The 112,760-nt window shown below is 66.5% G+C and carries 103 protein-coding genes (1 of these 103 running past the window's edge); 45 read left to right on the top strand and 58 right to left on the bottom strand.

The window, feature by feature from the left end; all coding sequences use genetic code 11:
* The 4 genes from ACVOKU_RS05360 to ACVOKU_RS05345 all read right to left on the bottom strand — a co-directional run.
* On the bottom strand, positions 1 to 723 hold the 5' portion of the coding sequence (locus tag ACVOKU_RS05360) for a catecholate siderophore receptor Fiu (protein WP_481559334.1). Its footprint begins 1,602 nt before the window's first position; 723 of the gene's 2,325 nt are visible here — the first part of the coding sequence; the start codon lies at positions 721 to 723; the stop codon falls past the left edge of the window.
* 142 nt (positions 724 to 865) lie between these two features.
* The gene (locus tag ACVOKU_RS05355; protein WP_481559333.1) at positions 866 to 1,258 is read right to left on the bottom strand and encodes a hypothetical protein; all 393 of its coding nucleotides are present in this window, start codon (positions 1,256 to 1,258) and stop codon (positions 866 to 868) included.
* 149 nt (positions 1,259 to 1,407) lie between these two features.
* On the bottom strand, positions 1,408 to 1,740 hold the full coding sequence (locus ACVOKU_RS05350; RefSeq protein WP_053516647.1) for a non-heme iron oxygenase ferredoxin subunit: 333 nt from the start codon (positions 1,738 to 1,740) through the stop codon (positions 1,408 to 1,410).
* Positions 1,737 to 2,276: a GNAT family N-acetyltransferase gene (locus ACVOKU_RS05345; RefSeq protein ID WP_481559332.1), complete on the bottom strand. Its 540-nt coding sequence runs from the start codon at positions 2,274 to 2,276 to the stop codon at positions 1,737 to 1,739. Before ACVOKU_RS05345 ends, ACVOKU_RS05350 begins: the two co-directional genes overlap by 4 nt.
* A gap of 212 nt (positions 2,277 to 2,488) precedes the next feature.
* Here ACVOKU_RS05345 and ACVOKU_RS05340 point away from each other — a divergent pair, with 212 nt between their 5' ends.
* The 5 genes from ACVOKU_RS05340 (at position 2,489) to ACVOKU_RS05320 (ending at position 10,683) form a co-directional block, all read left to right on the top strand.
* Positions 2,489 to 7,822, top strand: a complete 5,334-nt coding sequence (locus tag ACVOKU_RS05340; RefSeq protein WP_481559331.1) for a wall-associated protein — start codon at positions 2,489 to 2,491, stop codon at positions 7,820 to 7,822.
* Between the two features lie 3 nt (positions 7,823 to 7,825).
* A complete protein-coding gene (locus ACVOKU_RS05335; protein ID WP_481559330.1) occupies positions 7,826 to 8,806 on the top strand; it encodes an RHS repeat-associated core domain-containing protein in 981 nt (326 codons plus the stop codon).
* A gap of 17 nt (positions 8,807 to 8,823) precedes the next feature.
* On the top strand, positions 8,824 to 9,189 hold the full coding sequence (locus tag ACVOKU_RS05330; protein WP_481559329.1) for a hypothetical protein: 366 nt from the start codon (positions 8,824 to 8,826) through the stop codon (positions 9,187 to 9,189).
* Between the two features lie 592 nt (positions 9,190 to 9,781).
* Entirely contained in the window at positions 9,782 to 10,144 is a 363-nt protein-coding gene (locus ACVOKU_RS05325; RefSeq protein ID WP_111186004.1) for an energy transducer TonB family protein, read from the top strand.
* Positions 10,145 to 10,398: 254 nt separating this feature from the next.
* Positions 10,399 to 10,683, top strand: a complete 285-nt coding sequence (locus ACVOKU_RS05320; protein ID WP_481559328.1) for a hypothetical protein — start codon at positions 10,399 to 10,401, stop codon at positions 10,681 to 10,683.
* Between the two features lie 586 nt (positions 10,684 to 11,269).
* Here the strand turns inward: ACVOKU_RS05320 and ACVOKU_RS05315 are convergent.
* The 5 genes from ACVOKU_RS05315 to ACVOKU_RS05295 form a co-directional block, all read right to left on the bottom strand.
* A complete protein-coding gene (locus tag ACVOKU_RS05315) occupies positions 11,270 to 12,526 on the bottom strand; it encodes a cysteine desulfurase (RefSeq protein ID WP_481559327.1) in 1,257 nt (418 codons plus the stop codon).
* Positions 12,523 to 13,785, bottom strand: coding sequence for a Fe-S cluster assembly protein SufD (sufD, locus tag ACVOKU_RS05310; protein ID WP_065182414.1), 1,263 nt, complete (start codon positions 13,783 to 13,785; stop codon positions 12,523 to 12,525). Before sufD ends, ACVOKU_RS05315 begins: the two co-directional genes overlap by 4 nt.
* A complete protein-coding gene (gene sufC / locus ACVOKU_RS05305; protein ID WP_053516654.1) occupies positions 13,785 to 14,549 on the bottom strand; it encodes a Fe-S cluster assembly ATPase SufC in 765 nt (254 codons plus the stop codon). Before sufC ends, sufD begins: the two co-directional genes overlap by 1 nt.
* A gap of 65 nt (positions 14,550 to 14,614) precedes the next feature.
* Positions 14,615 to 16,090 carry a Fe-S cluster assembly protein SufB gene (gene sufB / locus ACVOKU_RS05300; protein ID WP_065182413.1) on the bottom strand — a complete coding sequence of 492 codons (1,476 nt, stop codon included), beginning with the start codon at positions 16,088 to 16,090 and terminating at the stop codon, positions 14,615 to 14,617.
* A 16-nt stretch (positions 16,091 to 16,106) separates the two neighbouring features.
* Positions 16,107 to 16,562, bottom strand: a complete 456-nt coding sequence (locus tag ACVOKU_RS05295; protein WP_053516656.1) for an SUF system Fe-S cluster assembly regulator — start codon at positions 16,560 to 16,562, stop codon at positions 16,107 to 16,109.
* A 214-nt stretch (positions 16,563 to 16,776) separates the two neighbouring features.
* Between ACVOKU_RS05295 and ACVOKU_RS05290 the strand changes: the two genes are divergently transcribed.
* Together ACVOKU_RS05290 and ACVOKU_RS05285 are read left to right on the top strand one after the other, a co-directional pair.
* Positions 16,777 to 17,244 carry an SET domain-containing protein gene (locus ACVOKU_RS05290; RefSeq protein WP_481559326.1) on the top strand — a complete coding sequence of 156 codons (468 nt, stop codon included), beginning with the start codon at positions 16,777 to 16,779 and terminating at the stop codon, positions 17,242 to 17,244.
* Positions 17,245 to 17,376: 132 nt separating this feature from the next.
* Positions 17,377 to 17,919, top strand: a complete 543-nt coding sequence (locus ACVOKU_RS05285; RefSeq protein ID WP_481504665.1) for a type 1 glutamine amidotransferase domain-containing protein — start codon at positions 17,377 to 17,379, stop codon at positions 17,917 to 17,919.
* Between the two features lie 65 nt (positions 17,920 to 17,984).
* Here ACVOKU_RS05285 and ACVOKU_RS05280 read toward each other — a convergent pair whose 3' ends face one another.
* The 4 genes from ACVOKU_RS05280 to ACVOKU_RS05265 all read right to left on the bottom strand — a co-directional run bounded on the left by ACVOKU_RS05280 (position 17,985) and on the right by ACVOKU_RS05265 (position 20,259).
* Positions 17,985 to 18,581, bottom strand: coding sequence for a YceB family lipoprotein (locus ACVOKU_RS05280; protein WP_065174554.1), 597 nt, complete (start codon positions 18,579 to 18,581; stop codon positions 17,985 to 17,987).
* 77 nt (positions 18,582 to 18,658) lie between these two features.
* Entirely contained in the window at positions 18,659 to 19,198 is a 540-nt protein-coding gene (locus ACVOKU_RS05275; RefSeq protein ID WP_193396388.1) for a hypothetical protein, read from the bottom strand.
* A 55-nt stretch (positions 19,199 to 19,253) separates the two neighbouring features.
* Entirely contained in the window at positions 19,254 to 19,562 is a 309-nt protein-coding gene (locus ACVOKU_RS05270; RefSeq protein WP_053516660.1) for a DUF3861 family protein, read from the bottom strand.
* Between the two features lie 298 nt (positions 19,563 to 19,860).
* Positions 19,861 to 20,259 carry an HU family DNA-binding protein gene (locus ACVOKU_RS05265; RefSeq protein ID WP_053516661.1) on the bottom strand — a complete coding sequence of 133 codons (399 nt, stop codon included), beginning with the start codon at positions 20,257 to 20,259 and terminating at the stop codon, positions 19,861 to 19,863.
* A gap of 371 nt (positions 20,260 to 20,630) precedes the next feature.
* On the opposite strand from ACVOKU_RS05265, the gene ACVOKU_RS05260 reads away from it, so the two are divergent.
* Positions 20,631 to 21,062, top strand: a complete 432-nt coding sequence (locus ACVOKU_RS05260) for an OsmC family protein (protein WP_053516662.1) — start codon at positions 20,631 to 20,633, stop codon at positions 21,060 to 21,062.
* A 46-nt stretch (positions 21,063 to 21,108) separates the two neighbouring features.
* Here the strand turns inward: ACVOKU_RS05260 and ACVOKU_RS05255 are convergent, their stop codons facing one another.
* A complete protein-coding gene (locus tag ACVOKU_RS05255; protein WP_065182410.1) occupies positions 21,109 to 21,987 on the bottom strand; it encodes a PhzF family phenazine biosynthesis protein in 879 nt (292 codons plus the stop codon).
* A gap of 123 nt (positions 21,988 to 22,110) precedes the next feature.
* Positions 22,111 to 22,983, bottom strand: a complete 873-nt coding sequence (locus ACVOKU_RS05250) for a PhzF family phenazine biosynthesis protein (protein WP_481559325.1) — start codon at positions 22,981 to 22,983, stop codon at positions 22,111 to 22,113.
* A gap of 74 nt (positions 22,984 to 23,057) precedes the next feature.
* On the opposite strand from ACVOKU_RS05250, the gene ACVOKU_RS05245 reads away from it, so the two are divergent.
* From ACVOKU_RS05245 to murD, 3 genes are all read left to right on the top strand, one after another.
* Complete coding sequence (locus ACVOKU_RS05245) at positions 23,058 to 25,652, top strand: bifunctional aspartate kinase/diaminopimelate decarboxylase (RefSeq protein ID WP_053516666.1); 2,595 nt, start codon at positions 23,058 to 23,060, stop codon at positions 25,650 to 25,652.
* Positions 25,653 to 25,728: 76 nt separating this feature from the next.
* Positions 25,729 to 27,081, top strand: a complete 1,353-nt coding sequence (gene murL / locus ACVOKU_RS05240) for a UDP-N-acetyl-alpha-D-muramoyl-L-alanyl-L-glutamate epimerase (RefSeq protein ID WP_279942451.1) — start codon at positions 25,729 to 25,731, stop codon at positions 27,079 to 27,081.
* Positions 27,062 to 28,471: a UDP-N-acetylmuramoyl-L-alanine--D-glutamate ligase gene (murD, locus tag ACVOKU_RS05235; RefSeq protein WP_279942452.1), complete on the top strand. Its 1,410-nt coding sequence runs from the start codon at positions 27,062 to 27,064 to the stop codon at positions 28,469 to 28,471. Before murL ends, murD begins: the two co-directional genes overlap by 20 nt.
* A 93-nt stretch (positions 28,472 to 28,564) precedes the next feature.
* Here murD and ACVOKU_RS05230 read toward each other — a convergent pair whose 3' ends face one another.
* Complete coding sequence (locus tag ACVOKU_RS05230; RefSeq protein ID WP_279942453.1) at positions 28,565 to 29,155, bottom strand: SMI1/KNR4 family protein; 591 nt, start codon at positions 29,153 to 29,155, stop codon at positions 28,565 to 28,567.
* A 127-nt stretch (positions 29,156 to 29,282) separates the two neighbouring features.
* Between ACVOKU_RS05230 and ACVOKU_RS05225 the strand changes: the two genes are divergently transcribed.
* A complete protein-coding gene (locus ACVOKU_RS05225) occupies positions 29,283 to 30,074 on the top strand; it encodes a dienelactone hydrolase family protein (protein ID WP_481559324.1) in 792 nt (263 codons plus the stop codon).
* Positions 30,075 to 30,175: 101 nt separating this feature from the next.
* Here ACVOKU_RS05225 and ACVOKU_RS05220 read toward each other — a convergent pair whose 3' ends face one another.
* Positions 30,176 to 31,174 carry a polyprenyl synthetase family protein gene (locus ACVOKU_RS05220; RefSeq protein WP_065174563.1) on the bottom strand — a complete coding sequence of 333 codons (999 nt, stop codon included), beginning with the start codon at positions 31,172 to 31,174 and terminating at the stop codon, positions 30,176 to 30,178.
* A 215-nt stretch (positions 31,175 to 31,389) separates the two neighbouring features.
* Here ACVOKU_RS05220 and ACVOKU_RS05215 point away from each other — a divergent pair, with 215 nt between their 5' ends.
* Positions 31,390 to 33,003, top strand: a complete 1,614-nt coding sequence (locus ACVOKU_RS05215) for an alpha-glucosidase family protein (RefSeq protein WP_481559323.1) — start codon at positions 31,390 to 31,392, stop codon at positions 33,001 to 33,003.
* Positions 33,004 to 33,251: 248 nt separating this feature from the next.
* On the opposite strand, the gene ACVOKU_RS05210 is transcribed toward ACVOKU_RS05215, so the two are convergent.
* Both ACVOKU_RS05210 and ACVOKU_RS05205 read right to left on the bottom strand, forming a co-directional pair.
* Positions 33,252 to 36,008, bottom strand: coding sequence for a TonB-dependent receptor (locus ACVOKU_RS05210; protein WP_065174735.1), 2,757 nt, complete (start codon positions 36,006 to 36,008; stop codon positions 33,252 to 33,254).
* 225 nt (positions 36,009 to 36,233) lie between these two features.
* Positions 36,234 to 38,288 (bottom strand): glycoside hydrolase family 97 protein, encoded by a 2,055-nt coding sequence (locus ACVOKU_RS05205; protein WP_481559322.1) that lies wholly within the window; start codon positions 38,286 to 38,288, stop codon positions 36,234 to 36,236.
* Positions 38,289 to 38,525: 237 nt separating this feature from the next.
* Between ACVOKU_RS05205 and ACVOKU_RS05200 the strand changes: the two genes are divergently transcribed.
* The 4 genes from ACVOKU_RS05200 to ACVOKU_RS05185 all read left to right on the top strand — a co-directional run bounded on the left by ACVOKU_RS05200 (position 38,526) and on the right by ACVOKU_RS05185 (position 44,461).
* The gene (locus ACVOKU_RS05200; RefSeq protein ID WP_481559321.1) at positions 38,526 to 40,718 is read left to right on the top strand and encodes a glucosidase family protein; all 2,193 of its coding nucleotides are present in this window, start codon (positions 38,526 to 38,528) and stop codon (positions 40,716 to 40,718) included.
* Positions 40,715 to 42,202, top strand: a complete 1,488-nt coding sequence (locus ACVOKU_RS05195) for an MFS transporter (protein WP_128989392.1) — start codon at positions 40,715 to 40,717, stop codon at positions 42,200 to 42,202. Before ACVOKU_RS05200 ends, ACVOKU_RS05195 begins: the two co-directional genes overlap by 4 nt.
* The gene (locus ACVOKU_RS05190; RefSeq protein ID WP_481559320.1) at positions 42,202 to 43,923 is read left to right on the top strand and encodes an alpha-amylase family glycosyl hydrolase; all 1,722 of its coding nucleotides are present in this window, start codon (positions 42,202 to 42,204) and stop codon (positions 43,921 to 43,923) included. Before ACVOKU_RS05195 ends, ACVOKU_RS05190 begins: the two co-directional genes overlap by 1 nt.
* 151 nt (positions 43,924 to 44,074) lie before the next feature.
* On the top strand, positions 44,075 to 44,461 hold the full coding sequence (locus ACVOKU_RS05185; protein WP_164151766.1) for an SseB family protein: 387 nt from the start codon (positions 44,075 to 44,077) through the stop codon (positions 44,459 to 44,461).
* A 101-nt stretch (positions 44,462 to 44,562) separates the two neighbouring features.
* Here ACVOKU_RS05185 and ACVOKU_RS05180 read toward each other — a convergent pair whose 3' ends face one another.
* Positions 44,563 to 45,594: a LacI family DNA-binding transcriptional regulator gene (locus ACVOKU_RS05180; protein ID WP_053516684.1), complete on the bottom strand. Its 1,032-nt coding sequence runs from the start codon at positions 45,592 to 45,594 to the stop codon at positions 44,563 to 44,565.
* Between the two features lie 315 nt (positions 45,595 to 45,909).
* On the opposite strand from ACVOKU_RS05180, the gene ACVOKU_RS05175 reads away from it, so the two are divergent.
* From ACVOKU_RS05175 to ACVOKU_RS05155, 5 genes are all read left to right on the top strand, one after another.
* Entirely contained in the window at positions 45,910 to 46,479 is a 570-nt protein-coding gene (locus ACVOKU_RS05175; RefSeq protein ID WP_057496281.1) for a single-stranded DNA-binding protein, read from the top strand.
* A 201-nt stretch (positions 46,480 to 46,680) separates the two neighbouring features.
* Positions 46,681 to 47,571 (top strand): hydroxypyruvate isomerase family protein, encoded by an 891-nt coding sequence (locus ACVOKU_RS05170; RefSeq protein ID WP_180875414.1) that lies wholly within the window; start codon positions 46,681 to 46,683, stop codon positions 47,569 to 47,571.
* Positions 47,572 to 47,600: 29 nt separating this feature from the next.
* Positions 47,601 to 49,286, top strand: a complete 1,686-nt coding sequence (locus tag ACVOKU_RS05165) for a GMC oxidoreductase (RefSeq protein WP_481559319.1) — start codon at positions 47,601 to 47,603, stop codon at positions 49,284 to 49,286.
* Entirely contained in the window at positions 49,286 to 49,861 is a 576-nt protein-coding gene (locus ACVOKU_RS05160) for a gluconate 2-dehydrogenase subunit 3 family protein (protein WP_053516689.1), read from the top strand. Before ACVOKU_RS05165 ends, ACVOKU_RS05160 begins: the two co-directional genes overlap by 1 nt.
* 43 nt (positions 49,862 to 49,904) lie before the next feature.
* The gene (locus ACVOKU_RS05155; protein WP_065182393.1) at positions 49,905 to 50,648 is read left to right on the top strand and encodes a 3-keto-disaccharide hydrolase; all 744 of its coding nucleotides are present in this window, start codon (positions 49,905 to 49,907) and stop codon (positions 50,646 to 50,648) included.
* 13 nt (positions 50,649 to 50,661) lie between these two features.
* On the opposite strand, the gene ACVOKU_RS05150 is transcribed toward ACVOKU_RS05155, so the two are convergent.
* Genes ACVOKU_RS05150 through ACVOKU_RS05130 form a run of 5 tightly spaced genes read right to left on the bottom strand, consistent with a single transcriptional unit; the run spans position 50,662 to position 55,297 of the window.
* Entirely contained in the window at positions 50,662 to 50,958 is a 297-nt protein-coding gene (locus ACVOKU_RS05150; protein WP_053516691.1) for a c-type cytochrome, read from the bottom strand.
* Between the two features lie 18 nt (positions 50,959 to 50,976).
* A complete protein-coding gene (locus tag ACVOKU_RS05145; RefSeq protein WP_481559318.1) occupies positions 50,977 to 51,843 on the bottom strand; it encodes a sugar phosphate isomerase/epimerase family protein in 867 nt (288 codons plus the stop codon).
* A 19-nt stretch (positions 51,844 to 51,862) separates the two neighbouring features.
* Entirely contained in the window at positions 51,863 to 52,987 is a 1,125-nt protein-coding gene (locus ACVOKU_RS05140) for a Gfo/Idh/MocA family protein (RefSeq protein ID WP_111186024.1), read from the bottom strand.
* 12 nt (positions 52,988 to 52,999) lie between these two features.
* Positions 53,000 to 54,217, bottom strand: a complete 1,218-nt coding sequence (locus tag ACVOKU_RS05135; protein ID WP_481559317.1) for a nucleoside permease — start codon at positions 54,215 to 54,217, stop codon at positions 53,000 to 53,002.
* A 27-nt stretch (positions 54,218 to 54,244) separates the two neighbouring features.
* Positions 54,245 to 55,297, bottom strand: a complete 1,053-nt coding sequence (locus ACVOKU_RS05130) for a sugar phosphate isomerase/epimerase family protein (RefSeq protein WP_197600821.1) — start codon at positions 55,295 to 55,297, stop codon at positions 54,245 to 54,247.
* A gap of 95 nt (positions 55,298 to 55,392) precedes the next feature.
* Here ACVOKU_RS05130 and ACVOKU_RS05125 point away from each other — a divergent pair, with 95 nt between their 5' ends.
* The 5 genes from ACVOKU_RS05125 (at position 55,393) to ACVOKU_RS05105 (ending at position 60,165) form a co-directional block, all read left to right on the top strand.
* Positions 55,393 to 56,400: a LacI family DNA-binding transcriptional regulator gene (locus ACVOKU_RS05125; RefSeq protein WP_481559316.1), complete on the top strand. Its 1,008-nt coding sequence runs from the start codon at positions 55,393 to 55,395 to the stop codon at positions 56,398 to 56,400.
* Positions 56,401 to 56,542: 142 nt separating this feature from the next.
* Positions 56,543 to 57,568, top strand: a complete 1,026-nt coding sequence (locus ACVOKU_RS05120) for an AI-2E family transporter (RefSeq protein ID WP_481559315.1) — start codon at positions 56,543 to 56,545, stop codon at positions 57,566 to 57,568.
* 101 nt (positions 57,569 to 57,669) lie between these two features.
* Positions 57,670 to 59,400, top strand: a complete 1,731-nt coding sequence (locus ACVOKU_RS05115) for a GGDEF domain-containing protein (protein ID WP_481559314.1) — start codon at positions 57,670 to 57,672, stop codon at positions 59,398 to 59,400.
* A 127-nt stretch (positions 59,401 to 59,527) separates the two neighbouring features.
* A complete protein-coding gene (locus tag ACVOKU_RS05110; protein ID WP_258391157.1) occupies positions 59,528 to 59,650 on the top strand; it encodes a hypothetical protein in 123 nt (40 codons plus the stop codon).
* A 14-nt stretch (positions 59,651 to 59,664) separates the two neighbouring features.
* Positions 59,665 to 60,165, top strand: a complete 501-nt coding sequence (locus ACVOKU_RS05105; protein ID WP_481559313.1) for a GNAT family N-acetyltransferase — start codon at positions 59,665 to 59,667, stop codon at positions 60,163 to 60,165.
* A 69-nt stretch (positions 60,166 to 60,234) separates the two neighbouring features.
* Here the strand turns inward: ACVOKU_RS05105 and ACVOKU_RS05100 are convergent, their stop codons facing one another.
* The gene (locus ACVOKU_RS05100; protein ID WP_481559312.1) at positions 60,235 to 61,629 is read right to left on the bottom strand and encodes a DUF2867 domain-containing protein; all 1,395 of its coding nucleotides are present in this window, start codon (positions 61,627 to 61,629) and stop codon (positions 60,235 to 60,237) included.
* A gap of 11 nt (positions 61,630 to 61,640) precedes the next feature.
* Positions 61,641 to 61,958 (bottom strand): ArsR/SmtB family transcription factor, encoded by a 318-nt coding sequence (locus tag ACVOKU_RS05095; protein ID WP_196768758.1) that lies wholly within the window; start codon positions 61,956 to 61,958, stop codon positions 61,641 to 61,643.
* A 259-nt stretch (positions 61,959 to 62,217) separates the two neighbouring features.
* On the opposite strand from ACVOKU_RS05095, the gene ACVOKU_RS05090 reads away from it, so the two are divergent.
* The 5 genes from ACVOKU_RS05090 to ACVOKU_RS05070 all read left to right on the top strand — a co-directional run bounded on the left by ACVOKU_RS05090 (position 62,218) and on the right by ACVOKU_RS05070 (position 67,141).
* Positions 62,218 to 62,685 (top strand): DUF2975 domain-containing protein, encoded by a 468-nt coding sequence (locus ACVOKU_RS05090; protein WP_065174736.1) that lies wholly within the window; start codon positions 62,218 to 62,220, stop codon positions 62,683 to 62,685.
* A gap of 13 nt (positions 62,686 to 62,698) precedes the next feature.
* Positions 62,699 to 62,923 carry a helix-turn-helix domain-containing protein gene (locus ACVOKU_RS05085; RefSeq protein ID WP_065174577.1) on the top strand — a complete coding sequence of 75 codons (225 nt, stop codon included), beginning with the start codon at positions 62,699 to 62,701 and terminating at the stop codon, positions 62,921 to 62,923.
* A 44-nt stretch (positions 62,924 to 62,967) separates the two neighbouring features.
* Positions 62,968 to 64,506 (top strand): TerC family protein, encoded by a 1,539-nt coding sequence (locus ACVOKU_RS05080; protein ID WP_481559311.1) that lies wholly within the window; start codon positions 62,968 to 62,970, stop codon positions 64,504 to 64,506.
* Positions 64,507 to 64,617: 111 nt separating this feature from the next.
* Positions 64,618 to 65,745 (top strand): metallophosphoesterase, encoded by a 1,128-nt coding sequence (locus ACVOKU_RS05075; protein WP_481559310.1) that lies wholly within the window; start codon positions 64,618 to 64,620, stop codon positions 65,743 to 65,745.
* Positions 65,746 to 65,860: 115 nt separating this feature from the next.
* A complete protein-coding gene (locus ACVOKU_RS05070) occupies positions 65,861 to 67,141 on the top strand; it encodes an MFS transporter (RefSeq protein WP_481559309.1) in 1,281 nt (426 codons plus the stop codon).
* A 4-nt stretch (positions 67,142 to 67,145) separates the two neighbouring features.
* On the opposite strand, the gene ACVOKU_RS05065 is transcribed toward ACVOKU_RS05070, so the two are convergent.
* From ACVOKU_RS05065 to mqo, 12 genes are all read right to left on the bottom strand, one after another.
* On the bottom strand, positions 67,146 to 68,093 hold the full coding sequence (locus tag ACVOKU_RS05065; RefSeq protein ID WP_065174581.1) for a nucleoside hydrolase: 948 nt from the start codon (positions 68,091 to 68,093) through the stop codon (positions 67,146 to 67,148).
* A gap of 142 nt (positions 68,094 to 68,235) precedes the next feature.
* Positions 68,236 to 68,955: a GntR family transcriptional regulator gene (locus tag ACVOKU_RS05060; RefSeq protein WP_065174583.1), complete on the bottom strand. Its 720-nt coding sequence runs from the start codon at positions 68,953 to 68,955 to the stop codon at positions 68,236 to 68,238.
* Positions 68,956 to 69,014: 59 nt separating this feature from the next.
* Positions 69,015 to 70,370 carry an SLC13 family permease gene (locus ACVOKU_RS05055; protein WP_481559308.1) on the bottom strand — a complete coding sequence of 452 codons (1,356 nt, stop codon included), beginning with the start codon at positions 70,368 to 70,370 and terminating at the stop codon, positions 69,015 to 69,017.
* A gap of 106 nt (positions 70,371 to 70,476) precedes the next feature.
* A complete protein-coding gene (mdcH, locus tag ACVOKU_RS05050; RefSeq protein WP_065182382.1) occupies positions 70,477 to 71,397 on the bottom strand; it encodes a malonate decarboxylase subunit epsilon in 921 nt (306 codons plus the stop codon).
* Positions 71,394 to 72,251 carry a triphosphoribosyl-dephospho-CoA synthase MdcB gene (gene mdcB, locus ACVOKU_RS05045; protein ID WP_481559307.1) on the bottom strand — a complete coding sequence of 286 codons (858 nt, stop codon included), beginning with the start codon at positions 72,249 to 72,251 and terminating at the stop codon, positions 71,394 to 71,396. Before mdcB ends, mdcH begins: the two co-directional genes overlap by 4 nt.
* Positions 72,248 to 72,889 (bottom strand): malonate decarboxylase holo-[acyl-carrier-protein] synthase, encoded by a 642-nt coding sequence (gene mdcG / locus ACVOKU_RS05040; RefSeq protein WP_481559306.1) that lies wholly within the window; start codon positions 72,887 to 72,889, stop codon positions 72,248 to 72,250. The genes mdcB and mdcG overlap by 4 nt, the downstream gene beginning before the upstream one ends.
* The gene (gene mdcE / locus ACVOKU_RS05035) at positions 72,882 to 73,592 is read right to left on the bottom strand and encodes a biotin-independent malonate decarboxylase subunit gamma (protein WP_481559305.1); all 711 of its coding nucleotides are present in this window, start codon (positions 73,590 to 73,592) and stop codon (positions 72,882 to 72,884) included. The genes mdcG and mdcE overlap by 8 nt, the downstream gene beginning before the upstream one ends.
* Positions 73,589 to 74,497 carry a biotin-independent malonate decarboxylase subunit beta gene (locus ACVOKU_RS05030; protein WP_481559304.1) on the bottom strand — a complete coding sequence of 303 codons (909 nt, stop codon included), beginning with the start codon at positions 74,495 to 74,497 and terminating at the stop codon, positions 73,589 to 73,591. The genes mdcE and ACVOKU_RS05030 overlap by 4 nt, the downstream gene beginning before the upstream one ends.
* On the bottom strand, positions 74,494 to 74,814 hold the full coding sequence (gene mdcC, locus ACVOKU_RS05025) for a malonate decarboxylase acyl carrier protein (protein ID WP_053516201.1): 321 nt from the start codon (positions 74,812 to 74,814) through the stop codon (positions 74,494 to 74,496). Before mdcC ends, ACVOKU_RS05030 begins: the two co-directional genes overlap by 4 nt.
* 10 nt (positions 74,815 to 74,824) lie before the next feature.
* Entirely contained in the window at positions 74,825 to 76,468 is a 1,644-nt protein-coding gene (gene mdcA / locus ACVOKU_RS05020; RefSeq protein ID WP_481559303.1) for a malonate decarboxylase subunit alpha, read from the bottom strand.
* Positions 76,469 to 76,599: 131 nt separating this feature from the next.
* The gene (locus ACVOKU_RS05015) at positions 76,600 to 78,789 is read right to left on the bottom strand and encodes a TonB-dependent siderophore receptor (protein ID WP_053516245.1); all 2,190 of its coding nucleotides are present in this window, start codon (positions 78,787 to 78,789) and stop codon (positions 76,600 to 76,602) included.
* Positions 78,790 to 79,055: 266 nt separating this feature from the next.
* Positions 79,056 to 80,759 (bottom strand): malate dehydrogenase (quinone), encoded by a 1,704-nt coding sequence (mqo, locus tag ACVOKU_RS05010; protein WP_481559302.1) that lies wholly within the window; start codon positions 80,757 to 80,759, stop codon positions 79,056 to 79,058.
* 214 nt (positions 80,760 to 80,973) lie between these two features.
* Here mqo and ACVOKU_RS05005 point away from each other — a divergent pair, with 214 nt between their 5' ends.
* On the top strand, positions 80,974 to 82,089 hold the full coding sequence (locus ACVOKU_RS05005) for a PAAR domain-containing protein (RefSeq protein WP_481559301.1): 1,116 nt from the start codon (positions 80,974 to 80,976) through the stop codon (positions 82,087 to 82,089).
* Positions 82,090 to 82,154: 65 nt separating this feature from the next.
* The gene (locus tag ACVOKU_RS05000; protein ID WP_481559300.1) at positions 82,155 to 82,562 is read left to right on the top strand and encodes a hypothetical protein; all 408 of its coding nucleotides are present in this window, start codon (positions 82,155 to 82,157) and stop codon (positions 82,560 to 82,562) included.
* Between the two features lie 27 nt (positions 82,563 to 82,589).
* Here the strand turns inward: ACVOKU_RS05000 and ACVOKU_RS04995 are convergent, their stop codons facing one another.
* The 3 genes from ACVOKU_RS04995 to ACVOKU_RS04985 all read right to left on the bottom strand — a co-directional run bounded on the left by ACVOKU_RS04995 (position 82,590) and on the right by ACVOKU_RS04985 (position 84,638).
* A complete protein-coding gene (locus ACVOKU_RS04995; protein ID WP_481559299.1) occupies positions 82,590 to 83,036 on the bottom strand; it encodes an N-acetyltransferase family protein in 447 nt (148 codons plus the stop codon).
* A gap of 44 nt (positions 83,037 to 83,080) precedes the next feature.
* Complete coding sequence (locus tag ACVOKU_RS04990; protein ID WP_481559298.1) at positions 83,081 to 83,665, bottom strand: hypothetical protein; 585 nt, start codon at positions 83,663 to 83,665, stop codon at positions 83,081 to 83,083.
* Between the two features lie 67 nt (positions 83,666 to 83,732).
* The gene (locus ACVOKU_RS04985) at positions 83,733 to 84,638 is read right to left on the bottom strand and encodes a LysR family transcriptional regulator ArgP (protein ID WP_053516191.1); all 906 of its coding nucleotides are present in this window, start codon (positions 84,636 to 84,638) and stop codon (positions 83,733 to 83,735) included.
* A 137-nt stretch (positions 84,639 to 84,775) separates the two neighbouring features.
* Here ACVOKU_RS04985 and ACVOKU_RS04980 point away from each other — a divergent pair, with 137 nt between their 5' ends.
* Positions 84,776 to 85,411, top strand: coding sequence for a LysE/ArgO family amino acid transporter (locus tag ACVOKU_RS04980; protein WP_053516190.1), 636 nt, complete (start codon positions 84,776 to 84,778; stop codon positions 85,409 to 85,411).
* A 163-nt stretch (positions 85,412 to 85,574) separates the two neighbouring features.
* Positions 85,575 to 87,563 carry an alpha/beta hydrolase family protein gene (locus tag ACVOKU_RS04975; RefSeq protein ID WP_481559297.1) on the top strand — a complete coding sequence of 663 codons (1,989 nt, stop codon included), beginning with the start codon at positions 85,575 to 85,577 and terminating at the stop codon, positions 87,561 to 87,563.
* Between the two features lie 45 nt (positions 87,564 to 87,608).
* Here the strand turns inward: ACVOKU_RS04975 and ACVOKU_RS04970 are convergent, their stop codons facing one another.
* Positions 87,609 to 89,363 (bottom strand): peptide MFS transporter, encoded by a 1,755-nt coding sequence (locus ACVOKU_RS04970; RefSeq protein ID WP_481559296.1) that lies wholly within the window; start codon positions 89,361 to 89,363, stop codon positions 87,609 to 87,611.
* 88 nt (positions 89,364 to 89,451) lie between these two features.
* Positions 89,452 to 90,600, bottom strand: a complete 1,149-nt coding sequence (locus ACVOKU_RS04965; protein WP_481559295.1) for an acetyltransferase domain-containing protein — start codon at positions 90,598 to 90,600, stop codon at positions 89,452 to 89,454.
* A gap of 200 nt (positions 90,601 to 90,800) precedes the next feature.
* Here ACVOKU_RS04965 and ACVOKU_RS04960 point away from each other — a divergent pair, with 200 nt between their 5' ends.
* From ACVOKU_RS04960 to ACVOKU_RS04950, 3 genes are all read left to right on the top strand, one after another.
* Positions 90,801 to 92,765, top strand: a complete 1,965-nt coding sequence (locus ACVOKU_RS04960; RefSeq protein WP_053516183.1) for an OPT family oligopeptide transporter — start codon at positions 90,801 to 90,803, stop codon at positions 92,763 to 92,765.
* A gap of 179 nt (positions 92,766 to 92,944) precedes the next feature.
* Complete coding sequence (locus ACVOKU_RS04955) at positions 92,945 to 95,023, top strand: S9 family peptidase (RefSeq protein ID WP_481559294.1); 2,079 nt, start codon at positions 92,945 to 92,947, stop codon at positions 95,021 to 95,023.
* Positions 95,024 to 95,150: 127 nt separating this feature from the next.
* Entirely contained in the window at positions 95,151 to 96,395 is a 1,245-nt protein-coding gene (locus tag ACVOKU_RS04950) for a DUF819 family protein (RefSeq protein WP_053516181.1), read from the top strand.
* 58 nt (positions 96,396 to 96,453) lie between these two features.
* On the opposite strand, the gene ACVOKU_RS04945 is transcribed toward ACVOKU_RS04950, so the two are convergent.
* The 5 genes from ACVOKU_RS04945 to ACVOKU_RS04925 are packed head-to-tail and all read right to left on the bottom strand — an operon-like array spanning position 96,454 to position 99,484.
* A complete protein-coding gene (locus ACVOKU_RS04945; RefSeq protein ID WP_481559293.1) occupies positions 96,454 to 96,936 on the bottom strand; it encodes a hypothetical protein in 483 nt (160 codons plus the stop codon).
* 47 nt (positions 96,937 to 96,983) lie between these two features.
* Positions 96,984 to 97,244: a cell division topological specificity factor MinE gene (minE, locus tag ACVOKU_RS04940; protein WP_053516176.1), complete on the bottom strand. Its 261-nt coding sequence runs from the start codon at positions 97,242 to 97,244 to the stop codon at positions 96,984 to 96,986.
* A 2-nt stretch (positions 97,245 to 97,246) separates the two neighbouring features.
* A complete protein-coding gene (gene minD / locus ACVOKU_RS04935; RefSeq protein ID WP_053516174.1) occupies positions 97,247 to 98,056 on the bottom strand; it encodes a septum site-determining protein MinD in 810 nt (269 codons plus the stop codon).
* A 37-nt stretch (positions 98,057 to 98,093) separates the two neighbouring features.
* A complete protein-coding gene (gene minC, locus ACVOKU_RS04930) occupies positions 98,094 to 98,942 on the bottom strand; it encodes a septum site-determining protein MinC (protein ID WP_481559292.1) in 849 nt (282 codons plus the stop codon).
* Positions 98,888 to 99,484 carry a GNAT family N-acetyltransferase gene (locus tag ACVOKU_RS04925; protein ID WP_481559291.1) on the bottom strand — a complete coding sequence of 199 codons (597 nt, stop codon included), beginning with the start codon at positions 99,482 to 99,484 and terminating at the stop codon, positions 98,888 to 98,890. The genes minC and ACVOKU_RS04925 overlap by 55 nt, the downstream gene beginning before the upstream one ends.
* A gap of 138 nt (positions 99,485 to 99,622) precedes the next feature.
* Between ACVOKU_RS04925 and ACVOKU_RS04920 the strand changes: the two genes are divergently transcribed.
* The 4 genes from ACVOKU_RS04920 (at position 99,623) to ACVOKU_RS04905 (ending at position 103,253) form a co-directional block, all read left to right on the top strand.
* Positions 99,623 to 100,825: a sensor histidine kinase gene (locus tag ACVOKU_RS04920; protein WP_053516166.1), complete on the top strand. Its 1,203-nt coding sequence runs from the start codon at positions 99,623 to 99,625 to the stop codon at positions 100,823 to 100,825.
* Positions 100,825 to 101,466: a response regulator gene (locus tag ACVOKU_RS04915; protein ID WP_053516165.1), complete on the top strand. Its 642-nt coding sequence runs from the start codon at positions 100,825 to 100,827 to the stop codon at positions 101,464 to 101,466. Before ACVOKU_RS04920 ends, ACVOKU_RS04915 begins: the two co-directional genes overlap by 1 nt.
* 233 nt (positions 101,467 to 101,699) lie before the next feature.
* Complete coding sequence (locus tag ACVOKU_RS04910) at positions 101,700 to 102,773, top strand: polyketide cyclase (protein WP_053516163.1); 1,074 nt, start codon at positions 101,700 to 101,702, stop codon at positions 102,771 to 102,773.
* 108 nt (positions 102,774 to 102,881) lie between these two features.
* Positions 102,882 to 103,253 (top strand): DUF423 domain-containing protein, encoded by a 372-nt coding sequence (locus tag ACVOKU_RS04905; protein ID WP_065182368.1) that lies wholly within the window; start codon positions 102,882 to 102,884, stop codon positions 103,251 to 103,253.
* Positions 103,254 to 103,272: 19 nt separating this feature from the next.
* Here the strand turns inward: ACVOKU_RS04905 and ACVOKU_RS04900 are convergent, their stop codons facing one another.
* From ACVOKU_RS04900 to ACVOKU_RS04875, 6 genes are read right to left on the bottom strand one after another with little or no spacing between them, the layout of a single operon-like run.
* On the bottom strand, positions 103,273 to 104,082 hold the full coding sequence (locus ACVOKU_RS04900; RefSeq protein ID WP_481559290.1) for a M15 family metallopeptidase: 810 nt from the start codon (positions 104,080 to 104,082) through the stop codon (positions 103,273 to 103,275).
* A gap of 9 nt (positions 104,083 to 104,091) precedes the next feature.
* Positions 104,092 to 104,685, bottom strand: a complete 594-nt coding sequence (locus ACVOKU_RS04895; protein ID WP_053516158.1) for a PH domain-containing protein — start codon at positions 104,683 to 104,685, stop codon at positions 104,092 to 104,094.
* Positions 104,682 to 105,971 (bottom strand): alpha/beta hydrolase, encoded by a 1,290-nt coding sequence (locus ACVOKU_RS04890; RefSeq protein ID WP_481559289.1) that lies wholly within the window; start codon positions 105,969 to 105,971, stop codon positions 104,682 to 104,684. The genes ACVOKU_RS04895 and ACVOKU_RS04890 overlap by 4 nt, the downstream gene beginning before the upstream one ends.
* A 2-nt stretch (positions 105,972 to 105,973) precedes the next feature.
* Positions 105,974 to 106,153: a DUF4177 domain-containing protein gene (locus tag ACVOKU_RS04885; RefSeq protein ID WP_053516154.1), complete on the bottom strand. Its 180-nt coding sequence runs from the start codon at positions 106,151 to 106,153 to the stop codon at positions 105,974 to 105,976.
* Positions 106,150 to 106,329, bottom strand: a complete 180-nt coding sequence (locus ACVOKU_RS04880; protein ID WP_053516152.1) for a type II toxin-antitoxin system antitoxin — start codon at positions 106,327 to 106,329, stop codon at positions 106,150 to 106,152. The genes ACVOKU_RS04885 and ACVOKU_RS04880 overlap by 4 nt, the downstream gene beginning before the upstream one ends.
* Positions 106,330 to 106,374: 45 nt before the next feature.
* On the bottom strand, positions 106,375 to 107,256 hold the full coding sequence (locus ACVOKU_RS04875; RefSeq protein WP_111186569.1) for an SPFH domain-containing protein: 882 nt from the start codon (positions 107,254 to 107,256) through the stop codon (positions 106,375 to 106,377).
* A 130-nt stretch (positions 107,257 to 107,386) separates the two neighbouring features.
* On the opposite strand from ACVOKU_RS04875, the gene purT reads away from it, so the two are divergent.
* Positions 107,387 to 108,574: a formate-dependent phosphoribosylglycinamide formyltransferase gene (gene purT / locus ACVOKU_RS04870; RefSeq protein ID WP_053516148.1), complete on the top strand. Its 1,188-nt coding sequence runs from the start codon at positions 107,387 to 107,389 to the stop codon at positions 108,572 to 108,574.
* Positions 108,575 to 108,640: 66 nt separating this feature from the next.
* Here purT and ACVOKU_RS04865 read toward each other — a convergent pair whose 3' ends face one another.
* Positions 108,641 to 109,846, bottom strand: coding sequence for an endonuclease/exonuclease/phosphatase family protein (locus ACVOKU_RS04865; protein ID WP_481559288.1), 1,206 nt, complete (start codon positions 109,844 to 109,846; stop codon positions 108,641 to 108,643).
* Positions 109,847 to 109,884: 38 nt separating this feature from the next.
* Complete coding sequence (locus tag ACVOKU_RS04860; protein ID WP_053516144.1) at positions 109,885 to 110,640, bottom strand: arginyltransferase; 756 nt, start codon at positions 110,638 to 110,640, stop codon at positions 109,885 to 109,887.
* Between the two features lie 155 nt (positions 110,641 to 110,795).
* Between ACVOKU_RS04860 and ACVOKU_RS04855 the strand changes: the two genes are divergently transcribed.
* Entirely contained in the window at positions 110,796 to 111,359 is a 564-nt protein-coding gene (locus ACVOKU_RS04855; RefSeq protein ID WP_481559287.1) for an EF-hand domain-containing protein, read from the top strand.
* Positions 111,360 to 111,409: 50 nt separating this feature from the next.
* Here the strand turns inward: ACVOKU_RS04855 and ACVOKU_RS04850 are convergent, their stop codons facing one another.
* Positions 111,410 to 112,627 carry an RNA polymerase sigma factor gene (locus tag ACVOKU_RS04850; RefSeq protein WP_481559286.1) on the bottom strand — a complete coding sequence of 406 codons (1,218 nt, stop codon included), beginning with the start codon at positions 112,625 to 112,627 and terminating at the stop codon, positions 111,410 to 111,412.
* Positions 112,628 to 112,760: the final 133 nt, after the last annotated feature.

The raw sequence follows: 112,760 nt of genomic DNA, 5'->3' as shown, positions 1-112,760 counted from the left end.
CGGGGCCAGGCCCCAGCGCTTGTTCTGCACGTGATCGCGGCCGGGCTGGTCGCTGTCCTGCCACATCGCGTTGACGCGGAGCGCGCTGGTCGCGCCCAGCGACTGGTTCCAGTCACCGGTCGTCCGGCGCTGCTGGTCACTGCCCAGCGAAACGCTGGCCGACGTGGCGTCCTGCAGGGTGGCCTGCTTGCTCACCAGGTTGATGGCGCCGGTCGGCGCCGAGCGACCATTGTCGGTCCCTGCTGGCCCCTTGGTCACTTCCACCTGTTCGATGTTGAACACGTCGCGCGAGATCGAACCGAGGTCGCGCACGCCATCGACGAACAGGCTGTTGGAGGTGTCGAAGCCGCGCATGAACAGCGCATCGCCGGTGGTGGTGTTGCCGTTCTCGCCGGCATAGAAGGTGCCCACGCCCGGGCTGTTGCGCAGCGCTTCGGTCAGGGTGGTGGCGCCCTGCTGGTTGAACAGGTCGCTGGTGATGACCTGGATGGTCTGCGGGGTGTCCTGCAGGCGTTGGGTGAACTTCGGCGAGGCGACCTTGTCGGCCTTGTAGCCACGCGTGGCGTGCACGTCGATCTTGTCCAGCGTGCGGGCATTGTCGGTCGCTTCGGCGTGGGCCAGCGCGGGCAGCGTGGCCAGGCCGAGGCCGGCGGCCAGACTGGCGGTCGCCAGCGGCAGGTTGCGGAGTGGGGAGGCGTGCTTGCGGCTCTTGATCGGGTTCATGGGTCTGGGTGGGTAGCGGAACAGGAACGATCCGCCGGTGCCGGATGACGGCGCGGCAGGCAGGATCGGAAGCGGACTTGAAGCGGGATCGGAGGTGGATGTCCGGGCAGCGCCGGACGCCCGGGCGCGGCCGGGGAAAGCGTCAGCTCAGCAGGGACGGAGGCGCCTGGCCGGGGGGATGCTGGTAGCGCGACGGAAGCGCAGGGGCAGGGTGGGGCGACGGCGCGATTGCCGGCATCGCTGGCGGCACCGGAAGCGGGCCACACACCCGCCGCAGCAGCGGGGACTTGATGCTGCGGCTGTCATCGGGCTCGGCTTCCACCCGTGGCATGACCTGCTCGCGGGGAGGCGTGCCGAAAGGCGCTGCGGGCAGGCTGTCCTGCGCCTGCAGCGCCGGCGTAGTGACCAGCGAGCTTCGCGTCCCTTCATGCAGCGCCGACCATCCCAGCAGCAGTGCCAGCAGCAGCGCAGCCAACAGCGGCCCGCCCTTGCGGGCAAGCTGGCAGAGCGTAGCGATGGGCGCGGGCGAGGCCATGGCGCGGCGGTGGGCATTACGAAGATGTTACGTAGAGTAACAGCAACGATAATGATTCGCATCTTCGGTGTCGCGGCAGGCCTGTACCTGGCCCCTCGCGGCCCTGTGGGCGCCTGCAGGGGCCTTCCCGGGGGCGGGTGTCGCCCCGGTCAGTCCCGGTCGTCGCGGGTCCAGATGGCGTCGTGCTCGCGCTTGACCGGGAACTTGGGGACCGGGCTGTACGCGGGGGCACACAGGGCACGGCCATCACGCACGTCGAAGCGGGCACCGTGCAGCACGCACTCGACGCTGCCTTCGGTGGTGTTGAACTCGCCGGAGGACAACTCGAATTCCTCATGCGTGCACTGGTCTTCCAGGGCATACAGCTCGCCGTCGAGGTTGAACACCACGATCGGCGTACCGGTAACCTCGTCGAACACGCTCTTCATTTCACCCGGCAGCAGGTCGCTGCCGGCACAGACGAAGGTCCACGCATCGCTCATGCGGGGGCTCCCGCCAGCGGCTTCTCCAGGATCTCGAAGCGCAGATCGTCGCGCTTGGGAATGCCGAAGCGCTCATCGCCGTAGGGGAACGGCTTCTTGATGCCGGTGCGGCGGTAGCCACGGCGCTCATAGAAGGCGATCAGTTCGTCGCGCACGTCGATCACGGTCATCTGCATCACCGGCACGCCCCATTCGCGCGCGGCGTGGGCTTCGGCCGCATCCATCAGCTGCTTGCCGACGCCGCCCCCCTGCTGGGCCGGATCGACCGAGAACATGCCGAAGTAGCCTTTGCCGTCTACATCGGCGACGTGGGCGCAGGCCACGAGGCGGCCCTCGCGCTCCGCCAGCAGGATGGACGAGCGGGGCCGGTCGAGGTCGGTCTGGATGCCTTCGGCATCGATGCGGGCGCCGTCCAGCAGGTCGGCTTCGGTGGTCCAGCCGACCCGGCTGGCGTCGCCCCGGTAGGCGGAGGTCACCAGCGAGATCAGGGCAGGGATATCGGCCGACGTGGCGGCGCGGAAGGTCAGGGTGCTCATGGCGCCATTCTAGGTGGGGCGTGGGTCAGGCCGCACGCCCTTCTGCATTGGCGATGCGCGCCGGGGATTCGACCGCGGATGGAAGCGCTGTCGTGAACGGAGGCTTGACGCCGCCTTCATTCCATGTTCATAAATAAGGTGTGGCACGGCCAGCGTTGCGACCGTCGCGTACGTGCACGCATTCAAGGAACGGACGATCCAAGGAGGATCCCATGCGGTCTCGTGCCACGCTCCGCCCGCGCCAGTCTGGCCCGGTTGGCCTTTCGACGCTTCTTCTGCTGCTGGCCGCGATCGGGCTTCCTTCAGTGGGCCTGGCGCAGATCGTCCCGACCTGGCGGCAGGAGTACGACAAGCGCCTGAAGTACGGTGATCTCGTCGAGCCGCTGAAGGGCGAGATCTTCGGCGAGCAGGTCAATCTCTATGACGGCTCGATCAGCTTCAAGGCTACCGATATCTCGCTGCCGGGCAACAGCGGACTTCCGGTCGCGCTCAGTCGCAGCTACGGGGATGTAGGCGGCAGTGCAAACGACAAGGAGTATGGGAACTGGGATCTGGACATCCCGTCACTTTCAGGCACTTACGGAGACCAGCCTGAGACCGCAGTCGGTGGACTTTGGACACCAAGCGCACGTTGCTCGACAGTTTCCGCTCCCCCGTCTCTGGATGTCTGGAACTATAAGCATACCCAGACCATCAGCTTTGCTCCCTACACCTATTGGGAGGGGGTGAGGCTTTCACTGCCGGGAGGAGGCGGTGAAACTGTCCTTGCTGGCAGCGGGGATGCACGCCAGCCAACGCCAAGTATCGGCGCGCCGACGCCCTGGAATACAAAAGGGGGATGGTTCTTCTCCTGCCTCAGTTCGCTTAAGAGTGGCCAACCGGGCGAAGGCTTCCTGGGGCACGCGCCAGACGGAACCAAGTACTACTTTGACTGGATGGTGGCTCGTGAAAATGAGTCTGCGGTTCTTCAGCCCTACGATACCGTCACCCATGCCACTCTTAAACGGAAGAAGGTTTTCCTCTATCCATCGCAGGTCATTGATCGTTTCGGCAACTGGGTCCGCTACGAGTGGAATGGTGGACGATTGGATCGAATCGTTGCCAACGATGGGCGCAGCATCAGCCTTTCCTATGATTCCCAGGGGCGCGTCGCTTCGGCGGCGGCAGCGGGCCGAACCTGGACGTATGGTTATGCTCCTACCGGTGTACTGCAGTCAGTCACCTTGCCGGACGGGACAGCTTGGAGCTACAACCTTCCACCCGTCTCCGTGACCAAGAAGCATCAGGAATATACCGGGCAGAACGTCTGGGATTACATGGAAGTCCCGGCCCTCTGCGCGAAGACAAACAAGATCGTGCAGACGGAAATTGCAGCCTCCATCACGCATCCATCCGGCGCCGTGGGGACTTTTGTCTTCCGGCCCTTCCGGCACGGGCGCAAGAACGTTCCGTTCAATTGCCAGACCTCGGGCGATGACCAGCTGCTGGCTGATGGGTGGAATCTCACGCCCATCTATCGTGACGCGATGTCTCTGGTTGCCAAGACGATCAGTGGCCCTGGCATGCCTACCGCTCAATGGAGCTATCAATACACAAATCTTGGGTGGGAGTATGACAGAAGGGTCGATCAGGTCGGTTGGCCGATGATCCCGGTGGGGCAGGCAGAACCCAAGATAACGATTGAAACCCTCCCGGATGGGGTCATCCGGACATACGAATTTGGCAAGGAAGTTGGTTACAACGACGGTCAGTTGCTGTCCACGACCACCAGTTCTGGCGGCGCGGTGGTTCGGACAGAGCGCAACAACTATTACCCGGATGCGCATCTTGCCAGTGCGCCGTTTCCTCGTGAGGCGGGTCGGAATCTCAAGTACGGGGCCAGCGAACTGGGTGAGCATCTCAATCGCCCTGTGCAGAGTTCGGTCGTGAGTCAGGACGGTGTGCAGTTCACCCGTACTGTGCAGACCTTTGATGCATTTGCACGTGAAGTCACCGTCGTTGAAGCAAATTCCGCCGGACAGAGTCGCACCAGCACCACGGCCTACTACGACAATCCCGCGCTATGGGTGAACGGTCAGTCCGCGCGTAGTGTCCTCAATGGCATTGAACAGTCCCGCACCGAGTTCGACACGGCCAAAGCGTTGCCTTTGCGCGCCTACGCATTCGGTCGTCTGGCACAGCAGGTGACTTATGCGGCTGACGGTACCGTGGCGTCGGTATCCGATGGCCGCGGCAATACCAGCCATCTGTCGGGATGGAAGCGCGGTGTTCCGCAGCAACTGCGGATGCCGGCCACAGCCGAGGCGCCCAATGGCGCGGTGCGCACTGTTGCCGTCGACGACAACGGCTGGATCACCTCGCTGACCGACGAGACCGGCGCAACCACCAGCTTCAGCTACGACAGCATGGGGCGTCTGCGCAGCCAGCAGTTCCCGAGCGGCGACACCGTGAACTGGAATGGCGTGAGCATGGACCTGCAGCGGCTTGGGAGCGCGCAGTTGGGCGTCCCGGCCGGTGCGTGGAAGCATTCACGCACGCAGGGCGGGCGGCGCACGGACACCTACCTGGATGCGATGTTCCGCCCCGTACTGGTGACCGAGAATGCAAACAACGTGCTGGACAGCGCCGTGGTGACCCGCTACGACGCCAGTGGCAAGACCGTGTTTGTGTCATATCCCACGCGGCAGCTCTCCGATATCAATGCAGCCCTGACCGGCACCGCGACGCAGTACGACGCATTGGGACGTCCCATCGCGGTCAGTCAATCGTCCGAGCTCGGTACATTGGTCACACGTACCGAATACGTGGGCAACCTGTCGGTGAAGGTGACCAATCCGCGCGGTCAATCCACAACCACACGTCATCTCGCCTACGACCAGCCCACCTACGAAATGCCTGTGACGCTGCAGCACCCGGAAAGCGTGGTGACCGAGATCCAGCGCGATCCACTGGGCAAGCCGCTGGCGATTACCCGCCGCAATGCGAACGGCAGCCAGTCGTTGACCCGCCGCTACGTCTATGATGCCTATCAGCAGCTGTGCAAGACCATCGAGCCGGAAACCGGTGCGACGGTGCAGGACTACGACGCGGCGGGCAACGTGCTCTGGTCGGCGGCTGGCATGACGTTGGCGAGCACCACTGACTGCAATCGCAGCGAGGCGCTGGCCAGCGGGCGTGCGGTGAAGCGCAGCTATGACGCCGCCAACCGCCTGTCGACCCTGATCTTCCCGGATGGCCGCGGAAACCAAAGCTGGTCCTACACGCCGGATGGCTTGCCGGCCGAGATCAGTACCCAGAATGATCCGACCCGACCGATGGTCGTCAACCGGTACCAGTACAACCGCCGCCGTCTGCTCAGTGGCGAAACCCTGCAACATCCGGATCTGGGCAACCTGAGCCTGGCCTATGGCTACGATGCCAACGGCACGCTGGCAAGCCATTCCTATCCGGGCGGACGTGTCGTCAGCTACACGCCGGATGCGCTGGGCCGGGCCACGACGGTCGGCGGCTATGCGAAGGAAGCCAGCTACTTCGCCAACGGTGCGCTGGCGCGCTTCGTGTATGGCAACGGGGTCGTGCACATGTTGACCCAGAATGCCCGCGGCCTGCCGGACCGCAGTCGCGACGCCACCGCAGCGGCGGCGGCGGTGCTGGATGACAGCTACGACTACGACGCCAGCGGCAACGTGATGGCCATATCCGATGGCCTCCCCGGCGCACCCGGCAACCGCGACATGACCTATGACGGCCTGGACCGCTTGCGGACGGTCACTGCGCCGGCCTTTGGTAACGCGCTATATGAGTACGACGCGCTGGACAACCTGCGTCGTGCGAAAGTCGGCAGCCGGGATCGTACACATTACTTCGACCCGACCAATCGCCTGATCAATGTGATCGAAACCGCAACGGGCGCAACTGTGACCGGCCTGGGCTATGACGCCCAGGGCAATCTGTCGGTCCGCAACGGTCAGGCTTTCTCGTTCGACTACGGCAACCGGCTGCGTGCCGCGAGCGCGGTGGAAAGCTACGAGTACGATGCCCATGGCCGCCGCGTGAAAGCCAGCGCGAGTGGCAAGGGGGCGATCTATTCGTTCTACGACAACGGCGGCGTGCTGCGTTTCCAGCGCAACGAACGCACGGGCAAGCAGACGGACTATCTCTATCTGTCCGGCAGCCTGCTGGCACAGGTGCATGGCGAGGCGGCGCCCAGCGTTCCGGCACTGAGTGCACCGGGCTACATCACCCAGGGCAGCGTGAACCTGACCTGGAGTCCGGCAGGTGGCGCCAACCGCTACGAACTGCAGCGTGCGCTGACCGGCACTTGGAGTACGGTCTTCGATGGCGCGGCGCAGTCGTTCACCAGCACTGGCCTGGTTACCGGCAGCTATCAGTTCCGGGTGCGCGGCTGCCGTGCGGTGTGCGGCGGATGGAGTAACGTCGCGTCAGTGGCTGTGGCGCTGGCACCGTCCACGGTGCCCGCACTGACGGTGCCCGCCACAGCCTTCAATGGCACTTACAACGTGGGGTGGTCCGCAGCGTCTGGCGCCGAGCGCTATGAGTTGCAGGAAAGCGCCAACGGAGGTGCATGGGGTCAGGTTCATAACGCAGCCGGTCAGTCCAAGGCATTCAGTGGTAAGGCCGCGGGAAGTTACAGCTACCGGATCCGCGCATGTAATCCGGTGGGATGCACCGGATACAGCGCCACGGCGTCGGTGGCAGTGGTGTATCCGCCTGCCGCTGCGCCAAGCGTCTCCGCGCCGGCGCGATCTGCACCGGGCAGCATCGGCATTGGCTGGAATGGAGTGGCCGGTGCCACACGCTACACCCTGCAGGAAAGCAGCAATGGTGGGGGATGGGTCACGCTGTTCGACGGCAACGCCAGCTCCTATGCCACCACTGCGCGTGGCGTGGGCAGCTATGGCTATCGGGTTGCTGCCTGCAACGGCGCGGGCTGCGGGCCATGGTCGGCCACCGCTACGGTTGCGGTGATCGGGGCGCCGGCGATCGAGCCGGTAATCAGTGCGCCGGGCTTAGTGAACGTGCCGCAGTACAGCCTGAGCTGGTCGGTGCCTGCCAACAGCGAGAGCTTCATCCTGGAGGAGAGTGCCAACGGCGGAGGCTGGACCGTGGTGCACAACGGGGCCGCGAACAGCTTCGGTGCAAGCCGCGGCAAGGGCAGCTACGCCTACCGAGTGCGTGCCTGCAACTTCGTGGGTTGCAGCCCCTACTCGGGCGTCGTGACCGTGGTCGTGGCACTTCCTCCGGCAACGCCGGGTTTCTACCTGGCTGAATGGCTGACCACGCGCAAGGCGCCCTACCAGGTCCAGTGCTCGGTGGGCTGGAGCCAGGTGGCGGATGCCACCGAGTACCAGCTTGAAAGTGGCGGTGGCGGAAAGCGCCTGTATACCGGACCCAAGGCCTATGTGAGCGCCAACGGCAATGCCTACTGTGCCGGCGACTATCGCGTGCGTGCCTGCAATGCCGGTGGTTGCTCGCCGTGGTCGGCGGACCATCCGGTGACCACTGGCGTATTGAGCTGGGACTGAGCCATGAATGGAATCACTTCTTTACTGATGCGTGCCGTTTTTCTTGTGACGCTGGCGGCCTGGATTGTGCCGGCTGCGGCCCAGGAAACGGTGGAGTACATCCATACCGATGCCCTGGGTTCTCCGGTAGCGATCACCGATGCCAGCGGCAATGTCATCGAGCGCACGGTGTATGAGCCGTATGGGGCCGTGGTCAACCGGCCGCTGAAGGATGGGCCGGGGTATACGGGGCATGTGACAGACTCCGGGACGGGGCTGAGCTACATGCAGCAGCGGTATTATGACCCGGGTGTCGGAGCGTTTCTTTCGGTGGATCCAGTTGCTCCCCTTAAAAGTCCCCATGCGAATTTTGGCCGATACAGGTATGGAAATGGAAATCCGTATAGGTTTGTCGATCCTGATGGTGCAGATGCAATATATTTTTCAGATGTTAATGTATTGGTGATTCCAGTTCATTTTACAGGGCCGTCTGCGACAAAAACCAATGTTGAGGCTATCAGGAGTCGAGTAGACTCGATTGCTTCCGAATACCGTGGGATTAAAGTTCGGCTGCAGGTGTTGGGCGCTCCCGGTGGATCTGGGCAAAATTCAATGAACCTAGGGCCAGGGAAAGATTACGCCAATTATCCTCGTGCCGGCCAAGGGGTATACGGCGGTATCGGTGGGCGCACGGCGCATATTGATAGCTCTGAGAGCGATTGGATTGGTGCGGCTGTCCACGATATTCTGCACTTTGCAGGTGCGCCTGAGGGCTATCGCGACTATGGGACACGAGACGGGCGTAAGTCGAGCCCCATGGAGGGCTACTCCTCTGATCATATTATGGCAGACCGAAATGGCACACGAATCACTGCAAGGGATGAAGATGCGATACTAAGTAACGATACGACGTCTCGGCATCGACTTAGTGATTTCAAGGGGTTCTTCAGGGTTGAAGGGCGACTTGATGCGAAGCGTCTTGACAAGCAGCTTTCGGGGAAATGACTGAGATAGGGGTTTCGATGAATACCAGATTTTTTCTGCTTGCTGTGGTGTCGCTGCCGCTTCTGGCCTCTTGCGTGCAGGATCAGGATTGTGTGCTCAAGGTTGCCAATCAGGATCACGATAGTTCTGCATCTCAGAAAATACATGCTGAGATGGATAAAATCATTCGGTCCCGCCCTGTCGCTGGAAAGGGTGAGGTCAACGCGGAATTGGTGGTGTCGCAGCTCGAGCTCTCCCGGGACGGTCGAAGGGATAGAAGGATTTTCTACGTACTAACGGGTGGTGGCGGAAGTTTCTTGGCTGCTTCGACGTGTGATGCTGACGAAGGTCAGTGTGCTTCGGTCATTGTGGAGAGAATGATCGGATTCTGTGAAAGAACATAAATGTGGTGTGCGAAGTCTCGGGAGCGATTCCAGTGAGAAATTCCCCTGTGCTTGGTGGCTTTGGAAGACTGGTCGGTATTTTTGTAGCCGTGCTTTGCCTGTCAGGACTCGCAGCCTGCGATGGCAGGGAGGGGGGTGGAAGTAGGGTCATAAATAACGACCCGGGAAATGTGAGGGCAAATCAGTATGCGGCGTTGCTCGAGTCCGGCTTCGAGGCTTCCGAAAGTGTGCCGGAAACTCAACTCTGTAGGGTGCATTTGATCGACGCTAGGCCATCATTTGATCAGGCGGGGAACGAGAAGCTGAGGATCTATTTCGTCTTGACCAACCATGAAGGTGTCGTCATGTCAGCGGACACCTGTGGACTTCCAGTCAACGAGTGTGTGGCTCTGATCTCCAGGAGGTCAAGGGAGGAATGCCGATTGCCTGATCGTCGGTCGATTGACTGAGCCCGAAAGGTGATAATGAACCGCCCGCGATGACAGGGCGATAGGATTTTTAGAGAAGCCATACGGGCAGCATTTGGGATTGCCGCTAAGAACGAATTGCTGTGGAATTCCTGTGCCAGAGACATTGTTTGGAGGGCAGTAGAATGTTTCCTGTTTCCACGGCTTTCCTAATATTTGTTGCGAATGGCATGGCATGCGATTGCAGATCCGGTGGTTGGGCGGAAGTGATTCAAAAGACTGAAGCGCTGATTCTGCACAGTGAGTCATTTAGGGTGCCGAGAGATCCACTGGGGTCTGGATATGAAGCCGCCTGTGTCAGAATTCGATTCCATATTGATAAGCGTGGGGAGCCGATCAATGTCAGCATTGACAAGAGCTCTAGAAATAGGGCCATCGATGTTGCTGCCAGAGAAACATTGAAGAAGTTCAGGTTTGAGTTGCCTCAAAGCGATTCCGAGGGAGAATTTGCATTGGTGTTTGACTATCCGTCGAGAGATGCTCCGTAAATCGAAAGTCGGAAAGTGATCCAGGATTGGCCCTTGACAGCCTATGGAACACCAGGCCACACATCGCGGGCCTTGTCGTCATTGCGGAGATCGGGTGGATTATCGCCCGGCATGCGCCGACAGCGAGTCCGGAACCTCGCTCACCATCTTCTGCTTGGCCTTCGGCAGCTCGCTGATTCACTCCAACTGCTGCTGCAGCACGGTTGGGGTCATGTTGCTACCGACGGCTGTACATCACTGTGTCGAATCCGCTCATGCCTGGCAGCTGTGGTCATTTCACCGGGCTGCAAGGTTGTGATTGGTTGTCGGATCCTGTGATTGTTGTAAAGAATGTTGAAAGGGACGTGATTCATGACATCAGCTTGGAGGTCGGCGGTGGTGTGGTTGACCTGGGAGCAATTCCTGTCGGTGAAAGCAGGGCTGCAAAACCGGAGATCGCTGCTGATTCCTCGCTTGTTGTAACGTACTACGTGAATAATGCCCGTGTGGTTTGCTATGGAGATGTGTATTTTACGAACAATCTCTATGTCAAGGTTTAGGCGGATGTGGGTGGAGGGGTTTGCCGTATAGCGGAAGTTGCGGATTGATGTGAGCGGTGGAGTGTGTCTGGAGAATTTTTATAGTGCAGTGCCAACGTGAGGGGCGATGAAAAGCCTTGTTGAGAGTTACCCCGTTTGGGCTTCCATCATTCTAGGTGCCATGTGGATAAACGCATTTGCGGCTCACAGGATGTTGCTGAGGATCGAGCGCGAACGGCCAGAAGTACTTGCTGCAGCCGGAATCATGAAAGTTGATTGGTGGCTTGGATGCTTGCGTGGTATCGCAGTGCTTGCCCTCAATTCCAAAGGGCGGGCGCTCCATCAGGGTGAACGGTGGGTGTTGAGGGGCGTCGTGATGACGTACGTCTTCTTGATTGCTTCCGGGGTATCCATGCTCGTTGGCATGTGGAAGGCGAGGTCTCAAGGCCGCTGATGGTGGAATGGTTCGGCATTACGATGAGATTGCCCGTTCCTGGCATCACTCGGCATTTCCCGGTTTCACCTCTACTGGCTTGCGTCCCACGCGCATAAAAAAACGCCGCAGTCCCCTGCGGCGTTCCCGTATTTCCCTGGCTATGGTGAATCCTCAGCCGAGCAACTTACGTACCTTGGTCAGCGCGGTCATGAACCGCTCGATCTCTTCGTGCGTGTTGTAGAACGCCAGCGAGGCACGGCAGGTGGCTGCGACACCGAAGTACTGCAGCAACGGATGTGCGCAGTGCTGGCCGGAACGCACGGCCACGCCTTCCAGGTCGAGCAGGGTGGCCAGGTCGTGTGCATGCGCGCCGTCGATCAGGAACGAGACCACGGCCGCCTTCTCCGGCGCTTCACCGATGATGCGCAGGCCCTCGACGCGGCGCAGCTCTTCGGTGAAGTGGGCGAGCAGCTCGGCTTCCCGCGCCTCCACGTGCTCCTGGCCGATGTCCTGCAGGTAGTCGGCGGCCACGCCCAGGCCGATGAAGCCGGCGATGTTCGGGGTGCCGGCCTCGAACTTGTGCGGGGCATCGTTGAACACGGTGCCGTCGAAGCTGACTTCCTTGATCATCTCGCCACCGCCGAGGAACGGCGGCATCGCATCCAGATGCTCGCGGCGTGCCCAGAGGGCGCCGGTGCCGGTCGGTCCGCACATCTTGTGGCCGGTGATGGCATAGAAGTCGCAGCCGATCGCGGCGACGTCGACCTTGCGGTGTGGTGCGGCCTGCGAACCGTCCACCACGGTGATGATGCCGCGCTTGCGCGCCTCACGGCAGATCTCGCGCACCGGGTTGACCGTGCCGAGCACATTGGACACGTGGGTGACCGCCAGCAGCTTGACCTCGGGGGTCATGGCCGCACGCAGCGCATCCAGGTCGAGCGCGCCATCCGGGGTGATCTCGGCCACGCGGAGGGTGGCGCCGGTACGCTGCGCGACCAGCTGCCACGGCACGATGTTGGCGTGGTGCTCCATGCGCGAGACCAGGATCACATCACCGGACTTCAATCGCGGCAGCGCCCACGAGTACGCCACCAGGTTGATGGCGAAGGTGGTGCCGCTGCACAGCACCAGATCGCCGGGGCGCACGTTGAGGAAGCGCGCCAGCTTGTTGCGCGCACCTTCGTAGGCATCGGTGGCTTCGCTGCCCAGGGCATGCACCGCGCGGCTGACGTTGGCGTTGTAGCGGCGATAGAACTCATCCACCGCGCCGATCACCTGCACCGGTTTCTGGCCGGTGTTGGCGTTGTCGAAATAGACCAGCGGCTTGCCATGCACTTCACGCATCAGCAGCGGGAAGTCGAGACGCACGCGATCCCAGTCAGGGGCGCTGGCGCGTTCTTCGATCGGGCGCGGGGTGGAGAGATTCATGCCACACCCGCCTCGGCCAGGGCCTTGTCCAGGCGGCGTGCCAGCTGCTCGCGCAGCGCGTCCGGCAGTACCTTCAGCGGCTCATGGCAGAACGCGGCACTCAGCAGTGCCTGCGCCTGTGCCTGCGGCAGGCCACGCGAGCGCAGGTAGAACAGCGCGTTCGCATCGAGCTGGCCGACGGTCGCACCGTGTGCGGCTTTCACTTCGTCGGCATCGATCACCAGCACCGGCTGGGTGTCGATCTCGGCGTCGGCCGACAGCAGCAGGTTCTTGTTGGACAGGTTCGCGTCGGTGCCGTCGGCGCCTTCGCGGATCTGGATGCCACCATGGAACACCACGCGGCTGCGGTTGGCGGCCACGCCGCGCCACAGCAGCTCGCTACGGGTATCGCGGGCGATGTGGTCGATGCCCAGGCGGGTATCGACGTGGCGGCGGCCATTGCCGAGCAGCACGCCATTGGCGGTCAGCTGCGCGTTGTCGCCTTCCAGCCGTACGTTCAGTTCATGGCGGCTGAGCGCGGCGCCCAGTTCCAGGTCCACGCGGTGATACTGCGCGTCACGGGCCAGCACCGCGTCGGTGCGCAGGATGCTGGTCTGGCGTGCACTGCCGGCCTGCACGCGCGCATGCTTGAGCACGGCGTCGCGCGCAACGTGGACGTGCAGCACGGTGTTGTCCAGGTGGGCGGAGTCACCGACGCTGAAGCGGTGTTCGACCACGCCCAGGCTGGCGCCGGCACGCAGTTCGATCAGGTGGCGGTGGTGCCAGGCCAGATCGGTGTCACCGGCGACGCTGGCGAACACCAGCTGCAGCGGTGCCTCGACCTGCACGCCGTCGTCCACGCGCAGCACCGCGCCTTCATCGGCCAGGGCGGCATTCAGGCGGGCGAACACTTCGTCGCTGCGCTCGTAGCGGCGGCCGAGGAAACGCGCGGCATCCTCACCGGCGGCCAGCGCCGAGGACAGCGGTTCCAGCTGCACGCCGGCCGGCAGGCCGTGGGTGTCGCTCAGTGCGTCGCTGAGGCGGCCGTTGACGAACACCAGGCGCGGCGCGGGGATGTCTTCCAGCACGGCCACATCCAGCACCGGCGGCGACAGCGGCGCGGCGGCGAAGGCACGGCGCTCCAGCTGGCGCAGCGAGGTGTACTTCCAGGCTTCGTTGCGGGCGGCCGGCAGGCCATCACGCAGGGCCGCATCCAGCACTTCGCGGCGCGCATCGCTGCCGCAGAAGGCCTGGGCCATGGAATCAAGCAGGGCGCTCATCAGACCGCCGCCTCGGGCACGACCCGGTCCTTCAGGAAGTCATAGCCGTGCGCTTCCAGTTCCAGCGCCAGCTCCGGGCCACCGCTCTTGACGATGCGGCCGTCGGCCAGCACGTGCACCACGTCCGGCTTGATGTAGTCCAGCAGGCGCTGGTAGTGGGTGATGACCAGGAACGAACGGTCGGCGGCGCGCAGCGCATTGACGCCGTCGGCCACGCTCTTCAGCGCATCGATGTCCAGGCCCGAATCGGTTTCGTCGAGGATCGCCAGCTTCGGTTCCAGCACGGCCAGCTGGAAGATCTCGTTGCGCTTCTTCTCGCCACCGGAGAAGCCTTCGTTGACGCCACGGTGCAGCAGTTCGTCCTTCAGGTGCAGCACGGCCAGCTTCTGCCGTACCAGCTTGAGGAACTGCATGGAATCGAGTTCGTCCTCGCCGCGTGCCTTGCGCTGTGCGTTCAGTGCCGCGCGCAGGAAGTAGGTGTTGTTCACGCCCGGGATTTCCACCGGATACTGGAACGCCAGGAACAGGCCGGCAGCGGCGCGCGCTTCCGGGTCCTGGTCGAGCAGATCGACGCCGTCGAACCGGACGCTGCCTTCGGTCACTTCATAGCCGTCGCGGCCCGCCAGAACGTTGCCCAGGGTGGACTTGCCGGCGCCGTTCGGGCCCATGATGGCGTGCACCTGGCCGGGCTGGACGTCCAGCGAAAGGCCCTTGAGGATTTCCTTGTCGCCGATGCGGGCGTGGAGGTTTTCGATCTTCAGCATGGTGGGAATTTCCGTGAGGCGGGCCGCAGCCCGCCGATAAAAAGAATGCGTTGCGAGGGCAGGGCTCAGCCCACCGAACCTTCCAGCGAGACTTCCAGCAGCTTCTTGGCTTCCACTGCGAATTCCATCGGCAGTTCGCGGAACACCTGCTTGCAGAAGCCGTCGACGATCATCGACACCGCGTCTTCCTGGCTGATGCCACGGGCGCGGCAGTAGAACAGCTGGTCGTCGGAGATCTTGGAGGTGGTGGCCTCGTGCTCGACGGTGGCGCCCGGGTTCTTCACCTCGATGTAAGGGAAGGTGTGGGCGCCACACTGCTTGCCGATCAGCAGCGAATCGCACTGGGTGTAGTTGCGCGCGCCCTCGGCATTGCGGTCGACCTTGACCAGACCGCGGTAGGTGTTCTGGCCGCGACCGGCGCTGATGCCCTTGCTGACGATCTTGCTCTTGGTGCGCTTGCCGACGTGGATCATCTTGGTGCCGGTGTCGGCCTGCTGGCGATGGTGGGTCAGCGCGACGGAGTGGAATTCGCCGACCGAGTCATCGCCCAGCAGCACGCAGGAGGGATACTTCCAGGTGATCGCCGAGCCGGTTTCGACCTGGGTCCAGGTGACCTTGCTGCGTGCACCGCGGCACTCGGCGCGCTTGGTGACGAAGTTGTAGATGCCACCGACGCCGTTCTCGTCGCCCGGATACCAGTTCTGCACCGTGGAGTACTTGATCTCCGCATCTTCCAGCGCCACCAGCTCGACCACCGCGGCGTGCAGCTGGTTCTCGTCGCGCATCGGCGCGGTGCAGCCTTCCAGGTAGGACACGTAGGCCTTGTCCTCGCACACGATCAGGGTGCGCTCGAACTGGCCGGTGTGGCCGGCGTTGATGCGGAAGTAGGTGCTCAGCTCCATCGGGCAGCGCACGCCCCTGGGAATGAACACGAAGCTGCCATCGGAGAACACCGCCGAGTTGAGCGCGGCGAAGTAGTTGTCACCGACCGGCACCACGGTGCCCAGGTACTGGCGCACCAGTTCCGGATGTTCCTTGATGGCTTCGGACATCGAACAGAAGATGATGCCCTTCTCGGCCAGTTCCTTGCGGAATGTGGTGCCGACCGAGACCGAGTCGAACACCGCGTCCACCGCCACACCGGCCAGCTTGGCGCGCTCGTGCAGCGGCACGCCCAGCTTGTCGTAGGTATCGAGCAGTTCCTTGGGCACGTCATCCAGCGAGGCGTACTTCGGGCCCTTCGGTGCCGAGTAATAGCTGAGCGCCTGCAGGTCGATCGGGGCGATCTGCAGCTTGGCCCAGTTCGGCATCGGCATCGTCAGGAAGTGGCGGTAGGCGTCCAGGCGCCACTGCGTCATCCATTCCGGCTCGTCCTTCTTGGCGGACAGCGCACGGATGGTGTCCTCGTCCAGGCCCGGGGGCAGCGAGTCCGATTCGATGTCCGTGACGAAGCCGGCCGAGTACTTGCGGCCGAGCTGCTCATGGATCTCGCGGTTGGGGGTGTCGTCGTGGGCGACGGTTTCGATGGTTTCGGTGGCCATGGGGGCTGCCTACGGATCAGGAGACGACGTCGACAGCGATGGTGCGGCGCTGTTCGTCATCGACAAGGGGAAGAGGGGGCAGGATCTGCGCCAGGCTGACATCGCGCAGGGCCTCGGAGACCACGTCGTTGATCAGCCGCCAGCTGCTGCGCGCGCCGCACTTGGGCGCCATGCCGCACTGGTGGTGGTCGTGGCTACACTCGGTCAGGGCCAGCGGCCCTTCCATTGCTTCCACCACTTCGAACAGCGAGACCTCCACGGCGGGCCGGGTCAGCCGATAGCCGCCGCGGACGCCGCGCAGGCCCTCGACCAGGCCGGCCTGTGCCAGCGGCTTGAGGACCTTGCTGACGGTGGGCGGCTCCAGGCCGGTGAATTCGGCCAGCTCGGTGGCGCTGAGCACTTCGCCCGGACGGGCGGCGAGCACGGTCAGCACGACGGTGGCGTAATCGGTGAGTTTGGTGACGCGCAACATGGGGGATGCGAGCGGTTCTTAAAGCGGACTGAAATTGTACGCTTTTCTTCGCCGGCATCCAACCCGGGCATTCAGCCGGCGCTGGGAGACCCTGGCCGGGGCCGTTCACCCGCAGTCACGATCGGGGCGACATGCTGGAGCATCGGGACGATTTTCGCAATTGCCCGGAATGGGCGAGAATCCGGGTTCCTTTCGCTGCAAACAGCCCGTGCCGATGCCGAAGAAGATCCAAGCCCGCAAGTCCGCCATCCATGGCAACGGTGTGTTCGCCGTGGCCCCGATCAAGCAGGGCGAGCGCGTGATCCAGTACAAGGGCCTGCTGCGCAGCCATGGCGACGTCGATGCCGATGACAGCGGTGACGTCGAAAGCGGCCACACCTTCCTGTTCACCCTCAACGACGACTGGGTGATCGATGCCAATTACAAGGGCAACGATGCGCGCTGGATCAACCACAGCTGCGACCCCAACTGCGAGGCGGTGATCGAGGAAGATGCGGACGGCGACAGCCGTGGTGACAAGGTGTTCATCGAAGCGCTGCGCGATATCGACGCCGGTGAGGAGCTGACCTACAACTACGGCATCGTCCTGGCCGAGCGCCATACGGCCAAGCTGAAGAAGATCTGGGAGTGCCGCTGCGGTTCGCCCAAGTGCACCGGCACCATGCTGCAGCCCAAGCGCTGACCGGCACCGGGTACGGCCGGCCGATCGCCGGCCGCATCGCGGGCATGCACCTGCCATCGACACGCGGGTCACTCCGCTTCAATGCGCGTTGCCGCACGCTGGGTTCCCATCCTCACCAACGGGAGTGCACTCATGGCCCAGCGCCTCAAAGGCAGACAGATCGCCATCCTGGCCACCCACGGCTTCGAGCAGTCCGAACTGATTGAACCCAAGCGCCTGCTTGAAGCGGAAGGCGCCCGGGTCAGCGTGATATCGCCAGCGAAGGAAGCCACCATCAAAGGCTGGAAAGAGAAGGACTGGGGCGAGGCGGTGGCGGTGGACATCCCCCTGAGCGAAGCCGACGCGGCAGGGTTCGATGCCCTGGTACTGCCCGGTGGCGTGATCAATCCGGACACGCTTCGCACGGATCAGGCCGCCGTGGATTTCATCCGTGAACTGGCCGCGGCCGGCAAGCCGGTCGCGGCGATCTGCCACGGCCCCTGGCTGTTGATCAACAGTGATCTGGCCAACGGCCGCGAGGTCACCTCGTGGCCGTCACTGCAGCAGGATCTGCTCAACGCCGGTGCGCGCTGGCAGGATGCCGAGGTGGTGGTGGACGGCAATCTGATCACCAGCCGCAAGCCCGACGACATTCCCGCCTTCAGCGAGGCCGTCGTCCGCGCGCTGGCCGCCTGACGATCTGCCGCTGTGTCACACCCGTGCCCGGCCGCTGGAGGCCGGGCATGGTGCTGCAGCTCGGCTCAGTTGCCGAGCAGGCCCGCAGGTACCAGGTTGCCGAGGTTCTGGTTGAAGGTGACGACCAGCTTGCCGTTCTTCACCTGTGCCGATTGCACCTGCAGCGCACCGAGCATGCCGGCCACGGCCGGATCAAGCTTGTAGATCGGTTCACGCTGCGCATAGTCGCTCAGCCAGGCATTGAGCAGCCCACGGGTACGTGAATCGAGGCGGCCGCCCTGATTGGCCGGGGTGAAATCGTCCACGCTCGGCTGCTGCAGGTGGAAGCCCTGGGTCTGGGCGTCATAACGCAGGCCGCTGCTGAGCTTGACCGTACCGAGCTTGGCCGGACTGCCGCCGGCGGTTGCAAGCGCCACGTCCATGCCCAGGTTCAGGCGTTCGCCTGCCGGAAGGCTCAGTTGCGGATGGCTCATCGTCAGCGCGATCAGGCCGCCAAGTGCATCCTGGGTACGCGGGAAACTGCCGTCCAGGTACTGCTGCACGTCGCTGGCGCCAACCGAGAGTTCGCGGCCGGAAATCGAAGGTGCGGCCTGCGCCCCGATCGCAGCGGCGATCAGGACGGTGGCGGCGGCGAGGCGGGTCATCAGGGGACGCAGGCGCATGGCGGTGACCGGAAAGGGCGGGGTGGCTACAGAGTAGCTTTGCAGGCTGAATCGAGCGTGCATGCCGTTGCAGCGGTTCAGTCCAAAGAGGGCCGCAGCTGCGCCGACTGGATCTGCCAGGCACTGCCGTCGGCGTTGGGCTGCACGCGATACCAGCCACCAAAGCGGAAGGTGCCGTCGGCGGTCACGGCGCGGACCTGGACCGGAACTTCCAGCAGCTGCGGCGGATGCTTGCCGTCGACGGCGACCGGCGTCTGGCTGCGCAGGCGCAGGGCGCGCACGTTGTCCAGCTGGCGCAGCGCGGCGTCATCCGCCCGCCGCGGGTCGGCGGGTGGGAAGGTCCAGGCAGCGTCGCTCGCGGCGTGGTCGCGATTGAGCAGGTCGGTCATGTACCGGCTGAGCATGTCCCCGGGCGGCTCAGCGTCGTCGGCCACTGCGGCCAGCAACGGCTGGACGGAGGGTGGCCGCAGCGATGCAGCCTCATCGCCCACGGCCGTCGGCTGCCGGTGTACATCATCCGGTCTGGTGGCGACCGGGGCGGTGATATCCACCGCGGGGGGCGGCCGGGAACAGCCCAGCACGACCAGCGGCATCAGCAACAGCAGGGTCCTGCGCATGGTGCCTCCTCCCCGAGGCGACCTGGAGGACGGCAGTGTATCGACTACGGGGTCTTCAGCGGGAAGATGGCAGCTGATCCAGCGCATCCAGCGCCGGCAGGACCTGGGCGGCGAGTGCGGCCAGTGCATGACCGTCGGTGTCGGCATGACGCTGCACGATGTCGCGCAGCAACTGGGTGGCGACCACCAGCGTGGCGCGCTCGTCGCCACTGAGTCCTGCGGTGCGCGGTGCCGCTTCGAGCAGTCGCATCAGGTCGCGACTGGCGCGATGTTCCAGTTCGATGGTGCAGCGCCCGGTGCACTGCAACCCGTCCTTTTCGATCGGAGTCACCGAGATCCGGTAGCGGGTGGAGGGGCTGGCCATGAGAGGTGCTCGCCGTTGCTGTGGGGGAATGTGCCCACCATAGGCAAGGCCGCCGCCGGCGGCGACGGCCGGCGCTGCACGCAGTGTTCCACCCGGTTGGACGAAGTGCGGGGGAAGCGTGGCCGCAGCCTGTGGTGGCGGGCCTGGGAGGCCGATTGCGCTGCTGGGGCAACGCTGTGTTGCGATGCCCGGCGCCGTGCCCGGAAGATGGTCGCTGCCTGCGCGGAACCGCCGGGGGCGCCAAAAAAAACGGGACGGCCTGGGCCGTCCCGTCATGCATCCGCCGAATGGCGCGCGCTTACAGCGCGGCGTCCTTCAGCTTCTTGAGCGGACGAACCTTCAGCTTGGTGGTGGCCGGCTTGGCGGCGAACCACTGCTCTTCCTTGGTGAACGGGTTGATGCCCTTGCGCTTCGGCTTGGCCGGCACATTGACGGTGGTGATCTTCAGCAGGCCCGGCAGGGTGAAGGAGCCAGCGCCCTTCTTGTGCACCGAAGAGGCGACAGCGCCTTCCAGCGAGGCCAGCACAGCGCGCACGTCCTTGGCGACAACGCCGGAGGCTTCAGCGATGTGTGCAACCAGGCCGGACTTGGTCAGCACTTCCTTGATCGGCTTCGGAGCGGCCGGCTTGGCGGCAGCCTTCGTCGCGACTTTCTTCACTGCCTTCTTCGGGGCAGCCTTCTTAGCGGTCTTTGCCATGGTTTCCTGTTCCGTGAACGGTTGGTTGTTTGGTCGGCGCCGAACCCCGTCGGCAAGCGCAATGTAGGGCAACTCTCGGGCGCCGCCAATAGCCCGGAGCGCGGAAAGTGCATGTTTTTTCATATCCAGGCCGATTCAGTACATGGCCGGCGGTAGGGGGCAGGGGCACCCGGAGGGGCAGAAAAGCGCCGACCCTTGCGCCGGCTGGAAGTGCGAAACCGCTGAAAACAAGGGAAAAACGGCATCGAGCGGAGGTGGCGCGATGGAGCTGGAGCACGCGTGCCGGTCGCGCTGCAATGCGGCAGAGCGACGCAGGCATAACGTGCGCCATGCGAGGGTGACCGTTCATCACCGCCACACAGGAGCAGCAAATGGGAATCTCGCGACACGCCACCGCGCACTGGGAAGGCGATCTGAAGTCCGGCAAGGGACAGTTGAGCACGCCGCAGAGTGGCCTGCTGGACAAGACCCGCTATGGGTTCAACAGCCGTTTCGGCGAGGAGAAGGGCACCAACCCGGAAGAGCTGATCGCCGCCGCGCATGCCGGCTGCTTCACCATGGCGCTGTCGGCCAAGCTCGGCGAGGCCGGTTTCACTCCGACGTCGCTGGATACCGAGGCGAAGGTGGATCTGTCGATGGAAGGCGGCCCACAGCTTTCGCAGATCCGGCTGAAAGTGAAGGCCGTGGTGCCCGGGATCGATGCGACGCAGTTCCGTGCCATCGCCGACGATGCCAAGCAGAACTGCCCGGTGTCCAAGGCACTGAGCGCGGTGCCCATCAGCCTGGAGGCCGAGCTGGGCTGAGGTCGGTAGCGCCGGGCCATGCCCGGCGTCCCAGGGCAACCACCCATCACCAATCAAGGGTGCCGGCGATCACCGTCTGCACCTGACCGCCGGACCAGACCTCGCCGGCCTCGTCCACGCGCAGGGTCAGGCGTGCGTCATGCCCGACCTCCCGGCCCTGGCTGACGTCGAATGCCTCGCGGCCCCGCGGCAGAGCGCCGCGCAGGTCCAGCCATGCCGCCAACACGGCGTTGGCGGCGCCGGAGGCAGCGTCCTCGAAGCGGCGCCCGTTGCCGACGAACGCGCGCACGGCCAGGTCGAAGCCTTCGTTGCCGTCGGCGAATGCATAGGCGAACACGCCCATGCTGTCGGTGGATTCGGCCAGCGCGGCCACCGCGTCCCAGTCCGGGCGCAGCGCGCGCAGGGCCGATTCATCGGCAACCTGGACCACCCACCAGCTGCGCCCGCCCTGCATGCGTGCGGGCGGCAACCGACCCAATGGCCAGCCCTTCAGGGCCGCCTGCAGGCGCGGATCGTCCGCCTGCGCGGTTTCGGCCAGCTGCGCGCGCGGGGTGCGGATGGCAATGCGCTGTTGCGCGCCTTCGCCGCTGACCCGCAGCGGCAGCGCGCCGGCAATCCCGTCCTGCACCAGCAGGCCATCCACCGCCTCCGCCAAGCCCGCCTGCAGCACGGCATGCGCGGTGCCTACGCTGGGATGGCCGGCAAACGGGACTTCCTTCTGCGGACTGAACATGCGCAGGCGGTAGCTGGTTCCCGCCGTCTGCGGCGGGAACACGAAGGTCGTCTCGGGCAACCGCGTCCAGCGGGCGATGGCCTGCATGGTGTCGTCGTCGAGTCCGTCGGCATCCAGCACCACGGCCAGCGGATTGCCGGCACCGGCGCGCGGGGAGAACACATCCAGTTGCAGGAAACGGCGTGCGGACATCAGTGACAACTCCAGGAAACAATGGGACGGTGGCGCGGGGCCATGCTCCGCGAGCGCGCAGCGCGGCGAGTCGCCGGGCATGGCCCGGCGCTACGGGCAAGGCGGCATAGGGTAGCGCGGGGGCTACCAGTGAATCTGCCCATCGATCACCGGCTGCACCTGGCCGCCGATCCATACCGTGCCCTGCGCATCGACCTGGACCTGGACCTCACCATCGCGGCCCACTTCGCGGCCCTGGCTGGCCACGTAGCCGGCATCCGTGCCCGGCAGCGCGCTGCGTTGCCGCAGCCAGGCGCCAATCAGCGCATTGGCACTGCCGGTCACCGGATCCTCGGGGACGTTCACCGCATCGCCGGGGCAGAAAGCGCGCACCACGAGCGCGTGAGCGGCCGCCTGTTCCGGTGCGAACACGGCCACGCCGGTGGCGCCGGTGGCATTGGTCCAGTCGCGCACGGCGGCCATGTCCGGCGCCAGGGAGCGCACGCTGGCGGCATCACGCAGGGGCAGCAGCCACCACCGTGGACCGTTGTCCCACAACTCGGCCACATGGCCCTCGGCGGCCTGGGCCAGCAGCGCTTCCGGCACCGCCCCGGGAGCGGCATCCAGGTGCCGTGCTGCGGGGCTGGCGAGCTGGATCGTCGGTGCGGCAGCCGGGCCGGACACGCGCACCGGCAACAGCCCGGCGGCGCACTGCTGCACCAGGGCACCGTCGCGCGGCACGGCCAGGCCGCTGGTCACCGCTGCCCAGGCGGCACCGACACTGGGGTGGCCGGCGAACGGCAGCTCGCTGCCCGGGGTGAAAATGCGTACGTGGTAGTCGGCACCGGCCGCGGTGGGGCGGATGAAGAACACTGTCTCGGACAGGTTCAGCCAGGCGGCCAGCGCCTGCATGCGGTCGCTGGAAAGCCCGTCCGCGTCAAATACGACACCCAGTGGGTTGCCCGTGCCGGGACGGGGAGCAAAGACATCGAGCTGCAGGTAACGATAGGCGGTCATGGCGGGGATATTGGGCTTAGAATCGAAGGTTCCGCCCCCAGGGGCGGCTTCCCCACAATACACATAGCCAATCCATGTCAGCTTCCCCCCTTGTCGATCGTTGGATCGTACTGAAGTTCGGCGGCACCTCGGTGTCGCGTCGCCATCGCTGGGACACGATCGGGAAGCTGGCGAAAAAACGCGCGGAAGAGACCGGCTCGCGCGTGCTGGTGGTGGTTTCGGCGCTGTCCGGGGTGACCAACGAGCTGACCGCGATCGCCGACGGCGCGGCGGACAGCCGTGATCGCGTCGCCGCGCTGGTCGAACGCCACGAGGCATTCCTGGTCGAGCTGGGCCTCGGCCGCGAAGTGCTGGCCGAGCGTCTGGCCGCCCTGCAGGGCCTGCTGGACGATCCGCGCGCGGCCACCCGGCCGCTGGACTGGCAGGCCGACGTGCTGGGCCAGGGTGAACTGCTGTCCTCGACCGTGGGCGCGGCATACCTGCGCGCGTCCGGGCTGGACATGGGCTGGATGGATGCCCGGCACTGGCTGGATGCACTGCCGCCGCAGCCGAACCAGAGCGACTGGTCGCAACGCCTGTCGGTGAACTGCCAGTGGCGCTCGGATGCGGACTGGGCGCAGCGCTTCCGTGCGCAGCCGACGCGCCTGCTGATCACCCAGGGCTTCATCTCGCGGCACGCGGACGGTGGCACTGCCATCCTCGGCCGTGGCGGTTCGGACACCTCGGCGGCGTACTTCGGTGCGCTGCTCGGTGCCAGCCGGGTGGAAATCTGGACCGACGTGCCGGGCATGTTCAGCGCCAATCCCAAGGATGTGCCGGACGCGCGCCTGCTGACCCGTCTGGATTACTACGAGGCGCAGGAAATCGCCACCACGGGTGCCAAGGTGCTGCATCCGCGCTCGATCAAGCCGTGCCGCGATGCCGGTGTACCGATGGCGATCCTCGACACCGAGCGCCCCGAGCTTCCAGGTACCAGCATCGACGGCAATGCGGCGCCGGTACCGGGCGTGAAGGCGATCAGTCGTCGCAACGGCATCGTGCTGGTGTCGATGGAAGGCATCGGCATGTGGCAGCAGGTCGGCTTCCTGGCCGATGTGTTCGCCCTGTTCAAGAAGCACGGCCTGTCGGTGGATCTGATCGGTTCGGCCGAAACCAATGTCACCGTGTCGCTGGATCCGTCGGAGAACCTGGTCAACACCGATGTGCTGGCCGCGCTGTCGGCCGACCTGTCGCAGGTGTGCAAGGTCAAGGTGATCGTGCCCTGTGCGGCGATCACCCTGGTCGGGCTGGGCATGCGCTCGCTGCTGCACAAGCTGTCGGATGTGTGGGCCACGTTCGGCCGTGAGCGCGTGCACATGATCTCGCAGTCGTCCAACGACCTGAACCTGACCTTCGTCATCGATGAGGCCGATGCCGATGGCCTGCTGCCGATCCTGCATGCGGAACTGATCGACAGTGGCGCCATGCCGGTGGAGGAAACCGAGGTGTTCGGCCCGCGCTGGCGCGAGATCGCCGGCACGGTTCGCCCGCGCGGCACGCCCTGGTGGCGCGGCCAGCGGGCGCACCTGCTGCAGCTGGCCGACGCGGGAACCCCGCGCTACGTCTATCACCTGCCGACCGTGCGGGCGCGTGCCCGCGCGCTGGCTGCGATCAAGCCGATCGACCAGCGTTACTACGCGATCAAGGCCAACAGCCACCCGGCCATCCTGCAACTGCTGGAGTCGGAGGGTTTCGGCCTGGAATGCGTTTCGCATGGCGAGCTGAAGCATGTGTTCCAGCACCTGCCGGAACTTTCGCCCAGGCGTGTGCTGTTCACCCCGAGCTTCTGCCCGCGCAGTGAGTACGAGGCCGCGTTCGCGCTGGGCGTGACCGTCACCGTCGACAACGTCGAAGCCCTGCAGCGCTGGCCGGACCTGTTCCGCAACCGCGAGCTGTGGTTGCGCGTGGACCTGGGGCGCGGCGAAGGCCACCACGCCAAGGTCCGCACCGGCGGCAAGGAGTCCAAGTTCGGCCTGCCGATCGCCCGCGTCGATGAGTTCGTCCGTGCCGCCACCGAGCTGGGCAGCCGGGTGGTCGGCCTGCACGCCCACCTGGGCAGCGGCGTGGAAACCCCGCAGCATTGGCGCCTGATGTGCGATGAGCTGGCAGGCTTCGCCCGCCGCATCGGCAGCGTGCAGACGATCGACATCGGCGGTGGCCTGCCGATTCCGTACAGCGACGAGGACGAGCCCTTCGATCTGGACGCGTGGGCTGCCGGCCTGGCCGAGGTCAAGGCACTGCACCCCGCATTCCGCCTGGCCATCGAGCCGGGGCGCTACCTGGTGGCCGAGTCCGGCGTGCTGCTGACCCATGCCACCCAGGTGGTGGAGAAGGACGGCGTGCGCCGCGTCGGCCTGGATGCCGGCATGAACACGCTGATGCGTCCGGCCCTGTACGACGCCTGGCACGACATCGAGAACCTCAGCCGCCAGGGCGGGTACGCCGAGGCGGCATTCGATGTCGTCGGCCCGATCTGCGAGTCCAGCGATGTGTTCGGCAAGCGGCGCAAGCTGCCGGTGTCCACCGCGCCGGACGACGTGATGCTGATTGCTGACGCTGGCGCCTATGGCTACGTGATGTCCAACACCTACAACCAGCGGGCGCTGCCGCGCGAGGATGTGATCGAGTGATCGCCCTGCGCGCGCTGCACCCGCCCACCGACACGCCCCGCGCCACCGCGCGGGGCCGTGCCTGACCGGATACACCATGACTGCTTTCGACAAACACCAGGTCTCCCGTTTCCGTTTCGTCCGCTGCGAATTTGCTGTGGACAGCGGCGTGGCACGGCTGGTCTATGCCTTCGATGATGGCCCCGAGATGGTGGAAACCGTCACCATTCCCGGCGCTCCGTTCGTCCTTGAGCCGGCGCGCACCGCCGCCGTGCAGCGAGCGCTGCAGCTGCTGCACCTGATCGCCGGCGTCAGCTACTACAAGGCCGGCGTGCCGGAGATCGTCAGCATCGACAGTTACGCCATCGATGCCGATACCGCTGCGCTGGTGGAAGCGATCTACCTCAACGGCCTGGGCGAGTTCGCCTACCGCAACGGCCTCAACCTGCGCGGCCGCTTCCGCCTGCCGGTGCAGGGCGAGCCGGTGCAGGCACCGGAGGTGGGCCTGCAGCCGCATGCGCTGGTCGCCATCGGTGGTGGCAAGGATTCGCTGGTCAGCATCGAAGCGCTGCGACGGGCGGGCGTGGACGAGACGGTCACCTGGATCGGCGGTTCGCAGTTGATCCGTGCCTGCGCCGAACGCACCGGCCTGCCGACGCTGAACCTGGGCCGCGCGCTGGCGCCGGAGCTGTTCGAGCTCAACCGCCAAGGGGCGTGGAACGGCCATATCCCGGTGACCGCGGTGAACTCGGCGATCATGGTGCTGGCAGCCCTGCTGCAGGGCGTGGACCAGGTGGTGTTCTCCAACGAACGCTCGGCCAGCTACGGCAGCCAGATTCCGGGCACCGGCGAGGTGAACCACCAGTGGTCCAAGGGCTGGGCGTTCGAGCAGGCCTTCGGCAGCCATGTGCAGGCGCACGTGGCCGCAGACCTGCAGTACTACTCGCTGCTGCGACCGATGTCGGAACTGGCGGTGGCCCGCCAGTTCGCCAAGAGCGACTTCTACGACGCGCATTTCTCCAGCTGCAACCGCAACTTCCATATCCTCGGCGAGCGCCCCGTGAACCGTTGGTGCGGCGTCTGCCCGAAGTGCCATTTCGTGTTTCTGGCGCTGGCCCCGTTCATGCCCAAGACCCGCCTCGTGCGCATCTTCGGTCGCAATCTGCTGGACGATGTCGAGCAGGCCGGTGGCTTCGACGCGCTGCTGGAGTTCCAGGATCACAAGCCGTTCGAGTGCGTGGGCGAAGGTCGTGAATCGCGTGCAGCGATGGCGACCCTGGCGCAGCGACCGGAGTGGAAGGAAGATGCGCTGGTGAAGCGCTTCTGCAACGAGATCCAGCCGCAGCTCGACGCGGCCGAACTGGAGCTGGCGCCGATGCTGCAGCTGCAGGGCGAGCACCGCATTCCGGCTGCGCTGTGGGAACGGGTGCGTGAAGATTTCTCAGCTTGAAGGAAAGCGCGTCGCGCTGTGGGGCTGGGGGCGTGAGGGCCGTGCCGCATTCGCGGTGCTGCGTGCACGCCTGCCGACGTTGCCGCTGAGCCTGTTCTGTCCGGCCGCCGAAGCCGATGCGGCGCGCGCGGAAACGCAGGGGTCACTGGAGGTGCGTGGCGAGCCTTCGGCCGAGGCGCTGGCCGCGTTCGACGTGGTGATCAAGTCACCCGGCATCAGTCCCTACCAGCCGATCGCGGTGGCCGCGGCGGCACGGGGCACGCGTTTCATCGGGGGCACCGCGCTCTGGTTCGCCGAGCATGCCGCTGACGACGGCATCGTCCATGACACCGTTTGCGTGACCGGTACCAAGGGCAAAAGCACCACCACCGCGCTGGTCGCGCACCTGCTGCGTGCGGCCGGCCATCGCACCGGCCTGGTCGGCAACATCGGCCTGCCGCTGCTGGAAGTGCTGGACCCGCAGCCGGCGCCTGAGTATTGGGCGGTGGAACTGTCCAGCTACCAGACCGGCGAAGTGGCGCGCAGTGGCGCGCGACCGCAGGTGGCGGTGGTGCTGAACCTGTTCCCCGAACATCTGGACTGGCATGGCAGCGAACAGCGCTATATCGAGGACAAGCTGCAGCTGGTCACCGATGCCGCGCCGTGCATCGCCGTGCTCAATGCCGCCGATCCGCATCTGGCGGAACTGGCGCTGCCGCACAGCCAGGTGGTCTGGTTCAACCAGCCGCAGGGTTGGCACATGCGTGGCGACATCGTGCATCGTGGCGAACAGGCGGTGTTCGATACACGCAATACGCCGCTGCCGGGCCGCCACAACCGCGGCAACCTGTGTGCGGTGCTGGCCGCGCTGGAAGCGCTGGGCCTGGACGCGGCGGCGCTGGCGCCGGCCGTGCAGGATTTCCGTCCGCTGCCCAACCGGCTGCAGTGCATCGGCGTGGCCGATGGGCTGACCTACATCAACGATTCGATCAGCACCACGCCCCACGCCAGTCTGGCGGCACTGGAGTGCTTCAGCGGCCAGCGCATCGCGCTGCTGGTGGGCGGGCATGACCGCGGCCTGGACTGGACCGATTTCATGCAGCACATGGCGCACGATGTGCCGCCGGTGGAGATCGTGACCATGGGCAGCAACGGCCCGCGCATCCACGCGATGCTGCAGCCGCTGGCCGATACAGGTCGATTCGGGCTGCATGCGGCCGTCGACCTGCCGGACGCCATGGCGCTGGCACGCGCTGCGCTGGGCGAGCAGGGCGGGGTGGTGCTGTTGTCGCCGGGCGCACCAAGTTTTGGGGCCTACCGCGATTACGTTGCGCGCGGACGTCACTTCGCCGAGCTGGCCGGATTCGATCCGGACAGCATCAGCGCGATTCCGGGCCTGGGCATCGCCTGAGGGGGGCGGATCCCTTTCCGCAGGAAAGGGCTCTGACCCCGGCGGGATCCCGGCCGGCAACCCACCGGCAAATTCATCCACGCAGGCGTGGATCTACGCTTCCTCGATGAACGCGTAGTCGCCGTCAATCAACTGCTGCAGATACGCATCGAAGCCGGGCGCGATGACCGCATAGCTGTCCGGATCATGCAGGTAGCGCACCACCTGGCCGACGGAGCCACCCGGTGCCGGGTCGAAATCCAGGTACAGCATCGAGGTGCCGCCGTTGTTCATGCAGTGCGAGAAGCACAGGCGGCGGCTCATCGGTACGTCGGCATCGATGCCGTCGCCGAGAATCTCCGGTTCGTCGTCCAGCCATTCTTCGTAGATCGAGCGGATGCTGTCATCCCACTGCCGCTGATCCTCGAAGATCTGTGCGATCGAGCGCAGGTAGTAGGGGTATCCGCCGCCTTCCACGTCCGAGCCGAGCATCAGCACGCAGACCTCGCCCTCGGGATACCGGCGGAAATGCGTGCCATCCACGCGCGACAGCAGCGCAACCAGACTGTCAGGTACCTGCGGCCACTGCGCACGCAGGCGTTGCAGGTCTCCGGCGCTGGCGCCCTGGACATGCGCCCATTGCGCAGCATCGTCGGCGGGCAGGCGCGGCATCAGGCCGGACAGGAATTGATCGACAAGGTTCATTCGCAAACAGGGGCTGGGCGGAATCAGGGCGTATCCAACCACACCTGCGTCACGCCGCCAATGCAGAATGCGGACGGGAGGGGGACATCAGGCGACCCCTCTGTTTCCTTTTCTCTGGAGCAGGCGCATGAATGCATGGCGTTGGGGTGTGGCGATGGTCCTGGGTCTGGCGGCGCTGCCGGCGTGGGCGGCGATGAAGACCCAGCCGGTGGAGTGGACGCACCAGGGCACGACCTTCAGCGGGGTGCTGGTCTATGACGACGGGGACAGTGACAAGCGCCCCGGACTGGTGATGGTGCCGAACTGGAAGGGTGTGAACGAATCGGCGGTCGAGAAGGCCAAGCAGCTGGCCGGCGATGATTACGTGGTGCTGGTGGCCGATGTCTATGGCAAGGGTGTGCGGCCGAAGACCGATGCCGAGGCAGGGCCGGTCGCCACCGCGTTGCGCAACGACCGGCCGCTGCTGCGTGCGCGTGCGCTGGAGGCGGTGAATGTGCTCAAGGCACAGGCCGGCAAGGTGCCGCTGGATGCCAGCCGCATCGGTGCGGTCGGCTTCTGCTTCGGCGGTACCACCGTTCTGGAGCTGGCCCGCGCGGGCGCGCCGCTGGCCGGCGTGGTCAGCCTGCATGGTGGGCTGGGCTCGCCGCTGCCGGCGCAGGCCGGTGGAGCGCATCCCACGGTGCTGGTACTCAATGGTGCCGATGACAGGAGCGTGACCGCGGCCGACATCGCCAGCTTCCAGAACGAGATGAATGCCGCCAAGGTCGACTGGGAATTCACCAACTACAGCGGCGCCGTGCATTGCTTTGCCGAGCGTGATGCCAACAATCCGCCGGGGTGCCAGTACAACGAACGGGCGGCGAAGCGCGCGTGGAAGGCATTGGATGAGTTCTTCGAGGAGCGCTTCGAGAAGCGCTGAGGCACCGGGTTCGCCGGGCATGGCCCGGCGCTACCACAGCACACCGCTCACGCAGGGTGCAGCGGCATCAGGTAGCGCCGGGCCATGCCCGGCGAGCGCGGTCAATGCGTGCGCTGCACCGCGTAGCGGGCCAGTCCACGCAGAGCGGCGACGGCATCATTGTCGCCCAGCCCGTCGAGCGCACGCTCGGCGCGCTCTGCGTATTCCTCGGCCCGGCGACGACTGTAGTCCAGGCCGCCGGTGGCGTGGATCGCGGCCAGCACTTCCGGCATTGCCGACGCATCGCCTTCCTGCACGATGGTGCGCAGGCGCTCGCGGGTGGCGTCGTCGGAGTGGGCCATGGCATGGATCAGCGGCAGCGTTGCCTTGCCTTCGGCGAGGTCGTCGCCCAGATTCTTGCCCAGCTCCTCGGCGTTGGCCGAGTAATCCAGCACGTCATCGGCGATCTGGAAGGCGTAGCCCAGATGCATGCCGTAGTCGTACAGCGCCTGCTGGGTGGCTTCGTCCACGCCGCTGGCCAGCGCGCCCAGGCGGGTGCCGGCAGCGAACAGCACGGCGGTCTTGCGCTCGATCACGCGCAGGTACGCCGCTTCGTCGGTATCCGGGTTATGCACGTGCAGCAGCTGCAGCACTTCGCCTTCGGCGATGCGATTGGTGGTGTCGGCCAGGATCCGCATCACCGGCATGCGGTCCAGCTCGACCATCAGCTGGAAACTGCGCGAGTACAGGAAGTCGCCAACCAGCACGCTCGGTGCGTTGCCCCACAGGGCATTGGCGGTGCTGCGGCCGCGCCGCAGGCTGGATTCGTCCACTACGTCATCGTGCAGCAGGGTGGAGGTGTGGATGAACTCGATGATCGCCGCCAGCTGGTGGTGCTCGGGGCCGGCATGGCCGACCGCATGACCGGCCAGCATCACCAGCATCGGCCGCAGGCGCTTGCCGCCGGCGGAAATGATGTGGTCCGCGATCTGGTTGATCAGCACGACGTCCGAGGACAGCCGGCGCCGGATCAGGGCGTCGACGGCGGCCATGTCGGCCGCAGCAAGCGACTGGATCTGGGGCAGGCCCAGGGCGGGGCGGGTGTCTTCGGTGATGGTCATGCGATCAGGCTTTCAGGCTCGTCGATGATTATAGGCGCTGCCCGTGAATTCGGGCGCAAACCGGCCTGCGGGCCTGATCGCCCCGGCCGTCCGTGACTGCCTGGCGTGAATACGTATGCAGGTGGCGCCATCCCAGGGGAGGCACCGCTAAGCTTGCGGGACTTGGTTTTCGGCCCGCTTCCGGCGGGTCCCGCATGCCCGGAGGGGGGCTGTCGATGTCGCACTATCCATGGTGGCGCGGAGCCGTCATCTACCAGATCTATCCGCGCAGTTTCCTCGACGCCAACGGCGACGGGGTCGGTGACCTGCCAGGGATCATCCAGCGCCTGGACCACATCGCCACGCTGGGTGTGGATGCCATCTGGATCTCGCCGTTCTTCAAGTCGCCGATGGCCGACTTCGGCTATGACATCGCCGATTACCGCGACGTCGACCCGCTGTTCGGCAGCCTGCAGGACTTCGACCGACTGCTGGCCAAGGCCCACGGCCTGGGACTGAAGGTGATGATCGACCAGGTCCTCAGCCATACCTCGATCGAGCACGCGTGGTTCCGCGAGAGCCGCCAGGATCGCAGCAATCCGAAGGCCGACTGGTACGTCTGGGCCGACCCGCGCGAGGACGGCACGCCGCCCAACAACTGGCTGTCGCTGTTCGGCGGCTGCGCCTGGCAGTGGGAACCGCGCCGCGAACAGTACTATCTGCACAATTTCCTGGTCGACCAGCCGGACCTGAACTTCCACAACCCTCAGGTGCAGCAGGCCACGCTGGACAACGTGCGGTTCTGGCTGGACCGTGGCGTGGATGGCTTCCGCCTGGATGCGATCAACTTCTGCTTCCATGACGCGCAGCTGCGCGACAACCCGGCCAAGCCCGCTGACAAGCGCGTTGGCCGCGGCTTCAGCCCGGACAACCCGTACGCATACCAGTACCACTACTTCAACAACACGCAGCCGGAGAACCTGCCGTTCCTGGAGCGGCTGCGCACGCTGCTCGACCAGTACCCTGGTGCGGTCAGCCTGGGTGAGATCTCCTCGGAGGATTCGCTGGCCACCACCGCGGAGTACACCCGCGATGGCCGCCTGCACATGGGTTACAGCTTTGAACTGCTGGTGGACGACTACAGCGCGGCCTACATCCGCGAGACTGTCTCGCGCCTGGAAGCCGCGATGACTGAAGGCTGGCCGTGCTGGGCGGTATCCAACCACGATGTGGAGCGCGCGGTCACCCGCTGGGGCGGCCATCCGGCCGATCCGCGCCTGGCGCGCATGCTGGTGGCGTTACTGAGTTGCCTGCGCGGCTCGGTCTGCCTGTACCAGGGCGAGGAACTGGGCCTGGCCGAGGCCGAGGTGCCGTTCGAGGCGCTGCAGGATCCCTACGGCATCACCTTCTGGCCGAACTTCAAGGGCCGCGATGGCTGCCGCACTCCGATGCCGTGGACGGATGCGCCACTGGCCGGTTTCACTACCGGCCAGCCGTGGTTGCCGATTCCGGCCGGGCACCGGGCAGCGGCCGTCGCGGTGCAGGACGCTGACCCGCGGTCGGTGCTGGCGGCCTTCCGGGCATTCCTGGGCTGGCGTCGCCATCAGCCCGTCCTGCAGCATGGCAGCATCCGGTTCCTTGACAGCAGTGAGCCAGTGCTGCTGTTCGAGCGTATGCTTGCAGATGAAACCCTCCTGCTGGCCTTCAACCTGTCGGGCGAGGCGGTGACCCATCCGCTGCCGGCCGGCCGTTGGCAGCAGATGGATGTGCCGGGCCCGGATGCGGGTACGGTGCAGGGTGGCGAACTCCAGCTGCCGCCGCGTGCGGTGTTCTGCGCACGACGCAGCTGATCGATTTCTCCGGTGGCGGTACTTGCGGGGACGGGGCCGAAGCGCCCCGTCCCTTTTTTATGGGCGGTGCCGTGGCTGGCGGGTCGCGCCCAAAAGAAAACCCGCTGCTTAGGCGCAGCGGGTTTCCGGTGATGCCTGCGGTCCTCGCCGCCGGGCATGGCCCGGCGCTACCGATGGAGCGGTTGCCGGGCAGCGTCCGGCATTCGATGGGCGGTTGCCGGCCTGGGGCCGGCATTGCCCGGTGAGGGTCAGAACTTGTAGTTCACACCCAGCACGTAGGTGCGGCCCCACTCGATGTATTCCAGCGGGCGATCCTTGGTGCCGGCGTAGGTGCGGTACGGCTCGTTGGTCAGGTTGCTTCCCTGCAGCAGCAGGGTCAGCCCGCGCAGGGCGCTGCTGTCGCTGAAGGTGTAGCTGATCTGCGCATCGGTCACGTTCTCGCCCACCACATAACGCAGGGTGCGATTGCCGTTGAAGTTGCCGATCTCACCGATGAAGTCCGAACGACGGCGCTGGCTCACGCGGGCCTCGAAACCATTGCGCTCGAAGTACGCGGTGAAGTTGTACACACGCTTGGACAGGCCCGGCAGGCTGATGGGATCGGTACCCACGCTGGAGGCGCTTTCCGGGTCGAGGATCTTGATGTCGCTGTCGTTGAACGTGGCACTGGCCTGCACGCCGAAGCCGCGCAGGCTGTCGGTGAGCATCTCCAGCGGGAACGAACCGGTCAGCTCGAGGCCGCGCAGGGTACCGCCCTCACCGTTCACCGGCGTGGAGAAGGTGCCGGTCGGCAGCACGGGCACCACCATGCCCGGCGGCGGCACGTAGTTGCCGAGCAGCCCGCTGAAGTCGTAGTTGTCCACCGACTGCGTGTAGACGTAACTCTTCAGGTCCTTGTAGAAGATCGCCGCAGCGACGTAGGCCTTCTCGCCGAAGTACTTCTCATAGGACAGATCCAGCGCGGTGGCGCGCCACGGGTCCAGCCGCGGATTGCCGCCGCTGCCGCCGGGGCGGCCGGTGGAGGTATCCACGCCGAACTCCAGGCCGGCGCGCATCTGGTCCACGCGTGGGCGCGCGACCTGCTTGGCTGCCGCGAAGCGCAGGGTCTGTTCGTGCGGGAACATGAAGGCCAGATTCAGGCTCGGCAGCCAGTCGTTGTACTTGCGTCCGTCGGAGTAGGGCTGCACGTTGCTGCCGGCGGGCTGCGACGCGTCCCAGTAGCGGGAGTCCGAACTCTGATCGGTGCGCTGCATCTGCACGCCGATGTTGCCACGCACGCCGACCACGCCGATGTCTGTGTTGATGTTCAGGCGCGCCCAGGCGGTGGTGATCTTCTCCTGCACCGTCCACGACTTGGGAATCAGGTAGTCCAGGTTGTCGACCGGATCGAAGGTCATGTAGCGGGCGACCGCCGCCGGCACGTTCCAGGCCGGGATGGTACCGAGGCCGGCAAAGCCCAGGTTCACCGGGTCGTACTGCAGGTCCGCCGCGATGTTGGCATCGCCCTGGGCACCGAGCAGGATGTTGCCCTCGGACTGGGTCTTGACCTTGCGGCGATCGGCATAGTTCACGCCGATGTCCAGGTCCGGTGCCCACGACGCCATCGCTTCGGGCAGGGCGATGGTCGCCGCCAGCTTGCCGCCCTTCAGGCGATCTTCCACCTTCGGCACCTTGCCGTAGCCGGACCCATAGATGGTGTTGGTCAGGAACAGGGCATCGGGATTGGAGTAGTTCAGCCCCGGGCTGATCTGCGAGAAGCCGTTCTGGCGGATCTGCACGCCGACCGTATCCAGCTGCGGCATGGGCGTGAGCTGCAGATTGTTCTCCAGGTTCAGCTCGTCACGCGTGGCCTTGGAGTAGTTCAGGTCGGCGACCAGCTTGACGCTGCCGAAGTTGAATTCGTTGTTCCAGCCGAACGCGTCGATCTTGTCCTTGCGCTTGTTGTACATGCCGCGCACCAGCGGGTACACGCCGCTGGCGGTACCGCCGGTGAAGGTGCCATCGGCGTTGATCTGCGGATTGCTGATCAGCAGGCCCGGCAGGTAATTGCCGTTGTAGTTGCTGAGGTTCAGTTCGAACTGGTTGGCGGTGTCGATCTGCTCGGCTTCGGTGTGGAACGCATCGAAGGTGCTGCTCCAGCTGTTGTTGGGCCGGAACTGGATCGTGGCCATCACGCCATCGCGCTTGTTGTTGCCGGTACGGCGCAGCGCCTTGATGCCGTCGGAGAAATAGGTGCCTGCAGCAACGCCGGGACGTTTTCCGTCCGTGGTGTACTGGGTGGTCCACGGCTCGTACAAGCCGACCTGGTTTTCCTGGATCGGGTTGTCGCTGTGCGCGTAACCGATGGCGATGCCCAGGGTCTTGTCGAAGAACTGGTCGATGTAGCTGGCGCTGAAGCGGTTGCCGAACTCATCGACGTTGGCCGCATCGCCGAGCGAGCTCTTCTGCAGGCGCCCGCTGACGGCGATCACTCGGTCGGGGAAGCTGAGCGGACGGGCGGTCTGCATGTCGATGGTGCCCGACAGGCCCTGGCCGACCAGTGCCGCATCGGGCGTCTTGTACACCGTCACGCCGTTGACCAGCTCGGATGGATACTGGTCGAACTCGACGCCACGGTTGTCGCCGGTGCTGACGACCTCACGGCCGTTGAGCAGGGTGGTGGCGAAGTCCGGGGACAGGCCGCGCACGCTGATCACCTGTGCACGACCGGCCACGCGCTGCGCAGCCAGGCCGGGCAGGCGCGAGATCGATTCGGCGATGCTGACGTCGGGCAGCTTGCCGATGTCCTCGGCGGAGATCGCTTCCACCACCGAGGTGGCGTCCTGCTTGATCGCGATCGCGTTCTCGATGCCGCGGCGGATACCGGTGACCTGCACCGTATCCAGGTTGGTGGCGGCGGTGCCGGCCGGCGTGGTGGTGCTCTGCGTGGTCTGTGCCGCCGCCAGTGACGGCGCCAGGACAACGGCCAGCGCGATGCTCAGCGCGCTGCGCTTGTGGTTCAACATTTTCCCCTCCCAGGCAATGTTGTTGTTCATTTCGAGGTCGTTCCGGCAACGCCGTGAACGTGCGACGCGGTGGCCGCTGTCGTCGCCGCTATGGTAGGCAGCGGGTTCTCCGCGGGAATCACCCTGCATACGTATTCAATGACGTTTGCAGGGTTGTAATCGCTTTCAGATCCCCGCCACGGTAGCGCCGGGCCATGCCCGGCGAACGTCACGCGGGGGCATCCATCACTCCAATGGCGTGAACCGAATGGCCTGCCCGCCGCCCGGCGCCAGCATCAGGGTCAGTGCATCGGCGCTGGTCACTTCACGCGTCTGCCGCGTGAACGCGAACGGATTGCTGCGGTAGTCCGCACCGTCGCCATCGCGATAGATTTCCGCGCGGTAGCGCACGCCCGGCTCCAGGAAGCCCAGCGACACCGGCAGCACGCGGCCATGCTCGTCGGTGATGCTGCCCAGGAACCAGTCACGGCTGTTGCGGTCGCGGCGCACGATCGTCACGTAGTCGCCCACTTCACCATCGAGCACGCGGCTCTGCTCCCAGTCCACCGCCACGTCTTCGATGAAGCGGAACGCCTCCCGATGCTGCAGGTAGTGTTCGGGCAGATCGGCGGCCATCTGGATCGGGCTGTACAGCACCACGTACAGCGCCAGCTGACGGGCCAGGGTACTGGGGATGGCCTGGCCGTGGCGGCCCTTCAGGCTGAGGATGCCGGGGGTGTAATCCATCGGTCCGGCCAGCATCCGGGTGAACACCAGATTGACTTCGTGTTCGGGCGGGTTCGGCGGCTGGCCCCAGGCGTTGTACTCCATGCCGCGCGCGCCTTCGCGGGAGATCCAGTTGGGATAGGTGCGGCGCAGGCCGGTGTCCTTGATCGGCTCGTGCGGATTCACCGACAGGTGCCGGCGCGCGGCTTCCTGCACGACATGCAGGTGGTGGCGCGCCATGAACTGGCCGTCGTGCCACTCTCGCCACAGCGGGCCACCCGACGGGTTGCGACGGTCGACCTGGCCGTCGTCGCAGACGTAGCCGGTCTTGAACTGGTCCACGCCCAGCCGCGCATACAGGTCCAGCGCGGCGTCGAGCTGCGCCTCATAGTGTTCGATGGCACAGCCGGTTTCATGGTGGCCGATCAGGTGCACGCCCTTCTTCAGTCCATATGCCGAAAGCGCTTCAATGTCGAAATCGGGCGTGGCGCGAGTGAAGTCGAAGTCGTAGCCATTGCCCACCCACATGCCGTCCCAGCCGGGATTCCAGCCCTCCACCAGGACGCCACGGAAGCCGTGCGCGGCGGCGAAATCGATCACCTTCCTGGTCTTGGCGGTGGTCGCCGCATGCTTCGGTCCGGTCGCCCAGCTTTCGTTGTCCAGGTGCATCGACCACCACACGCCCAGGTACTTGGCCGGCTTCACCCAGCTCACATCGCCCAGTGCATTGGGCTCGTTGAGATTGAGGATCAGGTCGGACTCGACCAGGCCGCCGGCGCTGTCGGCGATCTGCAGCGTGCGCCAGGGCGTGACGAAGGGCAGGGCACGGCGCACCTTCCACCCTTCGGCCGAGGGCGAGAGCTGCGCGCGCAGGCGCTGGCCGTCGGTGCGGCGCAGCCACATGCCGGCGTAGTCCACCAGCGCAGCCTCATGGATCGCAACGTGCAGGCCATCGCGGCTGCGCAGCGTCATCGGCGTGTGCACCAGCGGGATCTCGCGCAGCGGCGTGCGCTGGTAGAGATACTCGTAGTGGATCGGTTCGCCGGCGGGGATCCACCATGCTGTGGAGTCTGCCGCGATGGCGAATTCGGTCAGCTCGTCATCGATGATCGCTTCGCGCAGGTTCGGTTGCTCAGGGAACACATAGCGGAAGCCCAGGCCGTCGTCGTAGACGCGGAACACCACATCCAGCCGGCGCTTGCTGCCGGTGGTTTCGGCCAGCTGCACGGTCAGCTCGTTGAAATGGTTGCGGGTGAGGCGGCGTTCCCCCCACGGCTGTTCCCACGTCTCATCGACGCTGCGTCGTTGCTGCCCGAGCAGGATGAAATCCCGGTCCAGGCGGCCATCGCGCAGTTCGAAGCCAAGCCTGGAATCCTCCACTACGGCTTCACCGAAGCGCTCCACCCGGTAGCGGGCGGCGCCGCCGTCCAGCACCAGGCTGACCTTGAGCACGCCGCCGGGCGATTGGACGCTGGTGATCTGCGGGGCGGCCTGCGCCAGCGTGGCCAGGCCCAGCAGCGCAACGCCCATGATTCGCGCGAACACCGCACGTACAACACTGGATGACATCGGCATTTCCCCTCCCAAGGCGCCGTTGGCAGACCCGGACCATAAGCCAGCCCGGCGGGCGTACTGCCGCGTCGGTGCATGAATACGTATGCAGCTGGACGCAGGCGACAGCCCCGCGTCTACCATGGGCCCAAGGCACCTTGAGGGAGGCGCCGCGCCCGCGCGCCGGTCACGGCTGCGCGGACCTATAAACGGTGCAGAGAGGGAGGGAGGTCGACGGGCGCAAGCCGGTCTGCCGCTTCGATGCTGAAGATCATTTGCCTGACCGCTGCCCTGGGGGCAGCGCTGGGGACGACCGCGCATGCGGCCGACCTGGAATTCGACGGCCGCCATGCGCGTGCCGAAGCGGCTGCCAGGGGCAGCTTCGTGCTGCACACGCCGAACGGCGCTGTGCCGATTGCCGCCGCGCCGATGCGCAGCCAGACCGGAAGCGTGATGTTCGACGCGCTGTTCGCGCTGGCCCAGCAGGAGATGGCGCAGGACCGGGTCGATGCGATCCGCGACCCCGCCTTTGACGAAGGACGGCCGGTGCCATGCGACTGCTTCCAGACCGGCGCCCGCTGGCCCTACGTGTGGACCCGCGATGTCAGCTTCGCCGCCGACCTGGCGTTGGCGCGGCTGGATCCGCAGCGCACGCGTCAGTCGCTTCAGTTCAAGTTGTCGGCTGCCCGTGATGGGCGCACGCCCGGCCTGTTCGTCGCGCAGGATACCGGCTCCGGCGGCAGCTGGCCGATCAGCAGCGACCGCGTGGTGTGGTTCCTGGCCGCACGCCACCTGCTGGATGATCCTGCTTTTGCCGAACAGGTCTGGCAGGCGCTGCAGGGCACGCTGGCGCAGGACCGGGCGATGGTGTTCGACCCGCAGATGGGCCTCTATCGCGGCGAAACCTCGTTCCTCGACTGGCGTGAACAGACGTATCCAGACTGGACCCGGGAGAACGTGCGTTTCATCGGTGATTCCTACGCGCTGTCCACCAACGTCCTGCACTACCAGGCACTGCGCCTGGCAGAGCAGATGGCCGCGCAGCGGGGCGATGATCGCCGTGCGCAGTACAAGGCGTGGGCCGATGAACTGGCGGCACGGATCGATGCGCGCTTCTGGCGCGACGACATGGGCCAGTACATGAGCTACATCGGTGAGGCGGCGCATCCGGTGCCCTACGCCAAGGTCGACCTGCTGGGCCTGTCGCTGGGCATCCTGGCCGACGTGCTGCCCGAGGCGCGGGCGCGCCGCGCGCTGGCGAACTACCCGATGGGGCCGGCCGGCAGCCCGGTGGTGTGGCCACAGGAAGCCCAGCAGCCGATCTACCACAACCGTGCGATCTGGCCGTTCGTCAGTGCGTATTCGCTGCGTGCTGCGCGACAGCTGGACGACGCGCCGCGCATCGCCGCCGAGATCCGCTCGCTGATGCAGGGGGCGGCACTGGCTGGTTCCAACATGGAAAACTACGAGCTGGTCAGCCAGGCCGTGCATGTGGACGAAGGCGCGCTGAGCGGGCCGGTGGTCAATTCAGAGCGCCAGCTGTGGTCGGTGGCCGGCTATCTGGCCATGGTCACCGAAGGCGTGTTCGGCGTGCAGGACGATGGCCGCGTGCAGCCCAAGCTGCCGGCCGCGCTGGTGCCGGAACTGTTCGGCACACATCCCCGTATCACGTTGGAAGCCAACGGCAAGCGCTATGTGCTGGAGCGCCCGCAGAACGTGGGCGATGGCCTGCTGGTGGCCGGCAGAACCACCACGCGTGGCAGCACCACGACGGTGCAGCTGGTCGCCGCCCCGGCAGCAACCGGTTTCGCTGCCACGACTGCGGAGGCCAACGTGCGTGCGCCGGCCACGCCGGTTGCGCCGCAGGCCCTGCGCAAGGGCGCGGGCTGGAACGTTCCGGTGGCAGCCGATCAGGTGCTGTGGAAGGACGGCAAGGCGGTCACCGACAGCAAGGGCGTGGCGCGCATCAGCGACGATGGCCTACAGCATTGCCTCAGCCTGACCCGGCGCGAAGGCACGTTGGAATCGCTGCACAGCCCGATGCTCTGCGTCGGTCCGCAGCAGGTGCTGAAGGGCGAGGAACGCTGGCAGTTCACCTCGGCCAAGGCCGGGCAGGTGCGCCTGCGCCTGCAGTACCGCAACCCGAACGGGCCGATCAACACCGGCGTCACGGCTGCGGTCAAGCAACTGGTGCTGCAGTGCCCGGGCCAGCCATTGCAGCGGCATACGGTTGCGATGCCGCACAGCGTGGCCGTGCAGGACTCGACCTCGGCAACGTTCGCTGTGCCCAAGGGGCCATGCACGGTCGCGCTTGAAGAAGGCGTCAACATGAGCGCGCTGCAGCATTTCGCGCACTACACCGGCGGAAAGGGCGGGCGCGAAGGCGTGCTCAACCAGGCGCAGGTGAAGGCGCTGACGCTGGCGCCGGTCGCCACGGCGGAGGACGCACGATGAACCGCCCTGCCAAACCGCAGCTGTCGTTCTGGCAGATCTGGAACATGTGTTTCGGCTTCCTCGGCATCCAGTTCGGTTTTGCCCTGCAGAACGCCAATGCCAGCCGCATCTTCGAGACGCTTGGCGCGGACATGGAGTCGGTGCCCGGGCTGTGGATCGCCGCACCGTTGACCGGCCTGCTGGTGCAACCGGTGATCGGTTATCTCTCCGACCGCACGTGGACGCGCTGGGGCCGGCGTCGCCCCTTCTTCATGATCGGTGCGGTGCTGACAACGCTGGCCCTGCTGGTGATGCCCAACTCGCCTGCCTTGTGGATCGCGGCGGGCACGTTGTGGGTACTGGATGCTTCGATCAACGTATCGATGGAGCCGTTCCGGGCCTTCGTGGGCGACCAGCTGGCACCGCGCCAGCGACCGGCCGGTTACGCGATGCAGAGCTTCTTCATCGGTGTCGGTGCCATCGTCGCCAGCTTCCTGCCATTCATCCTGGCCCACTTCGGCGTGGCCAACACAGCCGCTGCCGGCGAGGTGCCGGATACGGTGCGCTACGCGTTCTATTTCGGTGCGGCAGTGCTGCTGGCGGCGATCACCTGGACCGTGGTCAGTACCCGCGAGTACTCACCGGCAGAACTGGCGGCGTTCGATGACGCCGAGCCACCGGCGCACCATGCCGCCGCCGCTGTGAGCGGCCCCGCGCCGTGGGCGCAGGTTGCGCTGTGGCTGGGTGCGGGCGTGCTGCTGGCCGCTGTGATCGCCGCGCGCCAGGGCGACAGGATGCTCTATGTGCTGGCGGGTCTCTGCGCGGGCTATGGTGTGCTTCTTGCGCTGGCCCGTACGCTGCCGCAGGCGCACATGCTGGCGGCGATCGTGGGTGATCTGCGGGCGATGCCGGTGACCATGCGCCGGTTGGCCTGGGTGCAGTTCTTCTCGTGGTTTGCGTTGTTTGCGATGTGGATCTACACCACCGCAGCGGTGGCCGGCACGCATTTCGGCTCCACCGACCCGCAGTCGGCGGCGTACAACGAGGGTGCCAACTGGGTCGGTGTGCTGTTCGGCGCCTATAACGGCTTCGCCGCACTGGCCGCCTTGCTGATCCCGCCGATGGTGCGCGCCATCGGCCTGCGCTGGAGCCACCTGGTGAACCTCTGGCTCGGCGGGCTGGGCCTGATCTCGCTGATGTTCATCAAGGATCCCACTTGGCTGCTGCTGTCCATGGTCGGCGTCGGCTTCGCCTGGGCCTCGATCCTGTCGCTGCCGTACGCCCTGCTGTCCGACAGCGTGCCGGCGGCGAAGATGGGCATCTACATGGGCCTGTTCAATTTCTTCATCGTCATTCCGCAGCTGGTCGCCGCCAGCGCGCTGGGCTTCGCACTGCGCGAGTGGCTGGGCGGAAATCCCCTGCACGTGCTGGTGCTGGGTGGAGTGAGTCTGTTCATTGCCGGGCTGTGCGTGCTTCGCGTGCCGGCCCATCAGGAGAGTGCGTGATGCATGTGTATTCCAGAATGTCGCTGGGGCTGTCGCTGGCCCTGCTCGCCACGGCGGTACAGGCCGCATCGCGCCCGGACTACGTGGGCACGCTCGAACCGTTCGCCAGCGATGCCGTGTACTTCGTGGTGACCGATCGTTTCGTCAACGGTGATCCTTCCAACGATCATCGCGATCAGGGGGGCAGCCACCGCACGTTCGACATTCCGGTGCCCTGCCCGGACAAGGTGGACGGCAACATCGGCTACCTCGGCGGCGACTTCAGGGGCGTGCTCGACAACGCCGACTACATCCGTCAGCTCGGCTTCGGTGCGGTGTGGATCACGCCGATCGTCGACAATCCGGATGAGGCGTTCACCGGCAGCAAGCCGATCAGCTGCACCAGCACGCTGACCGACCGCGGCAAGACCGGCTACCACGGTTACTGGGGCATCAACTTCTACAAACTCGACGAGCACCTGCCCAGCAAGGACCTGGACTTTGCAGGCCTGACCAAGGGCCTGCACGGTGCCGGCCTGAAAGTGGTGCTGGACATCGTCGGCAACCACGGCTCGCCGGCCTGGACCATGCCGACACGGCAGCCGCAGTTCGGCCAGATCTTCGACAAGGAGGGAAAGCTGATCGCCGACCACCAGAACCTGCCCCCGCAGAAGCTGGATCCAAAGCACAACCCGCTGCATGCGTTCTACAACACCATCGGTCCGGTCGACAGCAAGGATGGCTCGATCTTCGATGGCAACCTGGCCGAGCTGTCCGACTTCAACCAGAACAACCCGGCGGTGATGGACTACCTCGTCGGCGCGTACCTGCAGTGGACCGCGCAGGGCGTGGACGCACTGCGCATCGATACCATCGGCTGGCTGCCGCACCCGTGGTGGCACGAGTTCGTGAACCGCATCCGTGCCGAGCATCCGAACATGTTCATGTTCGGCGAGGCCTTCGATTACGACGCCAGCAGGATTGCCGAGCACACCTGGCCGCGCAACGCCAACGTGAGCGTGCTCGACTTCCCGCTGCGTGGCGCGCTGGAACAGACCTTCGGTACCGCCGGCAAGGGCTTCGAGACGCTGGCCGAGCCGCTGCACCTGACCGGCGGCCCCTATGCCAATCCGTACGAGCTGATGAGCTTCTACGACAACCACGACATGCCACGCCTGCAGGCCAGCGACAACGGTTTCATCGACGCACACAACTGGCTGTTCACCGCACGTGGCATCCCGGTGGTCTACTACGGCTCGGAAACCGGCTTCATGCGGGGCCGTGCCGAGCATGCCGGCAACCGTGCCTACTTCGGCCAGGCGCGGGTGGATGCCGCACCGCAGAGCCCGATCTTCGCGCCCCTGCGGCGCATCGCCCAGCTGCGCCAGGCCACCCCGGCGCTGCAGCGCGGCCTGCAGGTGAACGAGCGCCTGCGTGGCAATGAGGCGGTGTTCTTCCGTGTGCTGCAGCAGGGGGATGTGGCACAGACCGCATTGGTGCTGTTGAACAAGGGCGACAAGGCGACGGTTTTCCAGGTGGAGCGCTACCTGCAGGCGGGCCGCTGGCGCGACGCGCTGGACGGCGGTTCGTTGCAGGTGGATGCCTCCCTGAAGGCCGAAGTGCCCGCGCATGGCGTGAAGGTGTACGTGCTGGATGCCTCCGTGCAGCAGCCAGCGCTGCAGGCCGAGCTGGACAAGGCGATGACCGACCAGAAGGCTCGGGACCAGCGTCTGGGACGGTGAGGGCGCCGCCGGGCATGGCCCGGCGCTACCGCTCTTGTGGGTGCCAACCTGGGTTGGCATTCCCGCCCTGGTAGGTGCCAACCTGGGTTGGCACGCTCTTCGAGCAGGCTCGACCCTACAATAGGCACCCCTCACGCCGCGCCGTACCGCCATGTCCGACCTCGCCCCGCAGACCCCGATCGAAACCCTGCTGAAGGCGGCGATGGACGGGGCGGTGCCGATCCGCGCCTTCATGGAGGCCTTCGTCGCCTCCGAGGTGCTGCTGCTGACCGGCAGCCTGGTCACCCCCGACGGCAGCGGCTTCGACCCACTGCTGTTCGACAAGCAGGGCACGCTGCACGTGGCCGTGTTCACCGACCCATCGCGGGTGGGCATCTACAGCCAGCAGGCCGAACACCAGATCCGCTGGCTGATGCTGGACGTGCTGCGCCGCGTGCCGGGGGGCTACGGCGTGGTGATCAACCCGGGTACCTCGCTGGGCTTCGAGATTTCGCCCAGCGGCGTCGGCGAGATCCTGAAGGATTTCGCCCAGGGCTGAGGCCACCCGACGGGGCCGTCCACCTGCGGGCCTTGCGGCACCCGGTCCGGTGCCCGCAGGCCGGGTTCACTGCGTAGTCCCGTCCGATCACGTCCGCTGTTTCAGCCGCGCAGCGATGATTCCCGCACCACCAGCTTCACCGGGATGCTCTGGCTCTCCACCGGCTGCCGGCTGATCGAGGCCAGCAGCCGTTCCACCAGCAGTTGCCCGGCCTGCTTGGTGTCCTGCTGCACGGTGGTCAATGCCGGCGATACAGATGCGGCCAGCGGGATGTCATCGAACCCGGTGACCGCCACGTCCTGCGGCACGCGCAGGCCGGCCTCGCGCAATGCACGGATCGCACCGATGGCGATCAGGTCGCTGGCGGCGCAGATCGCATCGATCGGTTCGCCTCGCGCCAGCAGCGCCTGGCAGGCTTCCTGGCCGGACGCTTCGGTGGTGATGGCATCGTGCTGCAGGGCCGGTTCGGCATGCAGCCCGTGATCGCGCAGGGCTGCCACGTGACCGCGATAGCGCTCCTCGAATTCCGGGTAATGGCTGGAGGCGTGGCCGAGGAAGGCAATGCGCCGACAGCCCTGCTGCAGAAGATGGGTGGTGATGTCGTGCCCGCCCTGGAAGTTGTCGCTGCCGATCGACACCCCGGGCTGGCCGGGCAGGGCTGCACCCCAGCGCACGAAGTGGGTGCCCTGTTCGACCAGCCGCTGCAGGCGGTCGCGCGATTCGTGGTAGTCGCCATAGCCCAGCAGGATGATGCCGTCGGCCTTGTTGCTGTCCTCGTAGTCGGCCTGCCAGTCGGTCGACAGCTGCTGGAACGACACCAGCAGATCCTGCCCGTGCAACGCGCAGGCGCGGGTGATCGAACCCAGCATCGAGTGGAAGAACGGGTTGATCAGCGAATCGTCGTTGGTCGGGTCCTCGAAGAACAGCAGGGCCAGCGTGCCGGCATTGCGCAGGCGCAGGCTGGAGGCGTTCTTGTCCACCTTGTAGTTCAGCTCGCGGGCGATGCGCAGGATGCGTTCGCGGGTCTCCGCATTGACCATCGGGCTGCCGCGCAGGGCCCGCGACACCGTCGGCTGGGAGACGCCGGCCAGATGGGCGATGTCCAGGGAGGTGGCTTTGCCTTTGATGGTCATGGGGGAAGCGCGCGAACGAATGAGTAGATGCCCCGGCATGATGCCATGGGGGCGCCATCGCAGCGCCGGCCGTCACTGCGGCCGGCCGCGCCGGGATGTCCGGCCCGGATGGCTAAGTCATTGCCTTACAAGGATTTCAGTAGGATCTTTCGGTGTCATTCGTCGCTTCTGGCCGGGCACGGAGCGGCGGCAGTGCTAAGATGCGGTGTTCTTGCATTCCCCCAAATTCATCGGGGGCGGCCCAGTGTCCTGCACCCCCGGCCGGGGCTGTGCTATCACTGGTCGACTGCCCCTGGACAACGGACGAAGGTACCTATGGCGCGCGGCATCAATAAAGTCATCCTGGTCGGCAATCTCGGCAACGACCCGGACGTGAAGTACACCCAGAGCGGCATGGCGATCACCCGCATCAGCCTGGCCACCACCAGCGTCCGCAAGGACAAGGATGGCAACCAGCAGGAACGCACCGAATGGCACCGCGTGGTGTTCTTCGGCAAGCTCGGTGAGATCGCCGGCGAGTACCTGCGCAAGGGCAGCTCGGTCTACGTCGAAGGCAGCCTGCGTTACGACAAGTACACCGGCCAGGACGGCGTGGAGAAGTACTCCACCGATATCGTCGCCGATGAGATGCAGATGCTGGGCGGCCGCGGTGAAGGCGGTGGCGGTGGTGGCGGCAACTACGGCGGTGATCGTCCGCAGCGCCAGCAGGCACCGCGCCAGGAGTACGGCGGTGGTGGCGGCCAGCGTGGTGGACAGGGCGGTGGCTATGGCAACCAGGGCGGCAACCAGGGTGGCGGCTACGGCAACCAGGGCGGCAATCAGCGCCCGCAGCCACAGCAGGCGCCGCCGATGGACGACTTCGCTGACGATGATATTCCGTTCTGATCGGACGCGCGTCCGCAGGAAACAGAAAGCCCCGCCGATGCGGGGCTTTTCTTTTTTCCACGGCAGGCCGGCGTTGTGCCGCGCAGCATGGATTTTTCGTGCACCGCGTCTTGCAAAAAAAAGAATTCCTCCCTTATGGTGCAATCGATTGCATTGCTGTGAATCGTTGCGTTTGATACCGGTTGGGAGGCCGGCAGATGGATGTCCATCCATTCGATCGGACCGGCATCGGGGCTTACGCGGCGCGATGCGTTGCGCATGGCGTTCGCTGGCGGCCTTGGCCTGGCTGCGGCAGCCGCGCTGCCCTCGTTCGCCGCCCAGGCCCCACTCAAGGGCAACCTGAAGCATTCCGTCGCCCGCTGGACGTTCCCGCAGCAGTCGGTCGCCCAGCTCTGCCAGACGGTGAAGGATATCGGCTTCGCCGCCATCGATCTGGTGGGACCGGCGGACTGGCCCACACTGAAGGCGCATGGCGTCTACAGCTCCATGTGCAACGGCGCCGAGATCAGCCTGACCAAAGGCTTTGCCGGCCGCCAGTATCACGATGCACTGGTGGAGCGCTACGCGCGGCACATCGATCTGGTGGCCGATGCCGGCTACCGCAACCTCATCTGCTTCTCCGGCAATCGTGACGGCATGGATCCGCGGGAAGGCCTGGAGAATGCCGAAGCCGGGCTGAAGCGCATCCTCGGCCATGCCGAGAAGCGTGGTGTCGTGCTGGTGATGGAGCTGCTGAACTCCAGGGTCGATCATCCCGATTACCTGTGCGATCACTCCGCATGGGGCGTCGAGCTGTGCCAGCGGCTCGGATCGGACAATTTCGGCCTGCTGTACGACATCTATCACATGCAGATCATGGAGGGCGACATCATCGCCACCATCGGCAGGCATCACCGCTTCTTCAAGCACTACCACACCGCAGGTGTGCCAGGCCGGCACGAGATCGGTGACCAGCAGGAACTGCATTATCCGGCCATCTGTCGCGCGATCCGCGACACCGGCTTTGAGGGGTATCTGGCGCAGGAGTTCATGCCTGCGGCACCCGATCCCGTCGGCTCGCTGCGCGAGGCGATCCGCCTCTGCGACGTCTGAAACGATATCCACCCAGGTGAAGTAGACCCATGGCAGACAATCATTACGACGCCATCGTTGTTGGCTCGGGAATCAGTGGCGGTTGGGCGGCGAAGGAACTGACCGAGAAGGGCCTGAAGGTCCTGATGCTGGAACGCGGGCGCAACATCGAGCACGTCAAGGACTACGTCAATGCGATGAAGGAGGCGTGGGATTTCCCGCACCGCAACCGGCCGACACAGGCGATGAAGGCCGCCTTCCCCGTATTGATGCGCGACTACGGCCTGGCCGAGAACCTGGAAGGGATGTGGGCCAATGAGCAGGAGTCACCGTACACCGAGACCAAGCGCTTCGACTGGTTCCGTGGCTACCACGTAGGCGGCCGTTCGCTGATGTGGGGGCGGCAGAGCTACCGCTTCTCCGACCTGGATTTCGAAGCCAACCTCAAGGACGGCATCGCTACTGACTGGCCGATCCGCTACGCCGACATCGCACCCTGGTACGACCATGTGGAGAAGTTCGCCGGCATCGCCGGTACGCGCGAGGGACTGGACGTGCTGCCGGACGGTGAATTTCTGCCGCCGATCCCGCTGAACATCGTCGAGAAGGATGTGGCCGCGCGGATCAGGAAGGCGTTTGGCGGAACGCGGCACATGATCCACTCGCGTACCGCCAACATCACCCAGCCGATGCCCGAGCAGGGGCGCGTGAACTGCCAGTACCGCAACAAGTGCATCCTGGGCTGTCCCTTCGGTGCCTACTTCTCGACCCAGGCGGCGACGCTGCCGGCGGCGATGAAAACGGGCAATCTGACATTGCGGCCCTTCTCGATCGTCAAGGAAGTGCTGTACGACAAGGACCGCAAGCGCGCGCGCGGTGTGGAGGTCGTCGATGCCGAGACCGGGTTGACCTATCAGTACACGGCCAAGGTCATTTTCCTCAACGCATCCTCCTTCAACTCGACCTGGATGCTGATGAACTCGGCCACCGATGTCTGGGAGGGCGGGCTGGGGTCGTCATCCGGCGAGCTGGGGCACAACGTGATGGACCATCATTTTGGTGCCGGTGCCTCCGGCCGGGTCGAGGGTTACGACGACAAGTACTACTTCGGTCGCCGCCCCTGCGGCTTCTACATTCCGCGCTTCCGCAACGTCGCTGCGGACAAGCGCAGCTACCTGCGCGGATTCGGCTACCAGGGCGGTGCCAGCCGCACCGGGTGGTCGCGCGAGATCGCCGAGCTGAACATCGGTGCCGACCTGAAGGAGGCCCTGACCCTGCCGGGCGACTGGCGTATCGGCATGACCGGATTCGGCGAGATGCTGCCGCACCACGACAACACGATCCGCCTGGATCCGCAGCGCAAGGACAAGTGGGGGCTGCCGGTGCTGGCGATGGACGTTTCGATGCGCTCGAACGAACTGGCGATGCGCAAGGACATGGCGGCCGACGCTGCCGAGATGCTGGAGGCAGCCGGCGTCAAGGACGTGGAGATGCACGACAACGACTACGCCCCGGGCAAGGGCATCCATGAAATGGGCACGGCCCGCATGGGCCGCGATCGCAGAAGCTCCGTGCTCAACCAGCACAATCAGGTCTGGGATGCGCCGAATGTCTATGTGACCGATGGCGCCTGCATGACCTCCAGCGCGTGCGTGAATCCATCGCTGACGTACATGGCGCTGACGGCACGGGCCGCCGACCATGCCGTACGCGAACTGAAAGCGGGGAACCTGTGATGGACCGTCGCGAACTCCTGAAGATGATCGTCGCCGCCACCGGCGCGGCCATGGTGGGCCTGCCCGCACTGGCCGCAGGGCAGAGCGCGACGACAGGATCGAAGGCCGCGTTCTCTGCCGCTGACATCAGCATGCTGGACGAGATCGCTGAAACCATCCTGCCGCGAACCACAACGCCGGGCGCGAAGGATGCCGGCGCGGGCCCGTTCATGGCGCTGTTCGTCACCGATTGCTACACCCCCCGACAGCAGGCGATATTCCGCGCCGGCCTGGTCGATATCGACAAGCGTGCCGGTGGCCGCTTCGTGTCGCTCCCCTCGCAGGCCCGCAGCGAACTGTTGCGCACCCTGGATGCGGAAGCCCGGGCGCACGTCGTCGAGGTCACCGAGACCGGTGCCGCGGAAGAGGGGGAGGCTGCGCCGCACTACTTCACGATGATCAAGCAGCTGGTCATCTTCGGCTTCTTCACCTCGAAGGTCGGTGCGACCGAAGTGCTGAAGTACGTTGCGGTGCCGGGTCGCTATGACGGCGATCTTGCCTATACGCCCGGCACGCCGGCGTGGGGGACCAGCTGATGGACCTCCACGCCTCGACCCTTCACCTTGATCCGGAAGCACGATGAACCGACCTCTCCTGACAGTGGCCTGCCTGCTGGGCACCGCACCCGTGTTCGCGCAGGACGGCGGCGACCCTGCGCGCGATCCGGCGAAGACCGAGGTGTGGACGCCCGTTCCCGCGGTCGTGGCGACGCCGCCGGGCCGCGCGCCCTCCGATGCGATCGTGCTGTTCGATGGCAAGGATCTGTCGCGCTGGGAGTCGGAGCAGGGCGGACCCGTGCCCTGGACCGTTGCCGATGGCGCGCTGACCGTGGTGCCCGGCAGCAAGGGCATCCGCACCAGGCAGCGCTTCTGCGATGTCCAGCTGCATGTCGAGTGGCGCACGCCCACCGCGACCGCCGGATTCGACGGCCAGCACCGCGGCAACAGTGGCATCTTCCTGCAGGAGGTGTACGAACTGCAGGTGCTCGACAGCTACAACAACCCGACCTATGCCAACGGCCAGGCCGGATCGATGTACAAGCAGGCCATTCCGTTGGTGAATGCCTCGCGTGCGCCCGGCGAGTGGCAGGCCTACGACATCATCTGGAAGGCCCCGCGCTTCTCGGCAGGCGGCGGGCTCACCTCGCCGGCCCGCATCACCGTGCTGCACAACGGTGTGCTGGTGCAGGACGACACGGTGCTGGCGGGCAAGACCGAGTACATCGGCGCGCCTTCCTACGCGCCACATGCCTGTGCGCCGCTGTACCTGCAGGAGCACGACGCCAGGGTGAGCTACCGCAACATCTGGGTGCGCGAGCTGTAGCGCACCCTCCTGCCTACTTCGCCAGGTAGCTGGCGATGTTGTCGATCTCCTGCTGCGACAGCTGCGGGAAGGGTGGCATCAAGCCGCCGCCCTGCTTGATCTTGTCCTTGATCTGCGCGGGCTGAAGCCGCTTGCTGACGTCGGTGAGCGCAGGGAACGTCGGCGGCACGCCGGCGCGCTCCGCACCGTGGCAGGCCACGCAGTGCGTTGCGTAGAGCTGCGCTCCGGCGGCAGGGTCTTCCTTGCACCACGCCGCAGCGGCCAGCAGGGTGCCGCACAGCGCGACAGTCACTTTCAGAATCGTTTTCAAGCTGGGCTCCTTCGCGGGCTAGCGCTGTGCACCGGCAGGCACGCGGGCAGTCAGGTGTTCACGCAGATAGTCCGCACCGGTGCGGATGACGGTGGCTGGATCGCGGGGCTGGTCGTGCTCGAGGATGTACCACTGCACGCCGGCCGTGGCGGCGGCGGGCAGGATCGCCTTCCAGTCCAGGACGCCCTGGCCCACGGCGGCGAAGCCGCCTTCATCCTCAGCCTGGCCCTTCGGGGCATTGTCCTTGGCGTGCACCGCGAACAGGCGGCCTTTGAATCGGCCCAGCATCACCACCGGGTCATGGCCGGCGCGTGCGACCCAGGCCAGGTCCAGTTCGGTCTGCAGATCGGGGCCGGCCGCGGCGAACAGCAGTTCCAGTCCGGTCGTGCCATTGAAGTCGACCAGCTCAAAGTCGTGGTTGTGATAGGCCAGGCGCATGCCCTTGGCACGGGCCTGCTTCGATAGCTGGCCCAGTTCCTTGCCCAGCGCCGTCCAGCCGGCAGCGTCGGTGGGGCGGTCTTTCTCGGCCAGATAGGGCACCACCAGCGTGGTGTTGCCGATGGCCCGGTTGAAGGCGACCACGCCATCCAGGTCACTGCGCAGATCGGCCAGCTGCGTGTGCGAGGAAATCGCCTTGATCGAATACTTGTCGAGCAGCTGCTTGAGTTCGGCAGCGCTGACATTCTGCGTACCGACTGTTTCCACGGCGCGCACGCCGGCGTCGTGGACGATTTTCAGCTGCTGGTCGAGCGAGCCCGCATCGCGCAATGTGTACATCTGCACCGCGATGGGCGTGTGCACGTCGGTGGCATCGCGCGCGAAGGCGGGCAGGGCAACGAGCAGCAGCAGTGCAAGGCTTGCGGTCCTGCGGATACGGATGTTCATCAGGCAGTCCTCCGGGAATTCAATCGATGGCCGTCCAGGCACGTGACCTGGCGGATGCGATGACACGTGTGACGATCCGCGCCGAGCGCAGTCCGTCATCGAAGGTGGGCAGGCCCTCCGGCTGCTCGCCTGCAATGGCACGGTAGGTGTCGGCGACAAACGCTTCGAAGCAGTTGCCATAGCCCTGCGCGTGTCCGGCCGGCAAGACCGACAATCTGCGTTGTTCGGCGCTGCCGGCACCGGGCCCGCGCACGAAGCTATCCTCGCGCTGGTCGGGCCGGCCGATCCACAGCCGCTCGGCATCTTCCTGGTTGAAGGCCACGCTGGCCCTGGCGCCGTCAATCTCGAACCACAGCCGGTTGTGGCGTCCGGCCGAAACCTGGCTGACCGTCAACGAGGCGAGCGTACCCGCACTCGTGCGCAACATCGCCGTGGCCACATCCTCGCTGGAAACAGCCTGCGTCGTGCCGCCGGCGGCCGGCGTGGTGAAGCTCTGCCCGGTGACCGCGCCGCGCTCGGCGATGACGGTGGCGAACGCGGCACTGACCTCGGCGAAGCGTTCGCCGCTGACCCATTCCACAAGGTCGCACCAGTGCGAGCCGATATCGGCGAATACGCGCGAGGTGCCGCCCAGCGAGGGGTCGACACGCCAGTTGTTGCTGGCCGGATCTAGCAGCCAGTCCTGCAGGTAGCTGCCGTGGATCAGGTGCAGTGGCCCCAGCTCGCCCTGCGCGATGCGTGCGCGTGCCTCGCGGACCACCGGGTGATAGCGGTAGACGAAGGGGACCGTAGCGACCAGACCGGTCCTGGCGGCCAACGCGGCCAATGCCTGGGCGTCGTCCAGGGTGGTGGCCAGTGGCTTCTCGCAGATCACGTGCTTGCCGGCTTCCAGCGCGGCCTGCGCCATGGCGCGGTGCAGATGGTTGGGCGTGCACACATGCACGACCTGCACCTGCGGATCGCTGACCACCTCCTCGATATCGCGGTAGGCATGCGCGACGTTCCACGCCTGCGCCACCTCCTGTGCGCGCTGCGGGGAAGAGGCCGCCACGCCGCGGACCTCGGCCCCGGCCAGCAGTGCCGCGCGGCGATGCACCGCACCGATCATGCCCGTGCCGACGATGGCGATTCCAAGCTTGGACATCCGATGGGTTCCTCAGGGTGCGGTGGGAGCGGGCGCGACAGCGGGGCGGTCGCGGAACAGCAGCAGGAAGGCGATCAGCACCACCAGTGCGACGCCGGCCGGGAACAGCCAGATCTGCTGCCAGTCCGGACCCGCCGCCGTGGTGAAGTGCTCCACCACCGCACCGGACAGGAACGTGCCGATCAGCATGCCTACGCCGTAAGTCGCCAGGGTGATGAAGCCCTGGGCGCTGCTGCGCGCGTCGGGGCCGGCGTGTGCGTCGGTATAGATCTGGCCGGTGACGAAGAAGAAGTCGTAGCAGATGCCGTGCAGCACGATGCCGATCACCAGCAGGGAGAACGCACCGCCCGCATCGCCGAAGGCGAACATGACATAGCGCACCACCCACGCGGCCATGCCCACCGCCAGCATCGTCTTGACCCCCAGGCGGACGAACAGGAACGGCATGGCCAGCATCAGCAGCACTTCCGAGACCTGGCCCAGGGACTGCAGACCGGCCGCACCACGCACGCCCAGGTCGTTGAGATACGGATTGGTGAAGTTGTAGTAGAACGCCAACGGAATGCAGATGGCGATGGAGGCGAGGAAGAACACCAGGTAGGAGCGCGACTTCAGCAGCCGCAGCGAGTCCAGGCCCAGGATCTGCCCCAGTCCCGCATCGCGCTGCCTGGCCAGCGGCGGTGTGTGCGGCAGGGTGAAGGCATACAGACCCAGGGCCAGCGACGCCATCGCCGCCATGCGGAAGGTCAGTTCGAGCCGATGCGCCTGCTCCCAGCCCAGCCAGCCGATCAGCACGCCGGCCACGATCCAGCCGACACTGCCGGCCACGCGCACCAGGGGGAACTGCTTCTCAGGCGACTGCATATGGCGCATCGCCACGCTGTTGGCCAGGGCCAGCGTCGGCATGAAAAGCAGCATGTAACCCATGACACAAGCGAAGAACGTGCTGAAGTCCGTCGCCGTGGATGCGAACCACATCAGCACCGCACCGGCCAGGTGCAGCACCCCGAGAATGCGCTGCGCCGCAAAGTAGCGATCGGCTATCAGGCCGACCAGGAACGGGGCGAGGATGGCACCGATGGACTGGCTGAGGAAGGCGGTGGCCACTTGGCTGGCGCTGGCCTGCAGCGGGCCCTGCACCAGATACGTCCCCAGGGTCACGAACCACGCGCCCCAGATGAAGAACTGCAGGAACATCATCGCGCCCAAGCGCGACATGGCGTGCGTCATGGCTTGCCCTCCCGGGGCGGTAGTGGCTCAGAGTCCCAGCATGCGGCGCAGTGATTCCGGCGGCGTGCCGCTGCCGGCGAAGTCGTCGAAGGCATGTTCGGTCACGCGGATGATGTGGTCACGGACGAAGGCGGCTCCCTCGCGTGCGCCGTCCTCCGGGTGCTTCAGGCAGCACTCCCACTCCACGACCGCCCAGCCCGGGAAATCGTACTGCGCGAACTTGGAGAAGATCGCCTTGAAGTCGATCTGGCCGTCGCCGAGCGAGCGGAAGCGCCCCGGCCGGTCGATCCAGTCCTGGTAACCGCCATAGACGCCGCTGCGCGCGCTGGGCCGGAATTCCGCGTCCTTGACGTGGAAGATGCCGATGCGATCGTGATACCGGTCGATGAAGCCCAGGTAGTCGATCTGCTGCAGCAGCAGGTGGCTGGGGTCGTACAGCATCTTCGCGCGTGGGTGGTGGTCCACCACATCGAGGAAGCGCTCGAAGGTGGCACCGTCGTGCAGATCCTCGCCCGGGTGGATCTCGAAGCACAGGTCCACGCCGCTGGCGTCGAACGCCTCCAGGATGGGACGCCAGCGCCGGCCGAGTTCGGCGAAGGCTTCTTCCACCAGTCCCGGTGGGCGTTGCGGCCAGGGATAGAAGTAGGGCCAGGCCAGCGCGCCGGAGAACGTGGCATGCGCGGTCAATCCCAGGCGTTGGCTGGCGCGGGCGGCCAGCTTCAACTGTTCCACCGCCCAGGCTTGGCGCGCGGCGGGGTTGCCGCGCTTGTCAACCGGCGCGAAGCCGTCGAACAGGCTGTCGTAGGCGGGGTGGACGGCGACCAGCTGTCCCTGCAGATGGGTGGACAGCTCGGTGATCTGCAGGCCATGGTCGGCCAGCATGCCGCTGATGTCGTCGCAGTACGCCTGGCTGCGCGCGGCCTCGGCCAGATCGAACAGATGCGGCGCGTTCGTCGGCACTTGTACGCCACAATAGCCCAGGCCCGCAGCCCAGCCGGCCAGCGTGTCCAGCCGATCAAAAGGAGGTGTTTCGCTGATGAACTGCGCCAGGAACAGCGCCGGACCCTTGAGCGTCTTCAACGTGGTTCGCCCGCGATGCAATCGATTGCATTACCCTAGCAGGGTCTCCCGCAAACCCTGTTGTGCACTGCACAGCGGAAACAAGAACTGACGCCATGGCCACCATCTACGACATCGCCAAGCACGTCGGCGTCTCCGCCGGTACGGTGTCGCGGGCGCTGTCCCGGCCGGACAAGGTGCTGCCGGCGACGCGCACGCGCATCGAACAGGCCGCCGCCGCGCTGGGCTATGTACCCAATACGGTCGCCCGCACGCTGAAGACGCAGCGCAGCGGCAAGATCCTGGTGACCGTGCCGGACATTGCCAACCCGTTCTTCGCACAGATCCTGCAGGGTGCCGAAGACGCGGCCCAGGCCGTCGGCTACGCGGTCCTGCTGGGCGACACCCAGCATCGACCCGACCGCGAGGAGCGCTATGCGCAGATGCTCCGTCGCAACGAGGCCGATGGCCTGATCGTGCTGGGCCATCGCCTGCCACCTACCGCGCGCGCGATCGTCGAGCAGCAGGGCGCCGCCGCGCCGGTGGTCAACGGCTGTGAATTCGACCCCGCGCTGGGCCTCCCCAGTGTCCACATCGACAATGCTGCCGCCGCGCGTGCGGTGATGGAGCACCTGTACGGACTGGGACATGAGCGGATCGCCGTGGTGGGCGGCCCCCCCGACAACCCCCTCCACCGGCAGCGGCTGGAAGGGGCACGGGCGGCGGGCAGGGCGCGCGGCCGACTGCGCCAGTTGAGTGTTGTGCCGGGTGACTTCTCCGTCGAATCCGGCCATGCGGCGGCGACGGCACTGCTGGCCACCGCATCGCCGCCGACCGCGATCTTCTGCTTCAGTGACCAGATGGCGCTGGGAACCCTGGCGGCCTGCAGGGAACTGGGCGTCCGCGTGCCCGAGGAGCTGTCCATCGTTGGTTTCGACGATCTGGCGTCGTCGCGTTACCTCACGCCGCCGTTGACGACCATCCGGCAGCCCATGCGGGAGATCGGCGACCGCGCAGTCAAACTGCTGCTCGCCATCATCGAAGGCCTCGATGTCCCGCTTCAGCAGACGCTGGATTTCAGTCTGATGCTGCGTGGCTCGACAGCGTCGCCCGGGCACAGGTGAAGGCAGCAGGCAGGAACCCCGGCAGGCCTGCGCCTGCCGGGGATGTTTCATTGCCTGTGATCGCAAGCGCTGGCCCCAATTCCATTCATTTCGGTGTCCGGAGCGTTCCACTACCATGGGCCACCCCGCCCGGACTCATGCCATGCAAGACGCCCTCGTTGCCCAGCCCCGGCCTCCCGTTGCAAGGATCGCGGCCTGGTCATTGATGCTGCTGGGGATGTGGCTGGTACTGAAGCTGGGCCTGGTGGTGACGCTGCTGTCGGGCCTGCTGGTGTTCCAGTTGACCCACCTGCTGGCGTCGACAGTGGAGGGGCGCCTGCCGCCCGGGCGCGCGCGTGCGATCGCGGTGATCGTGCTTTCGGCCGTCATCATCGGCGTGCTCGTGCTGGCCGGCATCGGCGTGGCGTCCTTCTTCCGCACCGAAACCGGCGGGCCGGATGCGCTGCTGGCGCGCCTGATGGACATCCTCAACACCTCGCGCCACCAGGTGCCGGCACTGCTGCAGCCCTATATTCCCGAGGACATGCCGGCACTGCGTGCGGCATTGAACGAGTGGGCGGCAGAGCACCAACGGCAACTGGGCGTCGCCGGCACGTCGGCGGTGCAGATCGGCGCGCGCGTGCTGATCGGCATGGTGCTCGGGGCGATGATCGCGCTGTACGACGAGCTTCCGTTGCCGACGATGGGGCCGCTGGCGCAGGAACTGATCGGCCGTACCGGCCGCCTGGCGACCGCATTCCGCCAGGTGGTGTTCGCGCAGGTGAAGATCTCCCTGCTCAATACCGTGTTCACCGCGATTTTCCTGCTGGGGGTGCTGCCGCTGTTCGGCGTGCACCTGCCGCTGTCGAAGACGCTGGTACTGATCACGTTCATCGCCGGCCTGCTGCCCGTGGTGGGCAACATCATCTCCAATACCGTCATCACCATCGTTGCCCTGTCGGTATCGTTCTACGTGGCGGTGGTGGCGCTGCTGTACCTGGTGGTGATCCACAAACTCGAGTACTTCCTCAATGCCCGCATCGTCGGTGGCGAGATCCAGGCGCGTGCGTGGGAACTGCTGCTGTCGATGCTGGTGATGGAAGCCGCCTTCGGCCTGCCGGGGCTGGTCGCTGCGCCGGTGTTCTATGCCTATGTGAAACGGGAACTGGTGGACCAGCGCTGGATCTGACAGTTGCCGGTGCCAGCGGGCGCCACTGCAGCGCCACGGTGGACGCTTGTGGGTGCCGCCAGCCGGCAGCTACAGTGACCGGCACTTCAGGGGAATGGTGAATGGCCCGCAAGGTGTCGCCGATCGGGTTACGGACCTGGGTCTGGATCCTGGCCGGGCTGTTCGTGGTCTGCACGCTGCCCTTGATGGTCATCGCCCTGGTCCAGGGCACGCTGCGCTACACCGCAGCGGAAGACAACCTCGTCAGCCTGCACCGGTTGCGACAGACCTTTGATCTGGCCAATCTGGCCTCGGCCGAGCGCGGGCCTGCCAACAGCCTGCTCGGCAGCGATTGCGCCGACACCGACGAACGCGCGCGGCTGGCGGGAGGGCTGGCACAGGCGCGAAGGCGGGTCGACATGGCGATGACGCAGATGGATGCCGTGATCCTGGCCGGGCCCTCCCTGCCTGACGAGCGCCGCACCCTGTTCGAGGCCCAGCATCAGCTCCGCCAGGCGCGCGCGGCGGTGGACCGGGTCGTGGCAAAGCCCGCAGCCGCGCGGACGGTCGACGACGTGGAGCATGCGATCAACAGCATGTTCATGGTGACCGATCGCCTGCATCGCCTGGGTTCGGCGCAGATCAACGTGCTGGTGGCCACCGGCCTCGAAGCGGCGATTCCGGCGATCCAGGGCCAGATCCTGATGGACCTGCGCGAGCATGGCGGCCGACTGGCGTCGAATGTGATGGCGCCGGTGGCGGTTCCCGGGGCCTGGCGCGTCCGGCAGGTACGCGCGGCGCAGCAGACCGAGGGCCGCCTGCTCGAGCTGTGGCGGCTGGCAGCCAGTCACGAGTCGGTGTTCCGCAGTGATCCTGAGCTTTCCTGGCACTGGGACATGGCACGCCGGCAGTTCTTCGCCGAGTCGCTGCCGATGATCGAACAGCTGATCGAGGAAGGTCGCCGTGGACGGCCTCCGCCGTGGAACACCGCGGAGTTCACGGCGCGCTACGTTCCGACGCTGCAGTCGCTGGAGGCGCTGCGCGACGGCTACCTGAGCGTGTCCATCGAGCGCTTCGAACAGGCGCGGAATCGCGAGGCCACGCGGCTGGCCGTGTTGTGGGCCACCGCATTGGGCACGCTGGCGGTGCTGGGCGTGGCCCTGCGCATCGCCCACCGGCAGATCCTCCGCCCGCTGCTGCAGGCACAGGAACAGGTGGTGCAGATCGCGTCCGACGCGCCGGGCCCCGCGCAGCACGTCACTCATCCATTGGCAGAGATGCAGCGGCTGTTCGACGCGATTGAAGTGCTGCGCGAGACCTCACGTGAGCGTTCCGCACTGACCAGCGAACTGCGCCAGCTGGCCGGCACCGATGCGCTGACCGGGTTGCTCAATCGGCGCGCGCTGGACGAACACGTGCAGCAGCGGCACGCCGCAGGCAACGGCATGGCGGTGGTGATCCTGCTCGACGTCGATCATTTCAAGGCGATCAACGACGGCCATGGCCACGCCGCAGGCGACGAGGTACTGGTGCAGGTTGCGCAGCTGCTGCGCAGGTACCTGCGGCACACCGACAGCATCGCCCGCTACGGTGGCGAGGAGTTCCTTGTGCTGGTGGCGGATGGGGATCTCGGCGCGGGTGGCCGGTTGGCCGAATCGCTGCGCGTCGCACTGCAGCAGTCGGATATCGTGCTGGGCAATGGCAACGTGTTGCGTGTCACTGCCAGTTTCGGTGTGGCCGAGGGCAGTACCGATGCACTGGGCTGGCGTTCCCTGCTGCGTGCTGCCGATGCCGCCATGTATCGGGCCAAGGCACAGGGACGCGACCAGGTACGGATTGCCGGTGCACGCTGAGTGCCACGGCGCTGGCGACGCCGGTCATGGCGGTACATCAGGGGCAGCATGCCCCCTTGCGCCGCACTTCATCTGCATCGCACAGGGCGCGGCCTAGACTTGCAGCCTGACACTGCAGGAGCCCGCCATGTCCGTCGATCCCGCCTTGGCCAGCGCGCAGCCGGCGTCCGTGCTGGCGCGCACCGACGCCGATGCGCCACGCCCTCCGTCGCTGCGGCGCCGCGGTGATGGTCGTGTGGCTGTGCAGTGAGATCGGCCGTGGCGATGCTGGAGATTCCCACGCTGCATACCGCACGGTTGCGCCTGCGCCCACAGCGGCTGGATGATTTCGACACCTATGCGAGCTTTCTTGCATCGCCCCGTGCGCGCGGCATGGGCGGTCCATTTGGTGAGGTCGCGGCCTGGGGACAGTTCTGTCACGACCTGGCCAGCTGGCCCTTGTTCGGCCACGGCGCGCTGATGATCGAACGGAGCGACAGCGGCGCCTGCATTGGACAGGTCGGCATCAATCACGGCCCGTTGTTTCCGGAAAAGGAACTGGGCTGGCTGTTGTACGACGGCCACGAAGGGCAGGGCTTCGCCAGCGAGGCCGCGGCGGCCCTGCGCGACTGGGCGTTCACATCGCTGCAGTTGCCGACGCTGGTGAGCTACATTGCGCCGGACAACCTCGCGTCGCAGGCCGTGGCCCGGCGGCTGGGCGGGGTGCTGGATGCGGACGCGGTGCGCGTCGATCCGGACGATCTGGTGTTCCGCTACGCGCGTTGAGTTCGAACAGTAAACCCCTCGGCAGTTTGCGGAACACGGCAACGGCGTTTCATCCCGCCTTTTATGGACTCAGCGAAGCGAGGCTTCACCGGTCCAGGCACCGGGAACCGCCAGTTCGGGCGCGAGCGCATGTTCGACTGCGCGCCGCAGCAGTGCAGGGGCGATGTAATGCCGGTGCACGCCATCGATCAACGCCATGTAGACACGCCCGAAGAGGTTGCGGATCTGCACACGCGTGCCAAGGCTGATATCGATGCGGCCGTCGGTATGCCGCTGCACGCGGACACTGCTGCGGAAGCGCAGGTGGCGATCGTCGGCGCCCAGCAGTACTTCGGCATAGCGGCCATGTGCATCGACCTGTGAATCCAACACGGGATAGCGGCCCGCAAAGAGCTGCGTGTGATCGCTGCATGCCAGCGACGAGACCGGGCAGCCCAGCCGCGCGGTGCGCAGCCCCAAGGGAGCCACCAGCCAGTTGCGCACCGCCATCAGCTGGCTGACGCCGCCCGGTGGGTTGCACAGGAAGCCTTCCAGCACGTTTGCCAGCAACTGCGAAACAGGTGGCTGCTGCAACTGAGCACCGTCCAGCCGGAGCACCGTCAGATCATGGTAGTTGCTGGACTGCAGTGCTTTGCCCAGCAGTCCGTCATCGCTGGGCGCGCGGGACTCGATGGTAAATGGAAGGGGGGCACGTTCGACGAAGCCACGCAGTGGACGCAGATTGATCCGTCGCAGAGGGCCGAGCAACGCCCGGGTACGGGCGCACAGGGACGCGCACAGGCTGGGAGGTCCGGCCTGCAGCGAGAGACGCAGCAGCGGGGTGGCCGCCAACGTGGCCATGGTGGGCCAGTGCACCTCGGGAAGCACCTCAGTCAAGCTGGGAATATCAGCACCGTTGCGTTGCACCTGCGCTCTTGTTTCAGCGCTCATCGCACCGGCCAGTTCGTTGCTGTGGCAAGACAGTGCGAACAGGGCAGGGTGGCCAGGATGGTTCGATACAAACTGGTGCCAGGTACCTCCGCCAAATCGAACGGTGAAAAGGCAGTCCGGTGGGATCTGGACGCGACGCAGCGAGCGCGGGAGCGCGACGGGATCGATTGCGAGCTGTGCATCGGAGGCCATCGCGAAACGCAGCTCAGCGCCTGCGCTGCCGGCGATGGCGGTGAACATGCGTGGGCCGGCGTGGCGATGGAACGGATGTCCGCCTTCGCCGACCATGAAACTGTACAGCGAGGACGCATCGCCGTACTGCAGATGCATGCCACCGAGCCGTGCAGAGGGCTCATCGAGTGCATCGATGAAGGCGGGGTGGTGGCGCTGACGCTGGCTGGCATCAGCCACCAGCGCGTCGCCGGCACCGATGCCGAGCTGTGCGATCAGTGTGACTTCAACGGGGCCGCCGCCCTCCTGAGCCGCAAGCTGTACACCTGGAAACGAGCGGCTGTCGTGGGTCGGTCCAGGCATCGGGCGGCTCCTCAGGGGGCGGGTGACTTGCGGCGTGCGCGCGCTTCGCGCTTGAGTGGGCCGCCCACCGGGCAGACTTCGGCAGCCCACGAGAACAAGGTGTTGGCAAGCCGGTCGGGCACCTGTCGGAAGTACACGTACTGGCCACGCTTCTCGCGTTCGATCAGACCTGCCTCTTCAAGGATGCGCAGATGGTTGGACAGTGCCGGCTTGCTGAAATCGAAGCGCTCGGACAGTTCGCCCGCACTGAGTTCACCGGCGCTGAGATAGGCCAGGACCTGCCGCCGGGCGGTTGAGGCGAGCGCTTCGAAGATGCGATCCATGAGAATGTGATTAACTAATTAGTTAATTAATAATCAAATCGTCACTGGGGTGTCAAGTGCGGAGGCGGGTTCGAAGCTCGCGTGCAACAGCGCCGACGTTCAGCCTTTCACTTCGAGATGTGGTATATCGTTTATCGATAAATCCACCCCGGGGCGGCAGGGCCACCCCAATACCGGAGGCCGCTTGACCGCTCGTCCCGCCCGCGCCAGACCCGCGCGAGGCTTGTTCACCCTGGCCCAGACCGCCGTGCAGGCCGTGCGGGCCATGTGCTGGCTGGGCATCCTGGCCGCACTGCTGGCCGTGCCGCTGGTCGCCTACGACCGCCGCTGGCTGCTGGATGCCGTGCATGATGCACGTACTGCCGCCGCCCACGGAGGCGATCTGTTCCTGCACTTCTGCATCGGCCTGGGCACCATCGTTGCCCTGCTGGTGCTGTGCCTGGTGTTCCTCCGACACCTCGCGCGGATGCTGAGGTCCGCTGCCCGCGAACGCCCCTTCACCCATGCCAATGCCCGGCGCCTGCAGCGCATGGCCTGGTTGATGCTGGCGATGGAACTGCTGTCGATCGTGATCGGCCTCTACGCTGCCTGGATGGGGCCTGATTTCGCCTGGATGGAGGTGGGCGGAGGCATGTCCATCACCGGTCTGGTCGCGGTACTGATGCTGTTCGTGCTGGCGCGCGTGTTCGCGGTCGGCGCGGCGATGCGCGACGACCTGGATGGCCTGATCTGATGGACCTGACCTGATGGCCGTAGTGATCACGTTGGACCGCATGCTGCAGGCGCGTGGCATGACCCTGTCCGAGCTGGCGGGGCGCATCGACATCACGCTGGCCAATCTGTCCATCCTGAAAACCGGCAAGGCCCGCGCCATCCGCTTTTCCACGCTGGATGCCATCTGCCGGGAGCTGCAATGCACACCCGGCGACCTGCTCGGCTACGACCCGACGCAGGCGCACGATGGCGGCTGAAGCTTTTGTTTTTCCCCCTGACCTACTGACGAAACGGACCCGAAATGGAATGGTTGGCTGACCCCTCGATATGGATGGGACTTGCAACCCTGGTAGTGCTCGAGATCGTGCTCGGCATCGACAACCTGGTGTTCATCGCGATCCTTGCCGACAAACTGCCGCCGCACCAGCGCGACCGTGCGCGGGTGATCGGCCTGACGCTGGCGCTGCTGATGCGGCTGGTGCTGCTGGCCGCGCTGGCGTGGATCATGAAGCTGACCGAGCCGCTGGTCACGCTGTTCGGTCACAGCTTCTCCGGACGCGACCTGATCCTGTTGGGCGGTGGCCTGTTCCTGCTGTTCAAGGGCACCATGGAGCTGCATGAGCGGCTGGAGGGCCGCAGTCACCAGGAAGACGGCAAGAAGGTCTACGCCAGTTTTGCCATGGTGGTGGCACAGATCGTAGTGCTGGACGCCGTGTTCTCGCTGGACTCGGTGATCACTGCCGTGGGCATGGTCGACAACCTGGGCGTGATGTATGCCGCGGTGACCATCGCGATGGCACTGATGCTGGTGGCCAGCAAGCCGCTGACCCGCTTCGTCAACAAGCATCCCACGGTGGTGGTGCTGTGCCTGGGCTTCCTGTTGATGATCGGCTTCAGCCTGGTCGCCGAGGGGCTGGGTTACAAGATTCCAAAGGGCTACCTGTACGCGGCGATCGCGTTCTCGATCCTGGTGGAAGCCTTCAACCAGTGGGTGCGCTTCAACCGCGAGCGCAACGAGCGTCGCCAGCCGTTCCGTCAGCGTACTGCCGATGCCGTGCTGCGCCTGCTGGGCGCCCGTCCGGCCAATGGCCACGATGATGTCAGCGAAGAAGACCACGGTGATCCGGAGGAACGCCTGCAGCCGGCCGAGCACGAGATGATCCGCAGCGTGCTGGGCCTGGCTGACCGGCCTGTGTCCAGTGTGATGACCGTGCGCGCCGACGTGCAGTGGATCGATCTGGCGCGCGGCCAGGACGACGTGGTGGCGCGCCTGGTGGCGTCGCCGCACACGCGCCTGCTCGTGGGCGAGGGTGATCTGGACAGCCTGCGTGGTGTGGTGCAGAGCCGCGACCTGCTGGCCGACCTGCTGCAGGGCAGGCCGCTGCAGCTGGAAGCCAACCTGCGCCAGCCGCAGTACGTGCTGTCCAGCGCCAGCGCGTTGCAGGCGCTTGAACTGATCCGCCTGCACCCGGTACCGCTGGCGGTAGCGGTGGACGAGTACGGCAGTGTGGAAGGCCTGGTGACCGCCAATGACCTGCTGGCGGCGATCGCGGGCGATCTGGTCGATACCCAGGACGAGCGTTACGGCGTAGTGGCGCTGGACGAGGGCCAATGGGAGGCCGACGGCGCGTTGACGCTGGATGACCTGCAACGGCTGGCCGGCGTGTCGCTGCCCCGCAGTGCCGACTACATGACCATCTCCGGCCTGGTGCTGGACCAGCTTGGCCGCCTGCCGGATGTGGGCGATGCGGTCGAAGTAGCGGATGCCCGCATCACCGTACTGGCCATGGAGAAGCGGCGCATTGTCCGCCTGCGGGTGGAGCGCCTCGGGCTTCCGTAGCGTCGAGCGTGCTCGACTGCGAACTGAGCAGCCGGGCATGGCCCGGCTCTACACAACGCTGTCCGCAGCCGTCACCATGGCGGGCTCTTGTCTTCGTCCAGGAACGTCGCAGTGCTGAGTACGATTGGTTTGCTGATGGGCGTGTATGTGGCCCTTCGCCTGTTCTGGCCGCTGCGCCTGCCCGTGTGGTTGAAGGCAGTGCTGTCCCTGCTGCTGGTAGCCATCGCCGTCCAGCTGCGGATCGTGGCCACGTTCTGGGGCACGATGGCCTCGCCGGAAATCCCCAAGCTGGCCATCGCCGTGCTCGCCACCGGCTCCACTGCAGTACTGCTGCTGGCACTGGTGATGCTGGTAATGGACGTGGGCCTGCTTGGCGCGTGGGTTCTGCGCAGGCCCCGTGTGACCGCAGCGCTGCGCGCGCCGTGGCTGCGCCCGGGCGCAGGCCTGCTGGCTCTGCTGGTCAGTGCCTGGGGCGTGAGCCAGGGCATGGCGGTGCCCAAGACCCGACAGATCGAGGTGGCCATTGCCGGCCTGCCTGCCGCGTTCGAGGGTTACCGCGTACTGCAGCTTACCGACATCCACGCCAGCCGCCTGCTGACCGGCGACTGGGTGCGTCAGGTCGTGGCCGAAAGCAATGCCCTGGCGCCCGACCTGGTCGTCATCACCGGCGACCTGATCGATGGCACCGTGCAGGCACGGCGCAATGACTTCCGGCCCCTGGGTGAACTGAGGGCGCCGGACGGGGTGATCGCCATCACTGGCAATCACGAGTACTACGCCCAGTACAGCGAATGGATGCAGGCGTTCCGTGCGCTGCACATGCAGGTGCTGGAGAACAGCCACGTGCAGGTGCGGCGGGGGGATGCAGCGCTGACGATCGCCGGTGTCACCGATCCGGTGGCCGCGCGCTATGGCCTGCCGTTGCCCGACCTGCAGGCGGCGCTGGCGGGCGCGGATCCGGCCAACCCGGTAATCCTGCTCGACCACCGCCCACGCAATGCGAAGGACGCGGCCGCACGCGGGGTCAAGCTGCAGCTGTCCGGCCATACCCATGGCGGCCAGATCCTCGGCATGGACCAGCTGGTGAGGCGTGCCAACGGCGGTTTCGTCTCCGGACGGTACCGCGTCGATGACATGACGCTGTATGTGAGCAACGGTGCGGGACTGTGGGCCGGCTTCCCGGCACGCATCGGCGTGCCCTCGGAGATCACCCTGATCACCCTGCGCCGCGCACCCTGAGCCGTCTGCGGTCCGCGCCCGTCGTGCAGCGGGTCCACTGTGCCGTCACCCGCGTGGTGGCACCCTGCGCACGGACCGCAGACAGGGAAACGACGGTGGCGAAGGCGAACAGGCGATGAGTGCGACACAGCAGCGCTCGATGTGGGTCGCCGGCCTGTCCACCGTGGTGGAGTGGTACGACTTCACCCTGTACCTCTATTTCGCCACGGTGCTGTCGCGGGTGTTTTTCGGCGGCGGCGAACAGGCGATGCTGGTCACCCTTGCGGGATTTGCCGTGTCCTACCTGATGCGCCCACTCGGCGCGCTGTGCTTCGGTCACCTCGGCGACCGCTTGGGGCGGCGCTGGATGCTGCTGGCCTCGATGGCGCTGATGGCTGCAGCCATGCTGGCCACCGCGCTGCTGCCTACCGCCGCGACGGCGGGCACGACGGCGGGTGTGCTGCTGCTGGTGCTGCGGTGCGTGATGGCATTCTCGGTGGGCGGTGAATACACGGGCGTAGTCGCCTATCTGCTGGAAAGCGCTCCGGCACGCCGGCGTGGACTGGTGACCTCGTTGGCCTCGGCGGCCAGCGAAGTGGGCGCGCTGCTGGCGGTGGCGATCTCCGCACTGACGGTCGCGCTGCTGCCGCAGGTACAACTGGACAGCTGGGGATGGCGCATTCCGTTCTTCGTCGGTGCTGCACTGGCGCTGGTCATCCTGATCGCGCGTTCGGGCATGCATGAATCGCCGGAGTTCGAGCGGCAGCGTCGCGAGGGCAGCATTCCTGCCACGCCGCTGCGCCACGTGCTGCGCCACCATCCGCAGGCGGTAGCGCGCACCTTCGCCATTTCCGCGCTGGGCTCGATCACCTACTACGTCGGCATCACCTATGTGCCCGCGTTCCTGCACGCGCAGGGGCACGACGAGGGCGATGCCCTGTGGCTGTCGACGATCGCGGCGGTGGCCGTGATCGCCATCACTCCCTTGTGCGGTGCGTTGTCGGATCGCTTCGGCCGGCGCCCGCTGCTGTTGGGCCTGACGGTACTGGCGGCGTTGCTGCCGCTGTCGTTGTTCGGCTGGATGGCGCATACCACGCCGCTGGGGATCGCCGTGGCGGCGGTGCTGCTGGCCTGCGTGGCCGGTGGCGTGAGCGCGGTCGCGGCACCGGCCACGGCCGAGCAGTTTCCGGGCGAGGGCCGGGTAAGCGGGCTGGCACTGGGCGTGACCATGGCCACGGCGGTCTTCGGCGGGGCGACACCGTGGCTGGCGCAGTGGTGGGTGGAGCGCAGCGGCTGGGCGGCGGCACCGGGCGCGATGATCGCGCTGGTCGCATTGCTGGTGTTGCCGGTGCTGTGGACGCTGCCGGAAACGGCATCGACGCGGAAGAGCCGCCCTGGCAAGCAGGGCGGATCCTAGCCGGTCACACCTTCAGCGTCTGCTCGATGTCGGCCAGCACGGCGGCGGCATCCACGCCAATGGCAATCGACTGCACCACGTGGCCGTCCCATACGCTGGGGCCGAATGCCAGGCCTTCAGGCTTGGGAATGGTCATGCCACGGGCGACGCCGTCGGTGGCCACGCGCACGCTTGCGCGCTCGAAGCGGAACAGCTCCGGGCGGGTGAGCGCGATGCAGGCGCAGCAATCGTGCACCACCATGCCCTTGTGGCCGGCCTGCAGGTAGAAGTCCACGTAGTCCTGCGACAGCGCACGCACCAGTTCGGCATCGGCGCCCCCGACCGCAGCCAGTTTGTCCAGGCCGTCACGGTCCATCTCGACGCGGGTGGTGACATCCAGGCCGATCGCGGTGACCGGCCACTGTGCGGTGAACACCACGTCGGCGGCTTCCGCATCGCCCCAGATATTGGCCTCGGCGGCCGGGGTGATGTTGCCGTTGACGTGGAAGGCGCCCCCCATGATGACCACGCCACGCACCAGGCCGGCGATCTCCGGTGCCTGCTGCAGGGCCAGGGCCAGGTTGGTCATGCGGCCGACCGCGACCAGCGTGACCTCGCCGGGATGGGCCCGCACCAGATCGATGATCAGCTGGTGCGCAGGACGGGCGTCGGCGGTCACGTCCAGCTGGGCAGGTACCGGGTGATTGCCCAGGCCATTGTGGCCGTGGATGTGCACCGGCCAGGCTTCCGGCGTGGCATCGGGCTGCAGGGGGCCCGCGGCGCCACGCGCGACCGGCGCAGTCAGCGCCCAGGCCTGCTTCAGGTACAGCGCGTTGTGGGTGGTGGACTCCACCGAGGCGTTGCCGAAGGTGGTGGTAACGCCGATCAGGTCGATCTGCGGATGCTTGTGCAGGTACAGCAGGGCCAGGGCGTCGTCGACGCCCGGGTCGGTATCGAAAATGACTTTCAGCATGTTGTTGTTCTTCTTCTTCCGTGTGGTGCGGGGGGCCCCGGCGGCCAGGAGGCGGGCCGGCGCGCGCTACATTGTCCCATCTTCATGACAGGCAGGGCCATTGGCGGGGCGGCGGGCCACGCCCGGCGGGGCGACAGCTCGCTCAGGCGCCGCCTTCGGTCGGCAGCGGCGCCGGTACGTTCAGCAGGCCCCCGGCCGCCACGTAGGCGGCCAGCGCCTGGCCCTGGCTGAGCAGGTGCCGTTCCATCGTGCGCTCTGCCGCGTCGGCATCACGGCGACGGAAGCACTCCATCAGCTCGCGGTGCTCGGCCAGCGACTGTGCCGTGCGTCCGGGCGTCAGCAGCTGCCGGCCGCGATGCATCTTCAGGATGCGGTGCAGGTCGTGGGTGATGCGGATCAGCCACGGATTGCCGGCATAGTGCTGCACGGTTTCGTGGATGAGGTAGTTGTTGCGGTAATACTCGGCGATGTTGCCGTCAGCCGCCGCCGCTTCCATCGCGGCATGCAGGGATTCCAGCTGGGCCACGCCCGCATCATCGATATGCCTGACCGCTTCATGCGCGCAGCGGCCCTCCAGCATGGCCATCACCGGGAACAGCTGGTTGAGGTCCTCCAGCGTCAGCCGGGTTACCCGGCTGCCGCGCCCGGCGTCGATCTGCACCAGGCCTTCGGCCGCCAGCAGCTTCAGCGCCTCGCGCAGCGGGGTGCGGCTGATGCCCAGTTCACTGCACAGCGCAGGCTCGTCGATCCATTCGCCGGGGGGCAGGCGATAGTCATAGATGCGCTCGCGCACATGTTCGGCGACCTCCTCGTACAGGGGCGCGCGCTTCTTCGGGGACCGTGGAGCAGGGGCGATGGCCATTGGCAGAGTGTACCCGCTGGCGGTCGTGCCGGCCGTCAGCCGGCACGACCGGTCATCGCCTACATCCAGCCCGGCACCACGAACACCAGCCAGGCCAGCAGCGGCCCCAGTGCCACCACCAGGCCGCTATAGACCAGGAAGCGGCGGAACAGCGTCTCGCGTTCTTCCTTCGCCGCCGATGCCACGACCAGTGCACCGTTGGTGGAGAAGGGACTGACATCGACGATGGTGGACGACACCGCCAGTGCGCAGATCACGCCGGCTGCACCCAGGTGCCCCTGCATCAGGAACGGCACCGCCAGTGGAATCGTTGCGCCGAGCACCGCCGCGGACGATGCGAATGCGGAGACGATACCGCCGACGTAGCACACCAGCAGAGCGCCCAGCAGCGGAATGCCGATGTTGGACACCCCGTTGCCGATGAAGTCGACCGCGCCCGCATGCTCCAGCACGCCGATATAGGTCACCACGCCACAGATCAACAGAACGGTCGACCAGCTGATGCCATCCACCGCACCTTTCTGGCTCTGCGGCGAGAGCAGTGCCAGCGCCACTGCGACGGTGATCGACACCAGGCCGACGTTGAGGTTGTAGATCAGTGCCGCCACGCCCAGGCCGAGCAGGCCGACCAGGGTGAACAACCGCTCCCGGGTCAGACCCACTGCATCCAGCGCCGCCGGATCGTTGCTCAGGGTGCCGCCGCCGGCCGCCACCAGCGCGCCATGGCCTTCGATGGCGAACTGCCGCGACGACGCCTGCGGACCACCGGCCATTGCCGGTTCCGCACCGCCCGCGGTGATCGAGCCACGTCGCATCAGCGCGATGCCGCCGAAGGCGAGGAAGCAGATGATCGCCATCATGAAGTTGAAGCCGAGGCTGGTCAGGAACACCGCCATCTCGGTGACCTCCAGCCCGGCCTTCTGCACCACGCCATTGGTGATGCTGCCGTACACGCTGATCGGCGAGAAGCCGCCGGCCTGCGCACCGTGGATGACCAGCAGGCCCATCATCAACGGGTTGATGTTGTACTGCTTGGCGAAGCGCAGCGCGACCGGACCGATGATCGCCACCGCTGCCGGGCCGAGGGCGCCGAAGGCGGTCAGCACCGCGGTGACCACGAACATCACCCACGGAATGGCCACGATGTGGCCGCGCACCGCGCGTACCGCCCAGTGCACCAGCAGGTCGATGGTGCCGTTCTTCTGCGCGATGGCGAACAGGTAGGTGATGCCGACCAGGGTCAGGAACAGATCGCCGGGAAAGCCGGCAAGGACTTCCTTGCCCCCCATGCCGACCCAGACACCACCGATGATGAAGGCCAGTGCGAAGGCCACTGCGCCCATGTTGATCGGCAGTGCGGTGGCGACGATGAACATGATCACCAGACCGATGATCGTTGCGATTTGTGGACTCATGCGCCCTCCCAGACACGTGGCTCACGTACAGCGCGGATGGAGACCCGCCATCCCCGGGGTAAGGCGACGTACTGCAGTGTTGCGTGATACGTACTGCTCGAACCCGTTACTGCAGGCGCTGCAGCGCACTGCGGACCCATGCCGCAGCGCCATGCAGGCTCTGGAACTCTTCCACCGCGCGGAACTCGCAGCAGGGATAGGACGGCGCGACCATGCGTGCGAGCGCATTGCCCGGGCCCAGCTGCAGGAACACCCGCGCGCCGCGCTCGAAGGCCTGCCGCATCACCTGTGCCCACTCGATGGTCTGTGCCAGCTGTGCCGACAGGCTGTGCACCGCCGTTGCGGCATCGCGCACGGGCCGTGCATCGACGCCCGCCAGCAGCGGCAGGCGGGGTGCCCGCATGCCCGAGCGCTCCAGCGCGGCGGCGAAGGGCGCCACCGCAGCCGCCAGCAGGGGCGTGTGGGCAGCGACGTGGACCGGCAACGGACGCACCTGCGCACCGAGCGCGTGCGCCGCATCGGCCAGCGGCTGCAGGGTGTGCCGGATGCCTCCCACAATGAAGTGATCCTCGCCGTTGACGATGGCGATGTGGGTACCCTGCGCATCGCACAGCGCTTGCAACGTCGTACGATCCAGGCCCAGCACCGCCAGCATGCCGGCGCCTGCCGCGCTGGCACCGTCCATCAGATGCGCGCGCTGTGCCGACAGGGCCAGGCAGCTGCCAGCGTCGAAGGTGCCGGCAATGGCATGCGCCGCCAGTTCGCCGATGCTGTAGCCGGCCACCACGGTCGGCACCGGCAATGCATCGCGCAGGGCGTGCCACTGCGCCAGACTGGCCGCGCACAGCAGCGGTTGTGCCTGCGCATTGTCGAACCGGTCCTCGGCCGCAGCAGCGGTGAACACGTCGCGCTGCAGCACCTCGCTGGCGGCGAGCAGCACGCCATGCGCGGCGTTGTTGCCGCGCACGTGATCGAACATCGCAGCATGCTGGGCACCTTGTCCCGGACAGAGCAGGGCCAGCATCACGCTTGCTCCTGCAACAGCAGGAAGACGCTGCAGGCCAGCAGATCGGCGCTGCCACCCGGGCTGAGCCGGCGTGCGACGAAGGCATCGCCGATGTCCTGCAGGCGGGGTCGCCAGCCGGCGGCAAAGGCACCGCCGGCGTCGAGGAATCCGCGTGCCTGCTGCTGGGCCCAGCGCAATCCGGCAACACCGCCCCGATGCAGCAGGTTCAGATCCTCGACCTCTGCGACCAGATGCATCAGGGTGTGGGCCAGCGCAGCTTCGCGTGGCAGCCCTGCGCCAAGCGCATGGCGCAGTGCCGGCAGGGCCAGCCCACGCAGCAGGGGATATCCAGCGGCCGCCTGCTCGCGCACGCCGGGCACGCCGTGACGGGCGCGCGCGCGCTGCCCCGGACTGTTCACATCCAGGGGCGAGGTGGCGAAGGCGTCCGCCCATTGGCAGACCGCCTGGCATACCTGTTCACCTGTCGCGGCTCGGCCCAGACGCGTGCGGCACGAAGCCGATGCTGCCACCAGCAAGCCCAGGCTGAAGATCGCGCCGCGGTGGGTGTTGACGCCGCCGGTGGCGCGCAGCATCGCCGCTTCGGCGGCCAGGCCGTGGCCGCGCAGCCGATGGAACGGCGCTTCGGCGGCGCCATCGCGGGCAACCGCAGTGAAATAGTGGCGCAGGGCAAACAGGCTGCGCAGGAACGTACCGGCATCCATGTCGTCATGGCTGCCGCTGTCGAACGGCGTGACCAGGCCGGGCTTGGGCGCACAGGCAAGTTCGGCATGCAGCGCGGCGATCGCCAGGCGGCCGAGGCGTGCACTGTCGGGCGCGGTGCTGCGGCCGGCAAGGCGCGGCGCGACGGCGTTCATGCGGCCACCCCGGTGTCGTCGAAAAGACGGCGGCGTGCTTCCAGGGCTGCACCGTCAAGGCGTTTGACCAGCAGTTGACGGCTGCTGCCGGCGTACTCGCGCCAGTTCACCGCAGCGCCGCGGGCCAGGCACAGCTCGCCGTCGACCCGCTGCGGATGCTGCGCTTCCCACGCCCGCAGCCGAGTCACCAGCGCATCAGCCCGCGCCGCATCCGGGACCTCCCAGAGCAGGTCGATATCGGAATGGTCATGCACATAGGGCAGGCCAGTGACGTGCTGCCAGGCGAATGCGCCGAACACACGGGCCGGCGCGAGCGTGGCGAGAGCGTGCAACGGTGCCTGCCAGGCGGGGCATACGGCTGCCGCCAGGATGTCGCTCAGTGCCGGCGGCGCCTGCCGACGCTGTACATCCTGCAGCGGCACCCGCAGTGCAAGCCGCTGTTTGCCTTCGCCCGGTGGCAACGGCACACCCAGCCGCAGGCGGGAATCGGGGTCGTCTGCCGCGCGTCGCGCAACCATTGCCGGCAATCCCTGCGCGAACCATGCGGCGAGCCGCGGTTCCTGCGCAGCCACATCGGCCCGCCAGTCGGCGTGGGCCGACAACCAGACCAGCGTGTGGCGGGCCAGACGCTCAGGCATCGCCGTTGGCCACCGCGCCCGCGACGGCAGCCGCCTGCAGGCGGCCCCCCCGTTCGGCACCCAGTGCGGCACGGTGGTCGCCGTCGGCCGGCGCGCGCAGGGCATCCAGCAAGGCCTGCGCCAGCTCGCCCGACCACAGCGACCGCACCGCACCCATCGCCACGTAGTTTTCCACCCCGGGTGCGAACACCGGCGAGGTCAGGCTCAGCGCCTGCAGCTTTTCCAGCGGTTGCTTGGTCACGCGAGCCATCGCCCGCAGATCCATCACCCGGACCTGGGCATCCGGCAGCGCATGGATGGTGTCCGCCATCAGGCCGAACGAGAGGAAGCCACCGCTGACCGACTCGCCATGGACCAGGGTCACCAGCCGTGCGCCGCGTCGTCGCGCCACGTCCAGGCATTGCGCAAGGTGGGCGAAGTAACCGTTGATGCCGAGCAGTTCGTCGCGGCGCGACAGGCGCTGGCCTGCGGTATCCACCAGCATCACGATCGGTCGCTGCGGATGTGCGGCAGTGCTGGCCAGTACCGTTGCCGCCAGCACCAGCGCATGATCGACACCGACTTCCAGCTTGTCAGTGGTGCCGATGACCGTGACCTCGCCATCTTCGGTACTGGCGCTTCCGGTCAGCACGGAATCGTGCACGGTCACGGCGTGGCCGCGCGGGAACAGCGCGTCAAGCAGGGGCTGCAGCGGCGCGGTCATGGCAGTTTCCTGTGGGCGGTGGCGGCGAGGAACGCGTCGGTGTCCAGCAGCGGCAGGCGCTCGGGATCGTCGATTCCCTGGCGTGCCCAGATCTCCAGACCATCGCGGCAGTCCCCCCAGGCCTCTGCCCGGGCCTGCAGGGCGGCATGTCGCTGCTGCAGCGCGGCCAGCGCGGCATCGGCGTCTGCGCTGGCGGCGTCTGGCTGCAGCGCCTCGAATGCGGCCTGGGCGAATGCATCGATGGCATCGGGAACCAGAACCTGCGCCTGGTCGATGAAGTAGCGGTGCTTGCCGCCTGTCACCCGCCATACGAGGGCACGGTCACGCGAGTCGAACTCCTCTACGCCGCGCACGGTCTCGATCACTTCCGGCCCGGACAGCGACAGTCGCCCTTCCTCGGACATGATCACCGTGGTGCAGCAACGGGCGACGATGCCCATGCCGCCGAAGGCGCCGTTGCCGCTGCCGATGAGGGCCACCACCGGCACGCCGGCGGCGCGCGCGTCCAGGGTTGCGCGCATGATCTCGGAGATGGCGATCAGGCCGGCATTGGCTTCATGCAGGCGCACGCCGCCGGTGTCGAGCAGCAGCAGCACACCGTCGGGCCCGTGTTGCGCGGCCCGGCGCAGCAGGCCGGTCAGCTTGGCGCCATGCACTTCGCCGACACCGCCCCCCATGAACTCGCCCTGCTGTGCAGCAATCAGCACACGCCTGCCACGCAGCGACGCCGCACCGACCACGATGCCATCGTCGAACGCGGCGGGTTGGTCCAGCTGTGCCAGGTGCGGGCTCATGGCGCGCCGGGCCGGCCCGAGATACTCGGTGAACGATCCGGCATCGACCAGCCCGGCGATACGGGCACGGGCATCGGCCTCGTGGTAGCTGCGGCGTTGCATCGGATTCATCGCGGTTCTCCGGCGAGCAGTGTCTCCACCGCCTGGTCCAGGCGCAGGCTGACCACCGCCGGGGTGGCACCGGCATCGTTGATCGATACGCGCACGTCGCGCAGCGGATGCCGCCGGGCGAAATCACCGATGACCGCCTGCCAGATGGTGCCGAAGCCCTGCGCGGCGGTGACGACATGTACGGTCATTGCGCCGTCCTGCGCGGCAGGTTCCAGCAGGACTTCCAGATTGCCGGACGCCAGCACGCCCACCAGCACCGCGTCGTGCGGGAACCGCACCGGGGTTCTTCCGTCGAATCGATAGTCGAGGGTTTCCATCGCGTGCCCCTTACCAGTTGCGGAAGCGCTTGGGCGGGTCGTAGACACCGCCGGACCAGCGCACCAGGTCTTTCACCGAGCGCGCGGCCAGCAGGTCACGACTGGCGTCGCGCACCGAAATGCCGAGATCTTCCGGTCGCTGGATCACGCCGCGGTCGCGCAGGTTCTCCACCATCGCGCGATCGCGGCCCAGGCCGACCTTGGTGTAACCGGCCACGCCGCGGATCGCCTGTTCGCGCTCTTCCGCGGTGCGGCACAGCAGCAGGTTGGCGATGCCTTCCTCGGTCAGCACATGGCTCACGTCATCGCCGTAGATCATCACCGGTGGCAGTGGCATGCCAGCGCGCTCGGCCAGCGCCCACGCATCGAGGCGGTCAACGAACGCGGGTGCCATGTGTTCGCGGAAGGTCTCCACCATCTGTACCACCAGCTTGCGCCCGCGTGGCATCTCGCCCGGGCGTGCGGCCTGCTGGCCGGCTTTGATCCAGGCATCGCTGGCATGACGGCGGCCGCGTGCGTCCGAGCCCATGTTCGGCGCACCACCGAAGCCGGCGATGCGATCGCGGGTGGCGGTGGAACTGTTGCCCTGCAGGTCGACCTGCAGCGTCGAGCCGATGAACATGTCGCACGCATACAGGCCGGCGGTCTGCGAGAACGCGCGGTTGGAGCGCATCGAGCCATCGGCGCCGGTGAAGAACACGTCACCGCGCGCGGCGATGTACTTCTCCATGCCCAGCTCCGAACCGAACGAGTGCACGGACTTCACGAAACCCGACTCGATCGCGGGAATCAGTGCCGGATGCGGATTGAGCGCCCAGTGCTGGCAGATCTTTCCCTTCAGGCCCAGCGATTCGGCATAGGTCGGCAGCAGCAGTTCGATCGCCGCCGTGTCGAAGCCGATGCCGTGATTGAGCCGGTTCACACCGTATTCGGCGTAGATGCCCTTGATCGCCATCATCGCCATCAGCACCTGGATCTCGGAGATCTGTGCCGGGTCGCGGGTGAACAGGGGTTCGATGTGGTTCGGGCGCGGTGCCTGCACGACGAAGTTGACCCAGTCGGCGGGGATATCGACGCGGGGGAGGGTGTCGACGATCTCGTTGACCTGGGCGATGACGATGCCGCCACGGAATGCGGCCGCCTCGACGATCACCGGCGTGTCTTCGGTGTTCGGCCCGGTGTAGAGGTTGCCGTCGCGGTCGGCGGCCTGCGCTACGACCAGTGCCACGCGCGGCGTGAGGTCGATGAAGTAGCGGCCGAACAGTTCCAGGTAGGTGTGGATGGCCCCGATCTGGATCCGCCCTTCGGCCACCAGGTTGGCCAGCCGCACCGATTGCGGGCCTGAGAAGGAAAAGTCCAGCTTCGAGGCAATGCCCCGCTCGAACACGTCCAGATGCGAGGGCAGCGACAGCACCGACTGCACCATGTGCAGATCATGCACGCGGGCGGGGTCCAGCCCGGCAAGGCATTCGGCCAGGAAGTCGGCCTGCTTCTGGTTGTTGCCCTCGAGGCAGACCTTGTCGCCGGGTTCAAGCAGGGCGTGCAGCAGCTCGCCCACATCGTCGGCGGCCACTGCACGGCCTCTGCTCCAGGGCGCAGCCCGCTGCAGACGTGCCTGGCGGCTGCGTTCCAGCGTGTCCCAGCTCGGGTTCATCGACCGGCTTCCGATTGGCGTTGAGATAATTACGCCATAATTACGGTAGGCGACGCAACCTGCACCGCAGCAAAAAGAAGGGCCCGCCAATGGCGGGCCCATTCAGGTTGCAGGCTTTCAGCGGGTCGTTCTCAGAACTTCCAGCGCAGGCTGGCGGCGACGAAGCGCGGTTCGCCGTAGTTGTTGTAGTCCAGGTTCGCCCAGTAGGTCTTGTCCAGCGCGTTGCGCACGCTCAGCGTTGCCGTCCAGTTGTCGCTGATGCGGTAGTTGGCGTTGAACTGCACGAGCGTGTAGGCCGGCTGGTTCACGGTTACCGTGCCGCCCAGCGGGTAGGGGATGTTGTAGCCCTGCACCTTGCTCTGCCATTGCACGCCGGCGCCCAGGCTCAGGCGTTCCAGTGCACCGCGCAGGCGCACCTGCGTGTTGAGCTGCAGCAGGTCTTCGGGCGGGTTGGCGTACAGCAGGTCGGTGGCGGCGCGGGTCACTTTGACATGGGTGAAGCCGGCGTTGACCGTCCAGCCCGGCAGGATCTCGCCGTTGACGTCCATTTCCCAGCCACGCGACTTGGTGCCGTTGACGCCGATGTAGGCCGAGGTGCCATCGCTGAGCGAGCCTTCCGGCACTCCCATGTCGCGCACGGCATAGTTGTCCTGCTTGGCCTCGAACACAGCGGCGTTGGCGGTCAGTCGCCCATCGAACCACTGCGTCTTGATGCCCGCTTCCAGATTCGAGCCCTGCACCGGCGCCAGCAGGTTCTCGTTGCGGTCCTTGAAGTTCTGCGGGTTGAAGATCTCGGTGTAGCTGGCATAGACCGAGAACTGCGGCGTGACGTCGTAGACCAGTCCCACGTACGGGGTCACTTCATCACTGACCTTGTAGGCCCCGCTGGTCCCGGTATACGCACCGGCCACGCTGTAGGAGCGGCTGAGGGTTTCCCAGCGGCTCAGGCGCGCACCCGCGATCAACGACAGCGGATCGGCCAGGCGCAGGCGCGCGGCCAGGTAGACGCCGCTCTGCGTGGTCTTCTGCACGCGGCGCGCGCCGGTACGGGTGTAGGTCACCTCGGAGATGTCGCCGTTCCAGTCGTACACGTTGGGGATGTAGTAGCAGCGTTCGCGGCCGCAGGTGGCCCAGTCGCGCGGGTAGTTCAGGGCAACAGTGTGGGTGGTGCCTTCCAGATCGGACCACTGGGCACCCAGGGTGACGTCATGCTCGCGGCCGAACAGCGGGAACGTGCCGGTCAGGTAGGCATCGATGTTGCGGCGGGTGTCCTCGGAGTCGCCAGCGGCAGTGCGCAGGTAGATGCCCGCACCGGTGGCCGGATCGGGATTGCCGGTGCCGTACAGGCGCATGTTCTGCACATTGCCACGGGTGTGGGCGGTGTTGATCTTCAGCAGCCAGTCCTCGCCGAAGCGCTGCTCCAGGTTGGCGAACACCGTGCTGGTCTCGCGCTGCCAGTAGCTCCATTTCGGTGCCAGGTTGGTCGAGCGCGGCAGGTGCGCGAAGTCGCCGCGGCTGTCGAAGAACGGCACGGTACCCCAGGTCGAACCGACCGGGTTGTTGTCCTGGGTCTGGTAGCCGAGGGTGACCGTGGTGCTGTCGGTCAGGTCGCCCTCCAGCACCGCCATGCCGGCCATCTTGTTCTCCTTGTAGCGGTCGTAATAGAAATCACGATCGGTATAGGCGGCGACCACGCGGCTGCGGAACCGGCCATCTGCGGTCAGCGGCGCGGTGACGTCGGCCTCCATGCGCCGGTAGTCCCAGCTGCCGGCGCTCACCGAGAACGAGGCGTCGAAGTCCTTGCCGGGGCGCTTGCGCAGCAGGTTGACCGTGGCCGAAGGCACCCCCGCGCCGCTGAGCAGGCCGTTGGCACCGCGGATCACTTCGATGCGGTCATAGAAGGCGGTGTCGTATTCCTGGTTGGTGGAGCCGCTGTAGGTGGGAATGCCATCGACCTGGAAGTCCGTGATGGCAAAGCCGCGGGCGTAGTACAGCGGGCGCTGGGTGTCATAGAAGGACACGCTGACGCCGGTGACGTTGCGCAGCACGTCGTTGATGCTGAACAGCGATTCGTCCTGCAGGCGCTGCAGGCTGATGGCCGTGGCCGACTGCGGCGTTTCCTGCAGGGTGATCGGCAGGCGGGTGCTGCTTGAGGGCGGCGCAGCCTGGTCGGCGCGTACGCTGACGCGGTCCAGGGTCTTGGCATCGGCTGCGGCATCGCCGGCGGCGAACGCTGACGGTGTCGACAGGGCCAGGGATGCGAGCAGCGCGGCCGGCAGCAGCGCGCGACGGAGCGGGCGGGTAGGGGAGTGCAGGGACATCTTGGTGGGCTCGATGCGGGAGAGTCGGAAGGGCGGCAACAGCCGGGCGGTACCCGGGGCGGCGGCTTCGGGCTGGGTCAGGTCCGTCTGGTGAGCGCGGGCGGTCCGCGCGAGGCGCAAATGTAAATCGTTCTTAACAACATTACAATTCGCCCGGCCTGGTCGATGCCTGGGACGCACGCCACGAACCCCGGCAGAGCCAGGCCCCCTGAATGCAAACGGCCACCCGAAGGTGGCCGTCCGTAGGTGTCATCGAAGACCCGGGCTCAGAGTGCCTGCAGTTCCTCGTTGGCGTTGCGCTTTTCCTTGCCCGGCGTCGGCGTCGGCGTCGGCGTCGGCGCCGGCGGTGTGGCCGGTGCAGCCGTGGCATCGGCCGGCACTTCCAGGTAGGGCAGCTTCAGGGTCTGGCTGGTCATCGAACGAATCTCGTTGACCAGTGCCGCACTGTCGTTGAGCTTGCGCCCGTAGGAGGGCACGATCTCACGCAGGCGGGCTTCCCAGCCGGCCTTCATCTGCTCGGGGAAGGCCTTGGCCATCAGATCCAGCATGATCGGCGGCGACGTCGAGGCACCGGGCGAAGCGCCCAGCAGCGCAGCGATGGTGTGGTCCTTGTCGGTCACGATCTCGGTACCGAACTGCAGCACCGCACCCTTCAACGGATCGCGCTTGATGATCTGCACGCGCTGGCCGGCGGTGACCAGCTTCCAGTCGCCCGGCTTGGCATTGGGGAAGTACTTGACCAGTTCGGCCTGGCGGTCGGCATCATTCAGGCGCGCCTGGCTCATCAGGTACTGCACCAGGTCCAGGTTGTCCTTGCCCACTTCCAGCATCGGCGCAACATTGTTGTGGGTCACCGACGAGTACAGGTCCCACCACGAGCCGTGCTTGAGGAACTTGGTGCTGTACAGCGCGAACGGTCCGAACAGGACCACCGGCTTGCCGTCCAGCTTGCGCGCATCCAGGTGCGGCACCGACATCGGCGGCGAACCGGTCTCGGCCATGCCATAGGCCTTGACGCCATGGCGCGAGGTCACGTCCTGGCCCTGGAAGGCGAGGAACTGGCCGCCCACGGGGAATCCGGCGTAGTCCTTCGACTCGGGAATGCCTGACATCTGCAGCAGCTTCAGCGCGGCGCCGCCGGCACCGATGAACACGAAGCGGGCGTGGGTGGTGCTCTCGGTGCCGGCCTTGAGGTCCTTCACCGTGACGTTCCAGCTCTTGTCCGCGTTCTGCCGCAGTGCCGAGACTTCGTGGTTCAGGTGCAGGCTGAAGTTCGGACTGCGCTGCAGGCCGGCGGTCAACTGGCGGGTGATCACGCCGAAGTTGACGTCGGTACCCAGTGGCATCCAGGTTGCAGCGACCTTCTGCTTCGGATCGCGGCCTTCCATCATCAGCGGAGCCCACTGCCGGATCTGTGCCGGGTCTTCCGAGTACTGCATGCCGTAGAACAGCGGGTTCTTCACCAGCGCCTGCTGGCGCTTGTGCAGGTAGGCGATGTTGTCATCGCCCCAGACGAAGCTCATGTGCGGCGTGGGGTTGATGAAGTCGCTGGGCTCGCTGAGCCGGCCTTCCTTCACCTGGTGCGACCAGAACTGGCGCGAGACCTCGAACGATTCGGCGATGCCGACCGCACGCTTGGTCTCGATGCTGCCGTCGGGCAGTTCCGGGGTGTAGTTCAGCTCGGCGAATGCCGAGTGGCCGGTGCCGGCGTTGTTCCAGCCGTCGGAGCTTTCGCCGGCGACGCCGTCGAGGCGTTCGTAGACCTGGATGTTCCAGTCCGGCTGCAGTTCCTGCAGGTAGGTGGCCAGGGTGATGCTCATGATGCCGGCGCCGACCAGCACAACGTCGACAGGCTTGTCGTTGCTGGCGGCGGGTACGGAGCGCTGGGTCAGCGGCCAGTACAGGAACACGGCGGCAGCCAGCAGGAACAGCACGAGCAGGGCGAGCAGGGCCTTGCCAAATTTCTTCATGGGGGCGGGATCGTTGGCGGAGGGGAGGAGATCAGGATGCGCGCTGGGCAGGGGAAGGGCGTGAAGAAACAACGCCTTGCAGCATCCTTGCAGAGGATTCTACCCGGAATGGGTCCGGTTTTTGTGCAATGCATCATCCTGCCGGCGGTCGCTCCGGGGTAGACTTGTCGGCTGATTCCAGAACGACCACCGGCCACGGAGGGGCCGCGCAACGATGTCACGGATGCTGATCGTGGTGGGTGACGCCCTGCAGACGGGCGGTTCGGTCCTTACAGGTTCCCCGCATACCGATATCGAAGGGCGCGCCGTGGCGCGTGTCGGCGACCGTGTCATCTGTGCACGCCATGGTCCGGGTTCGATCGTTTCCGGCGATGCCACCCTGGTCATCGATGGCCAGCCGGTCGCCCGCGACGGCGACAGGGCCAGCTGCGGTTGCGCACTGGTATCGGGCAAGCAGCAGCGCGCCCACGTGGTGGCCGGCGGTGGAGGGCGCGCAGGTGCAGGCGCCGGAGTGGCGGCGATCGCAGCGATCGTCGCGCCGTTGTTGAAGCCGGCCCTGCAGACACCTCCCTTCGCAGCGCCCGGCACCGCCGTGCGCGACGAGAACGCGCCGCAGTGCTGGGTGGCGGATCATGATGCGCAGATCGACCGTGACGTGGACGGGCGCTACTACGAAGCCTATGACGTCAATGGCGACAAGCATGACTATCCTTTCCAGGTCAGCTACCGCATCGAGATTCCGCTGCAGGCCCAAGGCGAGGTGGTGGTGTCGATCAGGGTGCAGGTGATGCCCAAGCCCGGCGTCACCGCTGCCGAGGTAGCGGCGGTCAAGGCGCGCATGGAGCGCGGCATCGATCAGTTCTGGAACGGCCGGTTCACCCTGGACGTCCATGATCCCGCGTGTGGCACCCGCAGCTTCCCGATCCGTTACGAAGTGCGCTGGGTGCAGGGCGGCAGCGACTACAGGCTGATCGTTCATCGCACCTATGACCGCGAGCAGGTGGAGTTCCCGGATATCGACGTCTCCGTGTCGACCACGGCCTGGACCTTCGCCCACGAGTTTGCCCACACCCTGGGCGTGCCGGACGAGTATTCGTACAACGACCCGGACGAAGAGACCGTGCGTTACGTCCAGCCCGATGGCACTCTGGATCCGGAGGTGCTGGTTGCCGTTCCGGATTCCCGTGAGCTGACCGATCCGGCGGCGACCATCATGAATTCCGTGGACTGCGCGGTGACCCGGCCGCGTCATGCCTGGAACATCGCGCGGGAAGTACGTGAACTGCTGAGCCGGGAAATCGGCCGGGAGATAACATGCACCGTCAAGTGATTTCGTTGATTGCCACTTTTGCCGCTGCCGCAGCGCTGCCGGCCCACAGCAAGGAGCTTCCTCCCATGATCGAACTTCATGCGCGCTGCGTGGACGATGCCCAGTGCCGTTTCCGCGGCGACACCCTCAACGTCGAACTGGAACTGCGCAACAGCGGCAGCGCGCCTGTGTCGCTGCCGCTGGAGTACATCCGCAGCCGTGGCCCGTCGGTCAGGGTGAAGGACAACCACTCCGAGAAGACCACGGCGTTGCGCAGCGGCATGGCCTCGGCCGCGCTGCGGCAGCAGATGCAGGAGCTGCGCGCGGGCCAGTCCCTGCGCATCGGTTTCCCGATCAAGCCGCAGGAGCTGACACGCTTCGCCCTGCGCCCGATGGATGTGACCCTGCAGTTCTCGATCAATCTGACACCCGGTTCCACCGGCGCCGAGGCGCAGGTGGTCCAGGCGCAGCTGCACGTGGTCGACGCCGACTGACCGCAGCGGCCGGCACTCCGCTTGGGGTCAACGCAGTTCGAGAATCTCGTCGCCGGTTTCGTCGATCTCGCCCGTCGGGCACCAGCCGAGATGGCGGTAGAAGCCATGCGAGCGCGAGCGCGGGTCGGCCGAGCACGCAAGGAACAGCCGGTGGTGACCGGCATCCCGGGCCAGGCTGACCACATCCTGCAGCAGACGTCGGCCGATGCCCAGATTCTCGTACTCCGGCAGCAGGGCCAGAACCAGCACCTCGCCGCTTTCGCGGTCGGCAAACCCGTAGCCGGCCATGCGCTCGCCGTCGCAGGCGATGCGTCCGATGAAATGTCCGTTGCAGATGCCTTCGGCCCAGCTCTGCGTCGTGATGCCCAGCTCGGCCAGCTGCGCTGCACTGAAGGCATTCTCGCGGGTACGCCCGCGCAGGTCGATGCAGGCGGCGGCATCGTCGGGGTGGGCATCGCGGTAACGGATGGTCATGGCACCTCCTTGTGACCGGGCGCTGAAGGAACTGCCCGTCTCGTTCAATCGCTGCCGATCGTGAAATATTCGGCGGTGAAATAGCCGATCTGGTAGAGCAGGGTGGCCGCGGCCAGTCGCAGCTGTGCCCGGCTGGAGTGCAGTTTCCAGCCCAGCAGGACCACCAGCAGCATCAGCAGGGTGTGGACCGAATACGCCGCGCCCAGCAGATGCCACCGGCTCGTGCCCTTGATCGCGGTGTCCACCAGATCCAGCAGCGTCAGCGCGCCGATCACGCCGAATATCCAGCGTCGGCGCTGCATCAGGTAATTGCCGTAGCTGCCGTAGTCGCGCAGGTCATCCGGGAACAACAGGGCGCAGAGCAGGAACCAGGTCGCGCAGTAGCAGATCACGAACAGATAGGTCTCGAACGTCCAGCGGTGGACTTCGATCAGGCGGAACTCCCACCACCAGAAGGTGACCAGCGACACCAGCGTCCATGCCACCCAGCACAGATGGAGTGCCGAGCAGCCGCGTCGCTGGGGATGCTCGATGATCTGCGCAATCCCTTTCAGCAGGGTCGTGATCGACAGGCCCAGGATGATGCCCATCACTACGCGGATATGCAGGAACAGCGGATCGGTCTGCATCGGCCCGTCCTGTCATCGGATTCCGCACAGTAGAGGCATGCCCGCTGTGGAGGGGATGCATATGGCGTCAGCGCCTGCGCCGCACCAGCGTCGAGGATGCCTCCAGCACCGCGCGGGTCAGCAGGGCCATGGTCTGAACATCGCCCTTCCAGTGCTGCCAGTACAGCGGCACGTCCTCCCACGCGCGCTGTCGCACGTAGACCAGGCGGCCGGCATCCAGGTGCCGCTTGACCAGCGGCAGGGGGTTCATGGTCCAGCCCATGCCGCCCAGGTTGGCCTGCACGAAGGCACGGGTGGAAGGAATCCACCACGTCGGCGCGGTACTGGGCAGGTCGTCGCCGGCCATGCGCCGGGCAAAGCGCGACTGCATTTCGTCCTTGCGGTTGAACACCAGTACTGGTGCCTGCGCCAGCGCCTGCGCGGTCACGCCCTTGGCGAAGTGCCGTTCGCGGAACTCCGGCGTGCAGGTGGCCGCGTAACGGATGCTGCCGAGTGCATGGATCTGGCAGCCCTGCACCGGCTCGTCCAGGGTGGTCACCGCGCCGAGCACCGTGCCTTGCCGCAGCAGCTCCACGGTGTGGTCCTGGTCTTCCACGCGCAGGTCCAGCGTAGTGCCGGTACCCAGTGCGAACTGCTGCGCCGCCTGCGGAAACCAGGTTTCCAGGCTGTCGTGGTTCACCGCCACCGGGATGCTGGCCTGGGGCAGATCCTCATCGGCCAGGCCCATCCGGTGCAGGGCGTCATGCTCGAGCAGGGCCGTCTGCTCGGCCAGCTGCACCAGCACCTGGCCTTCGGCGGTGGCAGTGGCGGGGGCGCCACGCTTCACCAGAAGGCGTCCGACACGATCCTCCAGCGCCTTGACCCGCTGCGAGATGGCGGAGGGGGTGACATTGAGCGACTGCGCCGCGCGATCAAAGCTGCCTTCGCGGATCACGGCGGCGAGCGCGCGCAGCTGGGCATGGTCGATGCGCATTGTATTAAGTTCCGCTAATGTTGGTTTAGGAAGTTTAGCTCGTCTTTTCTATGTTGCGGCGCGACAATGGCGCCCGTACCCGGTGCTGTCCGCCTTCGCGAGGCACCGTCCCCCAGCAAGACAAGGCAGTGAATCCCATGTTTTCGGTCATCTCCGCCGGCACCGGCCTCGGTGCCTGGTTCTCTGGTGCAGCCACCGGCATCGGCCTGTTCGCCGTGGTCGGTGCCCAGAGCGCCTTCATCCTGCGCCAGGGCATCCTGCGCAAGCACATCGTGCCGGTGGTCGCCACATGCGCGGCCATCGATGCGTTCTTCATCTTCGCCAGCGTGGCCGGCCTGCGCACGTTGACCTCGGCGCTGCCGTGGCTGACCTCGGCCGTGCTGTGGACCGGCGTGGCTTTCCTGGCCTGGTACGCGATGAAGTCGGCGCGCCGCGCCATTGCCGGTGGCGGTGGCATGGGTGAAGCCGACAGCGACGACGGCAGCCGCCGCGCGGTGCTGATGGCGGCGGTCGGCTTTTCGCTGATCAACCCGCACTTCTGGCTGGACATGATGGTCATCGGCTCCATTGCCGAGAACTTCGGCCACGCACGCATGGCCTTCGCGGCCGGCGTGGTCACCGCGAGCTGCCTGTGGCTGACCGCGCAGGGTCTCGGTGCGCGCCTGCTGGCGCCGCTGTTCACCAAGCCCAGCACCTGGCGTGTGCTTGACGGCACCATTGCGGTGATCCTCAGCATCCTGGCCCTCACCCTGGCGGTGCGCGGGGTCCACTGACCCGGCGCACGCCCCCCGAACCCACGTCCTGACTCTCTCTCCAAGGCAGTGGCAACGACGGCACCGGCAACGGTGCCGTCGTCTTTTCCGGCTCTGGCGGGACAGACGGCGCCTGCCTAGAATCCGTGTACAGGACAAGGTGTCCATTGGAGCAGGGGGAAGGATGCGCAGGACGATGTTGACGGCCGCACTGGTCGTCGTGGGTAGCGTTGCCGCGGGCAGCGCATGGGCGGTGGACCTGACGCAGTTCCTGCGCCAGGAGACCTTCACCGACATCAAGATATCGCCGGGGGGCGAGTATGTCGCTGCCACCGTGCCGATGGAGAACAGCACCTCGATCGCGGTGATGCGGCTGGCCGACAAGAAGCTCGTGGGCAGCTTCCGCCCGCCGCAGAAGAACCATGCCCACGAGTTCGACTGGGTCAGCAACGAACGGCTGTTGATCGGCCTGGCCGAGAAGTGGGGCGCGCTCGATGAGCCCAACCCCACCGGCGAGCTCTACGCCATCGATGCCAACGGCAACCGCGGCGAGCTGCTGGTCGGTTACCGCGTCGAAAGCAAGGGCCCGGGTACCCGCATCCAGCCGAAGAAAGTCGAGGCGGTCGCGGCGTTCCTGGCCGATGATCTGCCCGGCGACGAACGCAACGTGCTGGTCACGGTATGGCCGTTCGCGGAGGATCCGTTCACCCGCGTCGAACGCATGGACGTGGTCAGCGGCAGGCGCTCGCGCATGGCTTCCTCGCCGGTGCGGCGCGGTGAGTTCACCACCGACGGCCAGGGCGAAGTCCGGTTCGTCCACGGTGCCGGCAGCGACAATGTCAACAAGCTGTACTACCGCGAGCGAACGGGTGACAGCTGGAAGATGATCAACGATGAGGCGGTGAGCACGCGCATCGAGACCGCGATCGGCTTCTCCGCCGATGGCAGCCTGGCGTACCTGCAGGCCGAGCAGGCGCAGGGGCCGGATGCCATCGTCAGCTGGAATCCGCAGACCGGCGAGCGCGCTGTCGTGCTGCGTGACGAGGTGGTCGATCCGTACCGCATCATCCGCCAGCCCGGCACCCACGTGCCGGTGGGCGCCCTGTACATGGGCGACACACCACGGACCCGGTTCTTCGACGAGAAGTCGCCGGAGGCGCGCCTGTACCGCAGCCTGGAGGCGGCCTTCGGGGGGGCGGTCTACATCACCTCCAGTACCCGGGATGGCCGCGTGGTGCTGGTGGAGACCTGGTCAGGCACCAATCCCGGCGACTTCTATGTGTACGACACGGAGGCCCGCAAGGCTGAGCACCTGATCAGCCGCAGCGACTGGATCGACATCGATCGCAGTGCAACGGTGCGTCCGGTGGCACTCAAGGCGCGCGACGGACTGCCGCTGCACGGCTTCCTCACCGTGCCCTCCGGCAGCGACGGACGCAACCTGCCGATGGTGGTGATGCCGCACGGTGGGCCGTTCCACGTGTTCGACAATGGACAGTACGACCGCCAGACGCAGATATTGGCCGCCGCCGGCTACGCCGTACTGCAGGTCAACTTCCGTGGCTCGGGGAACTATGGCCGTGCGCATGCCCAGGCCGGCGCCCAGCAATGGGGCGCCGCGATGCAGGATGACGTCACCGACGCCACCCGCTGGGCGATCGCGCAGGGGATCGCCGATGCCAGACGCATCTGCATCTACGGTGCCAGTTACGGGGCCTACGCCGCGATGATGGGCGCTGCCCGCGAACAGGGGCTGTACCAGTGCGCGGCCGGCTATGTCGGCGTGTACGACCTGCCGCTGATGTTCGCCCGCGGCGATGTGCAGGAGCGCGACTCGGGCGTGACCTTCCTGCGCGAATGGCTGGGTGATCCGGCCAAGCTGGGCGCGGTTTCGCCGGTGAACCTGGCCACGCAGATCAAGGTGCCGGTGTTCCTCGCGGCCGGTGGCGAAGACAAGCGTGCGCCGATCCAGCACACCGAGCGCATGGAAGCGGCACTGAAGCGTGCCGGGACGCCGGTGGAAAGCCTGTACTACAAGACCGAGGGCCACGGCTTCTACACCCTGGCCCATCGCACCGAGTACTACGACAAGCTGCTCGCATTCCTGTCGCGCAGCCTGGGAGGCAAGACCGCCCAGGCATCGGCGCCGGCAGGGAAGGGCAAGGCGCCGTAAACGCAGAGCGGCGGCGGATCCACGATCCGCCGCCGCGCAGTGCAGTTACCTGACCCCGTGCATCATCCGCTTCAGCAGCGGCGCGGCGATGAAGGCCAGCAGGGCGCAGCCCAGGCCGATCCACATCAGCAGCCAGAACAGGTGCGCATACGCACCGGCCGCCGCCGCCATGTCCAGCGTGCCGCCTTCGGGCACATCGATGGCCGCCAGCTTGCCGAACAGCGCGGCAAGCGTCTCGGAGAAGGCTGTGGCCAGGAACCAGGTGCCCATCATCAGGCTCATCACCCGCGGCACGGCCAGCTGCGTGACGGCCGACAGGCCCACCGGCGACAGGCACATCTCACCACTGGCCAACAGGAAGTAGGCCAGGACCAGCCACCACACGCTGGCCATCTCGCCGGTGGCGCCGACCTGCTGTGCGGCCAATGCGAGCGGGACGAACGAGAGCGCGCCGATCACCAGGCCCCAGGCGGATTTGACCGGCTTGCCCGGCTCCCAGCCGCGACGGTCCATCCAGGTCCAGAGGGCGGCGAAAGCCGGCGCCAGCAGCACCAGGAACAGTCCGCCCAGATAGGTCAGGGAGCCGGCGGTCTGCGGAATCACCAGGCAGTCGCGCACCAGCAGGACCAGCATCAGCGCGACGATGGCAATGAAGAACCGGCGCGGCGCGGCCGAACCCGGCCGACGCTCGGTCAGGCGCGCGCTGACCACGAAGCCCAGCGGCGCCAGCAGCAACGACAGGATTGACCAGGGCAGCGGCGTGCCGTCGGTGATCACCAGCGAGGGAACGATGTCCTTGGTCAGCAGGCGATCGGTGAACGTCACCCACGAGCCATAGGACTGCTCGTACAGGGTGAAGAACACCAGCGCCAGGAAAATCAGCACCATCAGCGCGATCATCTGCTGGCGCTGCACCGGCGTGCACTGGCTGCCGGTGAACCAGGCGAACCAGACCAGCACGCCCCCCAGCACCACCAGCATCAGCATCAGCGCCAGGCTGATCTCACCGCCCAGAGCGAACGCACCGTTACCGGCGGCCCACATCAGCCACGCCAGTGGCAGCATCGCGAGCACCGCGCACAGGTAGATCAGCCATTCACGCGGCAGGCCGAGCACCCGCTGTTTCAGCGCGGCTGGCTGCGGCGGCTCGGCATGCCCGTGCAGGTACTTCTGCCCCCACAGGAACATCGCCAGCCCGGCCAACATGCCGATGCCCGCCGCGCCGAAGCCATACTTCCAGCCATAAGCCTCGCCAAGGAAGCCGCACACCAGCGACGAGAACAGCGCCCCGAGGTTGATGCCGGCATAGAACAACGAGAAGCCCGAGTCGCGGCGCGGATCGTCCTTGGCGTACAGCTTGCCGACGATGGTGGAGATGTTCGGCTTGAGGAAGCCCACGCCCATGATGATCAGCGCCAGCGACAGATAGGTCACCGCCAGCGCCGAGGTGTCGCGCACCACTTCACCGTTGACCCTGTACGCCGCGTGGCCTTCGAAGGCCATGCCGAGATGGCCCAGCACCAGCAGGATGCCGCCGAACAGCACTGCACGGCGCATGCCCAGCCAGCGATCGGCCAGCATGCCGCCGAACACCGGTACGCAGTACACCAGGCCACCGTAGGCGCCCAGCAGGTCCAGTCCGGCCTTGTCGCCGAACAGGTGGTACTTGGTCAGGTACAGCAGCAGCAGCGCCTTCATGCCATAGAAGGAGAAGCGCTCCCACATCTCGGTGAAGAAGCAGACGTAGACGCCCTTGGGGTGGCCAAGGAAGTCGTCGGAAGCGGGAGCGGCAACGGTCATCGACGGCGGGCACTGCGGAAAGGGCGCGATTATAGGCCCGCCGCCGCGCCCGTGGCGGGCAACGCCTGGCCGCACCCGGCGAGCGGGGTCACAGGTATCGCAGCCAGCCCAGGTCGCGCCGACGCGCCTTGAACCGCGCGAATGCCCGCGTCGGCGGGTACAGCACCACCGCCAGCGCACAGGCGACCAGGATCAGGCCGGCGACCGAATCGAGGGCGTACAGGCTGCCGTGGGTCGGCCCCCAGAACCCGAGCGCCGCCAGGTACAGCAGCTTCAGCAGATACAGATGCAGCAGGTAGAAGAACATCGGTGCCGCGCCGATGTCTGCCAGCGGCCTCAACGCCCGTGCCATCGCAGGCCACTCAAACAGGCGCAGCCACAGCAGGCCAACGCCCAGGGTCAGCAACAGGAACTGCAGTGACGGCGGATACTTGGTCACGTTGAACACGCTCATCCAGGTGCGCAGCGCGTCCTGCTGGAACTGCCAAGGCGTATCGCCATAGCCGTTGCCGAACCGCAGCAGGGCGAACATGCCCAGCGCTGCCAGCCCAGCAGACACCAGCCAGCGGTGACGCTGCGCTGGCGCGCGGTCCGTCGCGAACCAGGGCCCCATCAGATAGCCGAGCGCGATCACCCCGATCCACGGCAGCACCGGATAGGACGTGCGCAGCCGGAGTGCACCGGCCTCGATCCAGTCCCGCTGGTGCAGCACCTTCCACAGCACCGGCAGCACACCGTCACCTGCCACGCTCACCCCGTCGAGCAGGTTGTGGCCGGCCACCAGCAGTACCGCCAGCGCCAGCAGCGCCGCGCGTGGCAGCCACAGCAGGCCGGCCAGCGCGACCATGCTCAGGCCGATCGCCCAGATCACCTGCAGGTACACGGTGTCCGGAGGCAGCTGGAAGGTCCAGGCGAAATTCACCAGGGTCAGTTCCAGCACCACCAGGAACAGCCCGCGTTTGAGCAGGAACGCGGCCGTGGCCCGGCGCGGATCCGCCTGGCGCTGGCCGTACAGCCAGGCCGACAGGCCGGTCAGCAGCACGAACACCGGCGCGCACAGGTGGGCCAACAGGCGGCACGCAAACAGCGCGGGGGAGACCGTGGATGCGTCCATCGGGTCGCTGACCTGGTGCTGCAGGAAGAAGGTCTCGCGCACGTGGTCGAGCAGCATCAACAGCATGACGGTGCCGCGCAGCTGGTCGATGGAGGTGAGGCGGGCCGGTGGCGGAGAGGGCATGCGGACGGCGATGGCGTTCAATCGAAAAGATATAACATATCGTTTGCGGGATGCCCAGCCGGAATGTGCCGGATGCGTCTGCTGCCTGTGCCTGATCGGAGTCCTGCCTGATCCGCTGGCGCTTGTCATGCTGCGGTGTGCTGGACTTGCCGCCCCCTGAACGCTAGCGTGGCAGGGATTTTTTGCCAGCAGGGGCTCCCATGAACCACGACGCTGCGCCCAAGCAGCTCACCTTCCGCGCAGTGGCCCTGGCCATCGTGCTGGCGGTGGTGCTGTCCGCGGCCAACGCCTACCTCGGTCTGTTCGCAGGCCTGACCATCGCCACCGCGATTCCCGCCGCAGTCATTTCCATGGGCGTGCTGCGCCTGCTGGGCGGTGGCTCGATCCTCGAGAACAACATCGTGCAGACCGGCGCCTCGGCCGGTTCCTCGATCGCCGCGGGTGTCATCTTCACCATCCCCGCGCTGGTGATCATGGGCTACTGGCCGGACTTCAAGTACTGGTGGGTGCTGGGCATTGCCGGCCTGGGCGGCCTGCTGGGCGTGCTGTTCTCGGTGCCGCTGCGCCGCTCGATGATCGTCGAAGATCCGCTGCCCTTCCCGGAGGGCAAGGCAGCGGCGGAAGTGCTCAAGGCCGGTGAGAACCCGGGTCCGGGCCTGAAGATCCTGGGCCTGTCGGCGGTGATCGGCGCCTTCGTCAAGCTGGCCGCGGAAAGCGGCATGCGCCTGATTCCCGATGCCTGGGCCACCTCGGCCTACGTGGGCAGTTCCAAGGTCACCGCGTTCATCGGCACCAACCTGTCGCCGGCGCTGCTGGGCGTGGGCTACATCGTCGGCCTCAACGTCGGCATCGTGGTGGTGTCTGGTTCGATCCTGACCTGGCACATCGCCATCCCGCTCTACCAGGCATTCTTCATGAACACCGATCCGGCACTGGCCGCGTCGGTGGCCGCTGCGTCCTCCACCGAGGCCGCATTCGCCATCTGGGGCGCGAAGATGCGCTACCTGGGTGTCGGCGCAATGCTGATCGGTGGCATCTGGACCTTGATCTCGCTGCGCAAGTCGCTGCTCAACGGCGTCAAGAGCGGCTTTGCCGCCGCCCGCAAGAGCGGCGGACCGGTGCTGGCGCACACCGAGCGCGACCTGCCGATGAAGTGGATGCTGGTCGCCCTGGTAGTCTTCGTGCTGCCGCTGCTGGCCCTGTACCAGGCCATCGTCGGCCAGTGGCACGTGTCGATCCCGATGACCATCATCATGATCGTCGCCGGCTTCCTGTTCGTGTCGGTCTCGGCCTACCTGGCCGGCCTGATCGGTTCGTCCAACAACCCGGTCTCGGGCATCACCATTTCCACCATCCTGTTCGCCTCGGCGGTACTGGTGGTGCTGCTGGGTGCCGATGGCCTCAAGCCGGTCGGTACCGGCGGTGCACCGCTGGGTGCGGTGGCGGCGATCATGATCGGCGCGGTGGTGTGCTGTGCCGCCGCCGTCGGTGGTGACAATCTGCAGGACCTCAAGGCCGGCTACATCGTCGGCGCTACGCCGTGGAAGCAGCAGCTGATGCTGGGCATCGGTGCGTTCTCCTGCGCGCTGATCATGGCCCCGGTGCTGAACCTGCTGGCCACCGCCTATGGCATCGGCGTGAAGACCGAGCTGCACCCGAACGCGCTGGCTGCGCCGCAGGCCAACCTGATGGCGTCGGTGGCCAAGGGCCTGTTCGGTGGCGAGCTGCCGTGGACCTTCATCGGCATCGGCGCGGTGGTTGGCGCCGTCATCATCGCCTTCGACAGCTGGCTGAAGGCGCGCAACGCGCGCTTCCGGGTGCCGGTGCTGGCGGCCGCCATCGGCATCTACCTGCCGCTGGAGCTGATGGTGCCGATCTTCCTCGGCGGCCTGATCGCTTACCTGGTCGAGCGCTTCCACAAGGTGCGTGCCGATGATGAAGAAGGCCGCGACCGCGTGCACAAGCCGGGCGTGCTGTTCGCCGCCGGCCTGATCACCGGCGAGGCGCTGATGGGCATCGCCATCGCCATTCCGATCGTGGTCAGCAGCCGCGCCGATGTGCTGGCCGTGCCGTTCCATCTGCCGGCCGCACAGTGGATCGGCCTGGCCGTGCTGTTCCTGGTGGGCTGGCTGATCTACCGCACCGGCAAGTACGCCAAGGCGTAATGCGGGGGGGCGGATCCCTTCCCGCCGGGAAGGGCTCTGACCCCGGGTCCACCCACAAACCGCGCTACGGCGCGGTTTGCTGTTTCTGGCGGCTGCCGATCACGGCCATGACCGATGGCCTTGGCAGCCCCGGGCTGCGGGGCCTACCATCGCTTTTTTGCCGTCCTGCGGAGATCCCGATGAAACTGCGTCATGCCCTGCTGCCACTGAGCCTGCTGGCCGCTCTGCCCAGCGTCGCCGCTGCCCGTGGCCTGGAGATCCGCGACATGGTGGCCATGGATCGCGTTTCCGCGCCGGTGCTGAGCGCCGATGGCGGCACCGTGGTGTTCGCCAAGCGCAGCACCGACGCCAACCTCAAGGCCAGCACCGCCCTGTACGTACGCAACCTGCGCACGCGTGATGCGGCACCGCCGAAGCAGATCACCCCGGCCGGCTGGAACGTCAATTCCGCCTCGCTGTCGGCGGACGGCCAGACGGTGTACTTCCTCAGTGCCAAGAACGGCAGCCAGCAGCTGTACGCGCAGGCGATCAACGGCGGCGCCCCGCGCCAGCTGACCGATTTCCCGGTGGATGTGGACAGCTACCACGTCTCGCCGCAGGACGACCGCGTGCTGTTCAGCGCCGGCGTGTTCCAGGCCTGCGCGTCGGACCTGGCCTGCACCGAGAAGAAGCTGAAAGAGAAGAAGGACGCCAAGGCCAGTGGCCAGGTCTGGGATTCGATGTTCGTGCGCCATTGGGATACCTGGAACGACGGCCGTCGCAACACCCTGTTCGTCGCGCCGCTGCCGGGCGCCCAGGCCGGCCCGGTCAAGGGGGCTTCGGCGCTGAGCGCCACCCTCGATGGCGATGCGCCGTCCAAGCCATTCGGTGGCAATGACGACTTCGTGTGGTCGCCGGACGGCAGCAGCGTGGTCGCCAGCATCCGCGTGGCGGGTCGCGAGGAGCCGTGGTCGACCAACTTCGACCTCTATCGCTTCGATGCTGCCGGCCGTCAGGCACCGGTGAACCTGACCGCCTCCAACCCGGCATGGGATGCGGGCCCGGTGTTCAGTGCCGATGGCAAGACGCTGTTCTACCGTGCGATGAAGCGCCCCGGCTTTGAAGCTGATCGCTTCGGCCTGATGGCGATGGATCTGGCCAGCGGCAAGAGCCGTGAGATCGCCCCGCAGTGGGATCGCTCGGCGGGTGGCATCGTGCTGTCCGCCGATGGCGCCAGCATCTATACCACCGCCGATGATCTGGGCGAGCACCCGCTGTTCCAGATCGATGTCGCCACCGGCAAGGCCACCCGCCTGATCGGCGATGGCAGCGTGACCGCCGTCGATGTGGCCGGCACCAGCGTGGCGATCACCCGCAACAGCCTGAAGAGCAACGACCAGGTACTGGTCGGCCTGCTCCCAGCCGCCGGCCAGCCGATGGGCGAGCTGCGCGCGCTGACACCGTCTGCCGGCGACGTGCTGAAGGACGTCAGTTTCGGCGATTTCGAGCAGTTCTCGTTCAAGGGCTGGAACAACGACACCGTGCACGGCTATGTGGTCAAGCCGCACAACTACCAGGAAGGCAAGTCCTACCCGGTCGCATTCCTGATCCATGGCGGACCGCAGGGCAGCTTCGGCAACGGCTGGAGCTACCGCTGGAATCCGCAGACCTATGCGGGCCAGGGCTACGCGGTGGTGATGATCGATTTCCACGGCTCCACCGGTTACGGTCAGGCATTCACCGATGCGATCAGCCAGCACTGGGGTGATCGTCCGCTGGAAGACCTGCAGAAGGGCTGGGACGCGGCACTGAAGAAGTATTCGTTCCTCAACGGTGACAAGGCCTGTGCTCTGGGCGCCAGCTATGGCGGCTTCATGGTCAACTGGATCGCCGGCAACTGGAACGGCCCGTTCAAGTGCCTGGTCAACCACGATGGCGTGTTCGACCAGCGCATGATGGGCTACGCCACCGAGGAGCTGTGGTTCACCGAGTGGGAGCAGGGCGGCACGCCGTACCAGAAGGCGGCGAACTACGAGAAGTTCAACCCGGTCAACCACGTGGCGGACTGGAAGAAGCCGATCCTGATCATCCATGGCCAGCAGGACTTCCGCATTCCGGTCGAGCAGGGCCTGGCGGCATTCACGGCGGCGCAGCGGCAGGGGATCGAGTCGAAGTTCCTGTATTTCCCGGACGAGAACCACTGGGTGCTCAAGCCGCACAACAGCATCCTGTGGCATGACACGGTCAATGGCTGGCTGAAGCAGCACATCGGCGAGTAAGCCGGTCCGGCGCCGCCCCCCAGGGCGGCGCTCTGCTTTTTGTAGAGCCGAGCCATGCTCGGCTGCTCTGTGCCTCCTGTCCCGCCAACAGCAGCCGAGCATGGCTCGGCTCTACCCGAGCGCCCGCATGACTTCGAACGCCCTGATCCAGAACGACATCGTGGTCTTCGGCCTGATCGCCGCCACCCTGGGGGCCGTGTTCTGGACCGCCTCGCGCGAGCAGGGGCCGTGGAAGCGCTTCTACACCTTCGTGCCGGCGTTGCTGCTGTGCTATCTCATTCCTGGCATCTACAACACCGTCGGCCTGATCGACGGGCAGAACACCGCGCTGTACAACCCGGTCGCGCGTGACATCCTGCTGCCGGCGGCGCTGGTGCTGCTGACCCTGGCGGTGGACATCAAGGGCATCCTGCGGCTGGGGCCGAAGCTGGTACTGATGTACCTGGGCGCCTCCGCCAGCATCATGCTCGGTGCCGTGGTCGCCTTCCTGCTGATGCGCGCGCTGCACCCGGAAACCGTTGCCGGCGACACCTGGGCCGGCATGGCCGCACTGGCCGGCAGCTGGATCGGCGGTGGCGCCAACATGCTGGCGATGCGCGAAGTATTCGACGTCAACGCCACCACCTTCGGCCAGTTCGCCGTGGTCGACGTGGGTGTCGGCTACGTCTGGATGGCGGTACTGATCTTCCTTGCCGGGCGCGCCGCGAAGATCGACGCGCGCAGCGGTGCCGATACCTCGGCCATCGACGAACTGAAGGAACGCATCGCGCGCTTCCAGGCCGAACACGAGCGCATTCCCAGCCTGACCGATCTGATGCTGATCGTCGCCGTTGCGTTCGGTGGCGTCGGTCTGGCGCATGCAATCGGCGCACCGCTGGCGGCCTGGTTCAAGGCCCATGTCGGCTGGGCATCGCAGTTCAGCCTGGATGCTCCCTTCGTCTGGGTGGTGGTGCTGTCGACCACGCTGGGCCTGGGCCTGAGTTTTACCCGCGCGCGCACGCTGGAGGGAGCGGGAGCGTCACGTCTGGGGTCGCTGCTGCTGTACTTCCTGATTGCCTGCATCGGCATGCAGATGGATCTGCTGGCATTGCTGGACCGTCCGTGGCTGTTCCTGCTCGGCCTGATCTGGATCGCCGTGCACATCGTGCTGCTGTGGTGCCTGGGCCGGTTGCTGAAGGTGCCGTTCTTCTATTTCGCCATCGGCTCGCAGTCGAACATCGGCGGTCCGGCCTCGGCGCCCGTGGTGGCCGCCGCCTTCCATCCTGCATTGGCACCGGTAGGCGTGCTGCTGGGAACGATGGGCTACGCCACCGGGACCTACCTGGCGTACATCGTCGGCATCACCCTGCGTGCGCTGGCAGGGCAGGGGTGATCTGCCAACGGTAGCGCCGCGCCATGCGCGGCGAGACGCAAGGCGGCGGATCAACGATTCATTGCGCTACCAGCAATCCACGTTCGATCAGCCACGCCTTCGCGTCTTCGGCGTCCTGCTCGAACCACGCTCTCGTCGATCCCAACCGGTACGTATACCCCCACGCATCCATGTCGGCCATCAGCCGTGCGCTGCCGACACCGGGCAGCTGCGCGGCCAGCACGATCTGCAGGTAGCAGGTGGCATCTTCCTCGGCGACCGAATCAGTGGCATCGGTATGCACCTGCGCGCGCCGCTCCGGCGGCAGCACGATCAGGTGGCAGGCCTCGTGCAGCATCGAATGCACGGGCGTGTCGTCGCGCACATACACGTTGCTGGCGATGATGCCTGCTTCAGGTTCACCCCAGTAGCTGCCGGGAATCGGCTCGCCCGCGGCGACGTGGTGCAGCTCCAGCCCGTGCGCGGCAAGCAGGCGCTGTGCATCGACGAAGGCGATATCGCCCACGCAGGTGATGTCCACGGCGGTTGTCGGGTCGGTCATGCGGAATCATGCAGCCCCGCCCATGCAGGCACGGGCGGGGCAGGGGGTCAGGGCTTTTCCGGGCCTTCCGGCAGCGCCACGGAGATGTCCAGCACGTCGTGCTGGCCATCCTTGACCAGGTCGACCTTCACCGCGTCGACGTCGATGTTGACGTACTTCTTGATCACTTCCAGCAGCTCGCGCTGCAGCAGCGGCAGGTAGTCCGGGCCACCGCGATGGCTGCGCTCCTGCGCGATGATGATCTGCAGGCGGTTCTTGGCGGTTTCGGCGGTGGTCTTCTTCGCTTTGAGGAAATCAAACAGGCCCATGCTTACCCTCCGAACAGCTTGCTGAAGAAGCCCTTCTTCTCCACGGTGGTGAAGCGCATCGGCCGCTCCTCGCCCAGGATGCGGCTCACCGCATCGTCATACGCCTGGCCAGCGATCGATTCGCCATCGAGGATCACCGGCTCGCCCTTGTTGGAGGCGTTCAGCACGTCACCCGATTCGGGGATCACGCCGATCGCCTTCAGGCCCAGCACTTCCTCCACGTCGACGATGCTCAGCATCTCGCCGGTTTCCACGCGCGACGGGCTGTAGCGGGTCAGCAGCAGGAAGGCCGGCACGTCCTGGCCGGATTCGGCCTTGTGCGTCTTCGAATCCAGCAGGCCGATGATGCGGTCGGAGTCGCGCACCGAGGACACTTCCGGGTTCACCACCACCACCGCGCGGTCGGCGAAGTACATCGCCAGGAAGGCGCCCTTCTCGATACCGGCCGGGGAGTCGCAGATCACGAAGTCAAAGCCGTCGGCGGCCAGGTCCTTCAGCACCTTGCCCACGCCCTCCTGGGTCAGCGCGTCCTTGTCGCGGGTCTGCGAGGCAGCCAGCACGTACAGGTTGTCGAAGCGCTTGTCCTTGATCAGGGCCTGCTTGAGGGTGGCTTCGCCGTGCACGACATTGACGAAGTCGTACACCACGCGGCGTTCGCAGCCCATGATCAGGTCGAGGTTGCGCAGGCCGACGTCGAAGTCGATCACCGCCACCTTCTTGCCGCGCCGTGCCAGGCCGCAGGCCAGGCTCGCGCTGGTAGTGGTCTTGCCGACGCCGCCCTTGCCGGAGGTGACTACGATGATTTCAGCCAAAGGACTTCTCCTGGTTCTGCATGATGTTGGGGCTGCGTCAGTCCAGCGCAGCGATCTTGACCTGGTCCTGTTCCAGCCACACCTGCACGGCCTTGCCGCGCAGGTTGTCCGGGACATCGTCCAGTACCTTGTAGTGGCCGGCAATGGCCACCAGTTCCGCATGGAAATCACGGCAGAAGATGCGTGCCGCGGTATTGCCCTGGGCACCTGCCAGCGCGCGGCCGCGCAGGGTGCCGTAGATATGGATGCTGCCGTCGGCGATGACCTCGGCACCGGCGCCGACGGTCGCCATGACCGTCAGGTCGCAGTTCTCCGCGTACAGCTGCTGGCCGGAACGTACATTGCCGAGCTGCATGCGGCCCGGTTGCGGTGCCGAGCCCTCGGCCACCCTGGCCACCGGAGCGGCCGGGGCCGGCTTCGGTTCAGCGCGGGCGGCGCGGCGCGGCTCCGGCGCAGGCGCAGGCGGCGGGGCCGGCTCGGTCTCGAGACGCTCGTACTGGGCGCGGAACTTGGCCAGCAGCGGCAGGCCGAGCTGCTGCGAGAGCTGGTCGACCGCGCTGGTGCCATAAGCCAGCGCCACCGGCAGCACGCCGGCGCTGCGCAGGCCATCGACCAGTGCCTGGGCGGTGGCCACGTCGGGTACCTGGCTGAGGCCGCCGAAGTCCAGGATCACCGCGGCACGGCCGAACAGTTTCGGCGCGCGGGTCACCCGTTCGCGCATTTCCTGCACAAGTCGTTCGACATCGAGGGTCCGCACGCGCAGGTTAGCGATGCCGACCTGGCCGATCTTCAGTTCACCTGCCTGTTCGTAATCGAAATTCACCGCCACGCTCAGGTCCCCGTCGGCCGCTGTGCCCGCGCCGGCAGCTGCCGGTCGCGTGTCCATGCCACATCCGGCAGCTTGCCGCCGTAGGTCTCCTGTACCCACGGGTAGCTGCACAGTTCCTTGGCCAGCATGCTGGCGCGCACATCGACCTGCGGCATGGTGTTCTGGCCCAGCTCGCGGAAGCCGAAGCTGCCGTGGAACAGCAGGGCGGCATCGGCACCATGGTCGAGGAAGACTTCGCAGGTCATCTGCGGGTAGCGCAGCTCGGCGAAGCTCTGCGCATCGGCGTAGAACGCCCGGCCGACGCCACCACCGCGGCGGCGGCTGGCGACCACGATGCGGTCGATATAGAAGAACGGGGTGTCCAGCTGCTGCTTGAACCAGGCGAAGTTGCTGCTGTCGTGCTGGCTGTCGCTGCCGAAGCCGATCAGGAACCCGGCCAGGTTGCCGTCGCGCTCGGCGACGCGGAAGTACTCAGCGGTTTCATAGAACAGGCGCAGGCGTGCGGCATCCAGCGGAAGGATGGCCAGGCCAGCGTTGTTGTTCAAAGCCAGGACGGAATCGAGCTCGTGCTCGCGCACGTCGCGGATGACAATCGACATTGTGACTCCGTGGGGTAACGCGGTTGGTCCTGCAACGGACCCTGCGCACGATTATTGCATGGGTGGCTGGCGGGGGCACGCCCGTCGCCATGACTTCTGCCCGGGGGCAGGAGCGCTGGTTCAGCCTAAGATGCCTCCATGTTGGGATATCTCAGCCAAATCCGAGTCCTGCGCCTGGCCGGCCTGTTCACCTGGGTCATGGTCGGCCTGCCCGTGGTGTATTCCCAGTACGAGTCGATGCTGCGGCACGGCGGCAGCGGCATCGACAGCTGGTCCCTGTGGCTGTTTGCCGCCTACCTGTTCTTCGGCGCCGGCTACTTCTGGTTGACCCGTGGCCTGCGCGACAGCAGCCAGGCCGCCTGGTACGACCGGGTGGTGCTGGTGGTACTGACCGGCTCGGCCCTGGGCGTCAGCTACCTGAGCGGTTCGGGCCTGGGCAGCATCCTGATGATGGTGGCCGCCGGAGTGATTCCGTGGATGCTGCCCGTGCGCAGTGGCGTGATCTGGTTGCTGCTCAGCCAGCTGGCGGTGCTGCCGGTCTACTATCTGATCCTCGACATGCCGTTGTTCGAGGCGCTCATGCAGTCGCTGCTGTATGGCGGCTTCTCCATGTTCATGTTCGTGACCAGCCTGGTCGCACGGCAGCAGACCGACGCCCGCGACGAGCAGCGCCGGCTGAATGCGGAGCTGAGGGCAACCCGCGCCCTGCTGGCCGAGAGCGCACGGGTCAACGAGCGCACCCGCATCTCGCGCGAGCTGCATGACCTGCTGGGGCATCAGTTGACCGCGCTGACCCTGAACCTGGAAGTGGCCGGCCATCTGGCCGAAGGCAAGGCGCTGGACCACGTGAAACGCTCGCACACGCTGGCCAAGCTGCTGCTGGGCAATGTGCGCGAAGTGGTCAGCCAGCTGCGCGAGACCAGCGCCATCGACCTGGCTGCCGCGCTGCGTCCGCTGACCGAGAATGTGCCCTCGCTGGACATCCAGCTGGACATCGAGGACCCCCTGAACGTGGAGGACCCGCAGCGGGCCCACGTGCTGCTGCGCTGCACCCAGGAGATCATCACCAACACGGTGCGCCACTCCGGGGCCCGCCATCTGTGGATCCGGGTGTACCGTGAGGCGCCGGACCGGGTGGTGGTCGAGGCGCGCGACGACGGTGTCGGTGCGGAAATGGTCAATGTGGGCAATGGCTTGCGCGGGATGCGCGAGCGCCTGCAACAATGCGGTGGCCAGCTGCAGGTGGAAACCCGCCCCGGCGAAGGCTTCTGCCTGCGTGCGACGGTGCCGGCAACCGTGCTGGTGGCCGCCCTTACCAAGGTTCCTGAAGGAGTGCGTTGATGATTCGCGTCTGCCTGGTCGACGACCAAACCCTGGTGCGGCAGGGAATCCGCTCGCTGCTGGCGCTGGACGACGGCATCGAGGTGGTGGCCGAGGCCGGCGACGGCCGGCAGGCGGTCGAACTGGTGCCCCAGGTCCGTCCGGATGTGGTCCTGATGGACATGCGCATGCCGGTGATGTCCGGGCTGGAGGCGCTTCAGGTCCTGTCGCGGCTGGAACAGCTGCCGCCGACCATCATCCTGACCACTTTCGACGACGACCAGCTGGTGCTGGCGGGCCTGAAGGCCGGCGCCAAGGGGTATCTGCTCAAGGACGTGACCCTGGACCAGCTGGTGGGCGCCATCCGCACGGTGGCCGACGGCGGATCGCTGGTGCAGCCGGCGGTGACCCAGCGGCTGCTGTCCGGGCTGGAGCACATGCGCAATGATTTCGTCAGCCTGGACCGGCCGGACCCGCTGACCGACCGCGAGACGGAGATCCTGCGGCTGATGGCCAGCGGGTTCTCCAACAAGGAGATCGCCAATTCGCTGGGCGTGGCCGAGGGCACCATCAAGAACCATGTGTCCAACATCCTGTCCAAGCTGGGCGTGCGCGACCGTACGCGGGCCGTGCTGAAGGCGTTCGAACTGCAGCTGGTCTGACGAAAAGCCTTCTCCGGCAAAGGTTTGGCCGTCATTTCCGGGCCCCGGGGCGGGTTGCCCCCTACATGCGGGGCGGCCGGATGCGCTACCCTGCCAATCCTTTGTCCATACAAATACGCAGCCGGCAGGGAAACCGGTGCGCCAATCCCGATAAACAATGCCCGCGAAGCCTGCTAGGATTGGCGCTTCGCTTCAATCAACCCGGCCGTGGGATCGGCCCCGGAGACTCCTGAATGACCCGTATTATCGAGTTCCTGATCGCCTTGGGGATCGTGGCTGGCCTGTTCGTCATCATTGGCGTATGTCTGCCGGGCGAGCGCCACATCACCGAAAGCATCGAGACCAACCGCAAGATGACGATCGTGTACGACACGGTCAGCAGCCTGCGCCGCTTCAAGGACTGGAACCCGCTGGTACTGCGCGATCCCGCCGTTGAACTGAAGCTGTCCGGCCCGGCCTCCGGCGTCGGTGCCACCCTCGACTTCTCCTCCAAGGACCTGGGCAACGGTTCCTGGAAGGTGACCGAGGCCGAAGAGAACAAGCGTGTTGTGATCGCCATCGAAGACCCGACCAAGGGTCACGACAAGGTCACCACCTTCAATCTGGAGCCGACCGGCAAGGGCGGTCGCAACGTCAAGATCACCCAGGACTACTCGGTGAAGTACGGCTTCGACCTGTTCGGTCGCTACGCCGGCCTGTATGTCAGCCGCCAGATCGGCGACGACATCAAGCTGGGCCTGTCGCGCATGGCGAACATGCTGGCCACCGTGCCGAACGTCGACTACCGCACTCCGGAAGCGCCGCTGACCGATCTGGGTATCGTGCAGGTGCCGGCCGAAGACCTGCTGGTCGTCAACGCAGGCAACGTCGACCGCGGCCAGGACACCATCACCAAGTCCATCAAGGACAACCAGGAGTGGATCAAGCGCGTGATGGAGGCCAACGGCCTTGAAGCCGCCGGTCCGTTCCGCATCATCACCACCGATTTCGGTGCCGAGAAGTACGCCTTCGACATCGCACAGCCGGTGAAGAAGAAGGGTACCGAAGGTGCCACCGGTGAGGAGCTGACCGTCAAGATCGACGGTGGTGCCCCGGTCAAGTACGTGCATGTCGCCCCGCATCGTTCGGCGCATGCGGCCTACACCGGTCACATGGCCGGCCTGGACGTGGCCCGCAACGGCCTGCGTGCGTGGGCAGTGACCTCGGGCAACGAAGTCATCGACCGTCCGTACGAATCGTGGAAGGACGGCGTGGACAAGTCGTTCACCCAGGAAGGCACCTACGACATCTACTGGGCCGTCAAGTAAGCGCTGGCTGACCCATGTAGTGTTGGACACGAAAACGCGCCGCTTCCTGCGGCGCGTTTTTTTTCATCCCGCGTCCGCCGCCGGGCGGGCGCCGCGCAAGGAGCAGTCATGTTCAATCTGGAACGACGTGCGCGTAAGCCCTCGCTGCTGGCCTGCATCGGTGCGCTGTTGGCGGCCGCTTCGATCGGCCTGTCGGCCTATGCCTCGCATGGCGTGTCCGATCCGCAGGCGCAGCAGCATCTGAACATGGCGGCGCTGTATGCGTTCGCCCATGGTGCCGTGCTGGTTGCAGTGGGACGGCGCGCGCAGGGCGTGATCGCACATCTGGCGCTGTACGTGCTGCTGCTGGGCGTCGTGCTGTTCTCCGGCAGCCTGGTGGGCAGCGCGCTCTGGCAGTGGCCTACCCGGCTGGCGCCTGTGGGCGGCACCAGCCTGATGGTGGGATGGGTGCTGCTGGCGATCGACGCCCTGCGGCGGTGAGGGCAGTGCGGGGAGGGGCTCAGCCGTTGGCCGGTTTCCAGCACCAGTGCCAGGGCTCGTAGACGATCCCGTGCGGGTTGCCGCGCGGGTAGCTCAGGTGGAATCCATGCCCGCGGGCGTGCGCCTGCAGCCACGCGAACGCATCGGTACGCTCGAACGATTCCTCTGCAGGTGCATCGCCCGGGGTGCCGATATCCAGTGCGTGCCCGCTGTGGTGCTCGCTGAAGCCCGGCGCGGCGTTGACCTTCAGGATCTCCGCCACGCTCAGGCCGCGGCCGCGCTTCCGCTCGAAGATTCCCAACTGGTACGCATGGCTGCGGAAGCCGGAAATGGCATCCAGGGCAACGCCATCGCGGGCCGCGTGCAGGCGCATCCGCCGCCACCCCTGCGCCGCGTCGCGGCGCAACCACAGGGGCCGCGAAAAGCGATCGCGGCCGGCGAAATGCAGCAGGCACGGCTCGGCTTCCAGCGGCAGCCCGGTGTCATCCGCGTAACCCTGCGCATCCAGGCCAAGGTGCTGCAGGCGTTGCTGCAAGCCCGCCAGGGGCAGCCATCGCTGCTCCAGTGCCGCAGCGAAAGGGCGTGACGCGCGGGCATCCAGCAGTGCCAGCGCCTCCTCCACGCCACGCTCGTGCGGCAGACGCGGCACCAGCGAATGAACGCCCTGCGCCAGCACGGCGGCCAGATAGCGGCCATCGCGCTTGCGCCGCAGCACCCAGCGGGCCCGCGCCAGCAGGCGTGCATCGAGGTTGCTGCGCGCGCGTAGCAGATCGGCCGGCCACAACTCGATGGCCTCGGTGTTCAGCAGCAGCAGCGGTCGGCGATGCATGTCCGCAGCTTACTGCCGTGGCGCGGCTGCGGCCACCTTGCGCAGGGCGTCAAGCAATGCCTGTGGGCGTTCCATGCTCAGCAGCAGGGTGCTGCCGCCGCGCACCGGGATCGCCAGCGTGCGGTGACGGTCGGTGACCAGGGCGAAGCCCTTGCCGCCGCCCTGCAGCCGCATATGCCCGGAATAGAAGCCGGGCATCGAATAGCCGTTGGTCTTGAAGCGGATGCCATAGCGGCGGTCCTGCGCCAGGTCCACCACCTCGGCCTGATCCAGCAGCATGTCACGCACCGGTGTGCGCCGCCGGTACAGCGTCGAGCGCACATCCAGCACGCCACCCACCAGCTCCACGCGGCGGCGGAAGAACGAAGTGCCCAGACCCACGCCTATCAACACCAGCACGGCGATGCTCCATGCCGCGCTGCCGTTCATCAGGAAGAACGGCGGCGACAGGGTGACTTCCATCCATGGTGCAGGCGCACGCGTGCGGCTGAACTGCACGTACACGCTGATGACCAGCACGGCCAGCACCGGCAACAGCACCCACAGCACGCGCAGGGGTGAACTGCCAGCCAGCTCGAACGGACGGGCTTCATTGGGGCTCATCGTTGTGCCTCCACCCATCGGGCGATGTCATCGATCAACCCCGCATCGACATGGCCGGGCCGGGTGTACTCCTGCAACGAACTCGGGCCGCTGCCAGCGATGCCGATGTGGTTCAGCGCCGGATAGGTCCGCCACTGCACGTCGTCGCGCGCGGCGAGGGCCTTCTGCCAGAGTGCCCAGTCGGCATCGGGAACCTGGAAATCGCGCCCGCCATGCAGCATCAGCAGCGGAGCGCGCAGCCGCTGTGCATCGGCGCGGGCATCGACGGCTTCGATGCTCTTCCAGAAGGACTGCGGAACGCCGAGTGGCAGCTCGCTGGCGGGTACCGGCGTGCTGCCGCGTGCTGCGGCGATCTGGCTGTCCAGTTTGTCCAGCAGCGCCTGACCGGCCGCGCTGATGTCGCCGTCCAGGCTCAGCAGGTAGCGGTTCTGTTCCGGCAGCAGGTCCAGCAGCGTGCGCGCGGGAGCAGCCCACAGGATCGCGCCACGCGCCTGTGGCCAGCGGCTGGCGATGCGTGGCGCCAGCATGCCGCCCTGGCTGTGGCCGAGCACGAACACGCGGCGGCCGTCGATGCGCGGGTCGCTGGCGATGGCCTTCAGTGCCGCCACCGCATCGTCGGTGGATTCGTCATCGACAGTGAAGGTGCCGCTCTGGAAATCCTGGGGCCGGGCGAGAGTGCGCTTGTCGTAGCGCAGTACCGCGATACCGTGCGCGGCGAGGCCACGGGCGATATCGAGGAAGGGACGGTTGCCGCCGATGGTTTCGTCACGGTCCTGCGGGCCCGAGCCGTGCACCAGCACCACTGCCGGGAACGGGCCTTTGCCCTTGGGCAGCGCCAGCGTGCCGGGCAGCGCACCGCGTGTCTGCGGCACACTGAAATCAACTTCGCTGTAGGTCGCATCGGCCGGCGGCGGCGGTGCCTTGGCCGCGGGGGCGGGGCGCAGCAGCAGGCCGGCAACCTTGTCCTGTGCATCCACGGCCACCTGCGCGATCACCGCGCCACGGGTGAACTGCAGCGGCACTTCCACCAGGTGCAGGCCCTGTTGCTCGCTGCTGCGGGCCTGGCCGCGCTGCTGCAGTTCGCCCAGGGACCGCCACACGCTGTCGAGCTTCTCGGCGGGAACGGCACGGGCCATCTGCGGGGTCAGCATCGCCTCCGCATCGGCGATGCGTCCGGCCTGCAGGTGGTCCAGCAACCGGGCGGCAACCTGCTGCGGTTCGGCGGCGAATGCGCCACCGCTCAGCAGCGCCAGTGACAGGGCGAACAGCGAACGGCGGGTCTTCATGGTCAGAGCTCCTTCTTGAAGACCAGCACCGCTGCGCTCATCGGTGCGGGGATCACGATGTTGACCAGCTCCCAGCCAAGCTGGCCCTGCTTGTTCAACGCCTCCTGCACGGCTTCGGTCTTCATGCTGCCCATCAGCGTCGAGGGCACTTCCAGGGTCTGGTACGTCCAGCGCTTGCTCATTCCTTCTCCTCCTGAGGTGGCTTGGGATGCGGCAGCCTGCCGGCCTTGCGCAGCGCGTCGCGCAGCAGGTACTCGATCTGCGCGTTGAGGCTGCGCAGTTCGTCGTCGGCCCAGCGCTGCGCCGCGGCCAGGACGTCGGCGTTGATGCGCAGTGGATAGGCTTTCTTCTCGCTCATGGATGCTCCTGGCGGGGCGGTGGGGCGCCCCGTTGCGAGGGTGATTCAGTACAGCGAACCGGCGTTGACGATCGGCTGCGTGCCCCGGTCCGAACACAGCACGGTCAACAGGTTGCTGACCATGTGCGCCTTGCGCTCCTCGTCCAGCTGCACCACGCCGTTCTTCTGCAGTTCGCCCAGGGCCATCTCGACCATTCCGACCGCACCGGCAACGATGCGCGTGCGCGCCGCGATCACCGCGTTGGCCTGCTGGCGCTGCAGCATGGCCTGGGCGATTTCGGCAGCATAGGCCAGGTGGCTGATGCGTGCGTCGATCACCTGCACGCCGGCATCGGCCAGGCGCTCGGCCAATTCGTTCTTCAGGTGCTGGGAGATCTCGCTGGCGTGGCTGCGCAGCGCCAGCTGGCCCTCTTCATGCTGGTCGTAGGGATAGCTGGTGGCCATCGCGCGCAGCGCCGACTCGGACTGGATGTGCACGAAGCTCTCGTAGTCGTCCACGTTGTAGACCGCTTCGGAGGCATCGACCACCTGCCAGACGATCACTGCGGCGATCTCGATCGGGCTGCCATCGAGCTCGTTGACCTTCAGCTTGCCGCTTTCGAAATTGCGCACGCGCTGGCTGACGTGGCGCTTGCTGTAGAAGGGGTTGTTCCAGCGCAGGCCATTGTCTTTCACGGTGCCGACGTACTTGCCGAACAGGCTCACCACCGCGGCCTGGTTCGGCTGCACGGTGTACAGGCCCGCCAGCGCGAACAGGGCCACCACCGCGACCAGCGCGCCGGCCAGCATCATCAGCAGGTTGGGGGAGCCGGTCGACGCCTTGGCAGCGATGCCCAGCACGAACAGCACACCGCCGAAGACGGCGACGAGCAATGCGCCCGCCAGAGTGCCCAGGCCGTTGAGGGAGGACAGCGACTTCTCTTTCATGGCAGTACGTCCTTGAGGGTTCGAGGTGACGATATCAAATTGATATCAGATGGCGACTACCGTTCGTCGGGAACCGCCGCTGGACCGGCTAGAATGCCCACCCGCCTTCACATCACCGCCGGACCCCTCCATGGCCAAGCTCGGAACCCCCCTCTCGCCCTCCGCCACCCGTGTGCTGCTGCTGGGCTCGGGCGAACTCGGCAAGGAAGTGGCCATCGAGCTGCAGCGGCTGGGCGTGGAGGTGATCGCCGCCGACCGTTACGCCGATGCGCCCGCCATGCAGGTCGCGCATCGTTCGCACGTGATCGACATGCTGGACGCGATGGCGCTGCGCGCGCTGATCGCCCAGGAACAGCCCCACCTGGTGGTGCCGGAGATCGAGGCGATCCACACCGAGACGCTGGTACAGCTGGAACAGGAGCAGGGCCTGCGGGTGATCCCCACCGCGCGTGCCGCACGCCTGACCATGGACCGTGAAGGCATCCGCCGCCTGGCCGCCGAGACGCTGGGCCTGCCAACCTCGCCCTACCGCTTTGTCGATACCGAGGCGGAGTACCGCGCCGCCGTGGCCGCCATCGGCCTGCCGTGCGTGGTCAAGCCGGTGATGTCCTCCTCGGGCAAGGGACAGAGCACGCTGCGCAGCGAAGCGGACATCGCGCCGGCCTGGGAGTATGCGCAGACCGGCGGCCGCGCGGGCGCCGGCCGCTGCATCGTCGAGGGCTTCATCGATTTCGACTATGAGATCACTCTGCTGACCGTGCGCCACGCGGCAGGTACCTCGTTCTGCGCGCCGATCGGTCATCTGCAGAAGGACGGCGATTACCGCGAGAGCTGGCAGCCGCAGCCGATGTCGGACAAGGCGCTGGCGCGTGCGGAGGAGATCTCGCGTGCGATCACCGATGACCTGGGTGGCTGGGGTCTGTTCGGCGTGGAGCTGTTCGTGAAGGGCGATGAAGTGTGGTTCAGCGAAGTGTCGCCGCGCCCGCACGACACTGGTCTGGTGACGCTGGTATCGCAGGAACTGAGCGAGTTCGCGCTGCACGCACGCGCCATCCTGGGCCTGCCGGTTCCGGTGATCCGCCAGAGTGGTCCGTCGGCATCCTGCGCATTGCTGGCGCAGGGCGAGGGCGTGCCGTATTTCAACAACGTCGCGGCCGCACTGCAGGTGCCGGATACGGCCGTGCGCCTGTTCGGCAAGCCGAGCGTGCACGGTCAGCGCCGTGTCGGCGTCACCCTGGCGCGCGCCGACACCATCGACGAGGCGCGCTCAATCGCGCGTGATGCCGCCGACGCCATCGGCGTCGAGCTGCGCCCGTAAGCCGGTAGCGCCGGGCCACGCCCGGCGGCTTTCTGCAAGGCAGAGCAGCGCGCCTGGCGCCTGGGGTCACTTCACATCCACCCACACCAGGTGATGGTCGCTGCCGTCGGCAATCTTCGCTTCAGGGCTGTTGCTGGCTGGCCAGAACACGCCGCTGCCCACGTACTCCAACCCGGTGGAAGGCAGCACGTAATCCAGTCGCAGGGTGCCGGACTTCGGGCCAAAGTCGCCGGTGGCGTGGAAGGGCGCACCCTTGCGCACGATGCCCTTGGCGGCATAGGCGAGGCTGGTTTCCTCGCCCCCCGCGCTGCGCGGGGTGGGGTAGCGCAATACGCGTGCGTTCTCGATCAGTTCGACGATCGCCTCGTGGCGGCCATCACCGTCGACCGGGTCGTTGTTGAGATCGCCGAGGATCACGAAGCGTGCATCCTGCGCCAGACCTCCGCACTGGCCCTTGTCGTCGCACAGCCAGGGCTTGTCACCTGCGGTGAGATATTCCTGCCACAGGCGCAGTTCGTCGTGGTTGCGCGCCGCGTTGCGCTTTTCCGGGCCGTCGAACACCGGCGGCGTCGGGTGCGAGACCAGCGCATGCACCACGCCTGCCGGGGTCTGCACCGGTACATCCCAGTGCGACTTCGACGACAGGCGCAGCTGCGACCACACGGTGTCGCTGTAGAAGCTCTGCCCGCTGCGCGGATCGACCGGACGGATCGCGCCCGGCATCGTGCTCCACTTCAGCAGCTGGAAGCTGCGTACCTTGGCTTCATCGATCGGGTAGCGCGACAGCACCAGCATGCCGTACTGGCCCGGGTGCAGGCCGTAGCCCCAGGCATCGTTGCCACGGCTGCGACCTTCGCCGCCGACCACGCCGTTGTTGTCCAGGTCCAGGCCACTGGGCACGCCGGTGTTGACCGGGGCCAGGTAGCGGTAGGCGAAGTGCAGCGGCGCGCCGCCGCCCGGCTGCGCCACTTCCAGGTAGCGCTTCTGGAACAGGTCGGCGGCGCGATGGGCGTCGTCGAAATCGAATTCGTTCAGCAGCACCAGGTCCGGGCGCACCTGCTGCAGCACGGCGGCGATCTTGCGCGCATGCGCGCTGTCGCCTTCAAGCTCCCTGATCAGGCCACCGGCCTCATCGGAGTACAGCGAGGTGTTGTAGGTGGCCAGGCGCAGCGATGCGGACGGTGTTTCGGTCATCGCAGGGGTCCTGGCAAGAGCAGGGGCCGCAGCGCCACACAGCAGGGCCAGGGCAAGGATCAGGGGTTGGGCGTTCATGCCGCCTATTGTGCACCCCGCCCGGTGTCAGCGGTTTGTCAGCGGCCGTCCAGATCGCGGTCGAAATCGTGCCAGCGACGGCCATCGTAGGCCTCCAGCGGACGGAAGCGGCGCTTGTAGTCCATTTTCTGGTGTTCACGGATCCAGTAGCCCAGATAGACGTGCGGCAGTCCTTCGCGGCGCGCCCATTCGATCTGCTGCAGGATGGCGAACGTGCCCAGTCCCCGCGCTGCGTGGTCTGGATCGAAGAAGGTATAGACCGCCGAAAGGCCGTGCTCGGTGACATCGGTGACGGCCACTCCGAGCAGCTGGCTGGGCCGGCCATCGTGGCCCGGCAGGCGCATCTCCAGGAAGCGGGTGTGCGACCAGCTGCCGATCAGGAACTGCTCGAACTCGTGCGGGCCATGATCGTCCATGCCGCCGTTGGCGTGGCGGTGCACCAGATAGCGGTGGTAGAGGGCAAACAGGTCCTCGCGCGCAGTGGCGGCGGTGATCCGCACTTCCAGGTCGGCGTTGCGGGTGGCGCAGCGACGCTGGCTGCGGTCCGGCGCGAACCGGGCCACCGGAATCCGTACCGCCACGCAGGCATGGCACTGCGCACAGTGGGGCCGATAGACCAGGTCGCCGCTGCGGCGGAAGCCCCAGCTGAGTGCGAGGGGATACAGGCCGCCCAGGCGACGGTCGTGGGGATCCATCACCAGGTCGCGCGCCACCCGGTCCGGCCAGTACCCGCAGGGGTGCTCGCCGGTCTGGAACAGCCGCAGTTCGTCGTCTCTGTCGCCGTGGATCGCCATGACCACAGCATAGCCCCAGCGTGTCGCAATGAACGCGACTGTCCGCCGGATGAACGGATCTGGCGGCTGCGTCAACCGCCGTCGCGGCCGGGCGTTGTTGTCATTCGAGGGTGAACTGATCACCCCGACGCAACCTCATCCCCAGGAGTGACCTCATGATCCGTACCCCCCTGCTGCTGGCCCTGCTGCTTGCCACGTCCGCCTCCGGTGTCGCGCTGGCGGCGACTCCCCCGACCGCACCGGCACAGCGTCCGGCCAAGCTGGACACCAACGGCGACGGTGTCATCGACCGCAGCGAGGCCGCGGCCAACCCACGTCTGGCGGCCAAGTTCGACGAACTGGACCGCAACAAGGACGGCAGGCTGTCGCGCGATGAAATGCCGCGCGGGCAGCAGGGTCGTCGTGGCGGCCATGGCGGTGAGCGCTGGGCCAGGCTGGACACCGACAAGGACGGCCGCATCAGCCGCGAAGAGGCCAAGGCCGATCCGCGCCTGGCAGCACGTTTCGATCAGCTCGATCTCAACAAGGACGGCTATCTGGACAAGGCGGATCGCGAGCTGCGCATGAAGCAGCATCGCGACGCCTGGTTCGCCGCTGCCGACACCAACAAGGACGGCCAGTTGAGCAAGGCCGAATTCGATGCGGCGAAGGGTCCGATGCATGGCGGCCCGCGCCACGGGGGCCCGCGTGACGGCGCCGCACCGAAGCCGCAGCGCTGATCGCCGCGCAATGTTCAACGACGACGCCGGCAGACTGCCGGCGTCGTCCGTTACAGGCGACCGCTGTCGAGCAGCGTATAGGCCACCAGGGCGATCACCAGCAGGTTCATCGCGATGATGGCGCTGCGGCCGTACATCGCTTCGTACTTCCAGTTGATGCCCTGCCGCCCGCGCCGCGCTGCGTCGCGCACGATCAAGGGCCGCATCAGGCGCTGCAGCGGGCCCAGGCACTGGTAGTTGACCGCGCCCAGGCCGATGGCCATGACCGCCAGGTGCACCCATACCGGCGTCTGCAGCAGCACGACCAGCAGTATGGACAGGCAGCAGGCCATCACGGTCCAGGTGTTGAGATGGACGAAGCGCCGGACCTGGGTCCGCTCCGGTTCCGTTTCGGCGTAGGACAGCAGGAAGCGACCGCCCAGGTAGCTGCCCAGCACGCCGCCCAGCACGGCACCGGCGATCGCTGCCCAGTTGTGGGCCGGGACCAGATGCAGGTGCCCCAGCGCCGCTGTCAGCGATCCCATCGCGGTACCACCGGCTGCGCTGGCGCCGCCCAGCCCCAGCTTGCTGCCGCCAATGCCCACACCGGTGCCGAGCAGGATCGCGGCACTGGCCGTGCCGGGCGCAGCAATCAGCACCATCGAGACCACGGTGGTTGCGAAGGCGGCGCTGGGTGCGCTGCTGCGCGCGAATTCGCCGAAGCGCTGCAACAGTCCCTCGCGGACCTGCGCGCGGGCCCGCGACAGGCGCTTGCGCACCGCCGCATCACTCAGGCCCAGCAGGTCCGCCACCTGCTGCGAGCGCTGACCTTCCCGGTAGTAAAGCAGCAGGACTTCGCGGCTGTCGGTGGGCAGCGCCGAGATGATGTCCTCGGCGGCAACCTCCTCTTCCAGTCGCTGCAGGCGGTCGGCGGCAGTCGGCGAGGGGTCGGCCGCCATGCCCAGCGCAACTTCGGCGGCCTCGCCGCTCAGGGGCCTGCCGCGCTGTGCACGCAGCCAGTCGCGCGCGAGGTTGCGGGTGATCTGCCGCAGCCAGGGCAGGAAGCTGGTGGAACTGCGCAGCTGGTGCAGTTGCTGCCAGCCCTTCACGAACGCTTCCTGCGCGATGTCCTCGCTGGCCTGGCGATCGCCGGTAATGGCCAGGGCGATGGCGGTCACGGTGTTCTGGCAGGCGAGCACGATGCGCCCGTACGCCTGCTGGCAGCCGCTGCTGGCGGCTGGCAGTTCACGTTCCAGGGTCTGGTCGATGCTGGCGGCGAACGTCGTCATGGCAGCGGCTCCTGCAGGGATTGTGTCCCATGACGGGGCCGCGTGCCGAATGTGACCGGTTCGCCTGCCGGTAGCGCCGGGCCATGCCCGGCGGCTTTTCTGTCCGCTGCGCTCGCCGGGCATGGCCCGGCGC

The organism is Stenotrophomonas sp. STEN147 (assembly GCF_056757995.1).
Note: the sequence above shows the minus strand (reverse complement) of the source record. Positions and strands in the feature narration are given on the sequence as shown.

Coding starts and splice junctions, on each gene's coding strand:
- ACVOKU_RS04960 (WP_053516183.1), top strand. CDS start 90,801: ATGAACCACGACGCTGCGCCCAAGCAGCTCACCTTCCGCGCAGTGGCC.
- mdcE (WP_481559305.1), bottom strand. CDS start 73,592: ATGACCGCGCCGCTGCAGCCCCTGCTTGACGCGCTGTTCCCGCGCGGC.
- mdcG (WP_481559306.1), bottom strand. CDS start 72,889: ATGCCTGAGCGTCTGGCCCGCCACACGCTGGTCTGGTTGTCGGCCCAC.
- sufC (WP_053516654.1), bottom strand. CDS start 14,549: ATGCTGAAGATCGAAAACCTCCACGCCCGCATCGGCGACAAGGAAATC.
- ACVOKU_RS05065 (WP_065174581.1), bottom strand. CDS start 68,093: ATGCTGAAAGTCATTTTCGATACCGACCCGGGCGTCGACGACGCCCTG.
- ACVOKU_RS05185 (WP_164151766.1), top strand. CDS start 44,075: ATGTCCGACCTCGCCCCGCAGACCCCGATCGAAACCCTGCTGAAGGCG.
- ACVOKU_RS04875 (WP_111186569.1), bottom strand. CDS start 107,256: ATGAAAGAGAAGTCGCTGTCCTCCCTCAACGGCCTGGGCACTCTGGCG.
- ACVOKU_RS04915 (WP_053516165.1), top strand. CDS start 100,825: ATGATTCGCGTCTGCCTGGTCGACGACCAAACCCTGGTGCGGCAGGGA.
- ACVOKU_RS05315 (WP_481559327.1), bottom strand. CDS start 12,526: ATGAATCTCTCCACCCCGCGCCCGATCGAAGAACGCGCCAGCGCCCCT.
- mdcC (WP_053516201.1), bottom strand. CDS start 74,814: ATGGAAACCCTCGACTATCGATTCGACGGAAGAACCCCGGTGCGGTTC.
- ACVOKU_RS04880 (WP_053516152.1), bottom strand. CDS start 106,329: ATGAGCGAGAAGAAAGCCTATCCACTGCGCATCAACGCCGACGTCCTG.
- ACVOKU_RS04865 (WP_481559288.1), bottom strand. CDS start 109,846: ATGAACGCCCAACCCCTGATCCTTGCCCTGGCCCTGCTGTGTGGCGCT.
- ACVOKU_RS05215 (WP_481559323.1), top strand. CDS start 31,390: ATGTCGCACTATCCATGGTGGCGCGGAGCCGTCATCTACCAGATCTAT.
- ACVOKU_RS05170 (WP_180875414.1), top strand. CDS start 46,681: ATGTCCATCCATTCGATCGGACCGGCATCGGGGCTTACGCGGCGCGAT.
- ACVOKU_RS04965 (WP_481559295.1), bottom strand. CDS start 90,600: ATGCCCTCTCCGCCACCGGCCCGCCTCACCTCCATCGACCAGCTGCGC.
- ACVOKU_RS04975 (WP_481559297.1), top strand. CDS start 85,575: ATGCGCAGGACGATGTTGACGGCCGCACTGGTCGTCGTGGGTAGCGTT.
- ACVOKU_RS05320 (WP_481559328.1), top strand. CDS start 10,399: ATGCCTGGCAGCTGTGGTCATTTCACCGGGCTGCAAGGTTGTGATTGG.
- sufB (WP_065182413.1), bottom strand. CDS start 16,090: ATGGCCACCGAAACCATCGAAACCGTCGCCCACGACGACACCCCCAAC.
- ACVOKU_RS05340 (WP_481559331.1), top strand. CDS start 2,489: ATGCGGTCTCGTGCCACGCTCCGCCCGCGCCAGTCTGGCCCGGTTGGC.
- ACVOKU_RS04855 (WP_481559287.1), top strand. CDS start 110,796: ATGATCCGTACCCCCCTGCTGCTGGCCCTGCTGCTTGCCACGTCCGCC.
- ACVOKU_RS05330 (WP_481559329.1), top strand. CDS start 8,824: ATGAATACCAGATTTTTTCTGCTTGCTGTGGTGTCGCTGCCGCTTCTG.
- ACVOKU_RS05005 (WP_481559301.1), top strand. CDS start 80,974: ATGTCACGGATGCTGATCGTGGTGGGTGACGCCCTGCAGACGGGCGGT.
- ACVOKU_RS05060 (WP_065174583.1), bottom strand. CDS start 68,955: ATGGCCATCGCCCCTGCTCCACGGTCCCCGAAGAAGCGCGCGCCCCTG.
- ACVOKU_RS04980 (WP_053516190.1), top strand. CDS start 84,776: ATGTTTTCGGTCATCTCCGCCGGCACCGGCCTCGGTGCCTGGTTCTCT.
- purT (WP_053516148.1), top strand. CDS start 107,387: ATGGCCAAGCTCGGAACCCCCCTCTCGCCCTCCGCCACCCGTGTGCTG.
- ACVOKU_RS05265 (WP_053516661.1), bottom strand. CDS start 20,259: ATGGCAAAGACCGCTAAGAAGGCTGCCCCGAAGAAGGCAGTGAAGAAA.
- ACVOKU_RS05080 (WP_481559311.1), top strand. CDS start 62,968: ATGGAATGGTTGGCTGACCCCTCGATATGGATGGGACTTGCAACCCTG.
- ACVOKU_RS05090 (WP_065174736.1), top strand. CDS start 62,218: ATGTGCTGGCTGGGCATCCTGGCCGCACTGCTGGCCGTGCCGCTGGTC.
- ACVOKU_RS04995 (WP_481559299.1), bottom strand. CDS start 83,036: ATGACCATCCGTTACCGCGATGCCCACCCCGACGATGCCGCCGCCTGC.
- ACVOKU_RS04925 (WP_481559291.1), bottom strand. CDS start 99,484: ATGTCGATTGTCATCCGCGACGTGCGCGAGCACGAGCTCGATTCCGTC.
- ACVOKU_RS04985 (WP_053516191.1), bottom strand. CDS start 84,638: ATGCGCATCGACCATGCCCAGCTGCGCGCGCTCGCCGCCGTGATCCGC.
- ACVOKU_RS05345 (WP_481559332.1), bottom strand. CDS start 2,276: ATGAGCACCCTGACCTTCCGCGCCGCCACGTCGGCCGATATCCCTGCC.
- ACVOKU_RS04900 (WP_481559290.1), bottom strand. CDS start 104,082: ATGCATCGCCGACCGCTGCTGCTGCTGAACACCGAGGCCATCGAGTTG.
- ACVOKU_RS04910 (WP_053516163.1), top strand. CDS start 101,700: ATGACCCGTATTATCGAGTTCCTGATCGCCTTGGGGATCGTGGCTGGC.
- ACVOKU_RS05335 (WP_481559330.1), top strand. CDS start 7,826: ATGAATGGAATCACTTCTTTACTGATGCGTGCCGTTTTTCTTGTGACG.
- ACVOKU_RS05175 (WP_057496281.1), top strand. CDS start 45,910: ATGGCGCGCGGCATCAATAAAGTCATCCTGGTCGGCAATCTCGGCAAC.
- ACVOKU_RS05070 (WP_481559309.1), top strand. CDS start 65,861: ATGAGTGCGACACAGCAGCGCTCGATGTGGGTCGCCGGCCTGTCCACC.
- ACVOKU_RS05100 (WP_481559312.1), bottom strand. CDS start 61,629: ATGCCTGGACCGACCCACGACAGCCGCTCGTTTCCAGGTGTACAGCTT.
- ACVOKU_RS05110 (WP_258391157.1), top strand. CDS start 59,528: ATGTCCGTCGATCCCGCCTTGGCCAGCGCGCAGCCGGCGTCCGTGCTG.
- ACVOKU_RS05180 (WP_053516684.1), bottom strand. CDS start 45,594: ATGACCATCAAAGGCAAAGCCACCTCCCTGGACATCGCCCATCTGGCC.
- murL (WP_279942451.1), top strand. CDS start 25,729: ATGACTGCTTTCGACAAACACCAGGTCTCCCGTTTCCGTTTCGTCCGC.
- ACVOKU_RS04970 (WP_481559296.1), bottom strand. CDS start 89,363: ATGACCGTTGCCGCTCCCGCTTCCGACGACTTCCTTGGCCACCCCAAG.
- ACVOKU_RS05260 (WP_053516662.1), top strand. CDS start 20,631: ATGGGAATCTCGCGACACGCCACCGCGCACTGGGAAGGCGATCTGAAG.
- ACVOKU_RS05120 (WP_481559315.1), top strand. CDS start 56,543: ATGCAAGACGCCCTCGTTGCCCAGCCCCGGCCTCCCGTTGCAAGGATC.
- ACVOKU_RS05270 (WP_053516660.1), bottom strand. CDS start 19,562: ATGGCCAGCCCCTCCACCCGCTACCGGATCTCGGTGACTCCGATCGAA.
- ACVOKU_RS05295 (WP_053516656.1), bottom strand. CDS start 16,562: ATGTTGCGCGTCACCAAACTCACCGATTACGCCACCGTCGTGCTGACC.
- ACVOKU_RS04860 (WP_053516144.1), bottom strand. CDS start 110,640: ATGGCGATCCACGGCGACAGAGACGACGAACTGCGGCTGTTCCAGACC.
- ACVOKU_RS05205 (WP_481559322.1), bottom strand. CDS start 38,288: ATGCCGATGTCATCCAGTGTTGTACGTGCGGTGTTCGCGCGAATCATG.
- ACVOKU_RS04950 (WP_053516181.1), top strand. CDS start 95,151: ATGACTTCGAACGCCCTGATCCAGAACGACATCGTGGTCTTCGGCCTG.
- ACVOKU_RS04945 (WP_481559293.1), bottom strand. CDS start 96,936: ATGACCGACCCGACAACCGCCGTGGACATCACCTGCGTGGGCGATATC.
- ACVOKU_RS05245 (WP_053516666.1), top strand. CDS start 23,058: ATGTCAGCTTCCCCCCTTGTCGATCGTTGGATCGTACTGAAGTTCGGC.
- minE (WP_053516176.1), bottom strand. CDS start 97,244: ATGGGCCTGTTTGATTTCCTCAAAGCGAAGAAGACCACCGCCGAAACC.
- ACVOKU_RS05135 (WP_481559317.1), bottom strand. CDS start 54,217: ATGACGCACGCCATGTCGCGCTTGGGCGCGATGATGTTCCTGCAGTTC.
- ACVOKU_RS05085 (WP_065174577.1), top strand. CDS start 62,699: ATGGCCGTAGTGATCACGTTGGACCGCATGCTGCAGGCGCGTGGCATG.
- ACVOKU_RS05140 (WP_111186024.1), bottom strand. CDS start 52,987: ATGTCCAAGCTTGGAATCGCCATCGTCGGCACGGGCATGATCGGTGCG.
- ACVOKU_RS05255 (WP_065182410.1), bottom strand. CDS start 21,987: ATGTCCGCACGCCGTTTCCTGCAACTGGATGTGTTCTCCCCGCGCGCC.
- ACVOKU_RS04990 (WP_481559298.1), bottom strand. CDS start 83,665: ATGCAGACCGATCCGCTGTTCCTGCATATCCGCGTAGTGATGGGCATC.
- ACVOKU_RS05230 (WP_279942453.1), bottom strand. CDS start 29,155: ATGAACCTTGTCGATCAATTCCTGTCCGGCCTGATGCCGCGCCTGCCC.
- ACVOKU_RS04885 (WP_053516154.1), bottom strand. CDS start 106,153: ATGAGCAAGCGCTGGACGTACCAGACCCTGGAAGTGCCCTCGACGCTG.
- ACVOKU_RS05000 (WP_481559300.1), top strand. CDS start 82,155: ATGATCGAACTTCATGCGCGCTGCGTGGACGATGCCCAGTGCCGTTTC.
- ACVOKU_RS05125 (WP_481559316.1), top strand. CDS start 55,393: ATGGCCACCATCTACGACATCGCCAAGCACGTCGGCGTCTCCGCCGGT.
- ACVOKU_RS05055 (WP_481559308.1), bottom strand. CDS start 70,370: ATGAGTCCACAAATCGCAACGATCATCGGTCTGGTGATCATGTTCATC.
- ACVOKU_RS04890 (WP_481559289.1), bottom strand. CDS start 105,971: ATGAAGACCCGCCGTTCGCTGTTCGCCCTGTCACTGGCGCTGCTGAGC.
- mdcA (WP_481559303.1), bottom strand. CDS start 76,468: ATGAACCCGAGCTGGGACACGCTGGAACGCAGCCGCCAGGCACGTCTG.
- ACVOKU_RS05195 (WP_128989392.1), top strand. CDS start 40,715: ATGAACCGCCCTGCCAAACCGCAGCTGTCGTTCTGGCAGATCTGGAAC.
- ACVOKU_RS05105 (WP_481559313.1), top strand. CDS start 59,665: ATGCTGGAGATTCCCACGCTGCATACCGCACGGTTGCGCCTGCGCCCA.
- ACVOKU_RS05200 (WP_481559321.1), top strand. CDS start 38,526: ATGCTGAAGATCATTTGCCTGACCGCTGCCCTGGGGGCAGCGCTGGGG.
- ACVOKU_RS04955 (WP_481559294.1), top strand. CDS start 92,945: ATGAAACTGCGTCATGCCCTGCTGCCACTGAGCCTGCTGGCCGCTCTG.
- ACVOKU_RS05325 (WP_111186004.1), top strand. CDS start 9,782: ATGTTTCCTGTTTCCACGGCTTTCCTAATATTTGTTGCGAATGGCATG.
- ACVOKU_RS05155 (WP_065182393.1), top strand. CDS start 49,905: ATGAACCGACCTCTCCTGACAGTGGCCTGCCTGCTGGGCACCGCACCC.
- ACVOKU_RS05210 (WP_065174735.1), bottom strand. CDS start 36,008: ATGTTGAACCACAAGCGCAGCGCGCTGAGCATCGCGCTGGCCGTTGTC.
- ACVOKU_RS05250 (WP_481559325.1), bottom strand. CDS start 22,983: ATGACCGCCTATCGTTACCTGCAGCTCGATGTCTTTGCTCCCCGTCCC.
- ACVOKU_RS05160 (WP_053516689.1), top strand. CDS start 49,286: ATGGACCGTCGCGAACTCCTGAAGATGATCGTCGCCGCCACCGGCGCG.
- ACVOKU_RS05355 (WP_481559333.1), bottom strand. CDS start 1,258: ATGGCCTCGCCCGCGCCCATCGCTACGCTCTGCCAGCTTGCCCGCAAG.
- ACVOKU_RS05225 (WP_481559324.1), top strand. CDS start 29,283: ATGAATGCATGGCGTTGGGGTGTGGCGATGGTCCTGGGTCTGGCGGCG.
- ACVOKU_RS04920 (WP_053516166.1), top strand. CDS start 99,623: ATGTTGGGATATCTCAGCCAAATCCGAGTCCTGCGCCTGGCCGGCCTG.
- ACVOKU_RS05190 (WP_481559320.1), top strand. CDS start 42,202: ATGCATGTGTATTCCAGAATGTCGCTGGGGCTGTCGCTGGCCCTGCTC.
- ACVOKU_RS05350 (WP_053516647.1), bottom strand. CDS start 1,740: ATGAGCGATGCGTGGACCTTCGTCTGTGCCGGCAGCGACCTGCTGCCG.
- ACVOKU_RS05280 (WP_065174554.1), bottom strand. CDS start 18,581: ATGCGCCTGCGTCCCCTGATGACCCGCCTCGCCGCCGCCACCGTCCTG.
- mdcB (WP_481559307.1), bottom strand. CDS start 72,251: ATGAACGCCGTCGCGCCGCGCCTTGCCGGCCGCAGCACCGCGCCCGAC.
- ACVOKU_RS05030 (WP_481559304.1), bottom strand. CDS start 74,497: ATGAATCCGATGCAACGCCGCAGCTACCACGAGGCCGATGCCCGTGCC.
- ACVOKU_RS04905 (WP_065182368.1), top strand. CDS start 102,882: ATGTTCAATCTGGAACGACGTGCGCGTAAGCCCTCGCTGCTGGCCTGC.
- ACVOKU_RS05015 (WP_053516245.1), bottom strand. CDS start 78,789: ATGTCCCTGCACTCCCCTACCCGCCCGCTCCGTCGCGCGCTGCTGCCG.
- ACVOKU_RS04850 (WP_481559286.1), bottom strand. CDS start 112,627: ATGACGACGTTCGCCGCCAGCATCGACCAGACCCTGGAACGTGAACTG.
- mqo (WP_481559302.1), bottom strand. CDS start 80,759: ATGAAGAAATTTGGCAAGGCCCTGCTCGCCCTGCTCGTGCTGTTCCTG.
- ACVOKU_RS05275 (WP_193396388.1), bottom strand. CDS start 19,198: ATGCGCAGGACCCTGCTGTTGCTGATGCCGCTGGTCGTGCTGGGCTGT.
- ACVOKU_RS05115 (WP_481559314.1), top strand. CDS start 57,670: ATGGCCCGCAAGGTGTCGCCGATCGGGTTACGGACCTGGGTCTGGATC.
- ACVOKU_RS05290 (WP_481559326.1), top strand. CDS start 16,777: ATGCCGAAGAAGATCCAAGCCCGCAAGTCCGCCATCCATGGCAACGGT.
- ACVOKU_RS05220 (WP_065174563.1), bottom strand. CDS start 31,174: ATGACCATCACCGAAGACACCCGCCCCGCCCTGGGCCTGCCCCAGATC.
- ACVOKU_RS05285 (WP_481504665.1), top strand. CDS start 17,377: ATGGCCCAGCGCCTCAAAGGCAGACAGATCGCCATCCTGGCCACCCAC.
- ACVOKU_RS04895 (WP_053516158.1), bottom strand. CDS start 104,685: ATGAGCCCCAATGAAGCCCGTCCGTTCGAGCTGGCTGGCAGTTCACCC.
- minC (WP_481559292.1), bottom strand. CDS start 98,942: ATGGACACGCGACCGGCAGCTGCCGGCGCGGGCACAGCGGCCGACGGG.
- sufD (WP_065182414.1), bottom strand. CDS start 13,785: ATGAGCGCCCTGCTTGATTCCATGGCCCAGGCCTTCTGCGGCAGCGAT.
- ACVOKU_RS05165 (WP_481559319.1), top strand. CDS start 47,601: ATGGCAGACAATCATTACGACGCCATCGTTGTTGGCTCGGGAATCAGT.
- ACVOKU_RS05145 (WP_481559318.1), bottom strand. CDS start 51,843: ATGAACATCCGTATCCGCAGGACCGCAAGCCTTGCACTGCTGCTGCTC.